This is a genomic window from Bradyrhizobium sp. CCBAU 51745 (genome assembly GCF_028128715.1).
Taxonomy (GTDB): domain Bacteria; phylum Pseudomonadota; class Alphaproteobacteria; order Rhizobiales; family Xanthobacteraceae; genus Bradyrhizobium; species Bradyrhizobium manausense.
Map to the genome: position 1 here is coordinate 1 of NZ_LBJP01000085.1, position 115,343 is coordinate 115,343.

Below are 115,343 nucleotides of genomic sequence, written 5' to 3' on the forward strand. Positions count from 1 at the left end.
TGAAGGTCGACAACACCAACGTGCGCCGGCTCCAGATCGACAAGCTGACGCGGCTGAAATCCGAGCGCAACCAGAAGGACGTCGACGCCGCGCTTGCCGCGATCACGCGCTCGGCCGGCGAAGGCAACGGCAACCTGCTCGCGCTCGCCATTGATGCTGCGCGGGCCAAGGCGACCGTCGGCGAAATTTCGGACGCGATGGAAAAGGTGTTCGGCCGGCACCGCGCCGAGATCAAATCGATCACCGGCGTCTACAAGCGGGAGGCGTCCAGCATGGGCAATCAGGTCGAGAAGGTTCAGGCGCTGATCGACGCCTTCGAGGAGGCCGAAGGCCGCCGCCCGCGCATCCTCGTCGCCAAGATCGGCCAGGACGGGCACGACCGCGGCCAGAAGGTGATAGCGTCTGCCTTTGCCGATATCGGATTCGACGTCGACATCGGACCGCTGTTTGCCACCGCCGACGAGGCCGCACGGCAGGCGGTCGAGAACGACGTCCACATCCTTGGCGTCTCCTCGCTCGCAGCCGCTCACCTCACTGCCGTGCCTGAACTCAAGGCCGCGCTGAAGAAGCAGGGTCGAGAGGACATCATGATCATCGTCGGCGGCGTGGTGCCGCCGCAGGACTACGAGGCGCTCTATGCGGCCGGCGCCGAGGCCATCTTCCCGCCGGGCACCGTGATCGCAGAGGCGGCCGAGGAGCTGATCCGCAAGCTCAACGCCCGGCTCGGGCATAGCGAGGCGGCGGAGTAGGAGCGCATCCTTGAAGTTCATGACCGGTTTGAGCGTCGCCCTGGCGCTGAGCGCAACATGTGCGTTTTCCGCCCTCGCCGCCGATCCCAAGCCCGACGCTGCGGTCAAGAACAAGAGCATCGACGCACGCGTCTTGCTCGACGACAGGATCAAGGCCGACGCGCCGCTCGCAGCCGATTGCCTGGCCGAAGGCAAGAAGTGGCTCGACAAGAACGCAGGCGACGCCGCGGCCTCACGCAAGCAGGAGCCGCAATTCTTCAAGGACGGCGGCTGGGATTTCGAGCGCAAATATTCGACCCGCTCTGTGGTTGCCGATCGCTATGTCAGCATCCTGCGCGACGACTACATGGACACCCATGGCGCCCATCCCAATTCGGACGTGAACACGATCCTGTGGGACAAATTCGAGAACAAGCGCATCTCGATCCGCCCGTTCTTCACCGAAACCGCCGACAATGGCGCGACCATGAAGGCGATGGTGCAAGCCGTGATCGCCTCGCTGAAGATCGAGAAGAAAAAGCGCGACAGCGGCGAGACCGCGACCGAGGAATGGTTCAAGGGCCTTGAGCCGAGCCTGCTCAAGATCGGCGCCGTGACGCTGGCGCCATCGACGGAGACAGGCAAGAGTTCCGGCCTGACCTTCCACTACCCGCCCTATGCCGTCGGCCCCTACGCCGAGGGCCAATATGTCGCCTTCGTTCCGTGGGAGACGTTGAAGCCCTATCTCACGGCGGAAGGCGTACGCATCTTCGGCGGCGCACGGCCAAAGGCCGATGCCGACGAACAACAATAGCAACGGAACCCGTTGCACACGGCGGCACGGGGCTGCCGCTTGCGACATCCGCGCAAAGCTGCGTAGCATGTTGCGATGACGCGAGCCCGATTCCCGAGGGCGATGCCGGGAACGTCAATGCCAGGAATTACGCGCCGCGTTTTCGCGGCCTCTTCAGTAGCCGCAGCCACATCCGCGCTCCTCTCGCCTGCGCGCGCGCAAGCCTATCCCGCGCGGCCGGTCACCGTGATCGTGCCCTGGGGAGCGGGTGGCGGCACGGATGCGACCGCGCGCTTCATCGCGACGCTGCTCGAGAAGGAGCTCGGCCAGCCGTTCAATGTCGTGAACCGCACCGGCGGATCCGGCGTCGTCGGCCATGCCGAGATCGCAACGGCGCCGCCGGATGGCTACACCATCGGCATGCTGACCGTGGAAATCGCGATGCTGCATTGGCAGGCCGTGACGCATCTAGCGCCGCGGAACTTCATGCCGCTGGCGCTGATGAACGAAGATTCGCCAGGCATCCAGGTTGCCGCCTCCTCGCCGTACAGGACAGTCAAGGAGCTCGTGGACGCCATCAGATTGGCGCCACCGGGACGGTTCAAGGCGTCGGGCACCGGACAAGGCGGCATCTGGCATCTCGCGCTCGTCGGCTGGATGCAGGCGATGGGGTTGCCGACGAATCAGGTCACCTGGTCGGCGTCGAATGGTGCAGCACCGGCCATGCAGGACCTCGTCGCAGGCAGCGTCGATCTCACCACCTGCTCGTTGCCGGAGGCACATGCGACCATCGAGGCCGGCCAGGCCCGGAGCCTCGCGATCATGGCGCACGCGCGCAACCCGAGCTTTCCTGACGTCCCGACGCTGAAGGAAGCGCTCGGCGTCGACTATTCCACCAGCTCATGGCGCGGCATCGGTGGTCCCAGGGGTCTGTCTGCGGAGATCGCAACCAGGCTGACCGCAGCTTTGAAGACGGTGTACGACTCCTCCGCATTCAAAGACTTCATGACCAGGCGTGGCTTTGGCAGCGTGTGGCGGGATGCAAGCGATTTCAAAACCTTCATGGAAGAGGCTGATAGCCAGATGGGCCAGGCCATGAGGGCCGCCGGCTTTGCCAAGGCCTGAGGGGGCTCTCGCCTGCCTGCTTCCGCCGTTGTAAAGCAAGGCATGGTTGAGAAGAAGTCTTCGCTCGATATCACCGCCCTCGCCCGCGACCTCCGCGCCGGTCATCGCGCAGCGCTCGCGCGCGCCATTACCCTGGTGGAGAGCCGGCGCAGCGACCATCAGGCGCAGGCGCGCGAACTGGTGCAGATGCTGCTGCCCCACACCGGCAAGGCGGTTCGCGTCGGCATCACCGGCTCGCCCGGCGTCGGCAAATCCACCACCATCGATGCGCTCGGGACCTATCTGATCGAGCAGGGCAACAAGGTCGCCGTGCTCGCGGTCGACCCGTCCTCGGCTCGCAGCGGCGGCTCGATCCTCGGCGACAAGACGCGGATGGCGCGGCTGTCGGCGTCCAGCGATGCCTTCATCCGCCCCTCGCCGTCCTCGGGCACGCTCGGCGGCGTCGCCGCAAAGACACGCGAGGCCATGCTGCTGTGCGAGGCCGCCGGTTTCGACGTCGTGCTGGTCGAGACCGTCGGCATTGGCCAGTCCGAGACCGCGGTCTGCGACATGACCGATTTCTTCCTCGCGCTGATGCTGCCGGGCGGCGGCGACGAACTGCAAGGCATCAAGAAGGGCCTGGTCGAGCTCGCCGACATGATCGCGATCAACAAGGCCGACGGCGACAATCTCAAGCGCGCCAACGTCACCGCCGCCGACTATCGTGGCGCGCTGCATATCCTCAGCCCGCGGTCCGAGCATTGGCATCCGCCTGTCATCACCTATTCGGCGCTGGCCGGCACCGGCATCGCCGAGCTCTGGCAGAAGGTTCTGGATCACCGCAAGGCGATGAATGCGTCAGGTGAATTCGCGGCGCGGCGGCGCGATCAGCAGGTGAAATGGATGTGGTCGATGCTGGAGCAGCGCATGCTGTCGCGGCTGCGCAGCGAGGCGTCGGTGCGCGCCAGGGTGAAGAAGATCGAAACCGAGGTCGCCGACGGCCACCTCACGCCGGCACTCGCCGCCGAGGAGATCATGAAGCTGCTGCATTGAGACCGGTACACCTCTTCTCATCGGCAAGAGGTGAGCCGAAGTCCGATCTTGCGACCGAACTCGGTCTCACGACGGCCTAACTGATCTGCCCGGCCAGCACTTTCGAGACGAAGCGCGCGGTCGCCTCGCCGACCTCCCGAGGCGCCTCCTCCTGCAGGAAGTGCGATCCCTTCACCAGGACGGTCTCCTGATTGGGCCAGGCCCGGCAGAACTCGCGCTGCGCGCCGATCAGGAAGCCTGCCGGCTCGGCATCGATGAACAGTTTCGGGATCCGGTTCTTCGACATCCAATCGGCGTAGGCCTCGACGATCGCGACCACGTCGGCCGGCTCGCCTTCAATCGGCAATTCGCGCGTCCAGCTCAGCATCGGCTGACGGCTGGGACCGGGATTGCGGTAGTAGCGGCGATAGACCTCCAGCGCCTCCGGCGCGATATGGCGCAGCGGCAGCAGATATTCGATGAACAGGTTCTTCTGCAGGATCAGGTCTTCGCCTTGCGGGCTGCGTTGGCCCTGGAAGAAGGCGCGCGTCGCATCGGGCCATTCGTCCCAGGAGCGGAACGGCCGGACGATGCCTTCCATATAGACGATGGCCTTGACCTTCTCCGGATGGCGATAGGCCCAGTGAAAGCCGAGCGCCGCGCCCCAGTCGTGCACGACGAGGACGACATTCTCCGTCAGGCCCAGCCCATCGAACCAGGCGTCGAGATAGCGCCGGTGATCGACGAAGCGGTAGGAGCCGTTCGGCGCCGCGCCCGAATTGCCCATGCCGACGAGGTCGGGCGCGAGGCAGCGACCATAGGGCAGGAGATAGGGAATGATGTTCCGCCAGAGATAGGACGGCGTCGGAACGCCGTGCAGGAACACGATCGGGTCGCCCGCGCCGACATCGACATAGGCCATCTGGGTATCGAGGACCTCGATGTATTTCCGGTAGGAGACTTCCTCGGTCGAGATCGGGGGATGGTTGACCTGCAACATGATGGAACTCCGTTCTCTCTCTCTCTCTCTCTCTCTCTTGCACACCAGTAAACGATCTATACCCGTTACTTGTTTCAACCGGTAAACAAGATTAAATGGTGTTTCATGTCCAGGGAAACGCGCAAGTTCCATGTGCCGGACGCGCTGGCGAATCTCTACGATTTCGCCAACACGCTGGATCTGCGGCACTTCACCCATCACGGCGTCCAGCATCAGCAGGCGGATGCATTGCAAAATCCCGCCGCGCTCGGCGAGTGGATGCATCAGCATGGGCTGATCCACCGTGCGGCCGTGCCATCGCGGAAGACCTTCGAGGCCGCCTTGCGGCTGCGCGCCGCGATCCGCGCCTACCTCAAATGCGATCCGGCGGAGCGCCACCGCAAGCCAACCGTCACCGCCCTGCTCGGCGCCGCGATGGAGCCGTTTGCACTGCGCGTCGCCGTCGGCGGCAAGGATGGTTTTGCACTCAGGCCGGTGATGAGCGATGCGCAGGCGGGCCTGTCGGCGATCGTCGCCGAATTGTACGACGCGGCGTCGGCCGGCACGCTCGCGCGCCTGAAGATGTGCGCCGCCGATGAGTGCCAGCGGGTGTTTTTCGATCGCTCGAAGCCCGGCACGCGGCGCTGGTGCCAATCCACCCTGTGCGGTAACCGGGAAAAGACCCGGACCTACCGCGAGCGCCACAGGCACGATCCCACCTCGGAGATCTGAGGACCTGCGCGCTTGGAACACGGCCCGCCCCGGTGTTTACTGGATGCGAGCGTCCGACAGGATCGAGAGGATCACATCCATTGCCCGACAAGCTCCGCATTCTCCTCACGGGCTTCGGCCCGTTTCCCGGCGCGCCGCATAATCCGACCCAGCCGCTGGTGGCGCGGCTGGCGCAGCTGCGGCGTCCCGCCCTCGATGATGTCGAGCTGTCGCGCCACATCTTTCCGGTGACCTATGCCGCGGTCGACCGGCAATTGCCTGACGTGCTGGCAAAGGTGAGGCCGGATGCGATGCTGATGTTCGGGCTCGCGGCGCGTACGCCTTACCTGCGCATCGAGAGCCGTGCGCGCAACGCCGTCACCATGCTGTGGCCGGACGCCGCCAACACCCGCTCCAGCAAGCGAGGCATTGCCGGCCATGCCGATGCGATGAATTTCGGCCCGCATACGGCAAGACTGCTGCGTGCCGCGCGCCTCACCGGCATCGATGCGCGGCCCTCGCGCGATGCCGGCGCCTATCTCTGCAACTATCTGAGCTGGCGCGCGATCGAGAAGGTCAGAGCTGGCGGGCCGAAGCTTGCCGCGTTCATCCACGTTCCGCTGCTTGCCCGCAGCGGCGCCGTGCGGCGCAAGGGCGCTCCGCGGATTACGCTGGAGGAGCTGGTAGATGCGGGAGAAGCGATGTTGATGGAGATGGTAGCGTTGGCAAGGAAGGCACGGAAGACACCGCTCTCGTAGGGTGGGCAAAGGCGCCCTTGCGCCGTACCCACGTGCATCCTTTGCCACAAAACGTGGGTACGCTTCGCTTTGCCCACGCTACGGCAGCTACGGCATCTCGTTCTCGGTAAACATTTAACCCTACCGCGAACAATCCTCACCGCCCCACCCGCCCTGCGCTACCTAACTGTCGCGGACACCCCGCGTCCGCCGAAGGACGCGTCATGGACCTCAATCGCCGTCATCTCATCGGAGCTTCGACTGCCGGCATTGCCGGTGCGTTTGCCTTGCCCTCAGACGCCGCGCGCGCGGCGCCGCTGACGTCGCTGCTCGGCCGTGACGCGACCCAATATGGCGTGCGCCCCGGCAGCAGCGAGGACCAGACGCGCGTTCTCCAACGCGCCATCGACGAAGCTTCGCGGGCGCAGCTGCCGCTCGCGCTGCCGCCCGGAATGTACCGCACGGGCCCTCTACGGCTGCCGAATGGGGCGCAGCTCATCGGCGTGCGCGGCGCGACGAAGCTTGTCTTCACCGGCGGGGCCTCGGTGATCCAGAGCGACGGCTCTGATTCAATCGGCCTCACCGGTATCACCTTCGACGGCCGGAGCATTCCGCTGCCGGCGCGGCGCGGGCTGATCCATGTGCTGGGTGGCCGCGACGTGCGCATCACCGATTGCGAGATCACGGCATCCGGCGGCAGCGGCATCTGGCTGGAGCAGGTGTCGGGCGATATCTCCGGCAACATCTTGACTGACATCGCCGTGACGGCGGTGGTCTCGTTCGACGCCAGGGGCCTCAGCGTGTCCCGCAACACCATTGTCGGCACCAATGACAACGGCATCGAGATCCTGCGCACCGCCATCGGCGATGACGGCACTGTTGTCGCCGACAACCGCATTGAGGACATCAAGGCCGGCGCGGGCGGCTCGGGGCAGTACGGCAATGCCATCAACGCCTTCCGCGCCGGCAACGTAATCGTGCGCGGCAATCGCATCAAGAATTGCGACTACTCCGCCGTGCGCGGCAACTCGGCATCGAATATCCATATATCTGGCAACAGCGTCAGCGACGTGCGCGAGGTCGCGCTCTATTCCGAGTTTTCGTTCGAGGCCGCCGTGATTGCCAACAACACGGTCGACGGCGCCGCCGTCGGCGTCTCCGTCTGCAATTTCAACGAGGGCGGGCGTATTGCGGTCGTTCAAGGCAATATCATCCGCAATTTGATCCCGAAGCGCCCCATCGGCACCGCGCCTGACGATGATGCCGGCGTCGGCATCTATATCGAGGCCGACACGTCGGTCACTGGTAATGTGATCGAGAACGCACCGTCCTACGGCATCGTTGCCGGCTGGGGGAAATATCTGCGCGATGTCGCGATCACGGGCAATGTGATCCGCAAAGCGCTGGCCGGTATCGGCGTCTCCGTCGTATCAGGCGCCGGCACGGCGCTCGTCAACAACAACATGATCTCGGAAACCCCGCGCGGCGCGGTGGTCGGACTGGACCACGCACGCGCCGTGACGGCGGATCTGTCCGCGGACGGCGCGCAGCGCTTTGCGCAGGTGGTGGTGGTGGGCGGCAACGCCGTGCGGCAATAGGTGTGCGCAGTGGCAGCTGGGCCGTGCATCCTTCGAGGCCCTCCAGGGGACGCGATGCGTCCCATGCTTCGCGCCTCAGGATGATGGACAACCTTTAGGTTGTTTCAGAAACACTTGACAACCAGAGCACCGCCGTCATCCTGAGGTGCGAGTGGCGTGATGCAAAGCATCGCGCCGGGAGCCTCGAAGGATGATGTTGTGGGCATCTACGTCTACATGCTGCGATGCGCGGATGGCTCATTCTACATTGGAAGCGCCACCGGCGAAGACACATCCAAGCGTGTCGAAGAGCACAACACCGGTGCTTATCCAGGATATACCTATTCGCGGCGCCCGGTTGTCCTGGTGTGGTCTGAATATTTCGACCGGGTCACCGACGGCATCGCGGCCGAACGGCAACTCAAGGGCTGGAGCCGCGCGAAGAAGGAAGCACTCATTAAGTCCGATTGGAAGGCTGTGAGCCAGCTTGCTCGGCGGCGCGCTGGGGCGCCTAGGTCCAAGATGTAAACGTGGTGCGGCGGGCAGTGGGGCCGTTCATCCTTAGAGGCTCCCCATGGGACGCGCTGCGTCCCATGTCTCGCACCTCAGGATGACGGATTGGACGTGGCGCGTCTCGGGAACGCGGATCTCAGAACGTATTCCGCAGCAGCGGGTACTTGGCTTCGATGCCGTCGAGGCTGAAGGTGAACTCGACGACGCGCTCGGGGGCCGCGACGATGTCGTCGGCGGGCGGCGTGAAGGTCTGCAGGAACGATGCGATCGACGGAGCGGCAGGTGCGATCGGATCCACCAGCGTAGCCTCCCGGGCGACTGGCGCAGGCGGAGCTGCGGGCGCCATGCGAGCGACAGGTGCTACTGGGGCAAGCGGTACAATCGGGGCCTTGACGATGTCAGCGAGGATAGCCGGCTCGGGCTCGAGCCTGACCGGAATGGAGGTCTCTGGCGCGATGTGTATGGTCTTGGGCTGCAACGTCTTGGGCGGCAAGGTCTTGGGCTGCACCGTCTCGGCCTGTTCGCGCGGAAACACCCGCGGCATGGTCGCCGGCGACCAACCGAATGCAGAGGTCACGCTCGCGGCGGCTGCGGCGACGTCCTCGCCATTCGCAAGCGCGCGCCAGGTCTGGACCGCGCGCTTGGCTTCCTGGATGTTTTCGAGAAATGCGAGCTCGGAATGGTAGCGGCGCCACCGCCCGGTCTCGAACATTTCAGAGAGATGCTCCAGCCGCTGCTCTGCGAGAGCGCACCAGCGTGCCGCAATTTCACGGCCGGCCGCGCCTCGGCCAGCGTCATGGCGATGAGTCATTAATCAGCCCGTCAGGAGAAAATTGCGGACGCGACGCAACGCACACGAATCAATCTAGAAGCGACGGGAATATCTTGTGGAAAAGTTTTGACTTGTCCAGCAACGACACGGCTCCGGTCACACAACACCGTAGTCACGCGGAGTTTTCAGCGATTAGGGAGTCAAGCTTCGCACAAGCATGGCGGACCTGCCGTGCAGCGTCGCTGAGTGATCACAGCGACGCGCCGACGGCCTCAACCGCAAGCTGATCATCGCGCCTCAAGAAACCGGACGCCCCAAAAGAAAAGACCCGTCCGGGGGGACAACCGGACGGGTCGAGCCATATGGGCGCTTGGGGTGGATGGGCGCTCGCGCCTGATATGACTGATGGGGAGGGATGACCGCTCCCACATTATTTGGTCGTGGCAGCAGGCTGAACGTTCAACCCGGGTGTTCGATTTTTTGACCCTTTGGCCCACGCGCAAGGATGTCGCAGGCGCTAGCGCGCCGCCGGCCTATCCGCCTGAGAAACCGTGGATTTATCGTCGGCGCTCGACAGCGAAGGCTGCTCGATCGCGCGGATGTTGGGGTCATCGCGCCGCTTCTCGGCATCTTCACGTTTAGTTGTACCCGACGCAGCCGCGACCGGCGTCGTGCTGTCGGCCGGAACGGCCATGACCGCGGCAAACGCATCGGGCTCGCCGTCGCCGAACAGATCATCACGCCCGGGTGAACCGAGGTCGCGTGCCGTCTTCGCCAGCGTCATGCGCAGCGCTTCCGGCTTCAGGGTGTAATTGCGCTCGAGCAGCAAGGCCGCGACGCCGGAGACATAGGCCGCCGAGAACGAGGTGCCCGACGTGATCTGATATTTGCCATCAGGCGCCGGCAGGAAGATGTCGACGCCGGGCGCGGCCAGCGCGATGTAATTGCCGCGGTTGGATGCGGTGAACAGCTTGTCCTGCTGGTCGGTCGCGCTGACGGCGATCACGTTGGGATTGGCGGCGGGATAGAGCGGCGGCGATTTGGCGCCGGCATTGCCGGCGGCCGCGATCAGCACCAGGCCGCGCGCGGCGGTTGCCGCGATCGCACGCTCGATCACGGCGTCCTTGGGACCGGCAAAGCTCATATTGACGATCTGGGCGCCGTGCTCGGCGGCGTAGTTGAGCGAGCGCAGGATGATGTAGGACGAGCTCTCCGCACCGCCGGTGGTGCCGCCGAAGGCCCTGATGGCGATGATGCGCGCTTCCGGCGCGCTACCCATCAGCTTCGCATGGGCCACGATGGCACCCGCAATGCCGGTGCCATGGACGTGAGCGCCCTCGCTGCTGCCGAGTGCGTCAAAGACTTCGGCGATGGAATTGGCGAGTTCGGGATGCTTTGCATCGATGCCTGAATCGATCACCGCAATCGTAACATTGGCGCCGTGCACCAGGGTGTGCGCCTGCGGCAGGCGCAGCTTGGACAGCGCATATTGCGCCGGATCGCCTTCGGTCGGGACCGCAGGCCTCTGGTCTTGCAACACGTAGCGGAAGTTCGGCTGAAGCGAGCGCACGCTCGCGTCGGCCGCGAACTCGCGCCGCGCCGTCTCGTAAGGGCGGCCGTCGGTGATGCGGAACAGGCCGACCGTGGCCCCGATCAGCGGGAAGTTTTCAGATGACAGGCGCGTCAGGCCGTGGCGCCGGGCGAGTTCGTCGGCCTCGGTCGGCGACAGCGCGCTGTCGATCTCGGCCAGGAATTCATTGGCGAAACTGCGCGAGATGATGGCGACTGGCGTAGCGTTGCCACGCCCCTTGCCGGCGCTCTTCCTGGCCGTCTTGCCGGAGCCGTCGCCGCCCCCCTTCGGCTGGCCGAGGCATTCGCCATCGGCATCGCGATAGGCGTTAGAACAGGCCGGATAGAGATTTGGCGAGTAGCGCGCGTAGGGCAGCACGGGGTTGACGGAACTTGGCGCGATCCGCGCAATGGTATGAACCGTCGGCGTTATGTGCGGACCGTGATCGCCGCCGCCCACGGCTCTCGCCGCGCCATTGACGGAGACCGCGCCATTGACAGAGAGCGTCGGCGTGCGCGTGGGAACGCTGATCGTCGGCGTGCGCATGATCGCCTGGGCGTGGGCCACTCCGATGCCAAGACAGGCGGCGAGCAGGAGCGCGGCTCCAGCCGAGGAGGCATAGGCACCGGCTCGCAACTTACTCTCGGACTTGCGTATCATTGGTGCAGGCGCCTAAGGCGCCGCCACGGCGAGGTTGACGAACTTTTCGCGCTGCATTCTGGCGAGCAGCGCTGCGAGCTCGTCCTGGCTCATCGCCTTGTCGAACTGCAGGCGGAACATGCCGCCTTTGGCATCGCCGATGATCGAGGCCTGATAGCTGTCGAGCAACGCGGTGATGTCGGCGACACGCGCCTCCGGCGTGAAGCGTACCAGCGCCCGCGAAGGCGCAGCCGCCCCGAGCTCGCGCGTAATCGGCGCGCCGGTCGAGAGCGATGCGGTCTGGAAAGTCGCGGTCTGCGTCTTCATCAAGACAGCCCCGATGATGCCGGCCTGCAGCAGCAATGCGATGGCGCCCAAGCTCGCCGACCAGGCCAGCGTGCGCGGCGACAGGCTCGCAAAGAACGTGGCGATGCGTGCCGACAGCGGCAGCGAACTGGTCGCGCGCGCCGGCTCGGCGTCGATCGCGGCGAACAGCTTCTGCATCGCGCGCGCCGACGGTGCACCCAGGCTTTCGTTCAGGTGGATGGTCTCTTCGTATTCACCGCGGATCACCCCATATTGCTTTGCGAGCTCCGGATCGCTGGCGAGCGCTTCCTCGACGCGGCGCGCATCGCGCGCGTTCAGCGTGCCGGCGGCATGCCACGGCAGCAGCAACTCGATCTCACTGGGCTCTTGCTCCAGCATCTTCTTGCTCAAAGCCATCATGGCCAGCCTCGCTCAACGCCGGCTGCCTTCAGCAGTTCGGCCAATTTCTTGCGCGCGTAGAACAAGCGCGTCTTTACCGTGTTCTCCGGAATCCCGACGATTTCGGCCACTTCCTCCACGGACTTCTCGTGGTAGTAGACGAGGTCGACGATTTCCCGATGGTCCGGCGAGAGGCCCGTCAGACACTCCCGCAACGCTTCACTGGTATCCTTCTTCTGCACCACCGTTTCCGGATCGTCGGACGAATCCTCGATCGCGTTGGCGGCTTCGTCGTCCAACTCAAAATCCTTCCTGCGCCGAAGCGCAGACAGGGCCTTGAATCGGGTGATTGCCAAGAGCCAGGTGGAAACGGCGGACCGGCCCTCGAACTTGCCGGCCTGACGCCAGACGTCGAGAAACACCTCGCTGATGAGGTCTTCTGCCGTCTGCTCGTCCCGCACGAGCCTGAGCCCGAACCTGTACACCCTGACATGGTGCCGCCCGTACAGCACCTGCATGGCGAGCCGGTCGCCTTGGGCGATCCGGGCGATCAGGACCTCGTCCGTAGCCGCCTGTGTCACGCTCAAGGCACGTCTCGCAAGATTGGTCGGGTCGATGCGGGGGACGGTTCGACGGGAGAGGTGAAATTCTTCAACCTACCGCAGTCACACGGGGACTTGTGTGATCTACCACACATACGCGCAATTTCCTTGTCCCACCCGTGGCGGTCGGCCGTTTGGCTCCAAGACGGTAACATAATACAGAAACACTCTCTCGCGGACTTGCCGTAGGCCGGCGCGGTTGGCTCGGTCGAGCGTCTCTATCACGGCCCCGTGCACATTATGTCGCACGGCGCAGGATTTGGTCCGCGATATCGGCCGCAATGGCTAACTGACCGCCAAATTCCCTGCCGCTCGAGGCCCTCACGCACGCAGCGTCGCGTTGGGATTCGGCCCAAAAGGATACCAAACCTAAAGGCTTGCCACGTAGATTTTTTCGGCTGACATCCACCATTGGCGGGACCATGAACACGGCTGCGACGTCCTTTCCTGAGTGGAGTGCCGCAGAGGCCGCCGATCTCGTCCTCACGCGTGAGGAGGCCGTGCCCGGAGTGCTGGCGCGCCGGATGCGGCAGCGCCGGCAGATGTATGTCGGCCAGGTCGCGAGCTATTCGCTCGGCGCCTTGGTGCTGCTGCTCTATGCCTATGACGGCGCCATCCGCAGCAACGTACCATCGCTGTTCTGGATCGGCGGCGTCACGATCATCGGCATCTTCGTCGTGATGTCGGAGGCCGGCGTCGGCGACAGGCACCACGACCATTATCTCACGGTCTTCCAGATCTCGGCGCATATGGCGCTGCAATTCGTCTTCCTGGTGTCGGTGCCGACGATCGGGATTGCCTTCATCAGCGTGCTGTTCCTGATCTTCGCCTTCGGCACGCTGCGCATGACCTCGGTCCAGGCGATGCTGACCTCGGCCATCGCGACCTGCGCGCTCGCAGCCGTATTCCTCGCCTCCGACCTGCCGATCGGTATGCCGGTCGCGACGCGACTGCAGCGGATTGCCTCGATGCTGTGCTTCGTGCTGGTGATCGGCCAGTGCGCGTTTCTCGGCCTGTTCGGCGCCACGCTGCGCAAGATCCTGTACCGGCGCAGCATCGAGCTGAAGGCCGCCTATCGGCGCATCGAGGAGCTGGCTGAGCTCGACGAGCTGACCGGGTCCTACAATCGCCGCTGCATCATGGGACTGCTCGACGCCGAGATCGAAAAGTCGCGGCAGGCGGGCGCTCCCTGCGCCATTGCGCTGATCGACCTCGACTGGTTCAAGCGCATCAACGACGCCCACGGCCATCCCATCGGCGACGAGGTGCTGCGGACCTTTGCCATCACCATCTTCGCCAACATCCGGCCCGACGACCGTTTTGGCCGCTATGGTGGCGAGGAATTCCTGCTGCTGCTGCCCGGCACCGCAAGCGAGGCTGCGACGCGCATGCTCGATCGGCTGCGCAGCATCGTCGCCGAGCTCGACTGGAGCGCATTTTCGCCCGGCATGCGCGTGACGATTTCCGCCGGCGTCGCGACGCTGCGCGCCAATGATACTGCCGACACGTTTCTCGCGCGCGCCGACAGCGCGCTCTATTCCGCCAAGGCGCAAGGGCGCAACCGCATTGCTACGGGCTGACCAATCGATTTGTCGCCGGCACGTGAGAACACGCCGCCGGACCGAACGCTCCAGGACAGGGCTATGAGATCCAAAACCGTCATGTCATCCGCCAATTTGCTCGAGGAATTGCAGTCGGTGCTCGCGCACGGCACCGTCGCGCGCCGGGTCGAGACGCTGCGGCGCGTCACTGACCTGTTCGTGGGCAACGCGGTGGACTATTCGGACGACCATATCCGCGTGTTCGACGACGTCTTCCAGTGCCTGATCGAGCAGATCGAGACCTCGGCCAAAGCCTTGCTCGCCGACCGCCTCGCACCGATCGCAGCCGCACCGCCGCAGATCATCCGCACGCTGGCGCTCGACGACGTCATGGAAATCGCAGGCCCCGTCCTGACGAAGTCGGAACGGCTGGACGAGACCACCCTGATCGAGATCGCGCGCAGCAAGAGCCAGGCCCATCTCAAGGCGATCTCGCTGCGGCGAGTGCTGTCGGAGGCGCTGACCGACGTGCTGGTGAGCCGCGGCAACGAAGACGTGGTGCAATCGACCGTCAGCAATCCGGGCGCGCAGCTCTCCGAAGGCAGCCTCACCGATCTCGTCACGCGCGCCGAGCGCGACGACGACCTCGCCACCTGCATCGGCCGGCGGCCCGATCTGCCGCGGCATCATTACCTGAAGCTGGTCGCCAAGGCCTCCCTGAGCGTTCGCAGGAAGCTGGAAGCAGCTCATCCCGAGCTCGCCGGCGAAGTGCCGAGCGCGGTCCAGGAGGCGGCGCAGCGCGTCCGCGCCGCGGCCATGACGAGACAGACCGAAATGGCGCGGGCGCTGGTGAAATCGCTGCACGAGGACGGCCGCCTCACCGAGTTCCAGGTCGCGACCTTCGCCGAGCAGGGCAAGTTCGACGAGGCCAATGCCGGGCTCGCGGCGCTCGCCGGCGTTTCGGTCGAGACCGCCGAGAACATGATGATCGAAAGCCGCACCGAAGGCCTGATGATCCTCGCCAAGGTCGCCGGCATGCAATGGTCGAGCGTGCGCGCCATAATCGCCATGCGCGAGAAGCTCTCGGGCGGCTCGCAGACCGACATGCTGGCGCTGCGCGATACCTACGAGGCCCTGCGCTCCTCCACCGCACAGCAGGTGCTGCGCTTCCACCGCATGCAGAACGTGACGTCCGCGGCTTAATATCTCAGGACTCGCGATCCGACAGCGGCGCCGATGGCTGTGACGACCGCGGTCGCGATCGTGTACCAGGTCGCGACGAACAGCGGCGAGTCGTCGGTGCAATGCGAGGCGTAGAGCGTGGCGGCGAGCCCGGCCGACAACAGACCGGCGAGCGCGCCGGCCTGCGCCGGTCGCGACGGCGCGCCATGGCGCAGGCCGAACAATGCACCCGCGAGAAGCGGCAGCGACATCGCGGGGATCGCGAGCATGCACCAGCGCGAATTCTTTCCGACCAGCCGCATCGTCATCGGCATCGCCGGCGCCATCATCGCCTCGCTGCCGATCGCCACCGCAAGCAGTCCGACGGGCAGCAGCAGGAGCCAGCCCCAGCCCCGCATCAGGGCTTCGGGCCGCGACAGATGCAGGCTGATGATGATGGCGGGAATCGCGAGCGACAAAGTAACCGCGAACTTCGCATCGAAGAACGGGTTGTGCATCGCTGTCATCACGTCCGGCCGCACGCCCAGGAAGGTCGCGAAGATCAGGATCGAGAACGGCGCCGCGACCAGCAGTCCCGTGGTCAGCAGCGCGCCGACGCGCGGGACGCGGTGGGCGTTGTCGGCCGCGAGGGTGCGAATCAGTTGATCGGTATCCATGACTAATGGTCCCGTAGTTTGGCGGTCAGGGCCGCAAGCCCCCGATGCAGCGCGACCCGCACCGCACCTTCGCTCATGGCGTATTTCGCCGCGGTATCCTTGATCGAGGCACTGTCGACCGCAATCGACTGCAATACGTCGCGCTGGCGCTGCGGCAGCGTGTTGAGCTGCGCCGTCACCTCGCCGGCCGAGGCCGTCTCCTGCGGCGCCTCGCCGGGCAGCGTCTCGGCAAAATCGTCGATATTGACGAAGACGCGCCGGCCGCGGCGCCTGAGCGCATCGATCAGCTTGTTGCGCCCGATCGCGAACAGCCAGGGGGCGAAGGGGGCTTCGCTGTCCCAGGTGTGCCGCTTCAGATGCACCGCCAACAAAATCTCCTGCACGATATCCTCGGCCTGGTCAGGAGGCTGCCCGGCACGTGCCAGGCCACGCCTCGCAGCAGCGCGCAGCACCGGCGTGACCGCTCTCAACAGGCGATGATACGCCGCATCATCCCCTGCCATGGCCGACCGCATCAGGTCGGTCCATTCGTCCTCACGTCCGCGCACGCGCGCTCCTACACGGCAATTCGGCCGCTCTTTCAATTTGTTACATCGCCAACCCTGAAATCACGAAGTCGTGATCAGAGCGCAGCCAGGGAATCCGGTCCCACCCGGAAAGACCGGAGGCTCATAACACCGATCGGTCCGTCTCGCATCCGGGAGCGCGGCGGCGCTCGCCAGTTTGCCGCCTTTTTGCCCCCTGTGGCCCGAAGATTCCCATTTTTTGCCCCGCTGTCGTCATGCCCCGGGGTCTCTGTTCGCACCCGGGACGGGCGAATTGGGGAGATAATCAACATGATGAAAGCCAGCGGGCGCGCGGCATGGATTGTTCTGGCCGGGCTATTTTTGCTGTCCGCAGGCGCGGCACAGGCCGCGCCGAGCTCTGCCGCGAGCGCCAAGCCGGACAGCGCGAGCAAACAGGCCGATGCGGACAAGCAGCGGCACCACGCCTCTCGCCGCCATAGCGATAGCAAGACAGCGCAGAAATCCGGCGACAAGACTGACAAGACCAACAACGCGGACGCAACGCCGCAGGCTGGCGAGGTCAAGGTCGACAACAAGGCCGACAATAACGTGCCGGCCTCGAGCCAGATGCCGCCGGAAGTCGCCAACGCCAACGCGCAGCTCGCTGCCGGCGACACGCCGCCTGCGGCTGCAGCCTCGGCGATGACCGGGCGCGCCAACGACAATGTTCAGGCCGCAGCCGATAACAACGCAGCGCCCGCCGCCGAGAACCAGGTCGTGCCGCCCGACCAGCCCAACGACCTCGACCGCGCCCTGCAACAGGACAACCCGTCTGCGCAGAAAGCGGTGATCGCCGCGACCGACGCGCAGCCGCGCCCAGCACCGGTCATGGCGAGCAGCCATCCGAGCTCGGCCTGGGACCAGAGCTCCCTGATCGGCAAAATATTCATTGGTGTTGGCACGCTGCTGACATTGGCCTCGGCCGCGCGCATGTTCATGGCCTGATTGGCGCGTTCCGGCCCCCTTGAAGGCATCCGCGCCAGCGGGCACATTGCCCGCTCCAGCAAAAGCGTGGGTGGAGCATGAGCACGTTCGAACACATCATCATCGAAAGCAAAGGCGCAGTCGGCATCATCAAGCTGAACCGGCCGAAGATGCTCAACGCGCTCTCCTTCGGCGTCTTCCGCGAGATCGCCGCAGCCGTCGACGATCTCGAAGCCGATGACGCCATCGGCTGCATCGTCGTGACCGGCAGCGAGAAGGCCTTTGCCGCCGGCGCCGACATCAAGGAGATGCAGCCGAAGGGCTTCATCGACATGTTCTCCGAGGACTTCGCCGCGATCGGCGGCGATCGCATCGCGCGCTGCCGCAAGCCGACCATTGCCGCTGTCGCAGGTTATGCGCTGGGCGGCGGCTGCGAGCTTGCGATGATGTGCGATTTCATTATCGCTGCCGACACCGCCAGGTTCGGCCAGCCCGAGATCACGCTCGGCACGATCCCCGGCATCGGCGGCACGCAGCGTCTCACCCGTGCGATCGGCAAGTCCAAGGCCATGGATCTCTGCCTCACCGGCCGCATGATGGATGCGGCTGAGGCCGAGCGCAGCGGCCTCGTCAGCCGCATTGTGCCCGCCGACAAGCTGATGGACGAGGCGATTGCGGCGGCGGAGAAGATCGCATCGATGTCGCGCCCTGCCGTTGCGATGGCCAAGGAAGCGGTCAACCGCGCCTTCGAGACCACGCTCGCGGAAGGCATGAGCGTCGAGCGCAATCTGTTCCACTCGACCTTCGCGCTCGAAGACCGTTCCGAAGGCATGTCGGCTTTCATCGAGAAGCGCAAGCCGGTGAACAAGAACCGGTGAACCTGGCCGACGGTAAGGCTGGTGTAAGATTACATCCCGGTTTCCGCAATCCCTGTGACGCACCTGCAACAAGCACGGATTTCGTGGGGGTTTCCCCCGCGGCAGTTTGCCTGCGAGACCCGCGCTGGGTAAACAGTTAAGAGAGCCGCCGTCGGCGGGGGCGGACAGCCGGGGTTTTGCGGGATTACATGATTGGGCGTGCCGCCAGAGCTGGCCGCGTGATGACGCGGCAACGATCGGGCGTGGGTCCTGTCCTGGCGGCATGGGCCACGCTGGGGCTGTGTTATGCCCTGCCCGCCGCGGCCTCTGCGGAGGCGCTGCCGGAGGCGCTGGTCAAGGCCTACCAGACCAATCCACAGCTCAATGCCGAGCGCGCAAGGCAACGCGCCACCGACGAGAACGTGCCGCAGGCACTGGTCGGCTATCGGCCGCAGATCGTGGCCAGCCTCAGCGCCGGCCTGCAAGCGGTGCGCAACCTGCTTCCTGACAACACCATCCAGACCGCGACGCTGAAACCCTGGACCATCGGGGTCACGGTGTCGCAGACCCTGTTCAACGGCTTCCGCACCGCCAACAGCGTGCGGGTGGCGGAACTCCAGGTGCAATCGGGTCGCGAGGCGCTACGCAATGTCGGCCAGGGCGTGCTGCTTGACGCGGTCACCGCCTACACCAACGTGCTGGCGAACCAGTCGCTGGTGGAGGCGCAGCGCTCGAACGTCGCCTTCCTGCGCGAGACGCTCTCCATCACCCAGCGCCGCCTTAACGCCGGCGACGTCACCCCGACCGACACCGCCCAGGCCGAGGCGCGTCTCAATCGCGGCCTTGCCGATCTCAATGCCGCCGACGTTGCGCTCGCGGTGAGCCAGGCGACCTATGCGCAGGTGATCGGCAATGCGCCCTCCGCGCTTCGTCCCGCCGAGGTGGTCGATCGCTATTTGCCGAAGACCCGCGAGGATTCGATCGCGATGGCGATCCGCGAGCACCCGGCGGTCATGGCCGCAAGCTTCGACGTCGACGTCGCCTCGACCAATATCCGCGTCGCCGAAGGCGCGCTGCTGCCCAGCGCCACCCTCCAGGGCAGCGTCAGCCGCAGCCGCGACAGCGACCAGACGCTCGGCACCTTCGGCACCGATCAGGCCTCGATCGTCGCCAACGTCACCGCGCCGATCTATGACGGCGGCCAGGCAGCGTCGCAGACAAGGCAGGCCAAGGAAGTGACGGCGCAGAGCCGGCTGGTGCTCGACCAGGTCCGCAATCAGGCGCGCACCGCGGCGGTCAGCGCCTGGGTCGCCAATGAGGGCGCCAAGATCGCGGTCTCGGCCTCGGAGTCCGAAGTGAAGGCGGCAACCGTCGCGCTCCAGGGCGTGCAGCGCGAGGCCGCCGGCGGACAGCGCACGACGGTCGATGTGCTGAACTCGCAGGCCGATCTGATCCAGGCGAGAGCCCGTCTGATCGGCGCGCTGCGCGACCGCGTCATCGCCTCCTACACCCTGCTCAGCGCCGTCGGCCATCTCGACGTCAAGACGCTGAGCCTGAACACGCCGGACTATCTGCCCGAGGTGCATTACCACCAGGTCCGCGACGCCTGGCACGGACTGCGCACGCCGTCGGGGCAGTAAACTCAATCCTTCGGGTCGACACCCATGCAGAGCCGCCGCATCCATCTGATCGGAGCTTCGGGCTCCGGCGTGACGACGCTTGGCCGCGCGCTGGCGGGCCGGCTGGCGCTGCCGCATCACGACAGCGACGATTATTTCTGGCTGCCGACGGTGCCGCCCTACCGGACGACGCGCCCAGCCACAGACCGGCTGCGCCTGATGCGCGAGATGTTCGTGCCGCGTCTCGATTGGGTGCTGAGCGGATCCGTCACCGGATGGGGCGACGAGCTCGTGCCGTTGTTCGATCTTGTGGTCTATGTGACCACACCGCGTGAGCTTCGCTTGCAGCGCCTGCGTGCCCGGGAAGCTGCGCATTTCGGCACTGAAGCCGTCGCGCAGGGCGGCTGGCGTCATGAGGAGACGGAGTCGTTCGTCGAATGGGCCTCGCATTACGAAGCCGGTGATCGCGAGGGCCGCAGTCTCGCAAAACATGAGGCCTGGCTCGCGCGCCTGCCCTGCCCGATCGTCCGCGTCGACGGTTCGCGGCCCGTTGCGGAGCTGGTCGAGCAGCTATGCAGCCACGTGGCGGAACTGCCCGGTTGATGTGATATCGTGCGGCGCCTCTATCGCGACGCCGGAGCAGCCATGACCGACAAGATCTACGCGCGAGCCGCGCAACCCGCGACGCCGATCAATTTCGACGTGCCGGCGCATGCCTGCGATTGCCACACCCACATCCATGGCGACGTCGAAAAGTTTCCGTTCTTCGCGGGGCGCGTCTATACGCCGGGACCTGCTAGCCCGGAAGAGATGGCGGCGCTGCACCAGGCGCTGCACATCGAGCGCGTGGTGATCGTCACGCCGAGCGTCTACGGCCCCGACAATTCCTCCAGCCTGTTCGGGATGAAGGCGCGCGGCGACACCGCGCGCGGCGTGGCCGTGATCGACGACAACGCCACTGAAGCTCAACTGGACGCGATGCATGCGGACGGTTTTCGCGGCATCCGCATTAACCTCGCAACCGACGGCGTCAACAATCCCGATGTCGGCCGTGCTCGCTTCACGGCTGCCGCCGAGCGCATGACGACACGCGGCTGGCATGTGCAGCTCTACACCACGCTGGCGATGATCTCCGCCATCAAGGATCTCGTGCTGGCCTCGCCGGTGCCTGCGGTTTTCGACCATTTCGGTGGGCTCGAGGCCTCGCTCGGGTTGGAGCAGCCCGGCTTTGCCGACCTCGTCGCACTGGTCAAGTCAGGCAAAGCCTACGTGAAAATCTCGGGCGCCTATCGCTCGTCGAACCTGGCGCCCGATTATCAGGACATCGCGCCGTATGCGCGTGCGCTGATCGCTGCGAACCCGGATCGCATCGTCTGGGGCACCGACTGGCCGCACCCGGATTCGGCGCAACTGGCGGGGCGCAAGGCCACCGACATCGCACCGTTCCACCAGATCGACGACGGCCGGCTGCTCAACCAGCTTCCAGTGTGGGCACCGGATGCGGAGGTTCGCAGGAAGATCCTGGTCGACAATCCCGCGCGGCTTTATGGCTTTTGAGATCAGCGCGCCCGGCGCGAGAAGAACGAGATCAGCACCGGCAGCGTCACCAGGATCACGACGGGCGCCAGCATCATGCCGGTGACGACCACGACCGCGAGCGGCTTCTGCACCTGCGAGCCGATGCCTTCGGACAACGCGGCCGGGAGCAGGCCGACGCCGGCAACGACGCATGTCATCAGCACCGGCCGAAGCTGCAATTCGCCGGTGCGGACCACCGCGCTCATGCGGTCCATGCCCTCTTCGATCAGCTGGTTGAACTGCGAGAGGATGATGATCCCGTCCATCACGGCGATGCCGAACAGCGCGATGAAGCCGATCGCCGCCGAGACGCTGAAGGCGGTGCCGGAGATGAACAGCCCCAGCACGCCACCGAAGATCGCCATCGGGATCACGCTCATGGCGAGCAAGGTGTCGGTCATCGAGCCGAAATTGAACCAGAGCAGGATGCCGATCAGCGCCAGCGAGATCGGCACCACGACCGACAGGCGCCGGATCGCGTCCTGGAGATTGCCGAACTCGCCAACCCATTCCATGTGCGAACCGGGCGGCAATTGCACCTGGTCGGCGATCTTCTGCTGCGCTTCGCGGATGGCGCTGCCGAGGTCGCGCTCACGCACCGAGAACTTGATCGGCAGATAGCGCTCCTGCTGCTCGCGATAGATGTAGGCTGCGCCCGAGACGAGGCTGATATTGGCGACCTCGCTCAGTGGAATCTGGGTGATGGAGCCGTTCGGTCCGGGCGCGCCGATCCTGATATTCTGGATCGCCTCGGCGCTGCGGCGGTACTCCGGCGCAAGGCGAACGATGATCGGGAAGTGGCGATCGCTGCCCGGCTCGTAGAGATCGCCCGCGGTGTCGCCGCCGATCGCGACCTTGATCGTGGCATTGATGTCGCCGGGCGCCAGGCCATAGCGCGCGGCCTTGGCGCGGTCGATGTCGATCTGCACGGTCGGCTGCCCCAGCGAGGTGAAGACGGCGAGGTCGGTGACACCTTGCACCGTCGACAGCACCTGTTTGATCTTGTTGGCGGTATCGGTCAGCGCCTGGAGATCGTTGCCGAACAGCTTGATCGAGTTCTCGCCCTTCACGCCGGAGACGGCTTCGGAGACGTTGTCCTGGAGATATTGCGAGAAGTTGAACTCGACGCCGGGGAAGCGATCGTCGAGCTGCTTGAGCAGCTCCGCGGTCAGCTCCTCCTTGTCATGCGTGCCGGGCCATTGGCTCGCGGGCTTCAGCGGCGCGAAGAACTCGGCGTTGAAGAAACCGGCGGCGTCGGTACCGTCGTCGGGACGGCCGTGCTGCGACACCACGGATTCGACCTCGGGCCGGGCGCGGATCAGCTTGCGCATCTCGTTGACGTAGGTGTTGCCTTCCTGCAGCGAGATGGTCGGCGGCAGCGTGGCGCGGATCCAGAGATTGCCCTCTTCGAGCTTGGGCAGGAATTCGAGGCCGAGCAGCCGGCCGAGGGTGACCGTCATCATCACGAGGCCGACCGCGCCGCCGAGGACGATGGCGCGGTTGGCGACGGCCCAGTTCAGCACCGGCATGTAGAGCCGGTGCAGGACCTGCATCACGCGGGTCTCGGTCTCCTCGACATGGGCGGGCAGAATGATCGCGGACAGCGCGGGTGTGACGGTGAAGGTCGCCAGCAGGCCGCCGGCGAGCGCGTAGGCATAGGTGCGCGCCATGGGTCCGAAGATGTTGCCCTCGACGCCCGACAGCGTGAACAGCGGCAGGAAGGCCGCGATGATGATGGCGGCGGCAAAGAAGATCGAGCGCGAGACGTCGGCGGCGGCGCTGAGGATGGCGTGGCTCTTCATGCCGAACAGCGTCTCTGGCGACATCTGCTCGGATTCCGACGGCGGCGTGGTCTGTGTCAGGCGGCGGAAGATCGCCTCCACCATGATGACGGTGGCATCCACGATCAGGCCGAAATCGATGGCACCGACCGAGAGCAGGTTGGCCGATTCTCCGCGCAGCACCAGGATGATCACGGCGAAGAACAGCGCGAACGGTATCGTGGCGCCGACGATCAGCGCGCTTCTGAGATCGCCGAGAAAGATCCACTGCAGCAGCACGATCAGCAGGATGCCCACCACCATATTGTGCAGCACGGTGTGCGTGGTGAGGTCGATCAGGTCCTTGCGGTCGTAGATGCGCTCGATGCGCACGCCCGGCGGCAGGATGGTCGAACCGTTGATCTGATTGACGAGCTGCTCGACGCGGTTGATGGTCGGCGTGCTCTGCTCGCCGCGCCGCATCAGCACGATGCCCTGCACGATGTCGTCGGAATCGTCGAGGCCGGCGATGCCGAGCCGCGGCTTCTGGCCGACGGTGACGGTGGCGACGTCCTTCACCAGCACCGGATTGCCGTTGGTCTGGGCCACCATGGTGTTGGCGAGATCGTCGATCGACTTGATCAGGCCGACACCGCGCACCACGGCCGATTGCTGGCCGATATTGACGGTGTTGCCGCCGACATTGACGTTGGAGTTGCTGACCGCCTGGAGCAGCTGCGGCAGCGTCAGGCCATTGGCGACCAGCTTGTTGTTGTCGACCTCGAGCTCATAGGTCTTGCTCTTGCCGCCCCAGCCGGTGACGTCGATCACGCCGGGCACGGCGCGGAAGCGGCGCTGCAGGATCCAGTCCTGGATGGTCTTGAGGTCGAGCACGCTGTAGTTCGGCGGGCCGACCAGCCGATAGCGGAAGATTTCGCCGATCGGACTCAGCGGCGAGATCTGCGGCTGCACGTTGCCCGGCAGCGGCGCCAGCTGCGCCAGGCGATTCAAGACCTGCTGCAGCGCCTCTTCATAAGTGTACGCGAAGGAGAACTGCAGTTTGATGTCGGAAAGGCCGTACAGCGAGATGGTGCGGATCGTCGTCAGGTTCTTCAGGCCCGCGACCTGGGTCTCGATCGGGATCGTGATATAGCGCTCGATCTCCTCCGCCGACAGGCCGGGGCTCTGGGTGACGATGTCGACCATCGGCGGGGTCGGATCGGGATAAGCCTCGATGTTGAGCTGGTTGAACGCAATCAGGCCGCCGATGAGCACGGCGACGAACATGCCGACCATCAGGAAGCGCCGGTTGACGGCAAGGGCGACGAGACGGTCCATTCAGGTTTTTCGCAGTTTCGTGGGGCTCGCCGATCAGCTACCGGACGCCGCGCGGTCGATGAACAGGCTGCCTTTGACGACGATCTGTTCGCCGGGCTTCAGGTTGCTGGTCACCTCGACGAGGTTGCCATTGATGAGGCCGACTTTGATCTGGCGGAGCTCGACCGACTTGTCTTCACGCGCGACCCAGATGCGGACCTGGTCGCCTTCGTAGATTAGCGCCTGCTTCGGCACCGCCGGCGCCGCGCGGTCGCCGGCCGAATAGATCGTGACGTTTGCGAACATTTCGGGCTTGAGCAGGCCGTCCTTGTTGTCGATGGTGGCGCGCACCAGCAGACGGCGCGTGTTGGGGTCGATCGCGGCGGCGACATAGTTGATCTTGGCGGTCAAGGGGCGGCCCGGCAGCGCCATCACGTTGACGGAGATGTCCTGTCCGACGCTGACTTGAGCTGCATCGCTCTCGCGCACGAAGGCGGTGAGCCAGACCGTGGAGAGATCGCCGATCACGAAGACCGGATCGCTGGCGCCGGCGCTGACATATTGCCCGGGGCCGATCTTGCGCTGCACGACCGTGCCCGAGAGCGGCGCATAGATCGTGATCTCAGGGTTGATGGTGCCCTTGTTCTGGAACGTCTTGATCGTCTCGTCGGTGAAGCCGAGGATGCGCAGCTTGTTGGTCGCAGCTTCCAGCGCCGTCACTGCGGAGCGCATGTCGTTCTGCGCCTGGACCTGGGTCGCTTCCGCCTGCTGATAATCCTTGAGCGGAATGGCGCGGCCCTCGTAGAGATCCTTGGCGCGCTTGTACTGGATGTCGGCAAGCTCCAGCGCAGACCTTGCCTTGTTCTGCGACGTCATCGCCGCGATGAAATCGTTCTGGGCCTGCACGGTATCGGCGGCCTCGATCGTGAACAGCGGTTGACCTTGGGTCACGCTCTCGCCCGGCTTGGCAAGCAGCTTGGTCACCCGGCCTGCATAGGGCGAGAACACCGGCGTCGAGCGGTCCTCGTCGACCGCGACCTTGCCCTCGGTGACGTACTCGGCACGGAAGGTTTTGGCGTTGACGGGCTCGATCGTCAGCGTCGCCCATTCGGACGGTGTCGGCGTGAAATTCTGCGCGTTCTTGCGCGACTGGCTGGAGACTTCGGAGTGCTTCTTGTCCTTGGCGCCGGCAAACAGGAGGCCGTAGGCGCCAGCCCCGGCAAGCGCCAGTAAAACTACGGATGTGATCACCCGTCGTTTTGTAAGCACCTGCAATCGCTTGGTCTTTTCAGCTACCATGGAGCCCGGTCATGTCTGCGACGATCTCGGCAGACGACTGCCTTATCGGTCGCGCTAATAGTGCCGATATGGGATTTCAAACAACCTAAAAAACGCTGGCCGTCCTTCGGTTTGCGTTAAAAAATTGCAACACGTCAGCTTCACGTCAGCTTCAGCACGGCCATTGCTGCGAATGGCTGCCGAGCGGCATCGCCGGGCGGCTCCAATGCGCCGGCGTCCGCGACAGCACGGCCGAGTGGCGCACCGCCTGCAATGTGCCGAAGCCAGATGACACCTTTTCCATGAACGCTGCATGTACGGCCTCGCCCGTAAGATCCGGGGTATTGAGACCGCTTTCGAGCCGGCCGAGATTCCAGAGCCAGCGACCGGTCTGTGCCAGCGACACGCGCACATGCCAGCTGCCGTCCTCACGGGCCTGGCGCGCCTTCGCCATCATTGCGCCGAACGCCATCAGATAGCCGGTGGCGTGGTCGAGCATCTGGGCCGGCAATTCCTTGGGACCGTCGACGCCCGCGGCCTTGCCTTCCGCATGGTTGAAGCCGGTCGTGGTCTGCACCAGCGAATCGAAGCCGCGTCGTCCGTCCCAATGGCCGGCATGGCCGTAAGCCGATAGCGTGACGTAGACGATACCAGGGTTGATCTCCGCGGCCGCTTCCGGCGAGAAGCCGAGGCTGGCGAGCGCGCGCGGGCGATAGCCTTGCGAGAAGATGTCGGCGTCTTTGAGCAATTGGCGCAGCTGCGCCCGGCCCGCCTCGCTCTTCAGCTCGATGAAGGTGGTGAGCTTGCCGCGGCCGGTGTCGATGGTGAGCCAGGGAATCGCCGGCAGCTCCGGCCCCGACACCAAGAGCACATCCGCTCCGTGTCCCGCGAGCGTGCGGCCGGCGACGGGCCCTGCGATGACGCGGGAGAGATCGAGCACGCGCAGACCCGCGAGCGGGCGATCACCTTTCGGCCATTGCTTCGGCCGGGCATCGCCGATCTTCTCGATCGAGATCAGCGGCAATTGCGCAAGTGCGCGCGCCTGCGGCAGCGCCGACCATTCGTCGTAAGAGCGCATCAGCGCGACGACGCCGCCAGCGGCATAGACTGCGGTCTCAAAGTCCTCGCCTTTCCATTGCAGCAGCGCGGCCTGCACCTTGTCACGCTCGGGGGTACAGCCAAGCACCTTGCAAACGGCGTCGCGGTGATGCGGAAAATTGGTGTGGCAGCGGACGAAGCTGTTGTCGCCGGTCCTGTAGACGCCGGCGATGGCGTCCCAGGCCGGCGGAGGCGGTTTGTCGTCGAGCCGCAGATAACGCTCGGAGCGGCATTCGACGACGGCATGGCGCATGTCGACGCTGACCTCCTGCACCTCGCCGCTGCGCAGCCGCCAGATCTCGGCGGCGGCAAGACCGGCGGCCGCGATTGTCGTTTGGCCGGCGACAGCGACACGGAACGAGGACGGAATCTGCGGCTCCTCGCCGGTCAGATGCATATGTTCGAGCGCGGCAGGCTCTCCGCCGGTGGAAGTCCAGATGTCTTTGAGAATGTCGGCGGGGCTTTGCATGGCCGCTTCTCTCCCGTAATTTTTATCACCACCCATTAGCACAAAGGGAATGCAATGGCCGCCATCGATCCCCTCACCGCAGGCGCCGTGTTCGTCGCAACGGCGGCCACCGACGCGGTCTATGTGATGTTTACCTCAGCCGTCGTCGCCCGCAAGCGCGTGCCGGCCGCGAGCTGGAGCGCGATCTGGTACCTGCTCTCCTCCTATGCCGTGATCAGCTACACCGAAAACGCCGTCTATGTGGCCTTCGCTGCGATCGGTTCCTGGGTCGGCGCCTTTGCGTCGCTGACCTTCCTGCACCGTCCGCCCGGCGGCCCACCGGTGGGGGCCGCGCCGGAGTGAGGGGAGCGCTGTTCCGGCTCGCACGGTGTCATCATCCGCGAAAGCGGATGATCCAGTATTCCAGAGGCGGTTGTGATTGAACCGCGAGGCCGCGGCGTACTGGATACCCCGCTTTCGCGGGGTATGACACCGAGAACCAATTCGACATCCTGGCTCAAACAACTAAGCTCCCTGCGATCAACAAAAAAGGAATCCCAAACCATGGATCTCGGTCTCAAGGGAAAAAACGCCATCGTGCTCGGCGGCACGCGTGGCATCGGGCGGGCGATTGCGGCAACGCTGGCCGGTGAAGGCAGCAATGTCGCGGTGTGCGCGCGCAATGCTGAGCAGGTCGCGGCCATCGTTACTGAATTAAAGGCGAGCGGCATCAACGCCACCGGCGGCACGGTTGACGTCACCGATGGCGCCGCGCTGAAGGCGTGGATCGAGGGCGCGGCAAAAGAGCTTGGCGGCATCGACCTGCTGTTCGCCAATGCGGGTGCGATGGCGCAAGGCCATGATCCCGCATCATGGGAGCAGAATTTCCGGCTCGACGTGCTCGGCGCCGTGCATGCATTCGACGCGGCACGGCCGTTCCTCGAGGCCAGCGGCGAGAGAAGCGGTGATGCTGCCTTCGTCATCATCTCCTCGATCTCGGCGGCGCAGGCCGATCTCGCCAGCTCCTACGGCCCGATCAAGGCGGCGCTGATCCACATGGCGAAAGGCCTGGCGCGGCAATACGCCAAGAAGAAGATCCGCGTGAATGTCGTCTCGCCCGGCACGGTCTATTTCAAGGGCGGCGTCTGGGAGATGATCGAGAAGAACATGCCCGAGCGTTACAACGACGCGATGAAGCGCAATCCGACCGGGCGCATGGCAACGCCGCAGGAGATCGCGAACGCAGCGGTGTTTCTGGCAAGCCCGGTATCGGGATTCACGACGGGGTCGAACCTCGTCGTGGATGGCGCGATCTCGAACCGGGTGAATTTTTAAGGAAGCGCGGCATGAAACAACTTGTAGGGTGGGCAAAGCGAAGCGTGCCCACCACTTTCCACGAAAACGAAGAACGGTGGGCACGGCGCTTTCGCGCCTTTGCCCACCCTGCGGCAGCTGAGCGTGAGGCAGCACCGCGCCCCACCTCAATGGAAATCCCGCGACGGCGGCAGGATGCGGACGTTGCGGGGGTGGCGGATTTTTTGCGCCGGCATATCGGCGTGGTCGCGCCGGTCGTCGTTGAGCGGCTCGACCACAGTCGCGCCTGATGGCACCGGATGCTTGCGGCTCAGCGCATCATTGGCGAGGCCGACCAGATCGTGCGAGCGATCGATCATGCGCTGCGCGATCAGATGCGTCACCTTTTCGGGGCTGCTCTGGATGTAGCCCTGAACCTCGATGAGGCGCGCGCCCATCACCTCCTTGCGGTACTGCTCCATGACCTTGGGCCAGACCACGACATTGGCGATGCCGGTTTCGTCCTCCAGCGTCATGAACACGACGCCGCTGGCGCTGCCCGGCCGCTGCCGCACCAGCACCACGCCGGCACAGCGAACGCGCCGCCGTTCGTTCTCGTGGCTGATCTCCTTGCAGGCGACAATGCGCTCGCGCGAAAACATCTCGCGCAGGAATTCCATCGGATGGCCTTTGAGTGACAGCCGGATGGTCTGATAGTCGGCAACGACCTGTTCGGGACGCGGCATCACGGGGAGCGGTTTTGCGTGCTCGTCCGGCTGCTCGCGCGCGGTGGCGGCTTCGAACAGCGGCAGCGCCACGTCGTCAGGCAGGCGTCGCACCTGCCACAGCGCCTCGCGGCGATCGAGCCCGAGCGAGCGGAACGCGTCGGCATCGGCGAGCAGGATCAGCGCGCGCTTGGGCAGACCGGTGTCGCGGGCGAAGTCTTCGAGCGAGGTGAAGGGACGGCGGTTGCGCGCCTTGATGATGCGGTCGGCCCAGTCGCCTGCTCCGTCATTCCGGGGCGTCGCGTCAGCGACGAGCCCGGAATCCATTCCGCCAGGAAAATGCGGTCCAATGGATTCCGGGCTCGCGCCAAGTGGCGTGCCCCGGAATGACAGCTGCAAGCGTTTCAGCCTCTCTTCATCCTCATCAAGCCAATGAAAGCCGTCGATCTGGCGAAAGCCGAGACGCACCGCGCAATATCTGCCGTCAGTATTCTCCAGCGTGTTCTGCGCAAAGCTGTAGGACACATCGATCTCACGGACCTCGACGCCGTTCTTGCGGGCATCGCCGACGATCTGCGCAGGCGCGTAAAAGCCCATCGGCTGCGAGTTCAACAGGCCGCAGCAGAATGCGTCGGGATGATGATATTTCAGCCACGAGGAGATGTAGACGAGCTGCGCAAAGCTCGCGGCATGGCTCTCCGGAAAACCGTAGGAGCCAAAACCCTTGATCTGGTCAAAGCAGCTTCTGGCGAAGTTGACATCATAGCCGCGCGCGACCATGTTGCCGATCAGCTTCTCCTCGTACTGGCCGATGGTGCCGACATTGCGGAAAGTCGCCATCGAGCGGCGCAGGCCATTGGCTTCCTCGGGGGTGAATTTCGCCGCCTCGATCGCGATGCGCATCGCCTGCTCCTGGAACAGGGGCACGCCCTTGGTCTTGTGCAGCACCTTGTAGAGCTCGTCCGCGGGACCATGCTCGGGTGATGGCGAGGGATAAGTCACCTTCTCCAGATTGTTCCGACGCCGCAAATAGGGATGCACCATGTCGCCCTGGATCGGCCCCGGGCGCACGATCGCGACTTCGATGACGAGATCGTAGAAGGTCCGCGGCTTCAGGCGCGGCAGCATGTTCATCTGGGCGCGGCTCTCGACCTGGAACACGCCGAGCGACTCGCCGGCACACAGCATGTCGTAAACCTTGGGGTCATCCTGCGGAACGGTCGCAAGAACCCAACGCTTGCCCTTGTGCTGGTCGATCAGATCGAAACATTTCCTGATGCAGGTCAGCATGCCCAGCGCGAGCACGTCGACCTTCATCATATTGAGTGCATCGACGTCGTCCTTGTCCCATTCGATGAAGGTGCGATCGTCCATCGCCGCATTGCCGATCGGCACATAGGTGTCGAGCCGGTCCTGGGTCAGCACATAGCCGCCGACATGCTGGGACAGATGGCGCGGGAATTCGATCAGCTCGGTCGCAAGTTCGACCGCAAGGTTGATCATGGGATTTTGTGGATCGAGCCCGGCCTGCCGGACCTGCATGTCGTTGAGGCCCTTGCCCCAGCTGCCCCAGACGGTGTCGGCGAGCGCAGCGGTAACGTCCTCGGTCAAGCCGAGCGCCTTGCCGACGTCGCGGATGGCGCTGCGCGGGCGGTAGTGGATGACGGTGGCGATGATCGCGGCGCGGTGGCGGCCATAGCGGCGATAGACATATTGCATCACCTCCTCACGCCGCGAATGCTCGAAATCGACGTCGATATCGGGCGGCTCCAGCCGCTCCTTGGAGATGAAACGCTCGAACAACAGATCGACCTTGGTCGGATCGACCGAGGTAATGCCGAGCACGTAGCAGACGGCCGAATTCGCCGCCGATCCCCGCCCCTGGCACAGAATGTTCTGGCTGCGCGCGTAATGGACGATGTCGTGCACGGTGAGGAAGTAATGCGCGTATTTCAGCTCCGATATCAGCGCGAGCTCTTTCTTGAGCGTTGCACGCAGCTTGTCGTCGATCTTGCCGCCAAAATATTTGTCGACGCCCGCCCAGGTCAGATCCTCCAGATGTCCCTGCGCGGTCTTGCCCGGCGGCACCGGCTCATCAGGGTATTGGTATCTGAGCTGGTCGAGCGAGAACTCGATCCTGTCCGCAAAACGCATGGTCTCCGCGATCGCCTCTGGGACATCACGGAACAGCCGCGCCATTTCGCGGGGCGTCTTCAGAAAGCGCTCGGCATTGGCTTCCAGCTTGCGTCCGACCGCCTCGATCGTGGTCTTTTCCCGGATACAGGTGAGCACGTCCTGGAGGGGACGCCGGCCGGGATCGTGATAAAGCACCTCGTTGGTCGCGAGCAGCGGCACTTTTGCTTTGGCGGCGAGATCGTCGAGCCGCGCCAGGCGGCGGCGATCGTCGCCGCGATAGATCAGGCTCGCCGCCAGCCACACGCCCTCGGCGCGGCTTGCTTTCAGCTTTGCAAGCACATCTAGCGCTTGCGCATCATCGAACCGGTGCGACAGCGTCAGGATCAGGAGCTGGCCTTCCGCAAACTCCAAGAGATCAGCGAAGCCGAGATGGCACTCGCCCTTCTCGATCCGGGTGATGTCGTCGCCGCGCTTGCCGCGGGTCAGGAGCTGGCAGAGCCGGCCATAGGCGGCGCGATCGCGCGGATAGACGAAAATGTCGGGTGTGCCGTCGATGAAGACGATGCGCGCACCGATCAGCAGCTTTGGCTTGTGCAGCACCTTGTCATTGCCGAGCTCGTTCCAGGCCCGCACCACGCCGGCGAGCGTGTTGTGGTCGGCAATGCCGATCGCGGGAATGCCGAGCTTGCTGGCCTGATGCACATAGGCGCGCGGATCCGATCCGCCGCGCAGGAAGGAGAAATTGGTGGTGATGCCGATCTCGGCATAGGCAGGAATGTTCATGCGAAGAGACCGTGCACATACCAGCGAGGCGGAGCGGGCTCGCCGTCGGCGTCGACCACCTCCCCTTCATAAAGACCGTCGCGGAAAATCCAGAAGCGCAGGCCTTCGGCGTCCTCGATGCGGAAATAATCCCGCGTCAGCTGCTTGCCGTCCTGCCGCCACCATTCCATCGCGATGCGTTCGGGTCCTTCCACCCGCACCACCGCATGTTTCGCGCGCCGCCAGGTGAATTGATGCGGCGGGCCATCGGGCACGGTCGCGAACGGCACGCTGACCGGCTCCGGCTGGTCGAACAGCCTGAGGGGGCGCAGCGGCGGCTCGCCCTCGGCACGATCTGGCCATTCGGCCTGCATGGCGGCAGCGAGATGATGCTGGGCTGGCGCGGCCAGCACCGCCTGCTCGGGGATATGGGTATCCTGCGGCAGATGCACGACGACGCGCTTTCCGCCGATCCGCGCGGCAATGCGGTCGATCAGCGCGGCGAGCTCGTCATTGTCATGGACATGGGCATCGAGATCGCGCTGCTCCTGCACCACGATCTCGGTGCGGCTCGCCGACAGCCGCACCATGTCGAAGCCGAAGCCGGGATCGAGCGGATCGGCGAGCGCATCGAGCCGTTCGCGGAACAGCCGGTCAATGACGGCGCTTCGCGTCACCGGACGCCCGGTCTCGACCATGATCGCGCGCACCACGCCGTCGGTGCGGAAGAACGCAGCTTCCAGCCGCCGCGCGCCCTTGCCCTGCTTCTCCATGGACGCGATCAACGTGTCAGCGAGCCGCGACAGCGTCATCGCGATCATGGTGTCGGTCGCGATCGGCTCGGCAAAGCGTTTTTCCACGATGTAATCGGGCAGCGGCTTGCGCGGGCTGATCGGCGCATCGCCCTGCCCCAGCGCATGCGCGAGCAGCGTGGAAAACCGCGCGCCGAACCGCGCCGTGATTTCGGAGGCGTTGCGCGATGCGACATCGCCGATGGTTTTCAGGCCGGCGCGGCGCAGGCCGGTGGTGATCGCTTCGTCCGCACCGAGCGCGGACACCGGAAACCGGTCGATCGCCGCCGCCTCTTCGCCATCGGCAACGATGCTGCCCGTGGCCTGCCGCGTCAGCGTGCGCGCGCAGACCGACGTGCCGGCGATGGCCGCACTGACGGCAAAGCCTTGTCGACCGAGCGCCCGGACCAGCGTCTGCAACAAGGCAGCCTCGCCGCCGAACAGATGCGCGCAGCCGGTGATATCAAGGAACAGCCCATGCGGCGGATCGAGCGCCACCAGCGGGGTGAAGCGGTCGCACCAATCGGCGATGTCGCTGAGCGTCTTCGCATCAGCCACGACATCGGCGTCGAACACTTTCAAATCTGGGCACATCGCCCTCGCATTGGCCAGCGGTTGGCCGATATACAGGCCGAGGCGCTCTGCGGCCTCGTCCAGCGCATGGATTACCAATGCATTGACGTCCTTGATGACGACAATGTTCGGCTCATTGTTATTCTTACCCAGCCCGGCGCTGCTGAAGAAGCGCTGGATCCGGTCGATGGGCAGGCGCGGCAGCCACAGGCTGAGGATACGCCGACGGTTCACTGAACTGGCGCTCATCACATTTCCATTCCATGATCCACCGGCCACACGGGCCATGACGATTGCGCAACAGCTCGACATCGAAGCGCGGCGCGCCCCAGACATCCCAAACCGATCCTGGCGGTGAATGCGCCGCGCGCAGCATCCAGCGCGTCTCCGCGGTTGACGGCAGCGGCTGCGCCGCCATCCGCAGCAACAGGCCGGTGACGCCTGAGCCTTGCGCAGCCAGCGTCAGCTTGCGGCTCGCCACCAGGTCGAACTGCCTGGTCTCGCCCCAGAGCTCGAGCACGACGGCGCCGAGCGCATCGCAGGCGAGCGCATCGGCCGAGGTGCGCAGCGCGCTCTCCACGTCAGCCGCACGCACCATCACCACGCGGCGCGGATCGAGGCCGAGCTCGGCGAGCCCGCTCATCGACAGCGCGCCGGTCTCGATCTCCGAGAAATCCTGCCGCACCCACAATAGCGGCCGCTGCGTCGTGACGCGGCCCGCAAGCCCGGTGACAAAGCCGGCCGCGGCCGCGCCCTGGCGCCCTTCGCAAAACACCTCGTGGATCGCCGCGCGCGCGAGCCCGCCTTTCAGCGCGCGGTCTACTTCGCCGTGACCGAGCGCGACGCGGTCGTGGTGATGCACGACCTCCGCCGTCTCGATCCGTTCGATCTGGCTGCGCAAGGCCGCAAGCGCGCTCATGCGTGCGCCGCTCATGCTCGCCGCTCCTCAAAGATTGATGCCGTGGCTTTCAAAAGAAGAACCAACGGCTGGCTCATTTGTTCATGATATGTTCTAATATAAAGCTAACGGCAGCCGAAGAGTCAATCGAATTGGCGCGCCAAAGATTCATGAGCGGAATCAAAGAGATTCAAACATGGACATACAACGCAAGCTGGAAATTCTCGCGGATGCCGCCAAGTACGATGCCTCCTGCGCCTCCAGCGGCACCGAGAAGCGGGATTCCAGCGACGGCAAGGGCATGGGCTCGACTGCGCCGGCCATGGGCATCTGCCATTCCTACGCGCCGGACGGACGCTGCATCTCGCTGCTCAAGGTGCTGCTGACCAACGCCTGCAATTACGATTGCCTCTATTGCGTCAACCGCGCCTCCTCCAACGTGCCGCGCGCCCGCTTCACCATCGACGAATTGGTCAAGCTGACGCTCGATTTCTACCGGCGCAATTACATCGAGGGACTGTTTCTCTCCTCCGGCATCATCCGCAGCCCCGACTACACGATGGAGCAAGTGGTCAGCGTCGCGCGAAAGCTGCGCGAGGAGCATCACTTCCGCGGCTACATCCATCTCAAGACCATTCCCGAGGCCGACGATGCGCTGATCGCGGAGGCCGGCAAATATGCCGACCGTCTCTCCATCAACATCGAGATGCCTGAAGCCGCGAGCCTGCGGCAATTCGCGCCCGAGAAAGACGTGCGCGCGATCCGCCGCACCATGGGCCGGCTGCGGCTGAAGCTCGACGAGGCCGAGGAAGGCCGTAACGAAAAAACAAAGGCAAGACCGCAGCGTTTCGCGCCGGCCGGCCAAAGCACGCAGATGATCGTCGGCGCCGACAGCGCGAACGATCACACCATCCTCCACACCAGCGCCAATCTCTACGGCTCCTACCGGCTGCGGCGCGTCTACTACTCCGCCTTCAGCCCGATCCCCGATGCCAGCCGCGCCTTGCCGCTGGTGCAGCCGCCCTTGCTGCGCGAGCACCGGCTCTACCAGGCCGACTGGCTGATGCGTTTCTACGGCTTTGACGTCGGCGAGATCGTCGACGACAGCGCCATGCTGTCGCTCGATATCGATCCGAAGCTTGCCTGGGCGCTGCGCCATCGCGACCGCTTCCCGCTCGACGTCAACCGCGCCAGCCGCGAGGAGCTGCTGCGGGTGCCGGGCTTCGGCACCAAGGCGGTCGAGCGCATCATCGCGACGCGGCGCACCACCACGATCCGCCTCTCCGACCTGGCGCGGCTGCACGTCCCCAGGCACAAGGCGCTGCCGTTCATCATTCTCAGCGATCACCGCCCTTCGCCGCATCGTCTCGATGCTGCCGGACTGATCGAACGATTCAAGCCGAAAGCAACGCAATTGGGGTTTGGATTCTGATGCAGTACATGACCCTCGACAGCGAAACCGATTTCGACGGCTGGCGCAAAGCCGCCCGCAGCCTCGTGCTTCATCATGTGCGGCCCACTGACGTCACCTGGGCCGTGCAAGGCGGCGAAGCGGAGTTGTTTGCGCCGCCCGCACCGTCGCCGATCCTCGAAGTGAATGACGGCACGTTCAATGTATCAGGCAAATTCGTCGATCTCGCAAAATCGGCAATCCTGCATCGCGATCGCGAGCGCTTTGCGATCCTCTATCGGCTGCTCTGGCGGCTGAAGGACAATCACGATCTGATCGAGGTCGCGACCGATCCTGATGTTGCGCTGGTCACGGCGATGGCACGCGCGGTCCATCGCGACGAGCACAAGATGCACGCCTTCGTACGCTTTCGCGAGATCGGCCGCGAGCGCGACGCCCATTACGTCGCCTGGTTCGAGCCGGAACATCACATCGTCGAGCTCGCGGCGCCCTTCTTCGCAAGACGCTTTGCCGACATGCCCTGGTCGATCCTGACGCCCGATCTCTGCGCGCATTGGGACGGCCATGCGCTCTCGTTCACGCCGGGCGTGAGCAAGAGCGAAGCACCGGGCGAAGACCGGCTGGAGGAAACCTGGCGGCGCTATTACGCCAGCATCTTCAATCCGGCACGCCTGAAGGTGAAAGCGATGCAGACGGAGATGCCGAAAAAATACTGGAGGAACCTGCCCGAGGCTTCGATCATTAAGCCCTTGATCGAGGACGCCGAGCGCATGACCGGCGCCATGATCGCCAACGCCGCAACCGATCCGCACAAGCCTCAGAAACGGCCGGAGGCTCCGATGAAACGTAAACCTGCCGCCGACGATCTCGAAACGCTTCGCGAAGAGGCTGCGCATTGTCGCGCCTGCCCGCTCTACAAGAATGCGACGCAGACAGTGTTCGGCGAAGGCCCTGAGAACGCCACCATCATGCTGGTCGGCGAGCAGCCCGGCGACAAGGAGGACCTCGCCGGCCATCCCTTCGTCGGCCCGGCCGGCCAGATGCTCGACCGCGCGCTTGCGGAGGCCGGCGTCGACCGCAAGAAGGTCTATGTCACCAACGCCGTGAAGCACTTCAAATTCGTGCCGCGCGGAAAGATCCGCCTGCACCAGAAGCCGGCAACACCAGAAATCAAAGCCTGCAGGCAATGGTACGAGCGGGAAGTTTCGGCAGTCCAGCCAAATCTCATCGTTGCGATGGGCGCGACCGCCGCGCAAAGCGTGTTCGGCAAGATCACGCCCATCGGCAAGACCCGCGGCCGGCTCATAGACCTCACCGACGGACGCAAGGCTCTGGTGACGGTGCATCCGTCCTATTTGCTGCGGTTACCTGATCCCGAGGCGAAGGCGATGGAATATCAGCGCTTTGTCGAAGACCTGAAGATTGCCGCCGCGTTGCAGAAGAAAGCCCCGCGCGCCGCCTGACGCGGCTCCGATGCGCAGCAACAGGCCGTAGAGAACTCCCGCCTTTTCAACCGCCTGTCACATGCCGCGCGCAAAATCGGGGCCTTGGGACAGGAGAATTTCCAATGAGTGACGTTGCTTTGCCGGGCTCGATCGAGCCTGCCTTGAGTAAGGGGCCAGACCTCAATCGTGGATTTCATCCGCTCACCGGCGTGATCTACATGGGCGTGATCGCCGCCGCGTTGCTCTTCGTCGCCTACAGCATCTGGGTCGACGTCGATGCCTCCGGCGCCCAGGTCAAGACCTTCGCTCCGTTCCTCCTGCTCTTCGTCGCGCTCCTGATCGCACTCGGCTTCGAGTTCGTGAACGGCTTCCACGATACGGCCAACGCCGTGGCGACCGTGATCTACACCCGCTCGCTGCCCGCCCACCTCGCCGTGGTGTGGTCCGGCATGTTCAACCTGTTCGGTGTGCTGCTGTCCTCGGGCGCGGTCGCGTTCGGCATCGTCTCGCTGCTGCCGGTCGAACTGATCCTCCAGGTCGGCTCCAGCGCGGGCTTCGCGATGGTGTTCGCGCTGCTGATCGCCGCCATCATCTGGAACGTCGGCACCTGGTATTTCGGCCTGCCGGCCTCGAGCTCGCACACCCTGATCGGCTCGATCATGGGCGTCGGCATCATGAACGCGGTCCTGCATGGCCGCAGCGGCACCTCCGGCGTCGACTGGACCCAGGCCACCAATATCGGCAAGGCGCTGCTGCTGTCGCCGCTGTTCGGCTTCGCGCTCGCCGCCGGCCTGCTGCTGATCCTGCGCACCGTGTTGCTGCGCGCCACGCCCGCTCTGTTCGGCGAGCCGAAGGGCGACCAGCCGCCGCCTTGGTGGATTCGCGGCATCCTGATCCTCACCTGCACGCTGGTGAGCTTCTTCCACGGCTCCAATGACGGTCAGAAGGGCATGGGTCTGATCATGCTGATCCTGATCGGCACGGTGCCGACCGCCTATGCGCTCAACCGCGCGCTGCCGGAAAGCCAGATCGCCGCGTTCATCCAGAACTCGGAAGCCGCCAGCAGGATCATCGAGGGCAAGGCGGCCGGCTACAGCGTGATCGGCAATCCGCGACCGGCCGTGACCAACTTTGTCGCGCAGCGCGAGGTCACTGGCGGTACGTTCCCATCGCTCGCCGTGCTGGTGCGCGACATCGCCAAGCAGGTGAGCACCTACGGTTCGCTCGCCAAGGTGCCCGCCGACCTCGTCGGCAACACCCGCAACGACATGTACCTCGCATCGGAAGCGCTGCGCTTCCTGATGAAGGACAAGGAAGCCGAGCTCAGCGCCGCCGACGTCGCCGTGCTCAACGCCTACAAGGGCTCGCTCGACAGCGCGACGAAGTTCATCCCCGGCTGGGTGAAGATCGTCGTCGCCATCGCGCTTGGTCTCGGCACCATGGTCGGCTGGAAGCGCATCGTTGTCACCGTCGGCGAGAAGATCGGCAAGACGCACCTGACCTATGCGCAAGGCGCCTGCGCCGAGATCACCGCGGCCGCCACCATTGCCGCCGCCGACGTCTACGGCCTGCCGGTCTCGACCACCCACGTGCTGTCATCAGGCATCGCCGGCACCATGGCCGCCAACGGCTCAGGCCTGCAATGGGCGACGATCCGCAACATCGCCATGGCCTGGGTGCTGACCCTGCCGGCCGCGATGATCATCTCGGGCGTGCTGTACTACCTGTTCTCGCACGTGTTCTGAGCCGCGAGACTCACATGCCAACAAAAAGGGCCCGTGCGATGCATGTGCCCTTTCCGGTTGTGCCTCAGCTCAGCGCGTCATGACGCTGCGAGCTGTTCCTCGACCAGCTTGACCCAGTAGGACGTGCCGAACACGATCGCCTCGTCGTTGAAATTGTAGGCGGGGTGATGCAGGCCGGCGCTGTCGCCGTTGCCGCAGAAGATGAAGGCACCGGGGCGCGCTTCCAGCATGTAGGCAAAATCCTCGCCGCCCATCATCGGCGACATCTCCACCACATTGGTATCGCCCGCGACTTGCCTCGCGATGCGCATCGCTACCTCGGTCTGCGCGGCGTGATTATTCACGACGGGATAACCGCGCTTGTAGTGCAGGTCGATCTTTGCGCCGGTGATCTGGGCGACGCCCGCCACGACTTCGCGCACCCGCTTCTCGACCAGCTTGCGCACATCAGGCGTCAGCGTGCGGATCGTGCCCCGCAACGTCGCCGTTTGCGGAATGACGTTGCGGGCATTGCCGGCGTGGAATTCGCAGATCGAGATCACGGCCGATTCAAGGGGATCGACGCTGCGCGAGACGATCGACTGCAAGGCGGTGATCAGCTGCGCGCCCACGAGAACGGAATCGACGCATTTGTGCGGACGCGCGGCATGGCCTCCGAGGCCCTCGATCATGAAATCGACCTCGTCGGTCGACGCCATGATCGGGCCGGGCCGGATCGCGAAGGAGCCGATCGGAATGCCAGGGCCGTTGTGCATGCCGTAGACCTGCTCGATGCCGAAGCGCTCCATCATGCCGTCCTTGACCATCGCCGCTCCGCCGGCGCCGCCCTCCTCGGCCGGCTGGAAGATCACGACGGCGTCGCCGGCGAAATTGCGGGTCTCGGCGAGATAGCGCGCGGCCCCTAACAGCATCGCAGTGTGGCCGTCGTGGCCGCAGGCGTGCATCTTGCCCGGCGTCTTCGAGGCGTAAGGCAGGTTGGTCTGCTCGTCGACAGGCAACGCGTCCATGTCGGCGCGCATGCCGATCGCCTTGAGCCCCTCGCCGGCGGGCTTCTTGCCCTTGATCACGCCGACCACGCCGGTCTGGCCAATGCCGGTCACAACCTCGTCGCAGCCAAACTCGCGCAGGCGATCCGCCACGAATGCTGCGGTGCGGTGGACGTCATACAGCAGCTCGGGATGCTGGTGGATGTCCCGCCGCCAGGCCTGGATATCGGGTTGAAGGTCGGCGACGCGGTTCACGATGGGCATGGAGGATCTCGAGCTCTGTTGAAAATACAAGCCCGTCTACCATGCAAGCGCCAGTCCACCTAACTGCCGCAGATCGAGGGTAGCCCTGTCCTCTCGTCATGGCCGGGCTTGTCCCGGCCACCCACGTCTGCCTATTAGGACAGAAAGCGCGTGGATGCCCGGGACAAGCCCGGGCATGACGCCGTTCGGGTGGGAAGCGGAATGCCAAGGCGGCTCGAAGGTGAGTTTGACTACATCGTCGTCGGCGCCGGCACGGCCGGCTGCATCCTCGCCAACAGGCTGTCGGCCGAGCCCGCAAACCGCGTCCTCATTCTCGAGGCCGGGGGTGACGACAACTGGATCTGGTTCCACATTCCGGTCGGCTACCTCTTTGCCATCGGCAATCCGCGCGCCGACTGGATGTTCAAGACCGAGGCCGAGCCAGGCCTGAATGGCCGCTCGCTCGCCTATCCCCGCGGCAAGGTGATCGGCGGCTGCTCGGCGATCAACGCCATGATCTCGATGCGCGGCCAGGCTGCCGATTACGATCATTGGCGCCAGCTCGGCATGACCGGCTGGGGCTACAATGACGTGCTGCCGCTGTTCAAGCGGCTGGAAGACCACTTCCTCGGCGCCAGCGAGCATCACGGCGCCGGCGGCGGCTGGCGCATCGAGGCGCCGCGGCTGTCCTGGGATGTTCTCGACGCCGTCGGCGATGCAGCCGAGGAGATGGGCATCAAGCGCATTCCTGACTTCAACACCGGTGACAACGAGGGCACCAGCTATTTCCACGTCAACCAGAAGCGCGGCCGGCGTTGGTCGTCGGCGCGCGGCTTCCTCAAGCCGGCCTTGAGGCGTCGCAATCTTCGGCTCGAAAAGCATGTGCTGGTCGACCGCCTGATCATCGAACAGGGCCGCGCCGTCGGCGTGCGCTTCTTCCAGAACGGCGAGATCGTCGAGGCACGTGCAAAACGCGAGGTGATCCTCTCCGCGGGCTCGATCGGCTCGGTGCAGGTGCTGCATCGCTCCGGCATCGGGCCGGCCGACTGGCTGTCGCCGCTCGGCATCGACATCGTGATGGACAAGCCCGGCGTGGGGCGCAATCTGCAGGACCACCTCCAGCAGCGCGCGATCTACAAGGTCGAGGGCGTGCGAACCCTGAACGAGACCTACTACAATCTGTTCCGCCGCGGCCTGATGGGTCTCGACTATGCCTTCCGCCGCCGTGGCCCGCTGACCATGGCGCCGTCGCAGCTCGGCATCTTCACGCGGTCTGACGCAACGCGCGCGCGCGCGAACATCCAGTTCCACGTGCAACCGCTGTCGCTCGACAAGTTCGGCGATCCCTTGCACCGCTTCCCGGCGATCACGGTCAGCGCCTGCAATCTCCAGCCGACCTCGCGCGGCACCGTGCGGCTGCGCTCGGCGAGCCCGGACGACAAGCCGATCATCGCGCCGAACTATCTGTCGACCGACGACGACCGCCAGGTCGGCGCCGACGCGATCCGCACCACGCGCCGCCTGATGCAGCAGAAGGCGCTGGCGAAATATCGACCGACAGAATATCTGCCCGGACCCACCGTCGGAGACGACGACGCCTCGCTGGCAAAAGCCGCCGGCGACATCGGCACCACCATCTTCCATCCCGTCGGCACGGCCAAGATGGGAGCGGCGAACGATCCCATGGCCGTGGTCGACGAACGCCTGCGCTTCTATGGCCTCGGCGGCCTACGCGTCGTCGATGCCTCGATCATGCCGACGATCACCTCGGGCAACACCAATACCCCGACGGCGATGATCGCGGAGAAGGGAGCCGCGATGATTTTGGAGGATGCGAAGTAGCCTCCCGTCATCATGATCAGCCAGCGCATTTCCATCGGCCCCGTTCACCTCCCTTGTCCCGCGCCCGGCTTATGTGATCTCACATCACGAAAACGTCATCGCTCCCAGGAATAAACCGGCCCCTCCCCCGATCACCTCCCCGAAGCCCAATCCCGGGCCAAAGGAGACGTTGCGATGAGCAGACACGATCACGGGGACGACGGCGTCAGCCGGCGCAAGGTGCTCGAATGCATGACATGGGCCGGCACCGGGGTGCTCTGGACCATCACCGGCGGCGTGCCGCGCTCGCTTGGCATCATCGATTCCGCTGAGGCTGCAACTGCCGCCGCGCCCGGCATGACCTTCCTCCAGATCAGCGACAGCCATGTCGGCTTCGACAAGCCGGCGAATCCCAATGCGCTCGGCACGCTTGAGGAAGCCGTGGGCAAGATCAATGCGATGCCGGCCAAGCCGTCGTTCATGATCCACACCGGAGACATCACCCATCTGTCCAAGGCAGCCGAGTTCGACAATGCCGACCGCATCATCTCGCAGTCCAAGCTGGATGTGCACTACGTGCCCGGCGAGCATGACTTCCTCGACGAGGAGGTGAAGTTCTATCGCGATCGTTACGGCCGCGGCACCAAGGGACAGGGATGGTACTCCTTCGATGCCGGCGGCGTGCACTTCATCGGGCTCGTCAACGTCGTCGATCTCAAGGCCGGCGGTCTCGGCAATCTCGGCACCGAGCAGCTCGCCTGGCTCGAGGACGATCTCCGCGGCAAGTCGAAGTCGACGCCGATCGTGCTGTTCGCCCATATCCCGCTCTGGACCGTCTATCCGGAATGGGGCTGGGGCACCGAGGACGGCGGCCGCGCGCTCGAATACGTCAAGGGCTTCGGCTCGGTCACCGTGCTCAACGGCCACATCCATCAGGTGATGCAGAAAGTCGAGGGCAACGTCACCTTCCACACCGCGCGCTCCACCGCCTTCCCGCAGCCGGCGCCCGGCACCGCCGCCTCGCCCGGGCCGATGAAGGTCGAGGACGCCAAGCTCCGATCGATGCTCGGGGTCGCCAGCGTCAACTTCAAGCAGAACGAGCAGCGGCTCGCCATCATCGACACGCCGCTCCAAGGTTGATCCAAGGTTGAAGAGAAGCTGACCATGAAGACACTCAATCGCCGCGACTTTTCCGTCGCTGTGGCCGCGGCCATCCTGCTCCCCGTCACGACCGCCCGTGCCGACGACAACGCCATGGAGGTGCATATCGACAATTTCGTCTTCCAACCGCCGGAGCTCAACATCAAGCTCGGCACGACCGTGACCTGGACCAACCGGGACGACATCCCGCACACAGTGGTGTCGGCCGGCAAGTTCCGGTCAAAAACCCTGGATACCGACGACAAGTTCACGTTCACCTTCACCGACGCGGGCGACTACAAGTATTTTTGTTCGTTGCACCCGCACATGACCGGGATGATCAAGGTTGAGTAACGTCTCCAACCAAGGCATCTCTGTCTTGCCCGGCCGGTGGTCGCACACCGGCCGGGCTCGCGCGCCTTCGGTCAGGCCCCAAAACGACGCGAAACACGAAACGACGGACCAAACGCAGCAAGAGGCAAAGCGAGAGGCGATGCCCGTCAGCGACGATTTCCAGAAGGCGCAGCGCTTCCGCGAGGCGGCACTGCCCTATCTTGACGACGTCTACACGCTCGCACGCTATCTCCTGCGCGACGCCTCCGACGCGGAGGACGCGGTGCAGGAATGCTATCTGCGCGCGCTGAAGCACTTTGACAGCTATCGCGGCCCGGCGATGAAGCCGTGGCTGTTCGCGATCCTGCGCAATGTCTGCAACGCCGAATATGCCAGGCGCGCGCATTCGCACGCCGCGATCGAGGATACGCCGGGCGCGGCCGACCAGACGCCGATGTGGCAGGAGAGCGAGGCGAGCCCGGAGACCGAGGTGCTACGCACTCGCGACGCCGGCGCCATCCGCAAGATGATCGACGCGCTCGCCGAGCCGTTCAAGGAAACCTTCGTGCTGCGGGAGATCAACAACCTGTCCTATCGTGAAATTGCCGAAGCCGTTGGCGCCCCCGTCGGTACCGTGATGTCCCGCCTTGCCCGCGCCCGCGCCATGCTGCGCGCGGCCTGGGCGGCGGAAGAGGAGCACTCGAAATGACCTGCGACGAAGCAAAAATCCTGCTTCACGCGCTGCTCGACAACGAGCTTGATGCCGGCCACGACCGCGAGGTCGAAGCTCATATCGCCGCCTGCCCGGCCTGCGCGGCCGAGTTCGCGGCCCAGCGAGAGATGAAGCGCGTACTGGCCGACACCAACCTGCGCTACAGCGCGCCTGCCAGCCTCCGGACTCGTATCGAGGCGTCGATCCCGCAAGCGCGGCCGCAGCCCAGCCGACGCTCGGTGCTGCGCGGCTTTGCGATGGGTTCAGCGGTCTCCGCACTCGCCGCTTCAGGCGTCGTTGCTGTCGTGCTGCGCCAGGACGACCAGCAGCGCATCCTCTCGGAGGTCGTCTCCGCGCATCTGCGCTCGCTCCAGGCGGGCCATCTCATCGACGTGGTCTCGACCGACCAGCACACGGTGAAGCCGTGGTTCAACGGCAAGCTCGACGTCGCCCCGCCGGTGATCGACCTCACCGCGCAAGGCTTTACGCTGGTCGGCGGCCGGCTCGATTATATCGATGCGCGCGCCATCGGCGCGGTCGTCTACAAGCGCCGGCAGCACATCATCAACCTGTTCGTGTCGCAGACCGCGAGCACCGAGCATCGGCCACCGAAGACGCAGACCATGCAGGGCTTCAACTGCCGCCGCTGGGGCGAGCGCGGCCTGAACTTCTGGGCCATCAGCGACATCGGCGGCGACGAGCTCAGCGAGTTCGTCGACAAGTTCGAGGCGGCGATGAAGGCGAATGTCGAGGGGTAGCAACGCTCGATAACGAGGCGCAATCACAACTTTCGATTGCGGGGTCAGAGGCGCGCTGCTAATTCAACGCCATGATCCGCGCTCTTTTTCTCGCTGCAGCCCTTGCCTGGACGATCGCCGCATCCGGGCCGGCAGCAGCCCGGGACGGACTCGCCACCACGATGCGCGCCGTCCTCTACGAGGAAGACCTGAGCGATCCGAAAGGTCACCGCGTAGAGGGACAGATCACCTGGCAGGTCGAACCGACGACCGATGCCTCGGCGCCATCAGGCGACGTCACGATACGCGGCACCGTCGAGATACCCTCGCGAAAACTGCAAATGACGCTCACCATCCGACGCAATTTCGATTCCGCGTTGCCTGCCACTCATACGGTGCAGATCGAGGTTGGCCCAGGCTTCACCGCCGGTCGGATCAAACAGGTCCCGGGCCTCCTGATGAAGGCCAACGAGCAGGCCAAGGGCGCGCCCCTTGCCGCGCTCTCGGTGAGGGTCGCCGACGCGCATTTCCTGATCGGCCTGTCCGCGGTGCCGCAGGATGCGTCCAAAAATTCGCTGCTGATCCGAAGCAAAGACTGGATGGACATCCCGATCCTCTTTGCAACGCAACGCCGCGCCATTCTCGCGATCGAGAAGAACGACGATGTCTCGCCGATGTTCAATACGGTGTTTGCGCATTGAGCTGGACACGGCCTGACGCGGCCGAGCGAACGGCCTAAAGCGCGATGAGATCAGGATGAATCGTGATCGCGCTTTAGGTTATTGTTTGAGCATGATCTTTTCGGAAAACCGCTTCGCACTTTTCCGGATCATGCTTTACGCCGACCGTCGCACCGCGTTGTCCACCAGCGTCTTGCCGAGCGACCAGATCGCACCGGGGACCTTGTGGCTGCCGGCGATCACGTCGTCGAAGGCGCGCTCGATCCAGCTGCAGTCTTCTTCGGTGATGGTGAGCGGCGGCAAGAGCTTGATGGTGTGGCTGCCGTGACCGGCGACCTGGGTCAGGATCTTGTGATCCTTGAACAGCGGCACCGTGATGAGCTGGCAGAACAGGCCCTTGTTGGCGGCCTCCAGCACGTTCCAGGAGGCGCGCAGGCGCAGCGATTTCGGCGGACCGAACTCGATGCCGATCATCAGGCCCTTGCCGCGCACTTCCTTCATCAGCTCGTAGCCGGGGACCATGCGGGTAAGCGCGAGGCGAAGCTCTGCGCCGCGCTTGGCGGCAGCCTCGATCAGCTTCTCGGACTCCATCACATCGAGAGTGGCAATACCTGCGGCCATCGCCAGGTCGTTCTTGGAGAACGTGGAACCGTGCACCACGGCACGGTCCATCTGATTAAAAATCTTGTCGAAGATGCTCTTGCGCGTCAGCACGGCGCCGACGGGGACGTGGCCGCCCGACAGTGACTTCGACAACAGCACCATGTCGGGCTCGACATTCCAGTGCTCGACCGCGAGGAAGCGGCCGGTGCGGCCCATGCCGGTCTGGATCTCGTCTGCGACGAACAGCGTGCCGTATTTCTTGCAGAGTGCGGCCGCGCCCGGCAGGAACTCGTCGGAGGGCATGTTGACGCCCTTGCCCTGGATCGGCTCGACGACGAAGGCAGCGACCTCGCGCGAGGCCAGGGCCTTCTCGAGTGCGGCGAGATCGTTGAACGGAACCGAGGTGCAACCCGGCAGTAGCGGCTCGAAGCCGGTACGGAAGTTCGAATCGCCGGTCAGCGACAGCGCGCCATAGGTCAGGCCGTGATAGCCGTGGGCGCAATAGACGATGCCGGGGCGCCCGGTCGCGCCGCGCGCGAACTTGATCGCGGCCTCGACGCATTCTGCGCCGGAATTGGCGAAGAAGGCCTTGTCGAGATAGGGAACATATTTGAGGAGCCGCTCGGCGAGCACGCCGGCCAGGGTCGAGACGTCGAATTGAACGAGATTGGGCAGATCGGCGTCAAGCACGCTCTTGAGCGCCTCGCGCATGACAGGATGATTGCGCCCGATCGCAAACACGCCAAAGCCGGACAAGAGGTCGAGATAGCGTGCCCCCTCGCGATCGTAGAGGTACTGCCCCTGCCCCTTCTGGAAGCCGACGTCGTAGCCGATGGTCTTGAGAACCCGGACGAACTGCTCGTTCAGGTACCGATTATGCAGGGTGCTGCGCTGGGCCTGACGGTCCGCGAACAACTGGGACATGTCTGGATTTGGACTGTTCATCCGCTACATACTTCGGTTGAGGGCCGCTTCGTCAACTGAAAACGGTCAGCAAACGGAAAAGGGTCTGTGCGGCCTTTTGCCCTTTTTCGGACCATCTTCGCAAGCACAGCTTTAGACCATGTTGCACTGCCGAGGAACACATATGCGTTTGGCCATTTACACCGGAATTATACTGGCAGGTGGTTACGCCGGCCTGACACCTGCACTTGCCGCGGATCCGACCGGCGACTGGCGGGTCGCCGACGGCGTCGCCAATATCCGTGTCGCGCAATGCAATGACAGCATGTGGGGCGCGGTTTCCTGGGAAAAACAGCCTGGCGGCCGCGACGAGAACAACCCGGATGCCTCAAAAAAGAACAGGCCAACACTGGGCATGGCGACCCTGATCAACATGAAGAAGACGCCCGGCGCCGAGCAATGGGAAGGTCAGGTCTACAACGCCAAGGATGGTCAGATGTATAGTGCGACCATCACGCCAAATGGCACCGACCAGCTCGAGATCAAGGGTTGCGTGCTGGGCTTCCTGTGCGGCGGCGAGACCTGGACCCGCGTTGGTCCGCCGATCCCCCCGAGCACCGCCAACGCCATGGCCAAGGGCCCGCCAAAAACCACCGGTGCAGCGCCCAAGTCTGCGCCAGCGCCGGCTGCCGCGGCACCTGCGCCGACGGCGGCCGCTCCGAAGAGTGCGGCCGCGGCGAAGCCGGGTCAGAAAGGCGCCACTGACCCGGTCGGCGACATCTGCCTACTCCCTGAGATTGCGGGGTTTGCCCATTAGGGCCGGCTGGAACAGCAGCACTGCGGCAAGCGTCGTCACCAGAGAAAGTGCGAGCAGCTTGCCCATGCTGGACGTGCCCGGATGGCTCGACAGCCACAGACTGCCGAACGCCGTCGCCGTCGTCAGCGCGCTGAAAAAGATCGCGCGCGTCAGGCTGGTCTGAAGCAGGTTTGTCCTGCCGGACCGCCACGCGACGACATAGTAGATCTTGAACGCGACACCGACGCCGAGCAACAGCGGAAACGCGACGATATTGGCAAAGTTCAGCGGCAGGCCGATCAACACGCAGATCTCGAGCGTCACTGCACCTGCAACCAACAGCGGCACCAGCGTCATCAGCACATCCACAATGCGACGGAGCGTGATCCACAGCAACAGGCCGATCACCAGCAGCGCATAGATGCCGGCATGGATGAAGGCGTTCACCACGGTGTCGCCGGATTTCAGGATCGAGACGGGTCCACCAATTGCGGTCGGCTCGGCAGCGAGCACAGCTGCCGCAAACTTGCGCAGCGTATCGTTGTCGTTCGGATCGCCCTTGGGCTGGGCCTCGACGCGAATGATGCCGTCCTTGCTCTTCCAGGCGCTGACGAGATCCGGTGGCAATGAGTTCAGGGTCACCGGCCCGGCCTGCATCGCGTTTCTGAGCTGGTCGAACACGATCTTCATCGGCGTAACGAACACATCCTGCGCCTTGTTGCGGGTCGCTTCATCCGAGTTGGCGAGCTTCTCCAGGGCGTCCGCGAGCCTACGCGAGGCAACCGCACCGGGCCCCTTGGCGTCGCCCGCGGTCCGGCGGAGATTCCCGACCGAGGATTTCAGCGACTCGACGTTCTCCTGGTCCGACGGCGCTGCATCGACCTGGTCCGGATTGAGCGCGGGGTTCAGCACCTTGGCGCCTTGCGCGATCAGCTTCAGCTTGGGCTCCTGGTCCTCAGGCACGAAACTGTTGAGCGACATCACCCGCAATACTTCCGGGACCTTTTCGAGCCTCGCCTCAACTTGCTGGGCCTGCTCTTCCGACGTGACCATCACGTTGATGGCGTTGGCGCCGGTGTTTGGATCCTTGCGCAGGTCGAGGAATGTTGCGATCGATTCCGCGTGCGGATTGCGCAGGTTCATCGGGTTGAAGTCGAACTTCATGAAATAGAGCAGCGGCAGGCCGGCGACCGCGAGCAGCAGCGTGCCACCGACGACCAACACGCGGTGCTTCTCCAGGAAATGATCGAGCGGCGCCAGGAAGGCGTAGCCCACCGGCTCCTTCTCGCCGGGCGGGTTGAGCAGTTTGAGCAGCGCCGGCAGGACGGTGATCGAGGAGATGAACGCCACCAGCATGCCGACGCCGGCGATCTGGCCGAGTTCGGCGATGCCCTTGTAATCGGTCGGGATGAAGCAGAGGAAGCCGGCTGCGGTCGCCATCGCAGCGAGCGACAGCGGGATCGCGGAGCGTCTGGCGGCAAGCACCAGCGCCTTGCGGAGATCATCGACCTTGTAACGCTCCGAGCGGTAGCGGACGCTGTACTGGATGCCGAAATCGACGCCGAGGCCGACGAACAGCACGGCAAACGCGATCGACAGCAGATTGAGCGAGCCGACCATCATGAGGCCGGCGGCGGTGGTGATCGCGAGGCCGACGAAGAGATTGACGAACACGGCGAAGATGATCTTGGCCGAATGCAGCGCCAGCCACAGGATGAACAGCACGACGAGCACCGTGCCGACGCCGTTGACGACAGCACCCTCCTGGACGGTGGCGTATTCCTCGTTGGCGATCGGCACTGGGCCGGTCAGCCGCACGCGCGCCTGGTATTTGGTTGGGAAATTGAGGTTCGCCGCCGCCTTGCGGATCGCATCGGTGGCATCCTTGCCGGGCTCCAGCGCGTTGTAGTCGAGGATCGGCTTGAACTCGATGAAGGCACGCTTGTCGGAATCCTTCAGCGGCTCGTCGCTGACGAGCTCGCGCCAGGAGAAGACCGCATTGCCTTTGTTGAGCACGGTCTCGACCGTCTGTGCGATCTGGTTGAACGGCCGCTCGGTGCTGTCGAGCTTGACCTCGCCGCGCTTGACGCCGGCAAGCCCGGTCTCCAGCGCGCCGGTCAGGCCGCGGATCGAGGGATCGCCGGCCATGATCTCGATCAGGGGCGCTGCGGATTCGAACTGGCTGGTGATCTTGGCGACCTCCTCGGTCGGCAGGAACAACAGGCCGTTCTTCTCGAAGAACTCGCCGGTGCCAAGCTGCTGCATCGACTGGAAGTGGGTCTTGTCGTCCTTGAGCTTGGCAAACAGCGCCTTCGCCGCCGCGTTTACCATCTCCGGCGTCCTGGCCTCAACAACCGCGAGGATCGTGGCGTCGCGATCGAAGGCTCGGTCAAACTGCTGATCGCGCTGGCGCCAGTCCAGATTCTGGGCAATCAGCGAGTTGATGTCGGTGTTGATGGCAAAGTGCTTGGACGTGTAATAGCCCGCCCCCACCGCCAGCAGGAGCCCGAGAACGACGACGAGGGAGGCAAACCGGGTGCAGGCCCTGACGATGGCAACGACTACGCTTTGCAGCACGTATTTTCTTTCTGGTGTTAACAGCTTGCCGGAAACGCCCGCTGTTTATCGGAGTTCCGGAGCGAAACCTATTGCTGTTTTGAGTGGTTCTCAGCGGAACAAGGTTCGATGTGAACGCCGGGAAACCGTGGCAAAATCATGCGGGACGGCCGGTATAGCCGGAGACTTGAGGCGGCAAAGTGACGGAGGGGGTGGGCACAAACGTCGCTGTCCGGCTCTTGTAGGCCAACTACTATAATACCTTGACCGGCACTGCCGGGAACCAGCAGCTCATTCCCACCTTTCCTTATTGCCGATTTTTTGACACAAAGTGCTGTGCCTGCATGCGACCAGGCCCCCGATGGGGGTGGGCAGTTACCGCGGTTGCGACACCGATGGTGCGGATATTGCAGCATGGGTCCATATCGGGGTGCCGCCGGGGACAATGAAGCGGATTGGTGCAACTTGCGTGATGGGCGTCCAATGGAAGTTTATCTAGCGCAGCCGCGCGGCTTTTGCGCCGGTGTGGTGCGCGCGATCGAGATCGTAGAGCGGGCGCTGGAGAAATACGGCCCGCCGGTCTACGTGCGCCACGAGATCGTGCATAACAAATACGTGGTCGAGAGCCTGAAGGCCAAGGGCGCCATCTTCGTCGAGGAGCTGTCTGAAGTTCCGCCGAAGGCCGTGACCGTTTTCAGTGCCCATGGCGTCGCCCGCAGCGTCGAGGAGGAGGCTGCCGCCCGCGACCTGCCGGTGCTGAATGCCACCTGCCCCCTGGTCACGAAAGTTCACAATCAGGGGAAGCGCTACATCACCAAGGGCCGTACCCTGATCCTGATCGGCCATGCCGGCCATCCCGAGGTCGAGGGCACGATGGGCCAGGTCCCCGGCCCGGTTCTGCTGGTCCAGAGCGTCGAGGAAGCCAAGGCCCTCACGCTGCCTGCCGATACGCCAGTGGCCTACATCACCCAGACCACCCTGTCGGTCGACGACACCAAGGGCATCATCGAGGCCCTTCAGGCCAAATTTACAGATATTCAAGGCCCAGACATCCGGGATATCTGCTATGCGACACAGAACCGCCAATCTGCGGTAAGGGACTTGAGCAAGCTGGTCGACGTGATCTTGGTGGTGGGCGCTGCCAATAGCTCGAATTCGAACCGGCTTCGCGAGATCGGCACCGAGGCCGGCGTCGCGAGTTATCTGATCGCCGATGGAAGCGAGCTCAACCCGCAGTGGTTGAAAGGTGCGAGGTCCGTCGGCCTCACGGCCGGCGCCTCGGCGCCCGAGGTGCTGGTGGATGACGTGATCGAAGCGCTGCGGCGGATCGGACCGGTGACGGTCTCGGTACTTCCCGGCCGCGAGGAAAACATCGAATTCAGGCTTCCGGCCGAGCTGGCTGCAAGCTGACCTACCCGAATTTCAAGCCCAGAAAGAAACGTGTAATGGCAATCCCCTTCTTCAAGGAAATGCGTATCGGCGGCTATTTGCTCAAGCAGAAACTGCTTGGCCGCAAACGCTATCCGCTCGTGCTGATGCTCGAGCCGCTGTTCCGCTGCAACCTCGCCTGCGTCGGCTGCGGCAAGATCGATTATCCCGACGCGATCCTCAACCGCCGCATGACCGCCCAGGAGTGCTGGGACGCGGCCGACGAGTGCGGCGCGCCGATGGTCGCCATTCCCGGCGGCGAGCCGCTGATCCACAAGGAGATCGGCGAGATCGTGCGCGGCCTCGTCGCGCGCAAGAAGTTCGTCTCGCTCTGCACCAACGCGCTGCTGCTGGAGAAGAAGCTCGACCTGTTCGAGCCCTCGCCCTACCTGTTCTTCTCGGTGCATCTCGACGGCCTGCGTGACCACCATGACAAGGCGGTGTCGCAAGTTGGCGTGTTCGACCGCGCCGTCTCCGCGATCAAGGCGGCCAAGGCGCGCGGCTTCACCGTCAACGTCAACGCCACCATCTTCGACGGCCATCCGGCCGAGGAGATCGCAAAATTCCTCGACCTCACCGTCGAGCTCGGCGTCGGCGTCTCGATGTCGCCCGGCTACGCCTATGAGCGCGCGCCGGACCAGGAGCACTTCCTCAACCGCACCAAGACCAAGAAGCTGTTCCGCGACGTCTTCGCGATGGGCAAGGGCAAGAAGTGGAACTTCATGCATTCCGGCCTGTTCCTCGACTTCCTCGCCGGCAACCAGGAATACGAATGCACGCCGTGGGGCATGCCCGCGCGCAACATCTTCGGCTGGCAGAAGCCCTGCTACCTGCTCGGCGAAGGCTACGCCAAGACCTTCAAGGAGCTGATGGACACCACCGACTGGGAGAGCTACGGCACCGGTCGTTACGAGAAGTGCGCCGACTGTATGGCCCATTGCGGCTACGAGCCGACGGCGGCGACCGCAGCCCTCAACAACCCGCTGAAGGCGATGTGGGTGTCGCTGCGCGGCATCAAGACCACCGGCCCGATGGCGCCGGAGATCGACCTGTCGAAGCAGCGCCCGGCGCAGTACATCTTCTCCGAGCAGGTCCAGAAGAAGCTCTCCGAGATCCGCAAGGACGAGGCTGAAGCCGCAGCCGCGAAGGCGGCGCGGAAGGCTTCGACGGCGGCGTAAGCGCAACAGCCGATACGAACGAACAAGGCCCGGTCGCCATGGCGATCGGGCCTTTTGTTTTGCTCACTCTCCCACAAAAATGGAAAACAACCCCATGCACAGTAGAGGAGGGCGATCCGAGGCCAACCCAAATTTCGTATTTGGCGAAATTAGCTTGACCCGTCGGGCAAAACACCGGCATGATGGCATGCTGCCCTGTCCCTATCCAGAGCAGCAGCTCGTCGCAGCACCTACCCCCGCTTATGGACCGTTTGCTTTTTCATGCCTGCTTGATGCAGTTTGATCAGGTCGGGATAGAGCGAACACAACGTCACGGCCACGATCGCAATGCTGGCGGCCGCGCCGCCCTGCTTGTCGATCAGATATCCGAACAGAGGGGCTACGAGCGAGAACGATCCGTCTCCCGCCATGGACGCAACCGACATGGCCGTCGCGCGGCTATCCGAGTCGGCATACCGATTGATCAGGATGCGCATGATCGGGTCGGAAATGCCCTGCGCGATCGCGTGAAGCGCAAGCCCTAGGGAAACGATGAGGATGCCGGCCTTGCCTTCGGAGGCAAAGGACAGGCTCATGATGGCGAAGGCTGCCACGATCAGCGCCGTCTGCGTGTGCAGCAAGCCAAAGACGCGGCAGATCCGCTTGACGAAAAACGAGGCGACCAGCGATATGAACAGCAGCGCGGTGAAGCACGTGCCGATCCATTCCAGCGGCAGATGATGCAGATCCGAGAAGGGCTGAAACGCCCAGAAGCCGGCTTTGACCCCGATCGTGATGATCGCAAATTGGAGAAGGACGCGGCGATACTCGGCGTTGCGCCGGACCAGCGAAGCTGCCGATGCGACCACGGCTCCGAGCGACGTCTTTCGACGGCCTCCCTCTTTCAGGAAGATGGCCGCAACCGGCGCGGACATGAAGATCGCGATGGATGTGAGAATGAAGGTGCTGCCCATCGTGTACCAGGTCGCAAAGAGCGATCCGAAGGCCGAGGCAACACCCCGCGCGATGTTGCGCATACCCCATCCGATGGATTCGACATGCTCATATTCCGCGGTCTTTGCGAGCGCCTTGTACTCGTCATACACCAGAGCGGAGTCCGTGCCTGATGCCATCGACATCGACAGGCCAAGTCCGGCCTCGAACAGCATCATCTGCCAATATTGGTCGCACAGCCCGAGACCGAGATAGCAGGACGCAGCCGCCAGCGAGCCGAGCACGAGCGTGAGCTTACGGCCGACACTATCCGCAAACACGCCGCACGGGACTTCGCAACCCGCCTTGGCGATGTAGTAGAAGCTTTCCAACGAGAGAGCCGTTGCGAGTGAGAAGCCAAGGCTCTGGAAATACAAGACGCTGAACGCCACGTGAAAGTAGCTGTTGCGCGAGAGCCGGAAGGCGATGAAGGCTAACCCGAACGGCTGTATCCTCATCGAGCGGCGATGCCCCATCACGCTGGTCTTCAAATCGTCCCGGGCGCCACTGACGGGTCCGCATCGATCCTGCGTGACACCTTTGTGAATTAGTTGCGTCGTGGCAATTGACAATTTCTAATACGCATTAGAAAAACCAAGGCATGACCTTCGCGAACCTGCCTCCCCTCAATGCATTGCGCTATTTCGAAGCCGCAGCACGCAGGAGAAGCTTCACCCTGGCGGCCGACGAACTCCACATCACCCAGAGTGCAGTCAGCCAGCAGATACGAAACCTCGAAAGTTTCATCGGCACCGCCCTGTTCAAGCGCGGCATCGCGACGGTCGTGTTGACCGACATCGGCAGGACATATTTCGAAGCCATCAGCAAGGCGCTCGAGCGCATCGATACGGCAACGTCCCAAGCCAGGACGACGCAGCGGAGCAAGAGGATCGAGCAGATCTGTCTCAGCGTGTCGCCGTCATTCACGCATCTATGGCTGGTCAAACGCCTCTCCAAGTTTCACCAGGAGGTCAAGGACATCCAGTTGGCGCTGAATGTCACGCGGCACTATGTGGATTTCGAAGTCGAGAACGTCGACATGGCGATCCGCCACGGCGACGGCGAATGGCCCGGCCTTCATGCCGATCTGCTGATGAAGGACCATATGATTGCGGTCTGTAGTCCACGGCTCTTTCAAGCGCGGGCAATGCCGAAGAGCTTGCCGGAGATCGCGAGCTATCCCATCATCGAGGACCCGGTCTACCGGTACTGGGCCCGCTACGCCCGCCAGACCGGCCATCAACTCGACCTGACCGACGCCATTCAGTACGACGATAGTGGCGTCATCGTCGAAGCCGCCATCAACGCGCAAGGCATCGCGATGGCGCGCGAATCGCTCGCCTCCGCGGCTCTCGCGCGCGGCCAGCTCGTCAAGCTGCTCGACGCCGATTTTTCCGACGCCCTCGGATATTACATCGTATTCCCATCCGCACATAAGGTTCGCCGGAGCGTGACACGCGTGAGCAAATGGTTGCGGCTGGAGGCCTCGCGCGAGCGAACCGAGTTGCGATGACGGTGGCACCGCCCTCGACCGCAGGGAGCCTCGAGCGTTTCGGTCGCTCCGGGTTACGGACACCGTCAAAGCAAACGGCCCGGCCGCCAATGGCGACCGGGCCTTTTCTCTTTGCCAGCGAGAAATCCCCCTCAGATCGTCTCCGCCAAGGCCGAAAGCTTCACGAAAACGCTCAAGGCCGAACCGATCAACGGCAAAGCCTTTGCCGACCTGGGCGACGCCCGCCGCCACATCACTAGCTTCATCGCGGAGGTCTACAACAAAGTGCGCCTGCACTCGGCGCTCGGACGACGCCGAGAGATACGTCATCTAGTCAAGCGCCAGATCATAAGATCGTCGGCGCCGCTCCCGGCTTGAGCTCCAATATTCTGAGGCGCCACAGGATTATCTGTTTCCGAGTCGACCGATATTAATTTAACGCTACGGCCGGTTTGACTATCAACAAACTTCAAGGGCGGCCGTTTCACGCCTGCGGGACTCCACCGGTCGCCAATCTGCACCATAGCCTGCATGACAAGACCAATATCGCGCCCTTTGACGGTCGGTCTGTACTCGAAACGATCGGGACGGGACTGATACAGCCTTCGCTCGATCAGCCCGTTTTCTTCCAGCATCTTCAAGCGATCCGACAACGTGGTGTTGGTGATGCCGGTTGAGTGGCGCAAATCTTCGTAACGGCTTAGTCCCAGCAGCAAGTCTCGCATGATGAGCATGCCCCAGCGATCGCCAATCGCTCCCATGACTTTGGCGACGGAACACACCATCCCCTCGAAACCCTTTGAGCGCATTGTTTGGTCCCTGTGCTGCCCGTTTGACGCTGGCACACGGTACCACATTGTCACTCCGATGATAAGAGCTTGACTAACTCTTATTATTGTAGTTGCATAAGGAGAGTGAGCATACAGAGGGGCTCTCGATGAATCAGCGCAACGGGCGATCAAGGGGACGACCCTCGTCACAGGCGCATCTTCAGGTATCGGTGCTGTCCGTGCGGACCGATTGGCAGCACGTGGATGTGATCTCGTGCTGGTTGCACGGCAATTTGATCGGCTGGAGGCGCTTGCCAAGCGACTCTCTGGCGAGCACGGCCGAAACCTTCCCGAATCTTCAAGACGAAACGGCATGGGCGTTTCGAAGGTGCCCACTCCGGTCTTGTGGCGGCGCCTTGCGGAGCCGGCTAGCGCGCGCCCCGGTACGCCAGCCAGTTAGCCGATCAAGCAGAGCAGCAATTTAAAAAGGAGACCGAAAATGCCGATGTGGCAGATCTATCACCCCGAAAATGTATTCACCGATTCTGATAAGCAGCAGCTGTCACAGAAGATCACCGCCATCTACGAAAGCTTTCTGCCTCGCTTCTATGTTAATGTGTTCTTTCACAAAATTCCGAAGGGAGGACTCTATATTGGCGGCGAGCCTGCGAATGACTTCGTGAGAGTCACAGTGGACCATATCGCCCGATCGATCGATGATCCCAAAATGCAGCAGCAGTTCTTGCAGGGATGTGCTCGCGTGCTCGAGCCTTATGTCGCTGGACGCGGCTATCGCTGGGAGCTGCACGTAGATGATACGCCTTTCGAATTGTGGATGATAAACGGCTTTAAGCCTCCGTTGCCTGGCACGTCGGCGGAATTGAAATGGCGTACGGAAAACAGGCCCTCGGCGTATGCCGAAACCTGACCGATACTGCGGACACTCGCTATCTCCCGTCCGATCGAAACCGCCAGATCGGAAACGGAATTGAGGGCATTTTTTGCCGCATGATTGTGGCGCCGGTGTTGACGACGCCAGCCTTCGCTAAGCCTGCCGCCGCAATCACTTGGCCCCAAAGGGCATTGTTGGAGTTACCAATACTCACGCCAAACGCGAGGGAAGTATTTGATGAATCGAGTGGGTCGGCGCTCCGCGCGTGTCCACCCCTCTCGAAACCTTGCACTAGGGACCGCGCTCCGACCAGGCGGACCTCGGATTGATCTATAACGCTGGTCTTCTGACGCAGGTTTGGCTGAGAAAGTCCGCGATGAGCCGTGCAACTGTTTCTGGGGAATCCTCGAAGCAATAGTGCCCGGTGGCAGGCAGGCGCGTAATTTGCCCAGTCGGAAAAATTTCCGCGAACAGAGGCAGGAAATGTTCTGCATTCAGCGTGCGATCAGCCTCGCCCCAGATTGCCAATGCTGGCTTTTCTCGAATGGCGCGAACGGCCGCGGCGTCGGGTTCCTCGAATTTGTGGGAGCCGATGGCGAACCCCTTCGCCCAGCCGATCGCGCCGAGACAATCCTGAGGACGCGCGAAGGGAGCGGCATAGGCGCCGATGAAGCTATCCGAAATGATGGCGTTGTTTTCAAAGCCGTTGAGCTTCAGCGTGCTGAAGATGTTGAATCCTAGTTGGCCGAGCACGGATTCGAGCCGCCCCTCGGACTCCGCTTTCGCAATCCACTGAAACCAAGGCGAGACGGCAGCATTCGCCATTACGCGTTCGAAGAGATCGGCCTGACCGAACGGCGTTGGCCCATTGGCGGAGATGATCCTGCTGATGCGAAGAGGATGCCTGGCGGCGAACCCCATTCCGACAGGACCGCCAAAATCATGCATGACCAGGGTTATACCGGTGAGATCGAGTGCAAGGACCAACGCCTCCAAATTATCGATGTGGTCCTGAAGCCAGTAGCCGCGCTCCGGCGGGGTCTCACTCTTACCAAAACCCATATGATCGGGCACGACCACCCGATGCGTTGGGCTCAGTGCCGAAATGAGATGGCGAAACAGATAGCCCCAAGTCGGCTCGCCATGCAGGCACAGCACAACTTCACCTTCGCGCGGCCCTTCGTCAACGTAATGCATCTGAAACCCCGGAGCGTTCGTGAAATGCGGTGCGAACGGAAATGTGCTGGCGAATGTGGCGTCGGCTTCAATCATCATCGTGACCTGGAGTGGTTTTATCTTGAAACCACATATCCCTATACCTTGCGGTTTCAACTTGCAACCAATATCATCTGGGGCAGCAACCGCACGATCCGCGCTGGGGCAATTCGAAGGGCAGGTGCTTCAGAATGGCCAGGAGAGTGACGTATCATGTCGAGCTGCTGCGCATGGCGTTTCGCGAGACACGCCGACGTCACCCATTCACGATCGACGCCATCGTGGGGTTGCCTGATCACCTCCACACCGTTTGGAAGCTGACGCCGATTTTGCAATGCGCTGGCAGCTGATCAAATTCGCCTTTTTGCGCCGGCTGCCACGAAATGAAAGGATATCCCAGAGCCGCTCGGCCAAGAGCGAACCGGGCATCTGGCAACGCAGTGGGAGCACACCATTCGCGACGAAGCCGATTTCGCCCGGCATGTTGATTACGTTCATATCAAGCCGGTCAAGCACAGGCTCGTCGACCGGGTACGGGCGATCAGTCCGACGGACTGTCCACCAGCTCCGCGCCGATCAGAAAACCCCGGCAGTCTCGCGGGGCAGCCGGCCTCGGCGGTGCCCGGTGACCGCTTCCCCGGTGCCGAAGTTGCAGTGCACTTGAGCGATACTGCACTCAAGATGTGCAGAGACACAGCAATCGAGGCGCGCCGTGCACAAAATCCGACATGCACGTCACGGGAATGTCATCTAACAATACCGGGTTCCCTGCCCTGACGGCGCCGGCCCCTGGCCAACATCGATGGAGCCCGACATGAACCTGTGCACGACAACCGGTCTGCGATGCGCTGTTGCGTCGATCGCCGCCATGTTCTGCCTCGCCACGACAGCTCGCGCGGCAGACCTCACCGTTTACACGGCCTTGGAGGCCGACCAGATCAAGCCCTACAAGGCCGCCTTCGAGAAGGCCAATCCCGGCATCAACATCCTCTGGGTTCGCGACTCCACCGGCATCATCACCGCAAAACTCCTTGCAGAGAAAGCAAACCCCAAGGCCGACGTGGTCATGGGTCTTGCTGCAACCTCGCTGATGCTGCTGCAGAAGGAAGGCATGCTGATGCCTTACGCGCCTGTCGGTCTCGACAAGGTCGACGCCAAGATGCGCGATCCAGCCGCCACGCCGGAATGGGTGGGCATGGATGTCTGGGCATCCGCCTTCTGCGTCAACACCGTGGAGTCGGGCAAGAAGAACCTGCCGGAGCCTGCGTCCTGGGCCGATCTGACCAAGCCGGTCTACCAGGGACAGATCGCCATGCCGAACCCGGCCTCGTCGGGGACCGGGTTTCTGATGGTCTCCGCCTGGCTTCAGATGTTCGGCTGGGACGGCGGCTGGAAGTACATGGACGAGCTGCACAAGAACATCGCGGCCTACACCCATTCCGGCTCCAAGCCGTGCCGACAGGCCGCCGCCGGCGAGTACACGATCGGCCTCTCGTTCGAATATCGCGCCAACAAGACCAAGAAGGGCGGCGCGCCGATCAGCATCGTCCTGCCCAAGGAAGGCCTCGGCTGGGACATGGAGGCGATCGGCATCATGAAGACGACCAAGGAGGTGGAGGCGGCGAAGAAGCTGGTCGACTGGGCGGCGACGCCGGAGGCCAACAGGCTCTACGCCGAGAACTTCGCCATCGTCGCGTTGCCGGGCATCGCAAGCTCCATGGAGTTCATCCAGGGTGACATCGACAAGATGCTGATCAAGAACGACTTCGCCTGGGCCGCGGAGAACCGCGACAAGATCCTGGCGGAGTGGAGCAAGCGCTACGACGGCAAGTCCGAGCCCAAGAATTGAAGAAGAACAAGAACTGAAGACCCCGAACTGAGCGAACTGAACCGAGCATCCCGCCCGGGATGCTCGGAGCAACGAACCCGGCGGTGCACGCGCGCCGCCGGTCAATGCGGGACAGTAGAATGGACAGCACGCCAACGACGGTGCCCTATCTCCGCATCCGCAACCTCTCGAAGAAGTTCGGCGCGTTCACCGCGCTCGACACTGTCGATCTCGACATCATGCCGGGCGAGTTCGTCTCATTCCTCGGGCCGTCCGGCTGCGGCAAGACCACGCTGCTCCGCGCCATCTCCGGCCTCGACGTGCAGACCACCGGGTCGATCTATCAGGGCGGGCTCGACATCTCGACGCTGCCGGTGGCCAAGCGCGATTTCGGCATCGTGTTCCAGTCCTACGCGCTGTTCCCGAACCTCACGATCAAGGACAACGTCGCCTACGGCCTTGTCTCGGCAGGCACGCCGCGCATCGCGATCGACAAACGGGTCAAGGAGCTTCTCGAACTCGTCGGCCTGCCCGAGCAGGCCGGCAAATATCCGGCGCAGCTCTCGGGCGGACAGCAGCAGCGCGTCGCACTCGCCCGCGCGCTGGCGCTATCGCCCGGCCTGCTGCTGCTGGACGAACCGCTGTCCGCCCTCGACGCCCGCGTCCGGGCGCGCCTGCGCGGCGAGATCCGCGACCTGCAGCAGCGCCTCAAGCTGACGACGATCATGGTGACCCACGATCAGGAGGAGGCGCTCACCATGTCCGACCGGATCGTGGTGATGAGCCATGGCAGGATCGAGCAGGTCGGCACGCCCGACGAGATCTACGGCCGCCCCGCGACGGCTTTCGTCGCCGACTTCGTCGGCAAGATGAACTTTCTGGAAGGACGCCTCGTCACCAGCAAGCGCGCCAATGTCAGCGGAGCCGTGCTCGATTTCGGCGAGGATGTGCCGCTCGCCGAGGGCGCGGCCGTCACGGTCTGCCTTCGGCCGGAGGACGTGGTGGTGCGCGACATCGGCGAGCATGCGGACAATCGCCTGTCGGTGCAGGTCGGCGTGATGGAATTCATTGGCAATCATTTCGCGACGACCCTGCATGCGAGCGGCACCAACCTGAATTTCTCGGCGGACTTTTCCATCAACGCCGTGCGCGACCTCGGCATTTCCTCGGGCGCGACCATCGAAGTCGCGCTGCCGCCGCAGCGGTTGCGCGTATTTGCCCAGCCGCGCTCCGCGCCGGCCTGACACGGGACAGCAGCGATGACGACCGAAACGCTGAGTCTGCCGGACCGTGCCGCCGCCATCGCACCGCTGCGGCAGAAGCTCGGGCGCGACGACTGGATCATGCGCGGCGCAGTGGTCGCGCTCGGTCTCTGGTTGATCGTCACGGTGCTATTGCCGCTCTGGGCGCTGCTGTCCAAGAGCTTCCAGGCGGCAGATGGCAGCTTCGTCGGCCTCGCCAATTTCCAGGCCTATTTCGCTAGTCCGGCGCTGGCCAATTCGATCTGGCACTCGATCTGGGTCTCGCTGCTGAGCACGTTCATCTGCGTTCTGCTCGCCTTCGTCTACGCCTATGGGCTGACCCGCACCTGCATGCCAGGGCGCGGACTGTTCCGCATCATCGCGCAGATCCCGATACTCGCGCCCTCGCTGTTGCCCGCGATCAGTCTCGTCTACCTGTTCGGCAACCAGGGCCTCGTCAAATGGATGCTTTTCGGCGCATCGATCTACGGTCCGATCGGCATCGTCATGGGCGAGGTGTTCTGGACCTTCCCGCACGCGCTCATCATCATCACCACGGCGCTGGCGATTTCGGACGCGCGTCTGTACGAGGCCGCGGAAGCGTTGCGGGCAAGTTCGCACCGCACCTTCTGGACGGTGACCATTCCCGGCGCGCGCTACGGGCTGATCAGCGCGGTCTTCGTCGTCTTTACCCTTGTCATCACCGATTTCGGCGTGCCCAAGGTCATCGGCGGCAAGTTCAACGTGCTCGCGACCGACATCTACAAGCAGGTGGTCGGGCAGCAGAATTTCCAGATGGGCGCGGTGGTCGGCCTGATCCTGCTGTTGCCGGCGGCGCTGGCCTTCGTCGTCGACCAGCTGATGCAGCGGCGCCAGCTGGCATTGCTCTCCGCGCGCGCCGTGCCGTATGCGCCCAAGCCCGACGCCACGATCGACCGCGCCATGCTGGCGATCTGTTCGCTGATCGCGTTCGCGATCCTGGTCATTCTTGGCGTGTCCTTCTTCGCCTCGATCGCGACGCTCTGGCCCTACAATCTGACGCCCAGCTTCAGGAACTTCGACTTCGACATGATGGATGGTGGCGGCTGGCGCAGCTATTTCAACTCGCTGGTCATGGCCGGCCTCACCGCGCTGTTCGGGACCGCGGTGATCTTTACCGGCGCCTATCTGATCGAGAAGACCCCGCGCTTTCGCGCCATTCGCGGCTTCGTGCAGTTTCTCGCGCTGCTCCCCTTGGCCGTTCCCGGTCTGGTGCTCGGCCTCGGCTACATCTTCTTCTTCAACAACCCGGCCAATCCGCTGAAATTCATCTACGGCACGATGGCCATCCTCGTCATCTGCACCATCTCGCATTTCTACTCGGTCTCGCACCTGACCGCGGTGACGGCGCTCAAGCAGATCGACCAGGAGTTCGAGACCGTTTCGGCATCGCTTAAGGTGCCGTTCTGGCGTACCTTCATGCGCGTGACCTTGCCGGTCTGCCTGCCGGCCGTGCTTGATATCGCCATGTACCTGTTCGTGAACGCGATGACGACCGTATCAGCGGTGGTCTTCATCTACGCGCCGCACACGACGCTTGCGGCCATCGCCGTGCTCAACATGGATGACGCGGGCGACGTGGCCCCGGCGGCAGCCATGGCCATGGTGGTGTTCGCCACAGCGGCCGTCACACGCGCCATCTATATGTTACTCACGCAGGGCTATCTTGCGCGCGCGCAGATGTGGAGAAAACGGTGAGCGTGTCCGGGGACGAATTCGATCTGGCCGTGATCGGCGGCGGCATCTGTGGTCTGGCCCACGCGCTTGCGGGCGTGCGCCGCGGCTTGCGGGTCGTGGTCATCGAGCGCGACGCAAGGGCGAACGGTGCCTCGATCCGCAATTTCGGCTTCGTCACCGTCACCGGGCAGCAACGCGGCCGGTGCTGGCAACGGGCGATGCGGTCGCGGCAGGTCTGGGCCGAAGTGGCCGCGGCCGCGGGCATCAGGATCGAGCATGCCGGACTTGCGGTCGCGGTGCGACGACCGGAAGCCGCGGCGGTGCTCGAGGCGTTCCGCACCACCGAGATGGGCGAGGGTTGCGAGCTTCTGAGCCCGCTTGAGGCGGGCCGCCGTTTCCCGATGCTGCGCACCGACCATCTGCAAGCCGTGCTGGCGAGCCCGCACGATTTGCGGGTGGAGTCGCGCATCGCCGTGCCGGCGCTGGCGAAGTGGCTCGCCGAGGTGCACGGCGTCACCTTCCTGTATCAGACGTTGGCCAGGGAGGTCGCCCCGCCTGACATCGACACCACGCGCGGGCCGGTCCGGGCCCGGCTCTGCGTGGTCTGCCCCGGCGACGATTTCCTGAGCCTCTATCCGGAACGCATCAGCGCTTACGACCTCGTCCGCTGCAAGCTGCACATGCTGCGGGTCGCTTCAGCAAGCGCGCCGCGCTTCAACGCGGCCGTGATGTCGGACCTCGGCCTCGTGCGCTATCTCGGCTACGCCGAACTGCCGGAGGCGGCCGCGCTGAAGCAGCGACTTGAATCCGAGCAGGGCGAGCATCTGGCCAACGGCGTGCATCTGATCGCCGTGCAGAGCGAGGATGGCTCGCTCGTCGTCGGGGATTCCCATCACTATGACGCGACGCCGGACCCGTTCGGTCCTGAAGCGGTGGACAAGTTGATCATGGACGAATTCCGCCAGGTCCTGGCCTGGCCAACACCCGTCATCCGCGAGCGCTGGATCGGCACCTATTCTTCGGCGTCTGACCGGCTGATGCTGATCGATCGCCCATCTCAAACCGTGCGCCTCGTCATGATCACCAGCGGCACCGGCGCCAGCACCTCGTTTGCGATCGCCGAGGAAGTCATTGACGAATTGACATCCGGGAGCCGAGCGGCATGAGCGATACGTTCGAGCACGTCAGGGCCGTGGTGTTCGACTGGGCCGGCACGACGGTGGACCACGGCTCGCTGGCCCCGATGGGCGTGTTCGTCGAGGCATTCGCGCGCTTCGGCGTGACCATCACCGTGGACGAGGCACGCGGGCCCATGGGCATGGCCAAGCGCCCGCACATCGCCGCCCTCATGCGCCTGCCGCGGATCATCGCCGCCTGGCGCGACAAGCATGGACACGAGCCGACCGAAGCCGACATCGATGCGCTCTATCAGGTGTTCGTCCCGATGAATGTCGAGGTCGCCGCCCGCTACGCCGACGTGATCCCGGGCGTGGCTGAGGCTGTCGCTCACCTGCGGCGCCGTGGCCTGAAGATCGGCTCCAGTACCGGCTACACGCGCGAGATCATGGCCAAGGTGATTCCGGTCGCGGCCGCGCAAGGCTATGCGCCCGACAGCATCGTTTGCACCGGCGACACGCCCGATGGCCGGCCCACGCCGTTCATGCTCTACAAGGCCTTCCTGGAGCTCGCGGTCTGGCCGGCCTGGAGCTGCGTCAAGGTCGACGACACCGAGGTCGGGATCAAGGAAGGCCTCAACGGCGGCTGCTGGACCGTCGGCGTTGCCGTCACCGGCAACGAGTTCGGCTTGTCGCTCGCCGACACGGCGGCGTTGCCGCCGCAAGCCTTCGCCGAGCGGCGCGCGGCCGCGATCGAGCGGCTGACGGACGCCGGCGCTCATTACGTAATCGACGGCGTCGCCGACATCATCCCTGTCATCGCAGCGATCGAGGGCCGGCTGGCCCGCGGAGAGCGGCCATGAGCACGTCCGACATGAGCGCCGCCGAGGGCGACGTCAATCTATCGGCGGAGCGACTTGCATTCCAGCAGCGCCATCTCGACGCGCAGACAAAGCAATGGCTCGACGAGGATGAGCGCTGGTTCCTGCGCCAATCGCTGTCGACGCCGTGCCTGAACGTGGCGACTGGCGCCGAAGGCAGCCACATCGTCGATCTCCAGGGCCGGCGCATCCTCGATTTCCACGGCAACAGCGTGCATCAGGTCGGCTACGGTCATCCTCGCGTCGTGGCGGCCATCAAGTCGCAACTCGATACCCTGCCCTTCTGCCCGCGCCGCTATACCAACAGGTCCGCCATCGACCTCGCCCGGCGCCTCGCCGAGCTGGCGCCCGGTTCACTCGAGAAGGTGCTGCTGGCTCCCAGCGGCTCAGCCGCAATCGGCATGGCCCTGAAGCTTGCCCGCTATGCGACGGGGCGACACAAGACCCTGTCGATGTGGGATGCTTTCCACGGCGCCAATCTCGACGCGGTCTCGGTCGGGGGCGAAGCGCTGTTCCGGCGCGGCGCCGGCCCGCTGCTGCCGGGCACGGAGCATGTGCCGCCGCCGGGCCTCGCCGCGCGCTTCTTCGGACAGGACGGCCGCGCGCATGAACGCCTCGCCGACTACATCGATTATATCCTCGAGGTGCAGGGCGACGTCGCGGCCGTGATCGCCGAGCCGATGCGCTGGACCACGGTCGAGCTGCCTCCATCAGGCTTCTGGCCACGCGTGCGCGCGAGCTGCGACCGGCACGGGGCGCTCCTGATCTTCGACGAGGTGCCGAGCTGCCTCGGCCGCACCGGGACCATGTTCGTCTGCGAGCAGACTGATACCACACCCGACATTCTGGTGCTCGGCAAGGGTCTCGGCGGCGGCATCATGCCGATGGCGGCGATCGTGGCGCGGGCCGATCTCGACGTGGTGCCCGAGGGCGCGCTCGGCCACTACACCCACGAGAAGAGCCCGGTCGGCTGCGCTGCGGCGCTCGCCACGCTCGATGTGATCGAGGACGAGCAACTGCTCACCACGGCGCGCGTGCTCGGCGCACACGCGCTCGAACGGCTGCGGTCGATGGCAGAGCGGTATCCGCTGATCTCAGAGGTGCGCGGCGCAGGCCTCTATCTCGGCGTCGAGATCGGCCGCCGCGACGAGCTTGATGCCAACGCGCGCGCGGAGCGCCTGTTGTATCGCTGCCTGGAAGCAGGCCTGAGCTTCAAGCTCGGCGGCGGCAACGTGGTCACGCTATGCCCACCGCTGACGATCTCGCGGGACGAGCTCGACCAGGCTCTCGATATTCTCGAAGCAGCGATGTCGGCCTTGTGAGCCAATCGCGACGCGCGCACTTCGCGACAGCGCGCTCCACCCGGCCCACGGCACCAACAAAAAGGCCCGGTCGCGCGACCGGGCCTCTTCTCTGGTCTCGGTTCGAACAAACCGCTCAGATCGTCTCCGCCACCAGCGCCTCGCTGTCGACCAGCTCCGTGCCGATCAGGAAATCGCGGCAGCCGCGAAGCGAGCGCAGCGCGCGGTTGAAGTCGAGGCCTGTGGAGACCAGGGCATGGAGCGTGGCCGGATTGCGGACGATGCCGCGGAAGACCGCAGCAAGGTCGATCTGGCCGTTGGGCTTGATGGCGGCGCGGGCAAGCGCTGGCAGCGCGCGGTGGGCGGGGTCGCTGATGACGCGGACCGCGGCGAAGGGCAGGCCGGCCTCGGCGGCATAGGCGGCGGCGATGTGGCTCTCCATGTCGACGGCGGAGGCGCCGGTCTCGGAATGCAGCGCCGCCTTGCAGGATGAGCCGGTGACCACTTCCTCGGCACCGGCGAGGCTGCCACGCACCACCCGGCGGCGGCCGGAGGTCAGCTTGTCGATGAGGTCCTCGCTGAGCGACAGGCCGGCGGCCCAGCGGGCATCGCCCGAGAGCACCTCGGAAGCCACCACGACGTCGCCGGAGCGCAAGCTCGGGTCGAGCCCGCCGGCCACGCCGAACGAGATCACGCCGCGAATCGTCTGGGGATCAACCACCGTCAGCAGCGCGCGCAACTGCGTCGGGCTGCTGGACGAGCAAATGACCGCCATCCCGGGACCGGCGGCAATGCGGGCCTCCTGAACGAGTCCAGTCACGATCAAGATCGGCCGCGGATCAATGGCATTGCCCGCGGTAACATAGTCCCCCGTCCCCAAAGTCACATTCCGACCCCTACCACCCTGCTGTTGGTGTTCCGCAAGTTCCGATATCGCGCCAGCGCCCACAGCGGAAAGAACTTCGGGTAACCATGATATCGTAGATAGAACACGCGGGGGAAGCCTGTGGCGGTGTAGCGCTGCTCGTCCCACAGTCCTTTTTCGTTTTGTGTTGCAATCAGGTACTCCACCCCGCGGGCGACGGCCGGGTGATCAACCTCGCCAGCAGCCATCAAGGCAAGCAAGGCCCATGCCGTTTGCGAGGCGGTCGAGGGGGCGGGTTCCCATCCCCGGTAGTCCAGCCGGTAGCTGACGGCGTCCTCGCCCCAGCCGCCGTCCTTGTTCTGGATCGAGGCCAGCCAGGCGGCGGCCTTTCGCATCATGGGGTCGTCGTGACGGACGCCGGCCATGTTGAGAGCACACAGAACCGACCAGGTTCCATAGATGAAGTTCATGCCCCAGCGGCCATACCAGGACCCCTCGGGGTGCTGGGTCTTGCGCAAATAGGCAACGCCGGCGGCGACGTGCTTGCTGGTCCTCTCGGTCTCGCCGAGCTGGCCGAGCATCGAGATGCAGCGCGCCGTGACGTCCTCGGTCGGCGGATCGAGCAGCGCACCGTGATCCGAGAACGGGATGTTGTTCAGGTAATATTCGAGGTTGTTGACGTCGAAGGCGGCCCAGCCGCCATCGTCGCTCTGCATGCCCTCGATCCACTCCCGGGCGCGGTCGATCGCTACGTCATAGCCGGTGGCACCGTGCTCCCGGCGCATGCGGTCCATCGACATCACCACCACGGCGGTGTCGTCGAGATCGGGATAATGCGCATTGTTGTACTGGAAGGCCCAGCCGCCCGGGCGCACGTCGGGGCGCTTCGCCGCCCAGTCGCCCTTCACCTGAAGCTCTTGCCTCGGGATCAGCCAGTCGAGGCCCTGCTTGGCCGCAGGCACCGCCTTGTCGCCGCCGGCTTCCAGCAGCGCATGCGCCGACAGCGTCGTGTCCCACACCGGCGACACGCAAGGCTGGCAATAGGCCTCCTCGCCCTTGATCACCAGCAGCTTGTCGATGCCGCGGCGCGTGATCGCACGCGGCGGGAAATTCTCGTCCTTGCCGAGCGCGTCGTACATCATGACGATGTTGGCCATCGGCGGATAGATCGCGCCCATGCCGTCCTCGCCATTGAGCCGCTCCTCGGTGAAGGCGAGCGCGGCATCGATCGCGCGCTTGCGCAAGCTCTTCGGAAACATCGGCTCGAGGACACGCAGAATCGCATCCAGCGAACGGAACAGCAGGAACCAGGCCATGCTCTGATGCGGCGCCTTCGCGGTCATGCCGATCGAGCGCGGATCCTGCAGGAACAGTTCGTCGATGCCGACGCCTTTGGGATTCCTCGCCCGCGGCTTCAGCGCCGCGATCACCATCAGCGGCACCATGGTGGTGCGCGCCCAATAGGAGATCTTGTTGAGATGGAACGGCGACCAGAACGGCAGCAGCATGATCTCGATCGGCAACACCGGCACCGCGCGCCAGGTCACGACGCCGAAGGTCGCGAGCAGGAAGCGGGTGAAGACGTTGCTGTGAATCGCGCCGCCGCGGGCGTGGATCGCCTCGCGCGCGCGCACCATGTGCGGCGCGTCCACGGAGTCGCCGATCATCTTCAGCGCGAAATAGGCCTTCACGCTGGCGCTCATGTCGAACTCGCCGTCATGCACCAGCGGCCAGCCGCCATGGGCGCCCTGGACCCGGCGCAGATAGTTGCCGATCTTGGCCTCGAGCGCTACGTCGACCGGCTCGGCGAGATAATGGCGCAGCAGGATGTATTCGGCCGGAATGGTGCAGTCGGCCTCGAGCTCGAACACCCAATGGCCGTCGGCTTGCTGGAAACCGAGCACGCCTTGCGTCGCTGACGCAATGCTCGATTCCAAAGCTTCGCGGCTGGTCGCGTTCACGGAATCCATGTCGCTCGATTGCTCCTGGCGTCGATTTGAAAGTGAGCTGGACATTGCATCAGGCCCGCTTTTCAGGATTTTTTGGCGGCCAGCACCAGATCGGCGGCGCGATCACCCGACCGGACCGATCCCTCGATCGTTGCAGGCAATCCCGTAGCAGTCCAGTCACCGGCGAGAAACAGGTTTTTCAGCGGTGTGACCGGCCCCGGACGCAAGGCATTCTGGGCCGGCGTTGCCGCAAATGTGGCACGGCGCTCGCGCACGATCTGCCAAGGGGGCAGCTCGCCGGAGACCCCGCCGGCCGCGCAGACGTCATTCCAGATCGTCTGTGCGAGCTCCTCGCGCGGCATGTCGACGAGACGGTCGCCATTGCTGATGGTGACGGAGAGCCGGTTCGGGAACGCAAACAGCCATTCCACGACGCCGCCGATCACGCCCAGGATCGGCGCCGATCCCGGCGGCGGCTCAAAGCGGAAATGCGCATTGACGATGGCGCGGAATTCGGTCGGCGCGGTCAGGCCCGGCAGCAGGCTCGTCGCGGCGCGCGGCGGCACCGCCATCACGACCACGTCGCCCGCAGCTAGCTGGACCACGTCCTCGCCGCCGAAATTCAGCGCGCTGACCTTGCCATCGGTGGTGACGAAGCCGCGCAGCTCATGGCCGAGCTGAACGGCGTGGCCCCGCTCTGTGAGGAATTTCACGGCGGGCTCGATCAGCACGGCGCTGAGGCCGTCGCGTGCGATCAGCGGACGGCAGGCCTGCCCGCCCGCCAGCAGCGTCTCGCGCACGATCGCGCCGGCAAGCCCGGCCGAGCCCTCGGGCGGATCGACATTGAGGGCTGCGAGCAGCAGCGGCTGCACCAGGCGATGGTAGAGCGTGCCTTCGCACGGAATCGACTTGCCGACCAGCGTCTGCTCCGACGCCCAGATCAGCGGGGCCAGCTTGAGATAATCGGTGAGACCCGTATCGGGCACGCGGCGGCCCTCATCAAACACCCAGGTCGGCAGCCGGCCGCCTCCGAGATCGAGCTGCCAACGCTGGCCGGTCTTAATGTCGACGAAGGGAAACTGCGCGGTCTCAGGCCCGACCAGGCCCGCCTCGGTGCCGATCGCGCGCGCATAGGCGCGGGCGTGGCTGTTGCCGGACAGCAGCAGATGATTGCCGTTGTCGATGGTGAGATTGGTGGCACCGTCGAAATAGGAGCGGCAGCGGCCGCCGGCCTGGTGCGTCGCCTCGTGCACGGCGACCTTGTAGCCGGCATTGGCGAGCCGCACGCCGGCGGAGAGGCCGGAAATTCCAGCGCCGATGATGTGAGCTGTGTTTTGCATCAGATGAAAGCGTAGCGGAGCAGGATCAAAATGCGTGTGACCTTCGACACACGCACGGGCTGGCGCGGCGCGTTGAAGCCGCGCGCGATCAGGAGGTCCAGGATGGAATGGTAGTAGTTCGACATGATCCGCGGCGCGCGCACCGCGCGACGCTTGTTGCGGTTCATGATCTCGTCCGACTTCTCGAAATGCGCCTTCGCGCGCTGCGTCAGCGGCATGCAGACCTTCGGCAGCGCGCGCTCGGCGATGACGCGGTTCGGATCGTTGGAGGTGATGCCGGCATGCAGCAGCGCCTCGCGCGGCAGATAGAGCCGGCCGAGGCCCGCGTCCTCGTCGATGTCGCGCAGGATGTTGGTGAGCTGGAGCGCGCGGCCGAGATGATAGGCGAGCAGGATGCCGTCCTCTTCCGGCAGGCCGAACACGCGTACCGACAGCCGCCCTACGGCGCTGGCAACCCGGTCGCAGTACAGATCCAGCGTCGCCATGTCGGGCGCGCGGATGTCCTGCGGCACGTCCATCTCCATGCCGTCGACGATGGCAAGGAAATCCTCGCGCTTCAGGCCGAAGGTTTTGACCGAGGCGACGTAGTCCTTCAGCCGCGGCGGCGGATTGCCCTGGTAGAGCGCGTCGATGTCGTTGCGCCATTCCTGCAGCGCGGCGAGCCGCTGATCGCGCGGGCCGTCGGAATCGGCGATGTCGTCGACCTGGCGGCAGAAGCTGTAGATCTGAAACATCGCCTCGCGCTGGTCGCGGGGCAGGATGCGCATCGCAGCGTAGAAGGAGCTGTTCGATGCGGACGAGCCATAATTGGCGCCGGGCGCGGTCGCCTCAAGCGTCATGGGCAGTCCCCGGATTGGTGATGGTTTTGCGGCCGATCGCACGGCGGCCGAGCTCACCGGCGATACCGGCTAGGCTGAAGGTGAGCAGTTCGAACTTGTTCAGATGCACGCGCTCGCGCAGGGGATCGCGCACCTTCAACAGACGCACGATGCGGTCGGCATAGGCCTGGATCACCGCGACGTCGACGCCGAGGCGGACATCCCGGATCTCGGCAGCCAGCGACCTGCCCTCGCCCAGCAGCGCTTCGTTGCGCACGGCAAGCGACTGCAGGCAGGCCAACATCGCCGGCGGCGACTGCGCGAGGCCGAGCTGCTCGACCGAGGCACCGTGTGCTGCCAGCGCGTCGCGCGGCAGGTAGACGCGATTGAGCTCGCGATAATCCTTGCCGCAGTCCTGCAGATGGTTGTTGATCTGCAGGCCCGCACACAGCGCATCCGACGCCGCCCAGGTCGAGGTGCTCTCGCCATGGACGTCGAGCATGAAGCGGCCGACCGGCATCGCCGAATAACGGCAATAGTGGATGACCTCGTCCCAGGTCTCGTAGCGCAGCTTGGTCACGTCCATGCGGAACGCGATCAGCACGTCGAGCGCGTGGCGCGGCGCCATGCCGCGCTCGGCGAGCGCGCGCCGCAAGGTGACGGCCTCGGCCTGGGACTCGCCCTTGCCGAGCAGTTCCGCCTCGAGCAGGTCGAGATAGCGAAGCTTCTCGTCCGCCGGCAAGCTTCCGTGGTCGGCGATGTCGTCGGCGGTCCGGACGAAATTGTAATAGGCCAGGATCAGGGCGCGATGACTGGGATGAATGATCCAGGACGCGACGGGAAAATTCTCGTCGCGGTCACCCTTGCCGGATCGCAATTCGCTCGCAGAGGTCATCGAGGGCTGATCAACAATCGTTTGGACAGAAAGGGCTTTTGCGTTCGCGCGGGCTCATGCCGGCGACGCCGCCGCGGCCCCCATATAGGGGAATACGGCCGCAAAACCAATCCTGTCGCGCGATGGCAGCCCCTTGCGGATCCGGCCCGGAAAAGGCGGCCCCACGGCCGCCTTTGTGGGCCAGTGGCCGATCTTACTGGTTGTGATCCTTCAGGACCTGGTCGCAGGCCTGCGAGATCTTGGCCCGGTTCTCCTTGAGGCAGGCCAGGATGGTGAAATCGCCCTGATCGATAACCGGACGGCAGAACTTCTGCACGTCGCGCGTGCAGGCCTTCTGCTCGGCTTCGGTACCGCGGCCGCCCTGCTGGGCGAATGCAGCCGTGGACAGGGTGGCCGACAGCACGGTGAGAGCGACGAGAAGCTTACGCATTGTATTCCTTCATTCTGACGGCAGAATCGCACCAATCCCGGACAGCACAGGGCGGAGAGCCGGAACGGATTGTTCTGATGGCAAGTTGCCGCTGGAAGCGTGCGGCACCGGAGGAGGCACAAGCGCTGGTAAATGCGGCCAAATTGGCGCCGCGCCCACCAAATCAGGTCTTCCCTCGGCCTTCATTGGCAGATGTAAGAGGTTGATACTACGTCATAATTCCGGCACACGGTGTTTTACTGCATACCTGTTGCAGAGCTGCATCTGTCCGGCCGGCCAATTGGCCCGGAAACTTATGGAAATAGAGGGAATCCGGGGCCGAACTGGCAGGTGAGAACCGCTTTCGCGAGCCTGACGCCGCGGCCAACCGGGCCTATCCGGCACAGAACTTGAACCTGATATAGGCTGGCAACACTAAACTTTCGATGTGGCGAGACGGCTTGCGATGAAGCAGCCGTCGTTCCAAAACGGGATATTGATGATGAAATTCATTGGGCGATCTGAACTGGCAATCAAGGCAGCCGGCATTGGTGCAGCGCTGCTCTTCTCTGTTGCGACAAGCCACGCTCAGTCGTCCGGGCCGTTCGCCGGCTTCGACGGCGCCTGGACCGGCACCGGCACGGTGTCGCTGTCCGACGGCTCCACCGAGCGCATCCGCTGCAAGGCGGACTACAAGGTCGCCGGCACCGGCCTCAACCTCAAGCAGGCGCTGCACTGCGCCTCCGACAGCTACAAATTCGACCTCACCAGCGACGTGACCAGCCAGGGCGAGCGGATCTCCGGCAATTGGAGCGAGTCCAACCGCAACATCTTCGGCAATTTGCAGGGCACCGCCGGCGGCGGCCAGATCGAAGTGTTCGTCGAGGCCAACGGCTTTGCCGCCAATTTGTCGCTGCGCACCAACGGCTCCAAGCAGACGGTGCAGATCTCGTCCAAGGGCGAGATCCGCGGCGTGAACATCACGATGACAAAGGGCTGATTGCCCACTCTACCTCGAAAGCAACAAAGCCCCGGCTCTTCTCGAGCCGGGGCTTTTTGCTGACGAGAATTAGTCGTCCCGCTCAGATCGCCGGCTTGTCGGCGCCGTGCAGCTTGGCGTGCAGGTTGATCAGCCACATCGCCGTCGGCCGCAGGATGAAGAGGTCGGCGACCAGTGCCGCCACCATCGAGAAGGCGCTGAGCCAGCCGAACAGCCGCAGCGACGGCAGGTCCGAGAAGACGGTGACGACGAGGCCGCAGGCCAGCACCACCGTGGTCAGGATCAGCGCAGGTCCGACCAGCACGGTGGCGCGCTCCACTGCGAGCGCCGAGCCGACGCCGGGCTTGCTCTCCAATCGCAGACGATTGAGGAAGTGGATTGTCGCGGACAGGCCGAGGCCGAACGAGACGGTGAGCGCGACGACGCTGGCGAATTGCAGCCCCTCGCCCATCGCCCACAGCACCGTTCCCGACATCACCACCGGGAAGATGCCCGGCAGGATGCAGGCCAGCATCACGACCCAGGAGCGGAAGGCAAGACCAATGAAGATCGCGACCAGCGCGAATTCGACAGTGAGGCCGCGGTTCAGCTTCTCGATCATGCCGGCCGAGTTGCGCGCGGCGATGGCGGCCAGACCGGTGACGGCAACCTCGTAGCCGGGATGCTTCTTGCGGACGACGTCGAGCTCGGAATCGAGCTTGTCGACGATCGGCAGAAGCTGGCTGGAATCCTTGTCCGGCACGCGGCCGGCCACGACCACCGCATCCTGCTCGGCATCGATGAAGCGTCGCACCAGATGCTCGGGGATGACGCCCACGTATTCCTTCAGCGTCGCGACGTCGCTGCTGCCGGCCTTTTCCGCCAGCCAGCGGCGCAGCGTCTCTAGCGACCAAACGTTGCCGACACCGGCCGCCTTCTCGACGGTCGCATGCACGTCTGCGATGGTTTGCAGCGTCTCCGGCGAGTACAGCGATTGACCCTTGGGGAACGTGATCAGCACGTTGACCGGATTGGCGCCGGTCAGCTTGGCGTCGAGCCGGTTGCTGGCGGCCACCGCCTGGCGCTTGTCCGGCACCTGGTCGGCGAGCCGGTAGCGCGGCTGAAGATTGGCGTAGATGACGCCGAGGCTGCCGACGAACAGCAGCGCGATCAGGCTGAACAGACCGGGCCGGCCGACCATGCGCACCGCGATCCAGTAGCAGAAATTGCGCAGCGCCTGCACGCCGGCGTCCGCGCTCTGGAACTTGACCGCAAAAATCTTCTCGTTGCGCACGAACAGCACGCCGAACACCGGCACCAGCGACAGCACCGTGATGAGCGCGATGATGGTGGCAGCCAAGCCCGCTTCGCCGAACTTGCGGATCAGGTCGGAGTCCGAGAACTGCAGCGCGATGAAGGAAATGCCGGCGGTGCCATGCGTCAGCACGCAGGCCGGGCCCACCACCAGCACCGCGTTCCTGAACGCGGTGAACTTGTCCTGTCCTGCGATCAGCCGGTCGCGCGCGGCAAAGGTGAGCTGCATCGAGTCCGAGAACGAGATCACCATGATGAGCGGCGTCATCACGTTCAGGAACATGTTCAGATTGAAATTGGCCCAACCGAGCGCGCCAAGTGCGATCAGGATCGCGATCATCGGCGGGAATGCCGCCACCACCATGAACGAGATCTTGCGGAAGAAGATGATGGCGATGATGCAGCCGGCGAGAATGCCGAGGATGTTGTAGGTGAGGCCGTCGCGCTCGACCGCGTTGCGGATCTCGAGCTGCATCACCGGAACGCCGGACAGCTGCACACTGAGCCCGGTGTCGCCGAGATCCTCCTTCATCAGCGCGCGGATGTCGCCGACGACCTTGCCGAGCTTGCTGGAGGCGACCACCTGCGGATCGAGCGAGAGCACGATCAGCGCGAGCGTGCCGTCCTCGGACAACAGCTTGCCGCGGATGATCTCGTTGTTCTTGACGGTCTCGATGAACTGGTCATAGGCCGCGCCCTCGGGCAGCTCGGCCGGGAACAGAGCGGCCGGCAGCTTGCCCGGCGCCGGCGCCTGACGCGCCGAGAACAGCGAGACGAGGCCGCGCGTGCCCTCGACCAGCTGCATGTCGGTGACGAAGTCACGGAGCTTCTCGAGGTTATTCCGCGCCAGCAGGGTCTTGCCCTCAACCACGACGAGGACGTCGAACTCCTCGGCCGGGAACTTCTTGGTCACCTCTTCGTACTGGCGGAATTCGCGGGTGTTGGAGCGGAACAGCTGCGACAGCGAATCGTCGATCTTGATCCGTTCGATGCCGAACACGGCGGCGACGATCAGCGCGAGCAGGATGACGCAGGAGACGATCGGCGCCCGGACCGCGATCAGCCCGAGACGCTCCAGCCCGAAGGCGATGGAGGACGCAGGCCCCTGCTCGACCTTGTCGACATGAACCTCATTCTCGCGGTGCTTTTCGAGCATGCCTTTGTCCAGTTCCTCAATCGACTCGGTCTTGAGAGCTTATTGCGCTCCGCGAACGGCTTGAAAACGCCATACCAATGGGAGGCTTGCCCGTTGAAAACGCGCGGAAAATCGCCGGCAGCGGTTTAGCAGGTCAAGCGCCCTTCTCGCAAGCACGCCGGGGGTCTCCGAATCGATCAAGATGCGGCGATTTTGCCGGAATGCCCGTCATTCTGGCACGGCCGTGCCGATTCGACGCGGGGCGCGGTCGGCGCTCTCGTCCTTGAGCGCCACGCCCGTGACCTGGCGCGCCAGCCCCTCGCGGACCAGCCAGGCGATCTTGAGGGCCGCCTCGTCATAGCTCAAGCCGGCCTTGTGGACGTTCGACACGCAATTGCGCTCGGCATCGGTCAGGCCGGGCTTCGGCGCGAAGGTCAGATAGGCCCCGAGGCTATCGGGCGCTGATAGCCCCGGCCGCTCGCCGATCAGCATCACGATCATGCGGGCGCCGATGATAGCGCCGATCTCGTCACCAAGGGCGACGCGCGCGCCTGAGGCGACGACGACATGGCCGATCGCGACCGCCTCCTCTTCGGCGAGGCGTGGCAGCAGGCTTTGCAGCAGCCTGGCCGCATGGGCATGGACCGCAGCAGCCGACAGGCCGTCACCGATGACGACCGCAAGCTGGCACGGCGCGGCGGCAATCCCTTCCAGCGTCGCGGCGGAGCCGGCATCGAGCTGCCGTCCAAGATCCGGCCGGCGCAGATAGTCGCCGCGATCGGCGGCCCGGCTCCGGACCTCGGTGGCGGCAAGGCCGAGCGCCCTCACTTCGGCAACCAGACGCGGCGCGTCGAAGGCGGCATGCACGGCATCGCGGGCGCGGGCATGCGCCAGCGTGAAATCGAGCAGCGGCCTGGTCGGCAGGCTCGCGCCACTGCGCCCGAGCGCAACGCGCGCAGGCGTGAACGATTTGAGGTCGATGATCGGGCGTGCCGGAACGGGCTCGTCGCTCATTCGGCGGGAACGGAAGCTTCGCGCAAGCGGATCGAATAGTTCGAGGCGTTCTGCTTGCCGCTGGTGGCCGCCCGCGCAAAGGTGATGAGATGATGCGCGATCATGGTGCAGCCGATCAGGCCCTCCATGTCACCGCGGCGGATCCGCCCCAGCGCGAATTTCCAGAACACGCGCCTGTAATCGCCGAGCACGCCGACCTTCCAGAAGATGTTGCGCAGCATGACGAGGCCGCGCCGGATATTGGCCCAGGCCTTCATCTCGTCCGGCACCGGCATCTTGAGGCGGTGCACGTAGACGTGGTCGCATTGATACTGGAAGCGCTCGTAGACCTTCTCGGGCTCGTAGGCGACGCTCATGGCGTGCTTCCAGGACGCGACAACCTCGTCATAAGGCAGCAGGAAGTCGACGTTGGAATCGCGCCCCTCGTCGTCGACCAGGCGCCCTTCCCTCTCCAGGCGGTCCCACAGCGGCGTCTTCGGCAGGGCCTGAAGCAGGTTGATGGTGAGCAGCGGAATGCGTGATTCCTCGACGAAGGCGAGCAGCGCATCGGAGGTGTTGGGCTTGTCGGTGTCGAGCCCCATGATGATGCCTGAGACCACCTCCATCCCGTAGGAATTGATGGTGCGCACGCCCTCGAGGATCGGGACCATCATGTTGTGGTCCTTGTGCATGGCCTTCAGTGCGTCCGGGTCCGGCGTTTCGATGCCGCAGAAGATGGTGATGAAATAGGCCTCGCGCATCTTCTTGAGGATCTCGGGACGCTTGGCGATGTTGAGCGTCGCCTCGCAGGCGAGCCGCATCACATAGCCGGTCTTCTTTTGCCATTCGATGAGGTGCGGCAACAGGTCCATCGCGGCCTTGCGGTTGCCGATGAAATTGTCATCGACGAAGTAGACCGTGTCGGTCATGCCGCATTCGCGCAGACGGTCGAGCTCGGCGATGATCTGCTGCGGCGTCTTGATCCGCGGGTTGCGGCCGTAGAGGCCGGGAATGTCGCAGAACTCGCACTCATACGGACAGCCGCTCGAATATTGGATGCTGCCGAGGAAATAGCGCTTCACGTCGGCGAGCTCATAGGCCGGGATCGGAAACTCCGTCATCGGCACGCGGTCCTTGGTCGTGAGCACGACCTGCTGTTCGGGGCGCGAGGTATCGCGCGAAAGAATCTCGATCAGCTGATTGGTGGCATCGCCGAGCTCGCCGACATGCAGATAGTCGAACGAGGGATAATAATCCGGGCAGGCGCTGACCGAGGGACCGCCGAGCGCCACCGGCAGGTCGAATTCATGGGCACGGCGGCAGATGTCGTTCATCTGCTGGCGCTGGATGTGCATGCCGCTGACGAAGACGGCCTCTGCCCATTCGAACTCCTCCTTGGTCGTGCGGCGGAGGTTCTCGTCGACGAATTTGACCTGCCATTCCCTGGGCAGGTAGGCCGCGAGCAGCAACAGGCCCTGGGGCGGCATGAAGGCGCGGACTCCATCGGTCAGCGGATAAGCGTGCTCGAAGGTGCCGAAGGATGAGGTGTAACGCGGAAAGACGCAGAGAATCTTTCGGCTCGTTCCGTTGCTTTCAGCGCGCATCGAACTTCCCCCAACCACGTTCTGCTGACGGTACTGACGAGGTCTCCAGAAACATAGCGTAACGCTGCGACCGGAATTCCTCAATATTGTGGCAGCGAACTAATTCGTGAGACGCGCCAGTGGTTTCCCCGGTTCACGGCGGCGGACAGGGTTTTGCCGGATCTTTTCGCATCACGCGATCAGCCACGAGGCAAAATCGGGCAAGAGGCCCGCATCGCCCGCAAGCCGGAAGTCGACGCCGGCAATGCCTGATCGCACCAGCCAGTCGTCGAACTCCGGCGCGCGGGCCACACCGAAGACGTCGCGCACATAGAGCGCGTCGTGGAAGGACGTGGACTGGTAGTTCAGCATGACGTCGTCAGCGCCGGGCACCCCCATGATGAAGGTGACGCCGGCCGCGGCGAGCAGCGTCAGGAGATTATCCATGTCGTCCTGGTCCGCCTCGGCATGGTTGGTGTAGCAGATGTCGACGCCAAGCGGCAGGCCGAGCAGCTTGCCGCAGAAATGATCCTCCAGCCCCGCCCGGATGATCTCCTTGCCGTCGTAGAGATATTCCGGGCCGATGAAGCCGACCACGCTGTTGACCAGCAGCGGGGCATAAGCGCGTGCCACCGCATAGGCCCGCGCCTCGCAGGTCTGCTGGTCGACGCCGTGATGGGCGCCCGCCGACAATGCCGAGCCCTGGCCGGTCTCGAAATACATCACGTTGTGGCCGACCGTACCCCGCTTCTGCGACAGCCCGGCCGCGTGCGCCTCCTTCAGCAGCGAAAGGTCGATGCCAAAGCTGCGGTTGGCAGCCTCGGTGCCGGCGACCGACTGGAAGACGAGGTCGACGGGCACGCCCTGCCCGATCAGCGACAGCGTCGTGGTGACATGGGTCAGCACGCAGCCTTGCGTCGGGATTTTCAGCCGCGCGATGATCTCGTCCAGCAATCGCAGCAATTGCCCGATCACGGCCGGATCGTCGCTCGCCGGATTGATGCCGATGCAGGCATCACCGGCTCCGAGCAGCAGCCCGTCGAGGATCGAGGCAGTAATGCCCCTGGCGTCGTCGAAGGGATGGTTGGGCTGCAGCCGCGTGCTCATCCGCCCCTTCAGGCCGATGGTGTTGCGGAAGGCGGTCGTGACCTCGCATTTCCGCGCTGCCAGGATCAGGTCCTGGTTGCGCATCAGCTTTGACACCGCAGCGGCCATTTCCGGCGTGATGCCCCGCGCAAGCTTGCGCAAGGTCTCGGGAGTGGCGGCGTCCGATAGCAGCCAGTCGCGGAATGCCCCGACCGTCAGCGAAGAGACCTGCGCCAAGGCCCTGGCGTCATGGCTGTCGATGATCAGGCGGGTGACCTCGTCGGCTTCATACGGAATGACGGCCTCCTGCAAGAACTGCCCGAGGGGGACGTCGGCCAGCGCCATTCGCGCGGCGATCATCTGCTCGGCGCTCTCGGCAGCAATGCCGGCCAGCCGGTCGCCGGAGCGCGGCGGCGTCGCTTTGGCCAGGAGGTCGCGTAGGTCGGCGAAGCGATAGGTCGTGGCGTCGATGGTGTGGCGATAGACCAAAGGCCCCTCCTGAAATCGTCGGCCAGTGACCGACTCCGGTCGGCGCGAAAGGCGGCGCTGGTGTCAGGGAATACGCGCTTGACGGTCAGTATGCACGCCGATGTTTGGGGCATTCCGGGCGATGCCCGGATCAATCTGCCGGGAACCGATCGCGCGGCACCAAACCACTGAGATAGCTCGCATTTCCCTCGAGCTTCGGCGCACGCGCCGGACTTGCGCGTTAACACTGCGTCCATCTTCATTCTGCATAGTTTTGCGTCAATTTATACGACCGCGCACACCGGCCGCTCCTGGCCATCTGGGCCCGAACAGCATGCAAATCGACCGATCTGGGAATGCCGCCGGCCTCGCAGGCCGTTTCTCGCTTGCCACCAAGCTCTATGCGATCTTCGCGCTGTTCGCGCTGCTCACCGCGGCGATCGCGATGCTGTCCGACTACAACAGCCGCCGCAGTGCCGAGCTGACGAGCGCGATCGAGACGGCGAATGCGGCTGCGTTGAATGTCGAGCGCGTCAACTCGCTGGTCTATGCGGTCGTGATGGAATCGCGCGGCGTCTACATGTCGACCGAGCCGGCGGTGGTGAAGAAATACGGCGAGGGCCTGCTCAAGTTCAACGAGCAGATTCTCGGCGTCGTGAAGGGCTGGGAGAGCATCATCAAGGCCGATGACGCCGAGCAGTTCGCGACCTTCAAGAAGCGCATCGAGCAGTTCGTCGAGTTCCGCAAGGAGCTGGTCCGCCGCGGCATCGAGATCAATGCAGCCGCGGGACGCGAATGGGGCGACAACGACGCCAACCGCGCGGTGCGCTCGGCGCTGAACAAGGACCTCGAGGCGCTCTCCAAGGTCTATGCCGAGCGCGCCAGGCAGATCGCGCTTCAGACCGAGACCAACCGCACGCTGTCCTTGGTGCTGACCTGCCTCGCCGGCCTCGCGCTGGCGCTGGTCGTGATCGGCATCATCATCATCGCCCGCTCGATCGCCCGGCCGCTCGCCGCGATCACCGCGACCATCAAGCAGGTCGCCGACGGCGCCGAGAATGTCGTGGTGCCGCATTCGGGGCGTGCCGACGAGATCGGTGCGCTGGCCCGCGCCATCGAGGTGTTCCAGGACGCGATGGGCCGCAACCGCAACCTCGCCTCGCAGGTCTCGCAGCACTCCGCCGCGCACGAAGAGCGCGCGCGCCATATCGAGCAATCGGTCGAGGCGTTCCGCGAGGCGGTCGGCGCGATCATGCGCGGGCTCAGCGACAACGCCAGTGTCATGCGCGAGACCGCGCAGACCATCACACGCGTCACCGCAGATGCGAGCAACCGCGCCGGAACGGCAGCGAACGCCAGCGAGCAGGCCTCGCACAACGTCACCGCGGTCGCAGGTGCGGCCGAGGAGCTGTCGGCCTCCGTCGAGGAGATCGGCCGCCAGGTGCGTCAGAGCGCAAGCGCGGTCGAGCAGACCGGCCAGCGCACAGAGAAATCGATCGCCGAGATCGAGAGCCTTGCCGCCGCCACGCAGCGCATCGACGGCGTGCTGACCCTCATTCAGACCATCGCCGAGCAGACCAACCTGCTCGCGCTCAACGCCACCATCGAGGCCGCCCGTGCCGGCGATGCCGGCCGTGGCTTTGCCGTCGTCGCGCACGAAGTGAAGGCGCTGGCGGGACAGACGGCGAAGGCAACCGCCGACATCAGCGAGAACGTCGCGATGATCCAGGCCTCCACCCGCAACGCGGTGGATGCGGTGCGCGAGATCGGTGGCGCGGTGCGCGAGATCAACGAGGTCACCTCGGCGATAGCAGGTGCCGTCGGCCAGCAGGACCAGGCCACGCGCGAGATCTCCTCCAATGCGCAGAGCGCCGCCCAGGGCAACGAGACGCTGGTCGCCAACATCACCTCGCTGCGTGACGCCATCGGCGAGACGGATACGGCGGCATCCTCGGTGCTGTCAGCGGCGAGCAGCCTGACCGCGACCGCGGACACGCTGTCGCGGGAGGTGGAAAACTTCTTCCAGAACCTGCGCGCGGACAACCGCATCGCCAAGGCGGGATGATCGCCATCGGCATGACGTCGTCATGGTGGCGGAAAGACCGCCGAACACGATGAGGATGGGCTTGCCTATCATGCCTCATCGTCCGCCGGCGCGCCTGGATCTGCAACGGCTCGGGTACCGACAGCCTCAAAGCAGCATGGAGACGATGGCTATCAAGCCGATCGCCGTCAGCCCCCACACCAGCGAATGCAAAGCCCAAGGCTGCATCATCGCACCTCGTCCGCCTGTCCTGCCGAACGCAGGAAACGCCGGGGCGCGGTGCGTCGATTGAGATAGATCAATAGCCGAAAATGAGCACGGAAGCGGCAGCCACGGTGAAAGCAGCGGCCGCAACGACGACGACACGTATGATCAGCTCGCTGCCCATGGCCAAAGTTAACCTATGATAACGCAGCGCGTCTGTGCAGTTTGTGCCAAAACCGCAGCTGAAGCGACTGGGACGGTGCTCTCATGGGACTGAGCACATACCTCAGGACCCACATGATGAGGCTCCGCACGATGCGAGCGGGAAGGCGCGATCGCATCGCGCCATCCCGCGGCATTTCCTCGTTGATCCAGATTAACGAGGCTTCAGCCCACCGGCCCCGGTGTCCAATCATTGCCGGACAGCGGCCTGACCGTGACGTCGGGAATGACGCCAAGCTTCATGCGCGGATCGAAATGGCGCATCGTCCGCTCGTTGAGGTCGATGATGCGGCCGGGCCTGAGCGGCCCCACGTCGTTGATCTTGACGATGACCTTCTTGCCGACAGCTTCGACCAGCGCAAATTTCGGTCTCGCGCCGAATTGGACCCCGCCGAATTTCCGACGCAAGCTCGTCTTGATCGCAGCGGTCCACACCTCGGGATCGTAACGCTCGCCGGAGGCCGTTTTCGGTCCGCCCTCCTCCTTGCCGGGCTTGAACGGATTATAGGTCGATGCAGCGCCAACGATCGCTCCCTCGCAGGCGGCCTCGACGACGGCACTTGATTGAACCCCACTTGTTTCACTGCGAGCAACGGTTACTGAAACGACAAGCGCAACCAGGGCGCCGCAAGTTGCGGCGCTCGAGCGGAACACCATTACATCTCCTTTGATTTTCGTGCGGTTCCCGATGTCGCAGGCATGGCCAAGCGAACGCGTCAGCGTTCTTGAACTTGCGCCAGTCTCTTGCGAATTCGCGCCAACCCCTGGCCGCGGAACCGTTGCGGGAACCTAAGCGGCCCCGCGTGTTTTCGTTGTCGCTGTCTAAAACAGGGAATGAGTCAGCAACATGACCTCAGCCGTGATCGATCACATACCCCGGAGTCTTACGCGCTCAGCGGCGAGGCCTTGCGCAGGCGCCCATGAATCCGCAGTGGCCGGGAACTCTAGCTGAACACCACGATGTGGCCGCGGCGACGAGGTCGCGCACGGCCTTGTTGCCGCCGCGATTCGTCGGCGGCCCGGCGTCGAGTTGCCGATTGCTATCCGCGCCGCTTCAGCGCGAGGCCGAGGCTGATCCAGCCTGCGCCCGCCATGATCAAATCGATGCCGAGGAACAGGCCGAGGACGTAGACGCTGTTGACCGGCCAGCGCGCCACGATCAACAGGCCGAGCAGCAGCGTGATGGCGCCTGATAACGCGACCCACACCCACGGACTCTCGCGCTTCATGCTGAAGGCGAGAAACAGCCTGACGGCGCCGGAGGCGATCAGCGATATGCCCAGGAACAGCGTCAGCAAGACTGCCGCGAACAGCGGGTTGTCGAAGGTGAGAATGCCGGCGATGACGTAGAGCACGCCGAGCAGCACCCAGATCAGGAACTTGCCCCAGCTCTTCATCTGGAAGGCGCCGATGATCTCGACCGCACCGGCGACGATCATCATCGCACCGACCACGAGCACGCTCGCCACCGTTGCCATCACGACGCTGCCGAGTGCGACGAAGCCGGCGATGAGATAGACCGCACCCATGGCGACGATCCAGCCCCATTTGCCATGCAGCGCCGCAACGCCGGAACCGAGGCCGAGATGGGAAGAGCTATCCGAAGCAGACGTCATGACGCACCTCCTGCATGTGATGCCCCAGAGCACATTTCAAGATAGCACGGGACCGGGGACCGCAACCAGCAAATCAGCCAGGCGGCCGCCGACGTTGACGCAGATCAAGCGCGCGACCGCTCCATCTCGAGCTCGGCCTTGAGATTATCGAGATCGCGATAAATCGAGGCAACGGCGAGCACCCGGCCATCCTTGCGGTACTGCAACAGGCAATCCCGGTCCTTGATGCTGCCTTCGATCGCGATGTCGTCATAGCTCTCGGCGTGGCCGACATAGTTGATCGGCACGTCGTAGTGTTGGCTCCAGAAGAACGGCACGGCGTCGAAACGCTCGCGTCTGCCGAGCATGTTGCGCGCCGCGGTCTGGCCCTGCCGCTCCGCCACCACCCAGTGCTCGACGCGGATGGTCTGCCGCGAATGCGGATCCGGCCACCGCGCGATATCGCCGGCCGCGAAGATTCCAGCGACGCTGGTCTCGAGATATTCGCTCACGCTGACGCCGCGATCGACGGCAAGCCCCGCATGCTCCGCCAGCGCGAGGCGGGGCTTGACCCCGATGCCTGCTACGACGAGGTCGGCCTCGATCATGCCGCCACTCTTCAGCGTGGCACGGGTGCCATCGAGCTTCTCGACGGTGTCGTTGAGATGGAAGATCACGCCATTGTCTTCGTGCAGTGACCGGACGAAGTCGCCCATCTCGGGGCCGAGCACCTTCTGCATCGGCCGCTCCTCGGGCGCGACCACGTGAACCTCGATCTTGCGCGCGCGCAAGGAGGCCGCGACCTCGAGCCCGATGAAACTGGCGCCGATCACCAGCGCGCGCTTGGCGCTTCCTGATGCCTTGATGATGGCGCGGCTGTCGGCGACGGAGCGCAAGATGTGGACATGCGGCTGGTCGGCGCCTGGTATCTGCAGCCTGACCGGCTCGGCACCGGTTGCGAGCAGCAGCCGATCGAATGGCAGCTTGTCGCCATTGCCGAGCGTGACGCTGCGCGTCTTCGGGTCGATCCCCGAGACGCTGGTATTGAGCCTGAGATCGATGCCGGCGTCCTGAAAATAGTCCTCGCCGCGCAGCGGCAGCCAGTCCTCCGGCGCGTTGCCGGCGAGATAGTCCTTGGAGAGGTTGGGCCGGTCGACCGGCATCGCACCGTCATTGCTGAGCATGGTGATGGCGCCGGCAAAGCCCTCGCGGCGAAGCGTCTCGGCCGCCACGAAGCCGGCCGCACCGCCGCCGACGATGACGAATTTTTCTGACGTCGGCGCGCTGCGATGAGCGATCGAGGGCTTCGGCGCCTCGCGCTTGCGCGCAACGGTGATCCAGTCCTGATCGCGCGTGACGTCCCATACTGCCAGCGCATTCAGCGCCGGCGGCCGCGTGGCTTCGCCTGACCGCAAGGCGAAACAGGCGTGATGCCAGGGGCAGCGGATGGTGTCGCCGACCACCAGCCCCTCGGCGAGCGGACCATGATAGTGGCTGCAAAGCGGCTCGATCGCAAAGATCTCGCTGCCGGCCTGCACCAGCAGGACGTCCTCCTCGCCGACATGGCCGAGCAGCTTGCCCTCCTTGAAATCACCAATCGCCACGCCCTTGGTCAGATCAGGTCCGCTCGGCTTCTTGTCCTCGGCCATGTGTCATCTCCCTGGCAGTTCAGGATTGGACGACGGCGACCGCGAAAAGTTCCCGCGGTCGCGAAAATCAGGACGCCGCTTTCCGCACGTCCAGCACGGCCTGAGCCCATTCGGCGGGCCGCTCCTGCGGCAGATTGTGACCGGCGCCGGCGAAGACGCGCCGCTCGTAGAAACCCTCGAATTTCTCCGCATGATGAGCGGTACCCGGGATGACGCCGTCGCTGTCGCCGTCGATCGCGATCGTGGGGACGCGGACCTGTGGCTGCGCGGCGAGCTTCGCCTCGATCGCGGCGTAGGCGGGATCACCCTCGACCAGCGCGAAGCGGTGGCGATAGGAATGGATCACGACGTCGACGAAATCGGGATTGTCGAACGACACCGCAGTTCTGTCGAAGGTCGCGTCGTTGAATTGCCATTTCGGCGACCACATCGTCCAGAGCTGCCGGGCAAAGCCGCGCCGGTTACGTTCCAGTGCGCGGCGGCCGCGCTCGTTGTGGAAGAAATATTGGTACCACAGCGCGGCCTCATGCGGCGGCGAAGCCGGCTCCATCGCGCGCGCGATGTTCTGGATGTTGTAGGAATTGCCGGAGACGAGCCCGACGACGCGCTCGGGGTGGAGCACCGAGACGATGCAGGCCGCACGGCCGCCCCAATCATAGCCGCCGACGACGGCGCGTTCGATTTTGAGCGCATCCATGAAGGCCAAGAGATCGGCGCCCAGCGCCGCCTGCTCGCCGGAACGCAACGTCCGAGCCGAGCGGAACCGCGTCGGCCCGTAGCCGCGCAGCCACGGCACCAGCACCCGTGCGCCCGCTTGGGCCAGGATCGGCGCGGCCTCGGCATAGGCGTTTACGTCATAGGGAAAGCCGTGACCCATGATGCAGGGCCAGCCATCGGGCGCGCCGTAGTCGAGATAGGCAATCTCCAGAACCTCAGTCGTGACGGATTTGTATTGCATGCTGCGCACCTCGCTACCTCCCGCAGCGTAAATCGAACGCCTCCGGCAATCCATCCGTTTCGGCGCACAGCCTGATGCGGTTCAGAATGCCGAGGCTTGTCGCGCCCGGGCCCGGTCCCTAAAACAAGCCGGTTCATGGAGTGATCCGGATGGCCATGCCCGGCGTTATGGTTGGGACATGTTATCAGAGGCTCCATGACGACCGGTCTTACCGCTGCGAGCAGGCCCCTGTGGCGCAGCAAGCCTGCAGCAGTTCCCCGGCGGGATTGGCCTCGACGAGTTTCAGGCGGAAGGCCCAACGAAAGGCCCAAAGAAAGGCCCAAGGCGACAGTGGAATGGGCTGAATTGATCGGACGTGTCGCGGCCCATGGCGATCGGGACGCGTTCAAGCTTTTGTTCGAGCATTTTGCTCCGCGCGTGAAGGGATTCCTGGTCAGGACCGGGATGAATGCCGACGCCGCGGAGGAGATCGCGCAAATGACGCTCCTGACGGTTTGGCGGAAGGCGGCCCGGTTCGACCCGACGTCCGCGGGCGCGGCTGCGTGGATTTTCACGATCGCGCGCAATCTGCGCATCGATTCCGCCAGGGCTGCGACGCGGCTGGCCAAGGCTGCCGTGAGCGCGCAGCAAGATGAGACGCCCGAGGTCGCTGACTCGCCCGAAACCGTGATGAGCCGGCGCGACGACATATCGCGCGTATCGGCGGCGCTTCAGCAATTGTCAGACGAGCAATCCACCGTGATCCGAATGTCGTTTATCGAGGAGCAGCCGCATAGCGAGATCGCGGAAAGGCTCGGTATCCCGCTCGGAACGGTGAAGTCTCGCATCAGGCTCGCCATGGCGCGGCTCAGAGATCTCTTGGACGATTGACATGACCATCAACCATCATCCACCCGAAGATCTGCTGGGCGATTTCGCCGCCGGCCGGCTCGACGAAGCCGATCGCCTCGTCATCGGCGTCCATGCCGCGCAATGCCCACGCTGCCAGCGTTTCATCGCCGCGATCGAGCAGCTTGCGGGTGCCGCGCTTGAACAGGCCGCTCCGGTCGCCATGGCGGACGATGCGTTCGCGACGATCATGGCTGCGATCGACGAGCCGGAGACGACATCAACGCATGCGCCGGCCTCTTCGCGGCCGGTGCCGCTGCTTGACGATGACCTGCCCGAGATGCTGCGCAAATGCCGGTTCGCCAAAAGCCGGCGCGTGGCACCGGGCGTCAAGATGCAGCCGATCGTTCTGCCTGGCGCGGACACCTCGCGCGCGTTCCTGCTGTGGTCCGCACCTGGCACGCGCATGCTGGAGCATTCGCACACAGGGACCGAGCTGACGCTGGTGCTCAAAGGCAGCTTCAGCCATCAGGGCGGCGATTTCAGGCCAGGCGATTTCGACTTCGGCGACGGCGAGGTCGATCACCAGCCGATCGTCGGCAGCGACATGCCGTGCCTGTGCCTTGTGGCCATGCGCGGCGACTTGCAGATGCACGGCTGGCTTGGCCGGTTGATCTCGCCCTTCGTGCGGCTTTGAGCATCCTCATGTGATCCAGTCGCATCGCGCCGCCGTTCTCCTGGCAAGCAATGCTGGAGGATGAGGGAATGAGCTGCGGCAGACGGACGGCACGGGACCCGACGATCGAACGCCTGAGCGATCTTCTCGCCCGGGTCGGGCGCGGCGACCAGCGCGCCTTCGCCGAGCTTTTCGCCGCGACGCGCAACAAGCTGCGCATGACTGCACGCCCGATTGCGCCTGTGAACGCCGATCTCGATGACCTGCTCCAGGACGCCTATTTGAAGATCTGGAAACATGCGGCCCGCTTCGATCCTGCCCGTTCCTCACCGATCACCTGGATGTGTGCGATCATGCGCCACACCGCGATCGACGCTGTCAGGCTCAAGCAGGTGCCGATGGCGGATTTCGACGAAGCGCTGTCGGTGCCCGAAATCTCCGAGCACGAAGGTGCGTTCGACTACGACCTCGTTCAACCGATCGCGGCTCGCGCCATTCAGCGGCTTCCCGATCAACGCCGTCAACTGCTGTCGCGGGCTTATCTCGACGGCGAAAGCCGGAGGATGCTGGCAGAGCGCTTCGGGGTGCCGGTCGGGACGATCAAGACCTGGCTGCGGCGGACGTTGGATTCCGTTCGGCGCGATTGCATCGAAGGCGCCATCAGTGGTGCCGTCGCGCAGACCGGTTGAGAATTCTATTTCTGCGGTCCGGACAGCGAGATCTCGCGTTCGGCGCGGAACACATTGCTGTAGAGATTGGCGATCCACTGCCGGCCGATCTCGGTCTTGTTGAGATAGCCGATCTCGGTCTGGATGTGGGGTGCGACGCTGTTCCAGTAGAATTGCGGATAGCGGTTCACGATGTCGGCGGGCGAGTCGTAGCCGAGCTGGCGGTTCATGCCGACTTCCTCGAACTCGTAATAGAGCGCGTTGGCCTTGCGCAGATAGTTGGGATCGCCGAGCTGTCCGATGAAATCGGCGGCGCGCAGGATCGAGGCCTCGTGGTCGTATTCCTGGCCCTGGCGGGCCGGAAAGCGCGTCCCCTCGATGGCGCGGGCAACCCGCTCGGAGTCAACGCCACGGATCGGCGGCAACCGCCGCCGCACGAAAAGTTTCGAGCGGTCGACATGATACATCATCAGACTGGCATCGGACGCACCGCGCGGCAATGACACTTTGGTGCCGGCCTCGTCGATGATGAAACCGTCTTCGTCGTCTTCCGGAAACAGCCCGCGGACGTAGCCGATATCGTGCGCAAGGCAGGCGATCAGAACGTGAATGTAATCCTCGGCATCGATATGGGCATGGAGATTGCGGCCCAGCATGATCGCCTGGGCCGCCAGCGTCACCAGCATCGTGTGCTCGATGTTGTGATAGAGCGCATCGCTGTTGCCGATGCATTCCATCGCGGTGCGTGTCGAGGCCTCCACGACCCTGGCATAGGTCTCGTCGTACCTGCGACGCATGAACGAGCCCAGCAACTTCTCCAGGGATTCAGCCGCCAGTCGCGGTAACGTCATCATGGATGCAGTCCCGTCTGTCGGTGGTGTCCCACGGCAACTCCCGAGCCTCGTTCTGGTCCTCGACGCAGCCGCCAGCATAGCCCAATCTGGGGCGACTGACCAAATCCCGGAACAAAAATACGTAAATGTGTTACCTCCCGCCGCGCAACATCACGGATACGGTCACACTGCGATGCACGCCACGGTCAGGTTGTGCGGGCGCTCTGCCGGCATGTCCAATGGCCGACCGTTCATGTTGTGAGGAAGCCCGGGCGCTGGCGGTACCGCGGCGCGGCCAGAGCGCCTGCACCGCATTGCGGACCGGTCATTCCACCAGCAGCACGTCCACGGCGACGCCGAGCTTCTGCTTCGGCGAGCCGACGATGATTCCGTCGACCGGAGACACATCGGAGAAGTCGCGGCCGACCGCCAGCACGATGTGGTCGTTGGCGACCAGGAGATCGTTGGTCGGATCGAAATCGATCCAGCCGAGCTCGGCCCCGCACCACAGCGACACCCAGGCATGCGTTGCGTCTGCGCCCTGCAAGCGCGCCTGGCCCGGTGGTGGAATGGTGCGCAGGTATCCGCTGACATAGGCCGCAGGCAGGCCGAGCCCGCGCAGTCCCGCGATCATGACATGAGCAAAATCCTGGCAGACGCCGTGGCGTTGGTCGAAGACCTCGTTGAGCGGCGTCGAGATCGCAGTAGCCTTGGGGTCGTAGCGAAACTCGGCGCGTATGCGGTGCATCAGATCAACCGCGCCGGCGAGGATGCCGGTGTCGGGCCTGAAGCTCTCCGCAGCGTAGGCGCTGACGGGACGCAGGACCGGCACCAGCGGACTGGCAAAGACATAGCCGACCGGCGAGGACGGCCCGAGGCTCGTGGCCTCGAAGGCAATGTCGCGGATGCTCTCCCAGCTCGGGCTCACGGCATCGCGCGCCGGCGGCTTGCGATCGACGGAAACGCGCGAGCGCGAGTCGATGCGCAAATTGCGATGCGCGGCTTCGATGACGATGCTCTCGGTCAGCGTGCCGAAGAAGTCGCGGCGGACGTTGCGCTCGGACGGACGCGGGCGGATCTCGACCTTGTGCGAGATCAGCTCCTGACCGTGAGCGCTGTTCGGCTCGAGCCGCAGCGTGCAGCGTGCGAAGCTGACCGGGTTCTCATATTCGTAGGTGGTGACGTGCTGGATGTCGTAGATCACGCCAGCCCCGTCAGCTTTTCCGGCCGGCTCGCATTCGGACCATGCGGGAAGTAATGCAGCCCGATCGCCTCGGCGAGGCTGAGCAGGTCCTGCTCCAGCGCGAACAGCGCCTTGACCTCGAGCTTCTCGGCCTCCGCGGTCGCCAGCATCGCCTGCACCGCCACCGCAAGCCGCTGCGGCTGTTCGATCAGGCCGTGCTCCTTCAGGCTCGGCAGCGCCGCGATATGCTCGTTCAAGGTCGCGACCTGGAACGCAACCGAGCGCGGATTGTAGCTGTCGAGCACCGCGAGATCGCGCACCGGCGCCAGGATCGGCGCCAGCAGATAGCGCGAGCGATAGGTGATCTGGGAATCGACAAGCGTCAGCAGGATGTCGAGATCCTCATCGCCGGCCTCGTCATAGGCGAACTGCCGCGCGAAGCGCGCGGTGTTGATGGCGCGCTCGGTGCGGCGGCCGATATCGAGGAAGCGCCAGCCGGCGGCGCGGTTCATGTTCTCCTGCGCAAGGCCGGCGAAGCTGGCAAGTTCCTGCAGGGTCAGCTCGGCCGCGCTCAGCACGCTGTCGTCGTCCTCGACCTCGTAGGAGAGACGCTCGGCCATCTCGGTGATGACCTGCCAGGCATCGGGCGACAGCCGCTCGCGCAGGGAGGTGGCCGTGCGCAGCGCCGAGCGCACCAGCGACAGCGCCGAGCCGAAACGCGCCTCACTCTGCAAGGCTTCGGCGACGATGCGCCCCGGTGCCGCGCGCGAGGTCTGCGAGATCGCGCCCCAGGTCACCAGCAGACGCTGGATCCGTTCGGCCGATTGCAGCGAGGCCGCGGTGCCCTTGTTTGGCCCGCTCGGCGAGCCCAGCGCGCGCACCAGCCGCAGCGTTGCTTCGGCACGTTCGAGATAGCGGCCGAGCCAGAACAGATTGTCCGCGGCGCGGCTCGGCAGCACACCGGCGATGCGGCGGATGCGCACCTTGTCGGTGGCCGGCAGCAGGGATGCGGTCGAGACTTTCTTCTCGGAGACAACCCAGACGTCGGCGGCGCGCGCACCATCGCCCATCGACACCGCACGCGCGTCCGCCTGCTCGGCGATGCGGCAGAAGCCGCCGGGCATGATGGCCCAGCCCTCGGGCGTTGCGGCCGCAAAGACCCGCAGCACGAAAGGCCGCGGCGTCAGCTGGCCGTGTTCCCACACCGGCATGGTGGACAGGCGCACCACCTCCTGGCCGACATAATCCATGCCGCGCGCAGCTATGGAATCGATCAGGCGCTGACGTCCTTTGACATCGAGCTCGCTCGCGAGCACCGGACCGTTGCTATCGAAGCCCGGCACGCCGCGCTGATAGGCGCCTTCGATCGCGACCTCGTCGAGCCGCGACAACACCTCGTCGCGCGCCAATTTCTGGCCGCACCACCAGGTCGCGATATGCGGCATCTTCAGCTCTTCGCCGAGCAGGCGACGGCTCAAGGCCGGCAGGAAGCCGAGCAGCGCCCTTGCCTCCAACACGCCAGAGCCCGGCATGTTGGCGACGACGACGCCGTCCTTGCGCAGCACGTCGATCAGGCCGGGCACGCCGAGATGCGAGGAGGCATCGAGCTCGAGCGGATCGAGCGAGTTGGAATCGACGCGGCGCAGGAGCACGTCGAGCCGCTTCAGCCCCGCAACAGTGCGGATGTGGATGCGGTTGTCGCTGACGGCGAGATCGTCGCCCTCGACCAGGAGGAAGCCGAGATAGCGCGCCAGCGTCGCGTGCTCGAAATAGGTCTCGCTGAAACTGCCGGGCGTGAGCACCCCGATGCGCGGCTCGTCGCGGTCTGCACGCGCGCGCAGAGAATCGCGAAACGCCTCGAAGAACGGCGCGACGCGCGGCACGTTCATCGACTTGTAGAGATCGGAGAAGGCGCGCGACAGCACGAGGCGATTCTCGAGCGCATAGCCGGCGCCCGACGGCGCCTGCGTGCGGTCGCCGAGCACCCACCAGCGGCCGTCGGGCCCGCGGCCGACATCGGCGGCATAGAGCGAGAGATAACGCCCGCCTGGCGGCGGCACGCCGCAGACGGGGCGGAGATATTCGGGGCTGCCGGCGATCGCGCCGGCAGGCAGCGCGCCCTCCGCGATCAGCCGGCCCTCGCCATAGATGTCGCGCAGCACGAGCTCCAAGAGCTCGGCGCGCTGGGTGATGCCGGCGCAGAGCTGCTGCCAATCGGCTTCATCGATCAGCAGCGGCAGATGGCTGAGCATCCAGGGTCGATCGGCGCTGTCGCCTGGCGCGCGATAGGTGACGCCGGCCTCGCGCAAGTGACGGTCGGCCATGCCGAAGCGCCGCTCGACCTCGTCAGGCGCCAGCGCACCAAAAGCCTCGAAGAACCGGCTCCAGACCGTGCGCGGGGCCCCATCGGGGCCCAGGAACTCGTCGGGGATGCCAGGCAGGCGGCTGTAATCGCGGACCCATTGCGCGAGGCGGCGCTGGCCGTCACGCTGGCCTTGCCCCTTACCTGTCCCCCTGTCCCCTTCGGCTGCGCCCTCGCCCATGCGCCTCTCCCTGCCCAACCATCATACTCATTGCAGGAGCGTGGTTCGCAAGTCGAGGGTCAGGGGAAATTCACTTGTGCGTTCCTCGGGCGGCGGCTGGATCGGCCCCGGCGTATGGCCGTGGTCCTGGAAGCGCGCCAGCCGCCGCGCCTCGGCCTCGTAGGTGTTGACGGGCTTGGTCTCGTAGTTGCGGCCGCCGGGATGGGCGACGTGATAGACGCAGCCGCCGAGCGAGCGGCCGTTCCAGCTGTCGATCAGGTCAAAAGTCAGCGGCGCATGGACCGGGATGGTCGGGTGCAGGCCGGAGGCCGGCTGCCAGGCCTTGAAGCGGACGCCGGCCACGGCCTCGGCCGAGCGGCCGGTCGAGGTCATCGGCAGGCGGCGGCCGTTGCAGGTGATGATGTGGCGGCCTTCGACGAAGCCCTCGGCCTTGACCTGGAGCCGCTCGACCGACGAATCGACATAGCGCACCGTGCCGCCGGCCGAGCCTTCTTCACCCAGGACGTGCCAGGGCTCCAGCGCCTGCCGCAGCTCCAACGTCACGCCGCCGTGATGGACGCGGCCGAAGCCGGGGAAGCGGAATTCGAGTTGGGCAAGATACCATTCCGGCTCGAACGCATATCCGGAGCTTTTCAGCTCGGAGAGCACATCCTGGAAATCTTCCCAGATGAAATGCGGCAGCATGAAGCGATCATGCAGTGCGGTGCCCCAGCGCACGAACTTGCCCTGTTGCGGCTCGCGCCAGAACTTTGCGATCAGCGCGCGGATCAGCAGCTGCTGCGCCAGCGACATGCGCGGATCGGGCGGCATTTCGAGCGCGCGGAATTCGACAAGGCCGAGACGTCCCGTCGGACCGTCAGGCGAATAGAGCTTGTCGATGCAGATCTCGGAGCGGTGGGTGTTACCGGTGATGTCGACGAGCAGATGCCGGAACAGCCGGTCCACCAGCCACAGCGGCACCTGGTAGCCCGGCGGCGGCACGTGCGAGAGCGCGATCTCGAGCTCATAGATGCTGTCGTGGCGGGCTTCGTCGATGCGCGGCGCCTGGCTGGTCGGGCCGATGAAGAGACCCGAGAAGAAGTACGACAGCGACGGATGCCGTTGCCAGTACAATACGAGGCTCTTCAAGAGATCGGGCCGGCGCAGGAAGGGCGAATCCTGCGGACTCGAGCCGCCGATCACGACGTGATTGCCGCCGCCGGTGCCGGTGTGGCGGCCGTCGAGCAGAAAACGATTGGCGCCGAGACGGACTTTGCCGGCGTCCTCATAGAGGCCCGAGGTGATCTCGACCGCGTCGCGCCAGCTCTGCGCCGGCTGGATGTTGACCTCGATCACGCCGGGGTCGGGCGTCACCTTGATGACCTCGATGCGCGGATCGAACGGCGGTGCATAGCCCTCGACATGGACCTGGAGCTGCATCTCTTCGGCGGTGGCCTCGATCGCCGCGATCAGCTCGAGATAATCCTCGATGCGCTCGACCGGCGGCATGAAGGCGCAGATCACGCCGTCGCGTACTTCGATCGACAGCGCGGTGCGGACGGGAATGGATGTGTTGAGATGCTCGGGCGCGGCGCGCGGCGGCGCTTTCGGGCGCTCCGGGAGCGTGAACACCGGCAGCTTGCCGCGCGCCTCCATCGGGTCCTGCTCGACGATGTAGGGATATTGATTGGGCGGGACATAGCCGAGCGAGCCGAGCGGCAACCGCAGGCCGAGCGGTGAATCGCCCGGCGAGAGAAACAGGTGGCCGCGCCGGAGTTGCCAGCGCTCGCTGCGCCAGCGCGGCGGCGCGTTCCAGCGCTGCACCGGCAGCACGAAGCCGCGCGGCGCGCGGAGGCCCTGGTTGAACACCCGCGCCATGCGGGCGCGCGCTTCGGGATCGGACAATTTCGAGTCGGACGGGTCAACGTTGATCGGAAGCTCGGCTTCCTTCTGGAGCCAGTAGACCGTGTCCTCATAGGCCGGAATGATGTAGCCGGGATCGAGCCCGAGCCGTGCCGCCGTGCCCTCGATGAAATCCTCGGCATCCTCGGTCTGGGCGCGCCTGGGATTCTCGATTTTAGCGATGAGGTCGGCGTTCTTCCAGATCGGCACGCCGTCCTTGCGCCAGTAGAGACCAAAGGCCCAGCGCGGCAGGCTCTCGCCCGGATACCATTTGCCCTGTCCGTAATGCAGCAGGCCGCCCGGTGCGAAGCGATTGCGCAGACGGCGGATCAGTTCGTCGCCGAGCGTGCGCTTGGTCGGACCGACGGCTTCCGTATTCCATTCCGCCGCTTCGAGATCGTCGACGGACACGAAGGTCGGCTCGCCGCCCATGGTGAGCCGCACGTCCTGCGCGGCGAGATCGCCGTCGACCTGCTCGCCGAGATCATCGAGGCGCGCCCAGGAATCGTCCGAGAATGGCTTTGTGATGCGCGGCGCTTCGCGGATGCGCTTTACGCTCATGTCGAAGGAGAACTCGACCTCGGCAAAGCCGGCGCCGCCCGAGATCGGCGCGGCCGAGCGGTAGTGCGGCGTGGCGGCGACGGGGATGTGCCCCTCTCCGGCCAGCATGCCCGAGGTCGCGTCAAACCCGATCCAGCCCGCGCCCGGCAGATAGACCTCGGCCCAGGCGTGCAGATCGGTGAAATCGTTCTCGACCTCGGGCGGCCCCTCGATCGGATCGATGTCGGGGCGGATCTGGATCAGATAGCCGGAGACGAAGCGGGCGGCGAGGCCGAGATGGCGAAAGGTCTGGATCAGCAGCCAGGCGGAGTCGCGGCATGAGCCGGCGCAGGAGGTGAGCGTCTCCTCCGGCGTCTGCACGCCGGGCTCCATGCGGATGATATAGCTGATCTTCTTTTGCAGCTCGCGATTGAGGTCGACCAGGAAGTTGACCGTGTTCGGCGCCTCGCGCGGGATCGAGGCCAGATATTTTGCGAAGGCCGGATCAGGCTTGATGGTCTCCAGATACGGCGCCAGTTCGGTCTTGAGATCCCTGGGATACTCGAAGGGGAAGCTGTCGGCATAGGGCTCGACGAAGAAGTCGAACGGGTTGACCGTCGTCATCTGCGCGGTGAAGTCGACCTCGAATTTCAGCTCGCTGGTCTTCTCCGGAAAGACGTAGCGTGCCAGCCAGTTGCCCTGCGGGTCCTGCTGCCAGTTCACGAAATGATTGGATGGCGTGACCTTGAGCGAATAGCTCAGGATCGGCGTCCGCGTGTGCGGCGCCGGCCGCAGGCGGATGGTCTGCGGTCCCAGATCGATCGGGCGGTCGTATTTGTAGTGCGTGACGTGGTGTAATGCGACGTAGATCGACACGGGGTACGGTGCTCCAGCAGCTTTTTTGAGCAGAACACCTGACGTCAATGCGATCAAGCACTAACAACGGGCAGAGGGTGCCTATGAAGTATCCCGGTTGCCCCTCAGCCCGGATGGAGCGAAGCGTAATCCGGGGTTCTTCATCCGCGGATGGACCGCCCCGGATTGCGCTTCGCTCCATCCGGGCTACGGGAGCAAGCTAGCGGCCGCGCTACGCTGCCGAGGTCAGCCTTTGCAAAAACTGCGTCACCTCGCGCCGGAGAGTCTCGACCTCGCCATGGACGCGCTCGGAGGCGCTGTTGACGCGGGCCGCGACGCGGCCGGTGTCGGCGGCGGCCTCGCTGATGCCCGTCACATTGGAGGACATCTGCGCGGTACCGGCCGAGGCTTCCTGGACGTTGCGGGCGATCTCGCGGGTGGCGAGACCCTGCTGCTCGATCGAGGTCGCGATCGAGGCGGTGATGCCGTTGATCTCGGCGATGGTCTGTGCGATCGCCTCGACGGCCGCGACCGAGTTGGTGGTCGATTGCTGTATCTCGCCGACCTTGGCGCTGATCTCCTCGGTCGCCCTGGCGGTCTGGCTGGCGAGACTCTTGACCTCGGAAGCCACGACCGCAAAGCCGCGGCCGGCCTCACCGGCACGCGCCGCCTCGATGGTGGCATTGAGCGCGAGCAGATTGGTCTGCGAGGCAATCTCGCTGATCAGCTTGACGACGTCGCCGATCCGCAGCGCGGCATCCGCCAGGTTTCGGATCTCGCTGCCGGCGCGGTTCGCTTCAGTCACGGCGCGGCCCGTGCTCGCGGTCGAGCCGGTGACCTGGCGGCCGATCTCGGCGATCGAGGATGCGAGCTGCTCGGCGGCACCGGCGACGGTCGCGACGTTGCGCGAGGCCTGGTCGGAGGCGCTGAGCACGCCGGAGGTCTGGCGGCTGGTCTTCTCGGCTGCGGTCGCCATCTGGCCGGCGTCGGATTCGAGATCCGTTGCCGCGCCCATCAGCGTGCCGGCGACGGCGTCGAGATGAGTACCGAACTGTCGTGCGAGATCGCCGATCTCGACCACGCGGCGGCCGAGGCTGTCGGTGCCGGAATTGATGACGGCGGCCGAACGGCGGAACGAGCCGGGCAGACCGCGCGCGAGGATCTTGCGGAAATACTTGCCTCGACTGGCATAGTCCATCGACGCCGAAGCTTCGCGGACGAAGGCGTCGGTGATGTCGAGCATGTCGTTGACCGATTTCTGGATCGATCCGATCCGGCCGGCCTGACGATCGCTCAGGATACGCGCTTCGAGATCGCCGTGCGAGGCCTTGCGGCAGACATCGGCCACCTCGTCGACGGCCACCGCCGTGCGATGCTGGCACCAGACGGCGTAGCCGAGCAGCGCGACGGTTGCGCCGAGCAATGCCGCAGCGAAAAGTCCGGTCACGCCAAGAAGCGAGAGGACGAGCGCGACCACGGCAAAAACCCACGCGAGCGCGGCCGCTCCCTGCGCCTTAGAGAGAGAGCACAAATTCATCGTAACCGACACCCTGTTGCTTTAGGAGTCCGACCATCGCATCGAAGCTCGCATGCATGCCATCCTTGGCATTGGCGTGCCGCGCCTCTTCGGCGCACAGCGTCTTGTAGATCGGCTTGATTCGCTCGATCTGGACGGGATCGGGCTTGCGACGGTTGGAGTGATAGCCGACAATATTGCCGCGCTCGTCGAAGGTCGGCGTGACGTGCGCGAATACCCAGTAATGGCTGCCGTCCTTCGCCAGATTGACGACATAGGCGAAGATCTCCTGCCTGGATTGCAGCGTGTCCCACAGCAGCTTGAAGACGGCGCGCGGCATCTCGGGATGGCGGATCAGGCTGTGGGGCGCGCCCATCAGCTCCGCGTAGCTGTACTTCGCCATGCGGACGAAGACGTCGTTGGCGTAAGTAATGCGGCCCTTCAGATCGGTCTTCGACACGATCAGCTCTTCCTCGCCGAGGAAACTCTCCACGCCGGTCGGTCGTATCGCACGCGTCATCTCGCCCAATCCCTCGCGAAGGGGCAGCGCCTTGAGGAGTCGAGCCCGCTTCGATTCAGGATTACGGCAGCAAATATTAACCAGCGGTGAGCACGGGAACCCGTGCGATCAAATGACGCCTACGTATGATTACGTAGCCGGCGGCCTGCTGTGTCCAGCTACCGCCGCGCGCGATCACATCGTTGCGCCAAGCACCCAGGGCGCGAACTCGGCGCCGCCGAAATCGAAGCTTTCGCTCTTGGTCGGCTGGCCGGAGGCGGTCTTCAGGATGAGATCGAAGATGCGCTCGCCGCATTGCTGGACGCTCTCCTCGCCTTCGAGGATGGTGCCACAATTGACGTCCATGTCCTCTTCCATGCGCTTGTACATCGGCGTGTTGGTGGCGAGCTTGATCGAGGGCGCCGGCTTGCAGCCGAACACGCTGCCGCGCCCGGTGGTGAAGCAGACGAGGTTGGCGCCGCCGGCGACCTGCCCCGTTGCTGCGACAGGGTCGTAGCCGGGCGTGTCCATGAAGACAAAGCCCTTCTTTGTGACGGGCTCGGCGTAGCGCAGCACCTCGACGAGGTTGGTGGTGCCGGCCTTGGCCATCGCGCCGAGCGACTTTTCCAGAATCGTGGTGAGGCCGCCGGCCTTGTTGCCGGGGCTCGGGTTGGCGTTCATCTCGGCGCCTTCCCGCGCGGTGTATTCGTCCCACCAGCGCATGAGATCGACCAGCTTCTCGCCAACCTCGCGGCTGACGGCGCGCCGCGTCAAGAGATGCTCGGCGCCATAGGTCTCGGGCGTCTCCGACAGGATCACGGTGCCGCCGTGGCGCACGATGAGGTCGCTGGCCGCACCCAGCGCCGGGTTGGCCGAGACACCGGAATAGCCGTCCGAGCCGCCGCATTGCAGCGCCACGGTGAGCTCGCTCGCGGGCACGCTCTCGCGCTTGACCTTGTTGGCGTCGGTCAGCGCCTCGCGCACGAAGGCAATGCCGGCTTCAACGGTCTTGCGGGTGCCGCCGACCTCCTGGATGTCCATCGCGCGCAGGCGGCCGGCGAGCTTCTGCTCTTCCATCAGGCCGCCGATCTGGTTCACCTCGCAGCCGAGGCCGAGCACGATGACGTGGGAGAAATTGACGTGACGCGCATAGCCGCCGAGCGTGCGGCGGAGCAGCGCGAGCGGCTCGTTCTGCGTCATCCCGCAGCCAGTCTTGTGCGTCAGGGCGACGACGCCGTCGACGTTCGGAAACTCGGCCAGCGGATTGTCGCCCGTGAAGGGATTCTTCTTGAAGACGTCGGCGACGAGGCCAGCGACATGTGCGCTGCAATTCACCGAGGTGAGGATGCCGATATAATTGCGCGTGGCGACGCGGCCGTCCGGGCGGCGGATGCCTTCGAAGGTCGCGGGCAGGTCGAAATTGGGCGTCGGCTTGACGTCGGCGCAATAGGCGTAGTCCTTGGCGAAATCCCCCATGCCGATGTTCTGCACGTGCACGTGCTGGCCCGGCGCGATCGCCTTCGTCGCAAAGCCGATGATCTGGCCATAGCGGATCACGGGCTCGCCCACCGCGAACGGCTTGATCGCGACCTTGTGGCCGGAGGGAATGCGCTCGACCGTGGTGACGCCGTCGGCCACCAATGTTCCCGGCGGCAGGCTGGCGCGCGCGATCAGCACGCCATCATCGGGATGCAGGCGGATGACGGGGCTGATGGTCATGGGAGTCTCCTTCGGAGGCGAGTAGCGAATGTTGAGTGGCGAATGGAAAAGGGAGCAGCCGTTCGCTACTCCCCATTCGCCATTCGCGAGACTTGTCAGGCCTTGCCGCCGGAATCCTTGCGTGTGGCGTTGACCTGCATCCTGGCGTAGGTCGTCATCATGCCGACCTCGTTCGAGAGCGTCACGAGCTTGAAGCCCATGTTGATGGCGCGTGCTGCGCCTTCGGCGCCGCTGCAATGGATCCCGGGGTTGAGGCCGCGCTTGCCGCATTCCTTGATGATCTTGTCGTAGATCGCCAGGATCTCGGGCTCGGTGCGGTCGAGCTTCGGCTCCAGGCCGTAGGAGAAGCCGAGGTCGGACGGGCCGACATAGACGCCGTCGATGCCCTCGACGTCGAGGATCGCTTCCATGTTCTCGACCGCAGTCCTGGTCTCCATCATCGGCAGCAGGATGGTGTCGGCATTGGCGGTCTTCTGGTACGAGCCCGCGGTGCCGTACATGCCGGCGCGGATCGGGCCGTTGGAACGGACGCCTTTCGGCGGATATTTCGAATAGGAAACGAGGTTCCTGGCCTCCTGCGGCGTGTTGACCATCGGGCAGATCACGCCATAGGCGCCGCCATCGAGCACCTTGCCGATGATGCCCGGCTCGTTCCAGGGCACGCGGACCATCGGGGTCACCGGGTGCTTGTCCATGGCCTGGAAGCACTGCACCATCGACAGATAGTCCTGCACGCCGTGCTGCATGTCGACGGTGACGCTGTCGAAGCCGCATTGCGCGATCATCTCAGCGGAGAAGCCGGAGGGAATGGCCAGCCACGCATTGACCACGGCCTTGCCCGACTTCCAGATTTCCTTGACCTTGTTCGCCACGTTGCCTTCCTTCTTGTTGCTTCGACCGCTGTTTGGATCTTCGTCACCATGACGAGCGTCGCGACAGCGCGATCCTGCCTTCCGGTGCCGATTTTGGACGGATCAGCTTGGGCGGCACTTTGAGCGAAAAACGGCGGCAATGTCCATGGCTGTTGCCGCGCTGGCGCGCATATCTGGTTTCACTCCTCGGCACTTGCCTCATCGCTCGCGCCAAGCTCCGCAAGGCTCCGCTCGAGCTCTGCAAGCATCTCCTGCAATTCAGCGAGCTTGCGTGCGCCGAAGCGCCGCGTGATCTCCGCATAGATCGCTTCCGAGGATGGCGCAACGGAGGCCATCAGCTTCACGCCCTCTTTCGAGATCGAGACCATGCTGCGGCGCTGGTCGGCCTTCGCCGTCCTGCGCTCGATCAAATTGCGCGCCTCGAGATCGCGCAGGATGCGCGAGAGGCTTGGCCCCAGGAGAAAAGCGGTGCGCGCGAGTTCCGTGACCTCGGCGGCCTCGATGGCGGCGAGCGCGCGCAGGATACGCCATTGCTGCTCGGTCAGGCCATGCTCGCGCAGCGAGGGACGGAACTGCCGCATCACCGCCTCGCGCGCCCGCAGCAGCGACATCGGCAGCGAGCGCGAGAAGTCGCGCATCGGCACTTGCCGGGCGGCAGGCGCGCTTGCGCTGATCGGATCAGCCGGTCTCTTCGCCATGATACCCTTTCAGACCACCAAACGTTTGCAGTGCAGCAAGCCCGATTTGTGTTTGACGCATTCACTTAACATGTTAAGCATCTCCGGGCACCAGGTTTTGTAAGATCACGGATGGCGCTTTCCAACGACGATATCCAAGCTTGCGCGGGCCGTCTGCACCAGGCGGAGAAGACCCGCGTGCAGATCCGGCAGCTGTCGCAGGATTTCCCCGAGATCACCATCGCCGATGCCTACGCGATTCAGAAGGCATGGGTCGACATCAAGATCGCCGAGGGACGGATCGTCAAAGGCCACAAGATCGGCCTGACCTCGAAGGCGATGCAAAGCGCGCTTGACATCAACGAGCCTGATTCCGGAGTGCTGCTCGACGACATGTTCTTCACAGATGGCGGGATCGTTCCGACCGACCGCTTCATCGCGACGCGGATCGAGGCCGAGCTCGCCTTCGTCATGAGCAAACGCTTGGCGGGGCCGGACTGCACGATGTTCGACGTGCTCAACGCCACCGACTTCGTGGTGCCGGCGCTGGAGATCCTGGACACGCGGATCGAGCGCGTCGATGCCAAGACCAAGGCGACGCGCAAGATCTACGACACCATCGCCGACAATGCGGCCAATGCCGGCATCGTGCTCGGCGGGCGGCCAATCCGTCCGCTCGAGGCTGACCTGCGCTGGATCGGTGCGCTCTGCTTCAGGAACGGCCAGCTGGAAGAGACCGGCCTTGCCGCCGGCGTGCTCAATCATCCCGCAACCGCGGTTGCCTGGCTTGCCAACAAGATCGCGACGCTCGGCCTTGCGCTCGAGCCCGGCCAGGTCGTGCTCGCCGGCTCCTTCATCCGCCCGATCGAGACCCGCAAGGGCGACACAATTCAAGCCGATTACGGTGCCTACGGCTCGGTCAGCTGCTACTTCGCTTAAGACGACCTAAGGAGTGAAACCGCCATGCCGCATTTCACGATCGAATATTCGGCCAATCTCGATGGCCGCCTCGACATCGGCGCGGTGTGCGAGGTCGTGCGCAAAGCGGCGGTCGAGACCGGTATCTTCCCGCTCGGCGGCATCCGTGTTCGCGCCATCAAATGCGAGCATTACGCGATCGCAGATGGCAGGCACGATTACGGCTTCCTCGACATGGTGCTGCGCATCGGCGAGGGCCGCGATCTGCCGACCCGCCGGAAAGCCGGCGAGCACGTCTTCCAGGCGCTCGCAAAGCATCTCGATCCGGTCTTCGCCGCCAGCAAGTTCGCTCTGTCGTTCGACATGCAGATCAACGACAAGGACACCAGCTGGAAGCGCAACAACATCCACGACGCCCTGAAAGTGGAAGCCGCCCATGGATAAGCCCGCTCCGAAAGCCGACGTATTCCAGGCCAATCGCGACCGCGTCGCGCCGCTGCTGAAGACACTCAGGGCGGACGGCATCGGTCACATGATCGACGGCAAGATCGTGCCGTCGATATCAGGCGAGACTTTTGAGACCAAGTCCCCGGTCGACGGCGCGACACTCGCAAGCGTTGCGCGCGGCAACGCCGAGGACATCGATGCCGCGGCTACCGCCGCGGCGCTTGCCTTCAAGTCCTGGCGCGACATGGGACCGGTAATGCGGCGCAAGCTGCTGCATCGCGTTGCCGATGCAATCGAGGACAATGCCGAGGACATCGCCGTCCTCGAATGCATCGACACGGGACAAGCCTATCGCTTCATGGCCAAGGCCGCGATCCGTGCCGCCGAGAACTTCCGCTTCTTCGCCGACAAATGCGCCGAGGCGCGCGACGGCCTCAACACGCCGAGCGATGAGCACTGGAACATCTCGACCCGCGTGCCGATCGGCCCGGTTGGCGTGATCACGCCGTGGAATACGCCGTTCATGCTCTCGACCTGGAAGATCGCCCCCGCGCTCGCCGCCGGCTGCACCGTCGTGCACAAGCCGGCCGAGTGGTCGCCGGTGACGGCGGCCATTCTGGCGCGGCTGGTCAAGGAAGCCGGCGTGCCCGACGGCGTGCTCAATACCGTGCACGGTTTGGGCGAAGAGGCCGGCAAGGCGCTGACCGAGCACCCCGCCATCAAGGCGATCGGCTTCGTCGGTGAGAGTGCGACGGGCTCGGCGATCATGGTGCAGGGCGCGCCGACGCTGAAGCGCGTGCATTTCGAGCTCGGCGGCAAGAACCCCGTCATCGTGTTCGACGACGCCGATCTCGACCGCGCGCTCGATGCCGTCGTGTTCATGATCTACTCGCTCAATGGCGAGCGCTGCACCTCGTCGAGCCGCCTGCTGATCCAGCAGAACATTGCCGAGAAATTCGTTGAGAAGCTGACTGCGCGCGTGAAGGCGCTGAAAGTCGGCCATCCCCTCGATCCCGCCACCGAGATCGGGCCGCTGATCCACGAGCGGCACCTCGCAAAGGTCTGCTCCTATTTCGACGTCGCGCGCCAGGACGGCGCGACCATCACCGTCGGCGGCAAGGCTTATGACGGTCCGGGCGGCGGACATTATGTCGAGCCGACCTTGGTGACAGGCGCGCACGGCAGGATGCGCGTGGCGCAGGAGGAGGTGTTCGGCCCCTTCCTCACCGTGTTGCCGTTCAAGGACGAAGCCGACGCCATCGAGATCGCCAACGACATCCGCTATGGCCTCACCGGCTATGTCTGGACCAACAATGTCGGCCGCGCCTTGCGCGTCGCCGACGCGCTGGAAGCCGGCATGATCTGGCTGAACTCGGAGAACGTCCGCCATCTGCCGACGCCGTTCGGCGGCATGAAGGCCTCAGGCATCGGCCGCGACGGCGGCGATTACTCGTTCGACTTCTACATGGAAACCAAGCATGTCTCGCTGGCGCGGGGTACGCACAAGATTCAGAAACTGGGAATTTAGGAAACGGTACATTCCGGGTCGATGCGAAGCATCGAACGGAATCCATTCATCCACCAACTCTGCCGCGTGATGGATTCCGGGTTCGTGCTTCGCACGCCCCGGAATGACAAGAGGGGAAACGCCAATGCCCGTACCGCACCATATCTTCGAGCCGCCGTTCAACATCATCCGCTCGAGCCACGTCGTGCTCGACGTCACCGATCTGAAGCTGAGCCGCGAGTTCTACGAGATCACCGTCGGTCTGCATGTCGAGGATGCCGACGACAACGTCGTATACCTGCGCGCCGCCGAGGAGCATCAGCACCACTCGCTGGTGCTGCGGAAAGCTGCGGCGCCGGCCTGCGCCCGGCTGGGCTTCAAGGTCGGCAATGACGGCGATCTCGACAAGGCCGCAAAGTTTCTGTCCGAAAACGGCCTCGCCCATGCCTTCGTCGATCAGCCGTTCCAGGGGCGCACGTTGCAATTCACCGATCCCTTCGGCTTCCAGATCGAGCTCTATGCCTCGATGGAGCGGCGGCCGCATCTCTTGCGTCGCTACGACCTCTACCGAGGCTGCCACCCGCAGCGGCTCGATCATTTCAACGTCTTCGCCGCCGAAGTGCAGGACACTGTCGACTTCTACGCGCGGCTCGGCTTCCGCCTCACTGAATACGCCGAGGAAGATGGACCGAACGGCCGCATCGCCGCCGCCTGGATGCATCGCAAGGGCAACGTCCATGACTTTGCGATCACGAATGGCAAGGGCCCCCGCCTGCACCACTTCGCCTATTGGACGCCGACGGCGATGAACATCATCCATCTCTGCGACGTGATGGCTTCACAGGGCTTTGTGAAGAACATCGAGCGCGGCCCCGGGCGCCACGGCATCTCGAACGCGTTCTTCCTCTACGTCCGCGATCCCGATGGCCACCGCCTCGAGCTCTACACCAGCGATTATTTTACCGGGGATCACGACCACGAGCCGCTACGCTGGTCGCTGCGCGACCCGCGCCGCCAGACGCTGTGGGGCGCACCTGCCCCCCGCTCCTGGTTCGAACAGGGCTCGCCGTTCACCGGCCAGGCCGTACGGGAGCCGAAATTCGTCGCCGACGTGCTGGTGGCGGATTAAGCGATGAAACTCCCTCGCCTCGCTACCTATTCCGTCAAGGGTGAAACCCGCTACGGCGCCGTCCTGGAGGGCGGCATCGTCGATCTCTCGGCGCGCTACGCCAAGGACTATCCGACGCTGCGCGAGGTGATCGCCGCCGGCAAGCACGTGCCCCTCGCCGAAGAGGCCGCCAGCCGTACGCCGGTTCACGCGCTCGGCGAGATCACATGGCTGCCGCCGGTGCCCGCGCCGGAAAAGATCATCTGCATCGGGGTCAACTATCCTGACCGCAACGCCGAATACAAGGACGGCCAGGAGGCGCCGAAATATCCGAGCATGTTCATGCGCTCGCCCCGCTCCTTCGTCGGCCACGACACGCCGCTGGTGCGCCCGCGCGCGTCCGCGCAGCTCGACTATGAAGGCGAGATCGTGCTGGTGATCGGCAAGGCCGGCCGGCACATCAAGCAGAGCGCTGCGCTCGATCACGTCGCCGCGCTGACGCTCTGCAACGAAGGCTCGGTGCGCGACTGGCTGCGCCACGCAAAATTCAACGTCACGCAAGGCAAGAACTTTGATTCCAGCGGCAGCCTCGGGCCGTGGCTGGTGCCCTACATCAGGGAAGCGCAGATCGCAGACATCAGGCTGACCACGCATGTCAATGGCGAGCTGCGTCAAGACGACCGTACCAGCCGGCTGATGTTTCCGTTCCGCTATCTCATCAGCTATATCTCGACCTTCGCGACGCTGGTCCCCGGCGATATCATCGTCACGGGCACGCCGACCGGCGCGGGTGCGCGGTTCGATCCGCCGCGCTACCTGAAGCCCGGCGACGTCATCGAGGTCGCGGCCGAGGGTATCGGAGTTTTACGCAACGGCGTCGTCGACGAAGCCTAAGACAACAACACGAATGGAATGATGCAATGACCACCCTGACCGGCGGCGAAGCGATCGTAAGCGGGCTCGTCGCCCATGGCGTCGACACCGTGTTCGGCCTGCCGGGCGCGCAGGTCTACGGCCTGTTCGACGCCTTCCACCAGGCTCAGCTCAAGGTGATCGGCGCGCGGCACGAACAGGCCTGCGGCTACATGGCGTTTGGCTATGCGCGCGCGAGCGGCCGACCCGGCGTGTTCAGCGTGGTGCCCGGCCCCGGCGTGCTCAATGCCAGCGCAGCGCTGCTCACCGCCTTCGGCTGCAACGAGCCGGTGCTGTGCGTCACCGGACAAGTGCCGACGCAGTTTCTCGGCAAGGGGCGCGGCCATCTGCACGAGATGCCGGACCAGCTCGCGACCTTGCGCAGCTATGTGAAATGGGCCGATAGAATCGAAGCTCCTGCCAATGCACCGACCACGGTGGCGCGCGCCTTCCAGGAAATGATGTCCGGCCGACGCGGCCCCGCCTCGGTGGAGATGCCCTGGGATATCTTTACGCAGCGCGCGGACACCGCCGCTGCGCAGGTGCTGGAGCCCCTGCCCGCGCCGCTCCCAGACCCCGATGCGATCAAGCAGGCCGCAGCGCTCATCAAGGCCAGCAAAGCACCGATGATCTTCGTCGGCAGCGGCGCGATCGAGGCAGGCGAGGAAATCCTCGAGCTCGCCGAGATGATCGATGCGCCCGTGGTCGCCTTCCGCAGCGGCCGCGGCATCGTCTCCAATGCGCACGAGCTTGGCCTGACCATGGCCGCCGCCTACAAGCTATGGGCCAAGACGGACCTGATGATCGGCATCGGCACGCGGCTGGAATTGCCGACGATGTCGCGCTGGCCTTATCGGCCGGACGGATTGAAGAGCATCCGGATCGATATCGATCCCGTCGAGATGCGGCGCTTCATTTCGGACGCTTCCATCGTTGCCGATGCCAAGGCCGCGACCGCCGATCTCGTCGCCGCCGTCAGCAAGGTCGGCTACAGCAAGATCGCCGGCCGCCGCGGGGCGATCCGCGAGGCGACCGCGACGGCGCTGGCAGAGATCCAGCGCGTCCAGCCGCAGATGGCGTATCTCAACATTTTGCGCGAGGTGCTGCCGGCGAACGCGATCGTCACCGACGAGCTGTCGCAGTTCGGCTTCGCCTCCTGGTACGGCTTTCCGATCTACCAGCCGCGGACCTTCATCACCTCTGGCTATCAGGGCACGCTCGGTTCGGGCTTCCCGACGGCGTTAGGGGCCAAAGTCGCCAGTCCCGACACGCCGGTGGTTGCGATTACCGGCGACGGCGGCTTCATGTTCGGCGTGCAGGAGCTGGCCACCGCCGTGCAGTTCAACATCGGCGTGGTGACGCTGGTGTTCAACAACAACGCCTATGGCAATGTCCGCCGCGACCAGCGCGAACGCTTTGACGGCCGGGTGGTGGCATCCGATCTGGTCAATCCTGACTTCGTCAAGCTGGCGGAGTCCTTTGGCGTGGCATCCGCGCGCGTCACGGCGCCGGACCAGTTCAAGTCCGCGATGGAGAAGGCGCTCGCCCATCGCGGGCCGTATCTGATCTCGATCGAGGTGACCAGGGATTCGGAAGTCAGCCCGTGGGCGTTCATTCACCCGCAGAAGCCCTAGTCCGTCATTCCGGGGCGCGCGAAAGCGCGAACCCGGAATCTCGAGGTTCCGGATTCGATGCTTCGCATCGCTCCGGAACGACCGCTCTTTCAGCGCGTCCGGCGGAACGTCAAATTGATCCTGATACGTCCCAGCAGCCCGTGCTCGCCCTCGGCCAGCGGCGCGACGCCGTGATAGGCGAGCCGGCTCGGCCCGCCCCACACCACGACATCGCCATGCACAAGGCGAAAGCGACGCGGCTTGTCGGCGCGCGCCAGGCCGCCGAACAGGAAGGCCGCGGGCAGGCCGAGCGAGACCGAGACGATCGGCGCCGAATAGTCCAGCTCGTCCTTGTCCTGATGCAGTGAGAGCCGCGTGCCGGGCTCGTAGCGGTTGATCAGGCACGCGTCGGGCGCGAAGTGCTTGAAGCCGCCCTGCTCCGCCGCGCGGCGGGCGAGATCGCGAAACACCGGCGGCATCACCGGCCATGGCGCGCCGGTTCGCGGATCGATGGGATCATAGCGGTAGCCGGTGTGATCGGTGATCCAGCCGCGCTCGCCGCAATTGGTCATGGCCACCGACATCTGGTAGCCTCCGGGCGTGGTCATTCGCCGGAACGGCGACTGCACCACGATGGCGCGCACCGCTTCGATCAGCTCGCCCTCGATCGGCCTGACGAAGCCGCGCAGCAGCACGGCGCCGTCCGCGATCTCCTCGCGCGACGGTTGGGCTTCGGCAACGCTGTCGAACAAATCAGCCGTCAATGGCTCCGCTCATTTGGCATCATGGAAGATCACACCCAGCGTGTGGCGCTGGCCGGACCTGATCCGGCTGACACCGTGGCGCAGATTAACGCGGTAGGTGCCGCGTGTCCCCTGCACCGGGCGATGGTGCACAGCAAAGGCAACGGCGTCGCCCTGCGTCAGTGGAACCACCTCGGCGCGGGACTGCATGCGTGGCCGCTGCTCGGTCAGCACGAACTCGCCGCCGGCGAAATCGCGGCCTGGCTCGGACAGCAGGATCGCGACCTGGAGCGGGAACACATGCTCGCCGTAGAGGTCCTGATGCAGGCAGTTGTAATCGCCGGCCTCGTACTGCAGCAGCAGCGGCGTCGGCCGGGCCTGCCCCGCCTCATGGCAGCGCTTCAGGAACGCGGCGTGCGAGGTCGGATAGCGGATGTCGATCCCCATCGCCTCGTTCCAGCGGTTGGCGACGCCTTGCAGATGCCTATAGAGCGCCGGGCGCAGCTCCGCGATCGGATCGGGCAGCGGATAGGAGAAATATTTGTACTCGCCGCGACCAAAGCCGTGGCGGCCCATGACGATACGGCTGCGGAAGTGCGCGTCGTCGGAATAGAGCGCGGCGATGGCGCGACATTGATCGGGCGTCAGCACGCTCTTCAGGACGGCGCTGCCGTGGGAGTCGAGTTCGGCGGTGATCTGGGGCCAGTCGAGGGTGTCGACATGGGTGGCGATTTCGGTCGTTTCATCGAACCCGACGGGAACACGTTTTGCGATGGCCATTGCTATCATCCTTCGTCATTCCGGGGCGCGACGCAGTCGCGAGCCCGGAATCCATTCATCCATCGGCGCTGCCGCACGATGGATTCCGGGCTCGCGGCCAAGAGGGCGCGCCCCGGAATGACGAAGAGTGTGTCGCAGGTTCGAGCAGCCGCGGCCACCCGATTTCCGATGACTATCTCGGCCCGTCATTGCGAGCGGAGCGAAGCAATCCAGAATCCCTCCGTGGAACCAGTCTGGATTGCTTCGTCGCAAGAGCTCCTCGCAATGACGCGGAGAGAGTTCAGCCCCGCACCGGCAGCGTCACCACCTCGTAGCCGTGCCTGATGATCCGCTTCAGCACGGGATCCTCCAGCTCGAAGTCGAAGCGCTCCGCAGGGCGGATGCCGCCCTTGGCCGCAAAGGTGCCGCCGAACATGGCGCAGCCGTCGGGGAACTTGCCGCCCGCGAAGCCCCGCGCGATGAGCTCGGCCACCGGCAGCATCGCGTCCAGCGTACCCTCCTGGTAGAGCACGCGCTGGCCGTTGATGGTGGCGTAGGAGCGCAGGATCATCTTGTCCCAGTGGCCGATGACATCCTCGAGCTCCCACAGCGTGGAGGCGATCGGCTTGTCGCACATCTGCTTGGACACGGTGACGCTGTAGGCCTCGACCTTGCGGTCGGTGTGATCCGAGCCGCAGCCGACGAAGATGCGGCCCTGCCAGCCGACCAGCACGAACTCGACCTCGCCTGAGGAATCGCCGCCGGTGCATTCAATGCTGTCTTCCTGGGTCAGCCGCCGCGCCGAGGCGCGGTAGTAGATCGGCGTTGAGGCCGGCGGGGCGATACCCATCTCCTGCAGCTCGGCAATGTGCTTGTCGCGCGCAACAGGATCGCGGCCGGTCCATCCGGCGATGACCATCTGGTCGATCGCCAAGGTCAGCGGCGTGGTGGTGTCCTGCGCGTCGATGGTGAAGGTCAGATCAAACACGAATGACGGCCTCCATGCCGGCAGCAAGTTCAAAAATACGGCGGTCCGAGCCGCCCGCTCCGGCAAGCATCAGGCCGACGGGAACCTCGCCCTCGCGATGCGCCGGCAGCGAGATGGCACAGCCGTCGATCACGTTGATCAGCGTGCAATTGCGCAGCGCGCGCAGGTTTTGCGTCGTGAACGCCTTGTCGTCGGCGAGATCTGCGATCTTCGGCGGCGTGTTGGCGGTGGTCGGGAGCACCAGCGCGTCGTAGGGTGCAATGCGGGCGTTGACGCGGGCGATCAGCGAGCGGCGCTCGTTGAGCAGATCGATGTAGTCGGCCGCGCTCTGCGCCTCGCCGCGCATGATGCGGACGTAGACGCGGGGATCGTAGACGTCGCCCTTGGAGGTGATGAGATAGCGATGCCAGGCATAGCTCTCGGACGCCGCAAAGCCACCCTTGGCGTTCATCGGGCCGATGTCGTGGAATTCGGCCATCTCGATGCGCTCGATGATGGCGCCGTGATCGGCGAGCGATTTCAACGCGCGTTCGAAGGTTTCCGCGACCGGAGCGTCGAGATCGTCGAGCGCAACCGTGGTCGGCACGGCCAGCCGCATGCCCTTCACGGGACGCGGCGTGAGCGCCGTGACCGGCTCGTTCGCCAGCACCGCATCGAGAATGGCACAACAACTGACCGAGCGCGCCAAGGGGCCGATGCTGTCGAGCGAGAACGACAGCGGCACGGAGCCGTCCAGCGGCACGCGGCGCTGCGTCGGCTTGTAGCCGACGATGCCGTTATAGGCCGCGGGAATGCGGCAGGAGCCGCCGGTGTCGGTGCCGAGCGCGCCATGGGCCATGCCGTCGAGCACGGAGACCGCCGCGCCCGAGGACGAGCCGCCCGGCACGTGCCCCTCGGCCCGGTTCCAGGCGCCTTTAGGTGTCCCATAGTGCGGATTGATACCGATGCCGGAATAGGCGAACTCGGTCATGTTGGTGCGTCCGATCACGACAAAGCCGGCCTTGCGCAGCCGCGCGACCGCCGCCGCATCGTGCTCGGCCGGATCGGAATCGTCGAGCGCGCGGGAGCCGGCGCGCGTGGTCTGTCCCTTGATGTCAAACAGATCCTTGATCGAGATCGGGATACCGGCATAGCGCGAGGGCGCCGCCTTCACCTTGCGCAGGGCATCCATGGCATCGGCGGTGGTCAGCGCGGCGTCCTTGTCGACATGGATGAAGGTGCGCTGCCCCTCGCCGGCGGGATCGGCGATCCTGGCGATGCACGCCTCGACCAGTTTTCGGGAGGTGGTACGGCCACTTTCGAGATCGTCGGCCAGTGTGGCGAGGGTCGGGGCGTTCGGCATGTCTGGTTCGCCTGCGTCGGGCGCGGCCAAAACGCTGCCGCGCTATTTCAATCCAAAATAGGCGCGCCGCAGCGCCTCGTTGTCGGTCATCTCGGCAACCGTGCCGGAAAAGCGAATGCGCCCGCCTTCCAGAACAAATACGCGGGTTGCCACTTCAAGGAAACCGATATTCTGCTCGGCGATCAAAAGCGCGATCCCGCGCCCCTGCAGGCCGTTCAGGATACGGATAACCTCCTTGACGAACAGCGGCGACAGCCCGGCCGAAGGCTCGTCCATGACGAGAAGCTTCGGCTCGGCCGCGAGCGCCTTGGCGATCCCGAGCATCTTGCGCTGCCCGCCTGACAGGCTGGAGGCAGCGTCGCGGCGCTTGTCGCGCAGCACGGGAAAGAGGCCATAGAGTTCGTCGAGGCGCCGGCGCGGGTTGGCATGTCCCAGCGCCTGGGCCCCCACCAGGATGTTCTCCTCGATCGACAGGTCAGGAAACACCGCGAGCTCCGACATGTAGGTCATGCCGAGCTTCATGCGGTCGCTGGAGCGCATATGCGCGATATCCTGGCCGCCGAGCGCGATGCTGCCGTGACGGGCCTCGACCAGGCCGACCAGCGATTTCAGGAACGTGGTCTTGCCGGCACCGTTGGCGCCGAGCAGCAGGACCGTCTCGCCGGACTTGACGTCGAGATCGACGCCCCACAGCACCTGCATGGTGCCGTAGCCCGCATCGACGCCTTGCGCCTGGAGAAGAGGTGTTGCTTCAGGCGGCATGCTCGCCTCCCAAAAACACCTCGATCACCTGCGGTTCCTTCACGGCCGCAGCGAGCTTACCCTCGAAGATTTCCCGTCCCGCATTGAGAACGATGACGCGGTCGGTGATGTGCTCGATGAAGCCCATCAGGTGCTCGACGACGATGATCGACATGCCGCCTGCCGCGAGCTGCTTGATCCGCTCGGCAATCCAGTCGAGCTCGGCGGGATTGAGCCCGGCGGCGAGCTCGTCGAGCAGCAGCAGGCGCGGTCGCGTCGCCAGGGCGCGGACCAGATCCAGCATCTTCTGCTGCGCGCTGTTGAGATCGGCTGCCGGCCGATCGGCGACCGCGTCCAAACGATATTCGTCGAGCAGCGCATCGAGCGCCGGCGGCATTCCGCCAATGTGGCCGTAGGCCAGGGCGACCCTGACGTTCTCCCGCACGGTCAGCGACATGAACGGCTTCGGCACCTGGAAAGTCCTGTTGATGCCGCGATGGACCAATTTGTGGGACGCAATGCCGCCGATGGGCTCGCCATCGAAAGCGACCTCGCCGCCATCGGGGGCGTAGAGACCCGAAATCACGTTGATCGCCGTGGTCTTGCCCGAACCATTCGGACCGACCAGCCCCAGCACCTCGCCGGGCGCGGCATGAAAGCTGAGGCCGTCGAGCGCGACGAAACCGCCGAAGCGCTTCACCAGCTTATCGACGCTGAGAATGGGTTTTGTGTCAGGGGACATGCCAGCCCCTCCGCGTCGCCAGCGAGACCAGCCCTGCCGGCAGGAACAACACCAACCCCATGATGAGAAGACCGTAGATGAGCTGGAAATATTGCGGGGTCGTGAACCCGATCAGATTGTAGACGCCGTACAGGATCAGGACGCCGATGATCGGACCGGAGATCGTCGCGACACCTCCGAACAGCGCGAAGACGATCGCGAAGATGCTGAACTCGCCGCTGAAGACATTGTCGGGATAGAACACGGACACGTACCAGGCATAGATGCCGCCGGCGAGCCCCGCCACCAGCGCCGAGGCCAGCCAGGCCGCGATGCGCATCTTGACGACGTTGACCCCCGCCATCGACGCGCTCACCGAATCCTCGCGTACGGCCTGCAGTGCAAGCCCAAAGCTCGAATTCTTCAGGAAGACGACACCGCCCACCGTCAATGTCAGCACCACCAGCGCCGCATCATAGGCGTGCGAGGGGTTGAACGTGCCCGTCAGCGACACGCCATACGGCCCCTTGGTAATGCCCTCCAATGCGGGATTGGCGACCAGGTGCAGCACAGCCAGCGACGCGGCGAGATTGGCAATGGCAAAATAGGCGCCGGAGAGCCGCAACAGCGGTGTCAGCAGCAGGCCGAGCAGCACACCGACCAGCCCCGCCGCCAGCACGGCCACCAGCGCCGGCGACTGATAATGCATCACCAGCACCGCAAATCCGTAGGCGCCGGCCCCGAAGAAGCCGACATAGCCGAACGGCAAATAGCCGGTGAAGCCGTAGATGATGTTGACGCCCTGCGCGAGGATCAGGAACGTGACGAAATTGAACAACAGCAGATGGTTCTGGTAGAGGCCCGGCAACACCGCAAACACGGCGATCAACGGCACCAGAATGAACAGCACATGCTTGACGGCATTAGGCAACGCGCACCCGCCTTCCAAGCAGGCCGCTCGGACGTAGCAAGAGGATCAGGATCAGCAGCACATAGGGCAGAAGGTCCGCCCATGAGCTGAGATAGGTCTGCACCAGCATATAGCAGACACCATAGACGACACCGCCGAGGGCCGTGCCGAGCGGATTGCCGAGCGAACCCAGCACGACGATCGCAAACGACGTCACCGTCGCGTCCGCGCCGA

General features: G+C 64.6%; 99 protein-coding genes and 2 pseudogenes (1 of these 101 running past the window's edge). 51 read left to right on the plus strand and 50 right to left on the minus strand.

Going from position 1 to position 115,343, the window contains the following annotated elements; all coding sequences use genetic code 11:
- From XH98_RS25700 to meaB, 4 genes are all read left to right on the plus strand, one after another.
- A partial coding sequence (locus tag XH98_RS25700; protein ID WP_271620285.1) for a methylmalonyl-CoA mutase family protein occupies window positions 1-749 on the plus strand: 749 nt, incomplete at its 5' end.
- Window positions 750-768: 19 nt separating this feature from the next.
- Complete coding sequence (locus tag XH98_RS25705) at window positions 769-1,542, plus strand: RsiV family protein (protein ID WP_271620408.1); 774 nt, start codon at window positions 769-771, stop codon at window positions 1,540-1,542.
- Window positions 1,543-1,659: 117 nt separating this feature from the next.
- Window positions 1,660-2,646 carry a tripartite tricarboxylate transporter substrate binding protein gene (locus tag XH98_RS25710; RefSeq protein ID WP_271620286.1) on the plus strand — a complete coding sequence of 329 codons (987 nt, stop codon included), beginning with the start codon at window positions 1,660-1,662 and terminating at the stop codon, window positions 2,644-2,646.
- A 42-nt stretch (window positions 2,647-2,688) separates the two neighbouring features.
- Window positions 2,689-3,678, plus strand: coding sequence for a methylmalonyl Co-A mutase-associated GTPase MeaB (meaB, locus tag XH98_RS25715; protein WP_271602287.1), 990 nt, complete (start codon window positions 2,689-2,691; stop codon window positions 3,676-3,678).
- 76 nt (window positions 3,679-3,754) lie between these two features.
- On the opposite strand, the gene XH98_RS25720 is transcribed toward meaB, so the two are convergent.
- Window positions 3,755-4,657: a haloalkane dehalogenase gene (locus XH98_RS25720; RefSeq protein WP_271620287.1), complete on the minus strand. Its 903-nt coding sequence runs from the start codon at window positions 4,655-4,657 to the stop codon at window positions 3,755-3,757.
- Window positions 4,658-4,789: 132 nt separating this feature from the next.
- Between XH98_RS25720 and XH98_RS25725 the strand changes: the two genes are divergently transcribed.
- The 4 genes from XH98_RS25725 (at window position 4,790) to XH98_RS25740 (ending at window position 8,189) form a co-directional block, all read left to right on the plus strand.
- Window positions 4,790-5,368: a CGNR zinc finger domain-containing protein gene (locus XH98_RS25725; RefSeq protein WP_271620288.1), complete on the plus strand. Its 579-nt coding sequence runs from the start codon at window positions 4,790-4,792 to the stop codon at window positions 5,366-5,368.
- A gap of 80 nt (window positions 5,369-5,448) precedes the next feature.
- Window positions 5,449-6,105 carry a pyroglutamyl-peptidase I gene (locus XH98_RS25730; RefSeq protein ID WP_271602290.1) on the plus strand — a complete coding sequence of 219 codons (657 nt, stop codon included), beginning with the start codon at window positions 5,449-5,451 and terminating at the stop codon, window positions 6,103-6,105.
- A gap of 203 nt (window positions 6,106-6,308) precedes the next feature.
- Window positions 6,309-7,682: a TIGR03808 family TAT-translocated repetitive protein gene (locus XH98_RS25735; RefSeq protein WP_271620289.1), complete on the plus strand. Its 1,374-nt coding sequence runs from the start codon at window positions 6,309-6,311 to the stop codon at window positions 7,680-7,682.
- A gap of 198 nt (window positions 7,683-7,880) precedes the next feature.
- On the plus strand, window positions 7,881-8,189 hold the full coding sequence (locus tag XH98_RS25740) for a GIY-YIG nuclease family protein (RefSeq protein WP_271620409.1): 309 nt from the start codon (window positions 7,881-7,883) through the stop codon (window positions 8,187-8,189).
- Window positions 8,190-8,310: 121 nt separating this feature from the next.
- On the opposite strand, the gene XH98_RS25745 is transcribed toward XH98_RS25740, so the two are convergent.
- The 4 genes from XH98_RS25745 to XH98_RS25760 form a co-directional block, all read right to left on the minus strand.
- Window positions 8,311-8,985: a TIGR03809 family protein gene (locus XH98_RS25745; RefSeq protein ID WP_271620290.1), complete on the minus strand. Its 675-nt coding sequence runs from the start codon at window positions 8,983-8,985 to the stop codon at window positions 8,311-8,313.
- Between the two features lie 478 nt (window positions 8,986-9,463).
- Entirely contained in the window at window positions 9,464-11,176 is a 1,713-nt protein-coding gene (locus tag XH98_RS25750; protein ID WP_271620291.1) for a S8 family serine peptidase, read from the minus strand.
- 12 nt (window positions 11,177-11,188) lie between these two features.
- Entirely contained in the window at window positions 11,189-11,881 is a 693-nt protein-coding gene (locus XH98_RS25755) for a hypothetical protein (RefSeq protein ID WP_271602294.1), read from the minus strand.
- On the minus strand, window positions 11,878-12,447 hold the full coding sequence (locus tag XH98_RS25760; protein WP_057753025.1) for a sigma-70 family RNA polymerase sigma factor: 570 nt from the start codon (window positions 12,445-12,447) through the stop codon (window positions 11,878-11,880). Before XH98_RS25760 ends, XH98_RS25755 begins: the two co-directional genes overlap by 4 nt.
- Window positions 12,448-12,884: 437 nt before the next feature.
- Between XH98_RS25760 and XH98_RS25765 the strand changes: the two genes are divergently transcribed.
- A complete protein-coding gene (locus XH98_RS25765; protein WP_271620292.1) occupies window positions 12,885-14,042 on the plus strand; it encodes a GGDEF domain-containing protein in 1,158 nt (385 codons plus the stop codon).
- Window positions 14,043-14,105: 63 nt separating this feature from the next.
- A complete protein-coding gene (locus XH98_RS25770) occupies window positions 14,106-15,206 on the plus strand; it encodes a DUF2336 domain-containing protein (protein ID WP_271620293.1) in 1,101 nt (366 codons plus the stop codon).
- On the opposite strand, the gene XH98_RS25775 is transcribed toward XH98_RS25770, so the two are convergent.
- A complete protein-coding gene (locus tag XH98_RS25775; RefSeq protein ID WP_057753022.1) occupies window positions 15,203-15,841 on the minus strand; it encodes an NrsF family protein in 639 nt (212 codons plus the stop codon). The genes XH98_RS25770 and XH98_RS25775 overlap by 4 nt on opposite strands.
- Window positions 15,842-15,843: 2 nt before the next feature.
- A complete protein-coding gene (locus XH98_RS25780) occupies window positions 15,844-16,389 on the minus strand; it encodes a sigma-70 family RNA polymerase sigma factor (RefSeq protein ID WP_057753021.1) in 546 nt (181 codons plus the stop codon).
- Between the two features lie 288 nt (window positions 16,390-16,677).
- On the opposite strand from XH98_RS25780, the gene XH98_RS25785 reads away from it, so the two are divergent.
- From XH98_RS25785 to XH98_RS25805, 5 genes are all read left to right on the plus strand, one after another.
- Window positions 16,678-17,352, plus strand: a complete 675-nt coding sequence (locus XH98_RS25785) for a hypothetical protein (RefSeq protein ID WP_271620294.1) — start codon at window positions 16,678-16,680, stop codon at window positions 17,350-17,352.
- 77 nt (window positions 17,353-17,429) lie between these two features.
- On the plus strand, window positions 17,430-18,209 hold the full coding sequence (locus XH98_RS25790) for an enoyl-CoA hydratase (protein ID WP_271620295.1): 780 nt from the start codon (window positions 17,430-17,432) through the stop codon (window positions 18,207-18,209).
- A 188-nt stretch (window positions 18,210-18,397) separates the two neighbouring features.
- Entirely contained in the window at window positions 18,398-19,828 is a 1,431-nt protein-coding gene (locus XH98_RS25795) for a TolC family outer membrane protein (RefSeq protein ID WP_333932704.1), read from the plus strand.
- 24 nt (window positions 19,829-19,852) lie between these two features.
- A complete protein-coding gene (locus XH98_RS25800; protein ID WP_271620296.1) occupies window positions 19,853-20,410 on the plus strand; it encodes a hypothetical protein in 558 nt (185 codons plus the stop codon).
- 42 nt (window positions 20,411-20,452) lie between these two features.
- Window positions 20,453-21,364 carry an amidohydrolase family protein gene (locus XH98_RS25805; RefSeq protein WP_271620297.1) on the plus strand — a complete coding sequence of 304 codons (912 nt, stop codon included), beginning with the start codon at window positions 20,453-20,455 and terminating at the stop codon, window positions 21,362-21,364.
- Between the two features lie 2 nt (window positions 21,365-21,366).
- Here XH98_RS25805 and XH98_RS25810 read toward each other — a convergent pair whose 3' ends face one another.
- From XH98_RS25810 to XH98_RS25820, 3 genes are all read right to left on the minus strand, one after another.
- Window positions 21,367-24,483: an efflux RND transporter permease subunit gene (locus XH98_RS25810; RefSeq protein WP_271620298.1), complete on the minus strand. Its 3,117-nt coding sequence runs from the start codon at window positions 24,481-24,483 to the stop codon at window positions 21,367-21,369.
- 33 nt (window positions 24,484-24,516) lie between these two features.
- Window positions 24,517-25,761 (minus strand): efflux RND transporter periplasmic adaptor subunit, encoded by a 1,245-nt coding sequence (locus XH98_RS25815; protein ID WP_271620299.1) that lies wholly within the window; start codon window positions 25,759-25,761, stop codon window positions 24,517-24,519.
- 151 nt (window positions 25,762-25,912) lie between these two features.
- Window positions 25,913-27,307: a CoA transferase gene (locus tag XH98_RS25820; protein WP_271620300.1), complete on the minus strand. Its 1,395-nt coding sequence runs from the start codon at window positions 27,305-27,307 to the stop codon at window positions 25,913-25,915.
- A gap of 54 nt (window positions 27,308-27,361) precedes the next feature.
- Here XH98_RS25820 and XH98_RS25825 point away from each other — a divergent pair, with 54 nt between their 5' ends.
- Both XH98_RS25825 and XH98_RS25830 read left to right on the plus strand, forming a co-directional pair.
- Window positions 27,362-27,649 carry a hypothetical protein gene (locus XH98_RS25825; RefSeq protein ID WP_057753013.1) on the plus strand — a complete coding sequence of 96 codons (288 nt, stop codon included), beginning with the start codon at window positions 27,362-27,364 and terminating at the stop codon, window positions 27,647-27,649.
- A 201-nt stretch (window positions 27,650-27,850) separates the two neighbouring features.
- Window positions 27,851-28,621: an SDR family NAD(P)-dependent oxidoreductase gene (locus tag XH98_RS25830; protein WP_271620301.1), complete on the plus strand. Its 771-nt coding sequence runs from the start codon at window positions 27,851-27,853 to the stop codon at window positions 28,619-28,621.
- Between the two features lie 146 nt (window positions 28,622-28,767).
- On the opposite strand, the gene XH98_RS25835 is transcribed toward XH98_RS25830, so the two are convergent.
- The 3 genes from XH98_RS25835 to XH98_RS25845 are packed head-to-tail and all read right to left on the minus strand — an operon-like array spanning window position 28,768 to window position 34,500.
- Window positions 28,768-32,223, minus strand: a complete 3,456-nt coding sequence (locus tag XH98_RS25835) for an error-prone DNA polymerase (RefSeq protein ID WP_271620302.1) — start codon at window positions 32,221-32,223, stop codon at window positions 28,768-28,770.
- Window positions 32,220-33,815 (minus strand): Y-family DNA polymerase, encoded by a 1,596-nt coding sequence (locus XH98_RS25840; protein WP_271602307.1) that lies wholly within the window; start codon window positions 33,813-33,815, stop codon window positions 32,220-32,222. The genes XH98_RS25835 and XH98_RS25840 overlap by 4 nt, the downstream gene beginning before the upstream one ends.
- Entirely contained in the window at window positions 33,712-34,500 is a 789-nt protein-coding gene (locus tag XH98_RS25845; protein WP_271620303.1) for an ImuA family protein, read from the minus strand. Before XH98_RS25845 ends, XH98_RS25840 begins: the two co-directional genes overlap by 104 nt.
- A gap of 160 nt (window positions 34,501-34,660) precedes the next feature.
- On the opposite strand from XH98_RS25845, the gene XH98_RS25850 reads away from it, so the two are divergent.
- The 3 genes from XH98_RS25850 to XH98_RS25860 all read left to right on the plus strand — a co-directional run bounded on the left by XH98_RS25850 (window position 34,661) and on the right by XH98_RS25860 (window position 39,065).
- The gene (locus XH98_RS25850) at window positions 34,661-35,896 is read left to right on the plus strand and encodes a putative DNA modification/repair radical SAM protein (RefSeq protein WP_271620304.1); all 1,236 of its coding nucleotides are present in this window, start codon (window positions 34,661-34,663) and stop codon (window positions 35,894-35,896) included.
- Window positions 35,896-37,338 (plus strand): UdgX family uracil-DNA binding protein, encoded by a 1,443-nt coding sequence (locus tag XH98_RS25855; RefSeq protein ID WP_271620305.1) that lies wholly within the window; start codon window positions 35,896-35,898, stop codon window positions 37,336-37,338. Before XH98_RS25850 ends, XH98_RS25855 begins: the two co-directional genes overlap by 1 nt.
- Window positions 37,339-37,442: 104 nt before the next feature.
- Entirely contained in the window at window positions 37,443-39,065 is a 1,623-nt protein-coding gene (locus XH98_RS25860) for an inorganic phosphate transporter (RefSeq protein ID WP_271620306.1), read from the plus strand.
- Window positions 39,066-39,142: 77 nt separating this feature from the next.
- Here XH98_RS25860 and XH98_RS25865 read toward each other — a convergent pair whose 3' ends face one another.
- Entirely contained in the window at window positions 39,143-40,315 is a 1,173-nt protein-coding gene (locus XH98_RS25865; RefSeq protein ID WP_271620307.1) for a M20 aminoacylase family protein, read from the minus strand.
- Between the two features lie 201 nt (window positions 40,316-40,516).
- Here XH98_RS25865 and XH98_RS25870 point away from each other — a divergent pair, with 201 nt between their 5' ends.
- From XH98_RS25870 to XH98_RS25895, 6 genes are all read left to right on the plus strand, one after another.
- Window positions 40,517-42,136 (plus strand): GMC family oxidoreductase, encoded by a 1,620-nt coding sequence (locus tag XH98_RS25870; protein ID WP_271620308.1) that lies wholly within the window; start codon window positions 40,517-40,519, stop codon window positions 42,134-42,136.
- Window positions 42,137-42,310: 174 nt separating this feature from the next.
- Entirely contained in the window at window positions 42,311-43,255 is a 945-nt protein-coding gene (locus XH98_RS25875) for a metallophosphoesterase family protein (protein ID WP_271620309.1), read from the plus strand.
- 24 nt (window positions 43,256-43,279) lie between these two features.
- Window positions 43,280-43,609, plus strand: a complete 330-nt coding sequence (locus tag XH98_RS25880) for a cupredoxin domain-containing protein (protein ID WP_271620310.1) — start codon at window positions 43,280-43,282, stop codon at window positions 43,607-43,609.
- A 139-nt stretch (window positions 43,610-43,748) separates the two neighbouring features.
- Window positions 43,749-44,297 carry a sigma-70 family RNA polymerase sigma factor gene (locus tag XH98_RS25885; RefSeq protein ID WP_271620311.1) on the plus strand — a complete coding sequence of 183 codons (549 nt, stop codon included), beginning with the start codon at window positions 43,749-43,751 and terminating at the stop codon, window positions 44,295-44,297.
- Window positions 44,294-45,058 (plus strand): anti-sigma factor family protein, encoded by a 765-nt coding sequence (locus XH98_RS25890; protein WP_271620312.1) that lies wholly within the window; start codon window positions 44,294-44,296, stop codon window positions 45,056-45,058. Before XH98_RS25885 ends, XH98_RS25890 begins: the two co-directional genes overlap by 4 nt.
- Window positions 45,059-45,129: 71 nt before the next feature.
- Complete coding sequence (locus XH98_RS25895) at window positions 45,130-45,738, plus strand: hypothetical protein (RefSeq protein ID WP_271620313.1); 609 nt, start codon at window positions 45,130-45,132, stop codon at window positions 45,736-45,738.
- A gap of 135 nt (window positions 45,739-45,873) precedes the next feature.
- Here the strand turns inward: XH98_RS25895 and hpnO are convergent, their stop codons facing one another.
- Complete coding sequence (hpnO, locus tag XH98_RS25900; RefSeq protein ID WP_220003766.1) at window positions 45,874-47,265, minus strand: aminobacteriohopanetriol synthase HpnO; 1,392 nt, start codon at window positions 47,263-47,265, stop codon at window positions 45,874-45,876.
- Between the two features lie 142 nt (window positions 47,266-47,407).
- On the opposite strand from hpnO, the gene XH98_RS25905 reads away from it, so the two are divergent.
- Window positions 47,408-48,040, plus strand: coding sequence for a DUF2147 domain-containing protein (locus tag XH98_RS25905; protein ID WP_271602319.1), 633 nt, complete (start codon window positions 47,408-47,410; stop codon window positions 48,038-48,040).
- Here the strand turns inward: XH98_RS25905 and XH98_RS25910 are convergent.
- Window positions 48,008-50,596, minus strand: coding sequence for an MMPL family transporter (locus XH98_RS25910; protein ID WP_271602320.1), 2,589 nt, complete (start codon window positions 50,594-50,596; stop codon window positions 48,008-48,010). The genes XH98_RS25905 and XH98_RS25910 overlap by 33 nt on opposite strands.
- 462 nt (window positions 50,597-51,058) lie before the next feature.
- On the opposite strand from XH98_RS25910, the gene ispH reads away from it, so the two are divergent.
- Both ispH and hpnH read left to right on the plus strand, forming a co-directional pair.
- On the plus strand, window positions 51,059-51,985 hold the full coding sequence (gene ispH, locus XH98_RS25915; RefSeq protein WP_271620314.1) for a 4-hydroxy-3-methylbut-2-enyl diphosphate reductase: 927 nt from the start codon (window positions 51,059-51,061) through the stop codon (window positions 51,983-51,985).
- Between the two features lie 35 nt (window positions 51,986-52,020).
- Window positions 52,021-53,181: an adenosyl-hopene transferase HpnH gene (gene hpnH, locus XH98_RS25920; RefSeq protein WP_271620315.1), complete on the plus strand. Its 1,161-nt coding sequence runs from the start codon at window positions 52,021-52,023 to the stop codon at window positions 53,179-53,181.
- Window positions 53,182-53,411: 230 nt separating this feature from the next.
- Here hpnH and XH98_RS25925 read toward each other — a convergent pair whose 3' ends face one another.
- Window positions 53,412-54,611 carry an MFS transporter gene (locus tag XH98_RS25925; protein WP_271620316.1) on the minus strand — a complete coding sequence of 400 codons (1,200 nt, stop codon included), beginning with the start codon at window positions 54,609-54,611 and terminating at the stop codon, window positions 53,412-53,414.
- A gap of 143 nt (window positions 54,612-54,754) precedes the next feature.
- Here XH98_RS25925 and XH98_RS25930 point away from each other — a divergent pair, with 143 nt between their 5' ends.
- Complete coding sequence (locus tag XH98_RS25930) at window positions 54,755-55,666, plus strand: LysR substrate-binding domain-containing protein (RefSeq protein WP_271620317.1); 912 nt, start codon at window positions 54,755-54,757, stop codon at window positions 55,664-55,666.
- A gap of 111 nt (window positions 55,667-55,777) precedes the next feature.
- A complete protein-coding gene (locus XH98_RS41225) occupies window positions 55,778-56,023 on the plus strand; it encodes an integrase core domain-containing protein (RefSeq protein WP_442868632.1) in 246 nt (81 codons plus the stop codon).
- Here XH98_RS41225 and XH98_RS25935 read toward each other — a convergent pair.
- Window positions 55,972-56,454, minus strand: coding sequence for a winged helix-turn-helix transcriptional regulator (locus XH98_RS25935; protein WP_271620318.1), 483 nt, complete (start codon window positions 56,452-56,454; stop codon window positions 55,972-55,974). The genes XH98_RS41225 and XH98_RS25935 overlap by 52 nt on opposite strands.
- A gap of 148 nt (window positions 56,455-56,602) precedes the next feature.
- On the opposite strand from XH98_RS25935, the pseudogene XH98_RS25940 reads away from it, so the two are divergent.
- Both XH98_RS25940 and XH98_RS25945 read left to right on the plus strand, forming a co-directional pair.
- Window positions 56,603-56,755, plus strand: a pseudogene (locus XH98_RS25940) (SDR family NAD(P)-dependent oxidoreductase); the annotation flags it as partial.
- 159 nt (window positions 56,756-56,914) lie between these two features.
- On the plus strand, window positions 56,915-57,343 hold the full coding sequence (locus XH98_RS25945) for a tautomerase family protein (protein ID WP_271602325.1): 429 nt from the start codon (window positions 56,915-56,917) through the stop codon (window positions 57,341-57,343).
- A 294-nt stretch (window positions 57,344-57,637) separates the two neighbouring features.
- Here XH98_RS25945 and XH98_RS25950 read toward each other — a convergent pair whose 3' ends face one another.
- Window positions 57,638-58,579 (minus strand): alpha/beta fold hydrolase, encoded by a 942-nt coding sequence (locus tag XH98_RS25950; RefSeq protein ID WP_271620319.1) that lies wholly within the window; start codon window positions 58,577-58,579, stop codon window positions 57,638-57,640.
- Window positions 58,580-58,656: 77 nt separating this feature from the next.
- Between XH98_RS25950 and XH98_RS41230 the strand changes: the two are divergent.
- From XH98_RS41230 to pbfA, 7 genes and pseudogenes are all read left to right on the plus strand, one after another.
- A pseudogene (locus tag XH98_RS41230) lies at window positions 58,657-59,056 on the plus strand (REP-associated tyrosine transposase); the annotation flags it as partial.
- 334 nt (window positions 59,057-59,390) lie between these two features.
- The gene (locus XH98_RS25960; protein WP_442868634.1) at window positions 59,391-60,371 is read left to right on the plus strand and encodes a putative 2-aminoethylphosphonate ABC transporter substrate-binding protein; all 981 of its coding nucleotides are present in this window, start codon (window positions 59,391-59,393) and stop codon (window positions 60,369-60,371) included.
- A gap of 59 nt (window positions 60,372-60,430) precedes the next feature.
- Window positions 60,431-61,594, plus strand: a complete 1,164-nt coding sequence (locus XH98_RS25965) for a putative 2-aminoethylphosphonate ABC transporter ATP-binding protein (RefSeq protein WP_442868633.1) — start codon at window positions 60,431-60,433, stop codon at window positions 61,592-61,594.
- 15 nt (window positions 61,595-61,609) lie between these two features.
- Window positions 61,610-63,328 carry a putative 2-aminoethylphosphonate ABC transporter permease subunit gene (locus tag XH98_RS25970; protein WP_271620320.1) on the plus strand — a complete coding sequence of 573 codons (1,719 nt, stop codon included), beginning with the start codon at window positions 61,610-61,612 and terminating at the stop codon, window positions 63,326-63,328.
- A complete protein-coding gene (locus XH98_RS25975; protein ID WP_271620321.1) occupies window positions 63,325-64,473 on the plus strand; it encodes a TIGR03364 family FAD-dependent oxidoreductase in 1,149 nt (382 codons plus the stop codon). The genes XH98_RS25970 and XH98_RS25975 overlap by 4 nt, the downstream gene beginning before the upstream one ends.
- On the plus strand, window positions 64,470-65,285 hold the full coding sequence (phnX, locus tag XH98_RS25980; RefSeq protein ID WP_271620322.1) for a phosphonoacetaldehyde hydrolase: 816 nt from the start codon (window positions 64,470-64,472) through the stop codon (window positions 65,283-65,285). Before XH98_RS25975 ends, phnX begins: the two co-directional genes overlap by 4 nt.
- Window positions 65,282-66,625 (plus strand): (R)-1-hydroxy-2-aminoethylphosphonate ammonia-lyase, encoded by a 1,344-nt coding sequence (gene pbfA / locus XH98_RS25985; protein WP_271620323.1) that lies wholly within the window; start codon window positions 65,282-65,284, stop codon window positions 66,623-66,625. Before phnX ends, pbfA begins: the two co-directional genes overlap by 4 nt.
- A 115-nt stretch (window positions 66,626-66,740) precedes the next feature.
- Here the strand turns inward: pbfA and XH98_RS25990 are convergent, their stop codons facing one another.
- The 6 genes from XH98_RS25990 to XH98_RS26015 form a co-directional block, all read right to left on the minus strand.
- Window positions 66,741-67,490: a phosphorylase gene (locus XH98_RS25990; RefSeq protein WP_271602334.1), complete on the minus strand. Its 750-nt coding sequence runs from the start codon at window positions 67,488-67,490 to the stop codon at window positions 66,741-66,743.
- The gene (gene shc, locus XH98_RS25995; RefSeq protein ID WP_271620324.1) at window positions 67,487-69,439 is read right to left on the minus strand and encodes a squalene--hopene cyclase; all 1,953 of its coding nucleotides are present in this window, start codon (window positions 69,437-69,439) and stop codon (window positions 67,487-67,489) included. The genes XH98_RS25990 and shc overlap by 4 nt, the downstream gene beginning before the upstream one ends.
- Before the next feature lie 62 nt (window positions 69,440-69,501).
- The gene (hpnE, locus tag XH98_RS26000; protein ID WP_271620325.1) at window positions 69,502-70,758 is read right to left on the minus strand and encodes a hydroxysqualene dehydroxylase HpnE; all 1,257 of its coding nucleotides are present in this window, start codon (window positions 70,756-70,758) and stop codon (window positions 69,502-69,504) included.
- Window positions 70,758-71,597, minus strand: coding sequence for a presqualene diphosphate synthase HpnD (gene hpnD, locus XH98_RS26005; RefSeq protein ID WP_271620326.1), 840 nt, complete (start codon window positions 71,595-71,597; stop codon window positions 70,758-70,760). Before hpnD ends, hpnE begins: the two co-directional genes overlap by 1 nt.
- On the minus strand, window positions 71,587-72,471 hold the full coding sequence (hpnC, locus tag XH98_RS26010; RefSeq protein WP_271602338.1) for a squalene synthase HpnC: 885 nt from the start codon (window positions 72,469-72,471) through the stop codon (window positions 71,587-71,589). The genes hpnD and hpnC overlap by 11 nt, the downstream gene beginning before the upstream one ends.
- A 193-nt stretch (window positions 72,472-72,664) precedes the next feature.
- Entirely contained in the window at window positions 72,665-72,901 is a 237-nt protein-coding gene (locus XH98_RS26015) for a hypothetical protein (protein WP_057752985.1), read from the minus strand.
- A 481-nt stretch (window positions 72,902-73,382) separates the two neighbouring features.
- Here XH98_RS26015 and XH98_RS26020 point away from each other — a divergent pair, with 481 nt between their 5' ends.
- Window positions 73,383-73,880 (plus strand): hypothetical protein, encoded by a 498-nt coding sequence (locus XH98_RS26020; protein WP_271602357.1) that lies wholly within the window; start codon window positions 73,383-73,385, stop codon window positions 73,878-73,880.
- Window positions 73,881-73,962: 82 nt separating this feature from the next.
- On the opposite strand, the gene XH98_RS26025 is transcribed toward XH98_RS26020, so the two are convergent.
- The 4 genes from XH98_RS26025 to XH98_RS26040 all read right to left on the minus strand — a co-directional run bounded on the left by XH98_RS26025 (window position 73,963) and on the right by XH98_RS26040 (window position 80,459).
- On the minus strand, window positions 73,963-76,329 hold the full coding sequence (locus XH98_RS26025) for an efflux RND transporter permease subunit (RefSeq protein WP_271620327.1): 2,367 nt from the start codon (window positions 76,327-76,329) through the stop codon (window positions 73,963-73,965).
- Between the two features lie 207 nt (window positions 76,330-76,536).
- Window positions 76,537-77,322 (minus strand): ethanolamine ammonia-lyase subunit EutC, encoded by a 786-nt coding sequence (gene eutC / locus XH98_RS26030; protein WP_271620328.1) that lies wholly within the window; start codon window positions 77,320-77,322, stop codon window positions 76,537-76,539.
- On the minus strand, window positions 77,319-78,905 hold the full coding sequence (locus tag XH98_RS26035; protein ID WP_271620329.1) for a B12-binding domain-containing radical SAM protein: 1,587 nt from the start codon (window positions 78,903-78,905) through the stop codon (window positions 77,319-77,321). Before XH98_RS26035 ends, eutC begins: the two co-directional genes overlap by 4 nt.
- Before the next feature lie 171 nt (window positions 78,906-79,076).
- Window positions 79,077-80,459: an ethanolamine ammonia-lyase subunit EutB gene (locus tag XH98_RS26040; protein WP_271620330.1), complete on the minus strand. Its 1,383-nt coding sequence runs from the start codon at window positions 80,457-80,459 to the stop codon at window positions 79,077-79,079.
- 313 nt (window positions 80,460-80,772) lie between these two features.
- Between XH98_RS26040 and XH98_RS26045 the strand changes: the two genes are divergently transcribed.
- Window positions 80,773-82,503 carry a methyl-accepting chemotaxis protein gene (locus tag XH98_RS26045; RefSeq protein ID WP_271620331.1) on the plus strand — a complete coding sequence of 577 codons (1,731 nt, stop codon included), beginning with the start codon at window positions 80,773-80,775 and terminating at the stop codon, window positions 82,501-82,503.
- 570 nt (window positions 82,504-83,073) lie between these two features.
- Here the strand turns inward: XH98_RS26045 and XH98_RS26050 are convergent.
- The 4 genes from XH98_RS26050 to XH98_RS26065 all read right to left on the minus strand — a co-directional run bounded on the left by XH98_RS26050 (window position 83,074) and on the right by XH98_RS26065 (window position 87,110).
- Window positions 83,074-83,565, minus strand: coding sequence for a septal ring lytic transglycosylase RlpA family protein (locus XH98_RS26050; RefSeq protein ID WP_271601946.1), 492 nt, complete (start codon window positions 83,563-83,565; stop codon window positions 83,074-83,076).
- A gap of 383 nt (window positions 83,566-83,948) precedes the next feature.
- Complete coding sequence (locus XH98_RS26055) at window positions 83,949-84,524, minus strand: HdeD family acid-resistance protein (protein ID WP_271620332.1); 576 nt, start codon at window positions 84,522-84,524, stop codon at window positions 83,949-83,951.
- Between the two features lie 104 nt (window positions 84,525-84,628).
- A complete protein-coding gene (locus tag XH98_RS26060; protein ID WP_271620333.1) occupies window positions 84,629-86,152 on the minus strand; it encodes an FAD-dependent oxidoreductase in 1,524 nt (507 codons plus the stop codon).
- Between the two features lie 67 nt (window positions 86,153-86,219).
- Entirely contained in the window at window positions 86,220-87,110 is an 891-nt protein-coding gene (locus tag XH98_RS26065) for an alpha/beta fold hydrolase (protein ID WP_271620334.1), read from the minus strand.
- 330 nt (window positions 87,111-87,440) lie between these two features.
- Here XH98_RS26065 and XH98_RS26070 point away from each other — a divergent pair, with 330 nt between their 5' ends.
- From XH98_RS26070 to XH98_RS26080, 3 genes are all read left to right on the plus strand, one after another.
- Complete coding sequence (locus XH98_RS26070) at window positions 87,441-87,980, plus strand: sigma-70 family RNA polymerase sigma factor (RefSeq protein WP_333932706.1); 540 nt, start codon at window positions 87,441-87,443, stop codon at window positions 87,978-87,980.
- Window position 87,981: 1 nt separating this feature from the next.
- Window positions 87,982-88,635 carry a ChrR family anti-sigma-E factor gene (locus XH98_RS26075; RefSeq protein ID WP_271601941.1) on the plus strand — a complete coding sequence of 218 codons (654 nt, stop codon included), beginning with the start codon at window positions 87,982-87,984 and terminating at the stop codon, window positions 88,633-88,635.
- Window positions 88,636-88,703: 68 nt separating this feature from the next.
- The gene (locus tag XH98_RS26080) at window positions 88,704-89,303 is read left to right on the plus strand and encodes a sigma-70 family RNA polymerase sigma factor (protein ID WP_271620335.1); all 600 of its coding nucleotides are present in this window, start codon (window positions 88,704-88,706) and stop codon (window positions 89,301-89,303) included.
- Between the two features lie 5 nt (window positions 89,304-89,308).
- On the opposite strand, the gene XH98_RS26085 is transcribed toward XH98_RS26080, so the two are convergent.
- The 9 genes from XH98_RS26085 to hpaR form a co-directional block, all read right to left on the minus strand.
- Window positions 89,309-90,136 carry an HD domain-containing protein gene (locus XH98_RS26085; protein ID WP_220003739.1) on the minus strand — a complete coding sequence of 276 codons (828 nt, stop codon included), beginning with the start codon at window positions 90,134-90,136 and terminating at the stop codon, window positions 89,309-89,311.
- 304 nt (window positions 90,137-90,440) lie between these two features.
- Complete coding sequence (locus tag XH98_RS26090) at window positions 90,441-91,319, minus strand: transglutaminase family protein (protein WP_271620336.1); 879 nt, start codon at window positions 91,317-91,319, stop codon at window positions 90,441-90,443.
- Window positions 91,316-93,841, minus strand: coding sequence for a circularly permuted type 2 ATP-grasp protein (locus XH98_RS26095; RefSeq protein ID WP_271601938.1), 2,526 nt, complete (start codon window positions 93,839-93,841; stop codon window positions 91,316-91,318). Before XH98_RS26095 ends, XH98_RS26090 begins: the two co-directional genes overlap by 4 nt.
- A gap of 27 nt (window positions 93,842-93,868) precedes the next feature.
- Window positions 93,869-97,138, minus strand: coding sequence for a transglutaminase family protein (locus XH98_RS26100; protein WP_271620337.1), 3,270 nt, complete (start codon window positions 97,136-97,138; stop codon window positions 93,869-93,871).
- 211 nt (window positions 97,139-97,349) lie between these two features.
- Window positions 97,350-98,654, minus strand: coding sequence for a methyl-accepting chemotaxis protein (locus XH98_RS26105; protein WP_271620338.1), 1,305 nt, complete (start codon window positions 98,652-98,654; stop codon window positions 97,350-97,352).
- Window positions 98,632-99,153 carry a PAS domain-containing protein gene (locus tag XH98_RS26110; RefSeq protein ID WP_271601935.1) on the minus strand — a complete coding sequence of 174 codons (522 nt, stop codon included), beginning with the start codon at window positions 99,151-99,153 and terminating at the stop codon, window positions 98,632-98,634. Before XH98_RS26110 ends, XH98_RS26105 begins: the two co-directional genes overlap by 23 nt.
- A 174-nt stretch (window positions 99,154-99,327) precedes the next feature.
- Window positions 99,328-100,851, minus strand: coding sequence for a UxaA family hydrolase (locus XH98_RS26115; protein ID WP_271601934.1), 1,524 nt, complete (start codon window positions 100,849-100,851; stop codon window positions 99,328-99,330).
- A 95-nt stretch (window positions 100,852-100,946) separates the two neighbouring features.
- Window positions 100,947-101,723, minus strand: coding sequence for an HpcH/HpaI aldolase family protein (locus XH98_RS26120; RefSeq protein WP_271601933.1), 777 nt, complete (start codon window positions 101,721-101,723; stop codon window positions 100,947-100,949).
- A 179-nt stretch (window positions 101,724-101,902) separates the two neighbouring features.
- Window positions 101,903-102,421, minus strand: a complete 519-nt coding sequence (hpaR, locus tag XH98_RS26125; RefSeq protein WP_057752966.1) for a homoprotocatechuate degradation operon regulator HpaR — start codon at window positions 102,419-102,421, stop codon at window positions 101,903-101,905.
- Between the two features lie 111 nt (window positions 102,422-102,532).
- Here hpaR and hpaH point away from each other — a divergent pair, with 111 nt between their 5' ends.
- From hpaH to XH98_RS26155, 6 genes are all read left to right on the plus strand, one after another.
- Window positions 102,533-103,339: a 2-oxo-hept-4-ene-1,7-dioate hydratase gene (hpaH, locus tag XH98_RS26130; RefSeq protein WP_271620339.1), complete on the plus strand. Its 807-nt coding sequence runs from the start codon at window positions 102,533-102,535 to the stop codon at window positions 103,337-103,339.
- A gap of 24 nt (window positions 103,340-103,363) precedes the next feature.
- Window positions 103,364-103,762, plus strand: coding sequence for a 5-carboxymethyl-2-hydroxymuconate Delta-isomerase (locus XH98_RS26135; protein ID WP_271620340.1), 399 nt, complete (start codon window positions 103,364-103,366; stop codon window positions 103,760-103,762).
- The gene (hpaE, locus tag XH98_RS26140; protein WP_271620341.1) at window positions 103,755-105,293 is read left to right on the plus strand and encodes a 5-carboxymethyl-2-hydroxymuconate semialdehyde dehydrogenase; all 1,539 of its coding nucleotides are present in this window, start codon (window positions 103,755-103,757) and stop codon (window positions 105,291-105,293) included. The genes XH98_RS26135 and hpaE overlap by 8 nt, the downstream gene beginning before the upstream one ends.
- 124 nt (window positions 105,294-105,417) lie before the next feature.
- On the plus strand, window positions 105,418-106,401 hold the full coding sequence (gene hpaD / locus XH98_RS26145; protein ID WP_271620342.1) for a 3,4-dihydroxyphenylacetate 2,3-dioxygenase: 984 nt from the start codon (window positions 105,418-105,420) through the stop codon (window positions 106,399-106,401).
- A gap of 3 nt (window positions 106,402-106,404) precedes the next feature.
- Window positions 106,405-107,274 (plus strand): fumarylacetoacetate hydrolase family protein, encoded by an 870-nt coding sequence (locus XH98_RS26150; RefSeq protein WP_057752961.1) that lies wholly within the window; start codon window positions 106,405-106,407, stop codon window positions 107,272-107,274.
- A gap of 26 nt (window positions 107,275-107,300) precedes the next feature.
- Window positions 107,301-108,926, plus strand: a complete 1,626-nt coding sequence (locus XH98_RS26155; protein WP_271620343.1) for a thiamine pyrophosphate-dependent enzyme — start codon at window positions 107,301-107,303, stop codon at window positions 108,924-108,926.
- 89 nt (window positions 108,927-109,015) lie between these two features.
- Here the strand turns inward: XH98_RS26155 and alkB are convergent, their stop codons facing one another.
- The 8 genes from alkB to XH98_RS26195 form a co-directional block, all read right to left on the minus strand.
- Window positions 109,016-109,669: a DNA oxidative demethylase AlkB gene (alkB, locus tag XH98_RS26160; RefSeq protein WP_271620344.1), complete on the minus strand. Its 654-nt coding sequence runs from the start codon at window positions 109,667-109,669 to the stop codon at window positions 109,016-109,018.
- Window positions 109,670-109,678: 9 nt separating this feature from the next.
- Window positions 109,679-110,428 (minus strand): 2OG-Fe(II) oxygenase, encoded by a 750-nt coding sequence (locus XH98_RS26165; RefSeq protein WP_271620345.1) that lies wholly within the window; start codon window positions 110,426-110,428, stop codon window positions 109,679-109,681.
- Between the two features lie 280 nt (window positions 110,429-110,708).
- Window positions 110,709-111,395, minus strand: coding sequence for a DUF2848 domain-containing protein (locus XH98_RS26170; protein ID WP_271620346.1), 687 nt, complete (start codon window positions 111,393-111,395; stop codon window positions 110,709-110,711).
- The gene (locus XH98_RS26175) at window positions 111,388-112,737 is read right to left on the minus strand and encodes an amidase (protein ID WP_271620347.1); all 1,350 of its coding nucleotides are present in this window, start codon (window positions 112,735-112,737) and stop codon (window positions 111,388-111,390) included. Before XH98_RS26175 ends, XH98_RS26170 begins: the two co-directional genes overlap by 8 nt.
- A 42-nt stretch (window positions 112,738-112,779) precedes the next feature.
- A complete protein-coding gene (locus tag XH98_RS26180; protein ID WP_271601922.1) occupies window positions 112,780-113,499 on the minus strand; it encodes an ABC transporter ATP-binding protein in 720 nt (239 codons plus the stop codon).
- A complete protein-coding gene (locus XH98_RS26185; protein WP_271601921.1) occupies window positions 113,489-114,220 on the minus strand; it encodes an ABC transporter ATP-binding protein in 732 nt (243 codons plus the stop codon). Before XH98_RS26185 ends, XH98_RS26180 begins: the two co-directional genes overlap by 11 nt.
- The gene (locus tag XH98_RS26190; RefSeq protein WP_220003718.1) at window positions 114,210-115,130 is read right to left on the minus strand and encodes a branched-chain amino acid ABC transporter permease; all 921 of its coding nucleotides are present in this window, start codon (window positions 115,128-115,130) and stop codon (window positions 114,210-114,212) included. Before XH98_RS26190 ends, XH98_RS26185 begins: the two co-directional genes overlap by 11 nt.
- A protein-coding gene (locus XH98_RS26195) for a branched-chain amino acid ABC transporter permease (protein ID WP_083514502.1) crosses the window boundary here: on the minus strand, window positions 115,123-115,343 show its end. The gene runs 703 nt beyond the window's last position; only the last 221 of its 924 coding nucleotides appear in the window; its start codon lies off the right edge, out of view; it ends in the stop codon at window positions 115,123-115,125. The genes XH98_RS26190 and XH98_RS26195 overlap by 8 nt, the downstream gene beginning before the upstream one ends.

Coding starts and splice junctions, on each gene's coding strand:
- XH98_RS25705 (WP_271620408.1), top strand. CDS start 769: ATGACCGGTTTGAGCGTCGCCCTGGCGCTGAGCGCAACATGTGCGTTT.
- XH98_RS25710 (WP_271620286.1), top strand. CDS start 1,660: ATGCCAGGAATTACGCGCCGCGTTTTCGCGGCCTCTTCAGTAGCCGCA.
- meaB (WP_271602287.1), top strand. CDS start 2,689: ATGGTTGAGAAGAAGTCTTCGCTCGATATCACCGCCCTCGCCCGCGAC.
- XH98_RS25720 (WP_271620287.1), bottom strand. CDS start 4,657: ATGTTGCAGGTCAACCATCCCCCGATCTCGACCGAGGAAGTCTCCTAC.
- XH98_RS25735 (WP_271620289.1), top strand. CDS start 6,309: ATGGACCTCAATCGCCGTCATCTCATCGGAGCTTCGACTGCCGGCATT.
- XH98_RS25745 (WP_271620290.1), bottom strand. CDS start 8,985: ATGACTCATCGCCATGACGCTGGCCGAGGCGCGGCCGGCCGTGAAATT.
- XH98_RS25750 (WP_271620291.1), bottom strand. CDS start 11,176: ATGATACGCAAGTCCGAGAGTAAGTTGCGAGCCGGTGCCTATGCCTCC.
- XH98_RS25755 (WP_271602294.1), bottom strand. CDS start 11,881: ATGATGGCTTTGAGCAAGAAGATGCTGGAGCAAGAGCCCAGTGAGATC.
- XH98_RS25765 (WP_271620292.1), top strand. CDS start 12,885: ATGAACACGGCTGCGACGTCCTTTCCTGAGTGGAGTGCCGCAGAGGCC.
- XH98_RS25770 (WP_271620293.1), top strand. CDS start 14,106: ATGAGATCCAAAACCGTCATGTCATCCGCCAATTTGCTCGAGGAATTG.
- XH98_RS25775 (WP_057753022.1), bottom strand. CDS start 15,841: ATGGATACCGATCAACTGATTCGCACCCTCGCGGCCGACAACGCCCAC.
- XH98_RS25785 (WP_271620294.1), top strand. CDS start 16,678: ATGATGAAAGCCAGCGGGCGCGCGGCATGGATTGTTCTGGCCGGGCTA.
- XH98_RS25790 (WP_271620295.1), top strand. CDS start 17,430: ATGAGCACGTTCGAACACATCATCATCGAAAGCAAAGGCGCAGTCGGC.
- XH98_RS25795 (WP_333932704.1), top strand. CDS start 18,398: ATGATTGGGCGTGCCGCCAGAGCTGGCCGCGTGATGACGCGGCAACGA.
- XH98_RS25800 (WP_271620296.1), top strand. CDS start 19,853: ATGCAGAGCCGCCGCATCCATCTGATCGGAGCTTCGGGCTCCGGCGTG.
- XH98_RS25805 (WP_271620297.1), top strand. CDS start 20,453: ATGACCGACAAGATCTACGCGCGAGCCGCGCAACCCGCGACGCCGATC.
- XH98_RS25810 (WP_271620298.1), bottom strand. CDS start 24,483: ATGGACCGTCTCGTCGCCCTTGCCGTCAACCGGCGCTTCCTGATGGTC.
- XH98_RS25815 (WP_271620299.1), bottom strand. CDS start 25,761: ATGGTAGCTGAAAAGACCAAGCGATTGCAGGTGCTTACAAAACGACGG.
- XH98_RS25820 (WP_271620300.1), bottom strand. CDS start 27,307: ATGCAAAGCCCCGCCGACATTCTCAAAGACATCTGGACTTCCACCGGC.
- XH98_RS25825 (WP_057753013.1), top strand. CDS start 27,362: ATGGCCGCCATCGATCCCCTCACCGCAGGCGCCGTGTTCGTCGCAACG.
- XH98_RS25830 (WP_271620301.1), top strand. CDS start 27,851: ATGGATCTCGGTCTCAAGGGAAAAAACGCCATCGTGCTCGGCGGCACG.
- XH98_RS25835 (WP_271620302.1), bottom strand. CDS start 32,223: ATGAACATTCCTGCCTATGCCGAGATCGGCATCACCACCAATTTCTCC.
- XH98_RS25840 (WP_271602307.1), bottom strand. CDS start 33,815: ATGAGCGCCAGTTCAGTGAACCGTCGGCGTATCCTCAGCCTGTGGCTG.
- XH98_RS25845 (WP_271620303.1), bottom strand. CDS start 34,500: ATGAGCGGCGCACGCATGAGCGCGCTTGCGGCCTTGCGCAGCCAGATC.
- XH98_RS25850 (WP_271620304.1), top strand. CDS start 34,661: ATGGACATACAACGCAAGCTGGAAATTCTCGCGGATGCCGCCAAGTAC.
- XH98_RS25855 (WP_271620305.1), top strand. CDS start 35,896: ATGCAGTACATGACCCTCGACAGCGAAACCGATTTCGACGGCTGGCGC.
- XH98_RS25860 (WP_271620306.1), top strand. CDS start 37,443: ATGAGTGACGTTGCTTTGCCGGGCTCGATCGAGCCTGCCTTGAGTAAG.
- XH98_RS25865 (WP_271620307.1), bottom strand. CDS start 40,315: ATGCCCATCGTGAACCGCGTCGCCGACCTTCAACCCGATATCCAGGCC.
- XH98_RS25870 (WP_271620308.1), top strand. CDS start 40,517: ATGCCAAGGCGGCTCGAAGGTGAGTTTGACTACATCGTCGTCGGCGCC.
- XH98_RS25875 (WP_271620309.1), top strand. CDS start 42,311: ATGAGCAGACACGATCACGGGGACGACGGCGTCAGCCGGCGCAAGGTG.
- XH98_RS25880 (WP_271620310.1), top strand. CDS start 43,280: ATGAAGACACTCAATCGCCGCGACTTTTCCGTCGCTGTGGCCGCGGCC.
- XH98_RS25885 (WP_271620311.1), top strand. CDS start 43,749: ATGCCCGTCAGCGACGATTTCCAGAAGGCGCAGCGCTTCCGCGAGGCG.
- XH98_RS25890 (WP_271620312.1), top strand. CDS start 44,294: ATGACCTGCGACGAAGCAAAAATCCTGCTTCACGCGCTGCTCGACAAC.
- XH98_RS25895 (WP_271620313.1), top strand. CDS start 45,130: ATGATCCGCGCTCTTTTTCTCGCTGCAGCCCTTGCCTGGACGATCGCC.
- hpnO (WP_220003766.1), bottom strand. CDS start 47,265: ATGAACAGTCCAAATCCAGACATGTCCCAGTTGTTCGCGGACCGTCAG.
- XH98_RS25905 (WP_271602319.1), top strand. CDS start 47,408: ATGCGTTTGGCCATTTACACCGGAATTATACTGGCAGGTGGTTACGCC.
- ispH (WP_271620314.1), top strand. CDS start 51,059: ATGGAAGTTTATCTAGCGCAGCCGCGCGGCTTTTGCGCCGGTGTGGTG.
- hpnH (WP_271620315.1), top strand. CDS start 52,021: ATGGCAATCCCCTTCTTCAAGGAAATGCGTATCGGCGGCTATTTGCTC.
- XH98_RS25925 (WP_271620316.1), bottom strand. CDS start 54,611: ATGAGGATACAGCCGTTCGGGTTAGCCTTCATCGCCTTCCGGCTCTCG.
- XH98_RS25930 (WP_271620317.1), top strand. CDS start 54,755: ATGACCTTCGCGAACCTGCCTCCCCTCAATGCATTGCGCTATTTCGAA.
- XH98_RS25935 (WP_271620318.1), bottom strand. CDS start 56,454: ATGCGCTCAAAGGGTTTCGAGGGGATGGTGTGTTCCGTCGCCAAAGTC.
- XH98_RS25945 (WP_271602325.1), top strand. CDS start 56,915: ATGCCGATGTGGCAGATCTATCACCCCGAAAATGTATTCACCGATTCT.
- XH98_RS25950 (WP_271620319.1), bottom strand. CDS start 58,579: ATGATTGAAGCCGACGCCACATTCGCCAGCACATTTCCGTTCGCACCG.
- XH98_RS25960 (WP_442868634.1), top strand. CDS start 59,391: ATGTTCTGCCTCGCCACGACAGCTCGCGCGGCAGACCTCACCGTTTAC.
- XH98_RS25965 (WP_442868633.1), top strand. CDS start 60,431: ATGCTCGGAGCAACGAACCCGGCGGTGCACGCGCGCCGCCGGTCAATG.
- XH98_RS25970 (WP_271620320.1), top strand. CDS start 61,610: ATGACGACCGAAACGCTGAGTCTGCCGGACCGTGCCGCCGCCATCGCA.
- phnX (WP_271620322.1), top strand. CDS start 64,470: ATGAGCGATACGTTCGAGCACGTCAGGGCCGTGGTGTTCGACTGGGCC.
- pbfA (WP_271620323.1), top strand. CDS start 65,282: ATGAGCACGTCCGACATGAGCGCCGCCGAGGGCGACGTCAATCTATCG.
- shc (WP_271620324.1), bottom strand. CDS start 69,439: ATGGATTCCGTGAACGCGACCAGCCGCGAAGCTTTGGAATCGAGCATT.
- hpnE (WP_271620325.1), bottom strand. CDS start 70,758: ATGCAAAACACAGCTCACATCATCGGCGCTGGAATTTCCGGCCTCTCC.
- hpnD (WP_271620326.1), bottom strand. CDS start 71,597: ATGACGCTTGAGGCGACCGCGCCCGGCGCCAATTATGGCTCGTCCGCA.
- hpnC (WP_271602338.1), bottom strand. CDS start 72,471: ATGACCTCTGCGAGCGAATTGCGATCCGGCAAGGGTGACCGCGACGAG.
- XH98_RS26015 (WP_057752985.1), bottom strand. CDS start 72,901: ATGCGTAAGCTTCTCGTCGCTCTCACCGTGCTGTCGGCCACCCTGTCC.
- XH98_RS26020 (WP_271602357.1), top strand. CDS start 73,383: ATGAAATTCATTGGGCGATCTGAACTGGCAATCAAGGCAGCCGGCATT.
- XH98_RS26025 (WP_271620327.1), bottom strand. CDS start 76,329: ATGCTCGAAAAGCACCGCGAGAATGAGGTTCATGTCGACAAGGTCGAG.
- eutC (WP_271620328.1), bottom strand. CDS start 77,322: ATGAGCGACGAGCCCGTTCCGGCACGCCCGATCATCGACCTCAAATCG.
- XH98_RS26035 (WP_271620329.1), bottom strand. CDS start 78,905: ATGCGCGCTGAAAGCAACGGAACGAGCCGAAAGATTCTCTGCGTCTTT.
- XH98_RS26045 (WP_271620331.1), top strand. CDS start 80,773: ATGCAAATCGACCGATCTGGGAATGCCGCCGGCCTCGCAGGCCGTTTC.
- XH98_RS26050 (WP_271601946.1), bottom strand. CDS start 83,565: ATGGTGTTCCGCTCGAGCGCCGCAACTTGCGGCGCCCTGGTTGCGCTT.
- XH98_RS26055 (WP_271620332.1), bottom strand. CDS start 84,524: ATGACGTCTGCTTCGGATAGCTCTTCCCATCTCGGCCTCGGTTCCGGC.
- XH98_RS26060 (WP_271620333.1), bottom strand. CDS start 86,152: ATGGCCGAGGACAAGAAGCCGAGCGGACCTGATCTGACCAAGGGCGTG.
- XH98_RS26065 (WP_271620334.1), bottom strand. CDS start 87,110: ATGCAATACAAATCCGTCACGACTGAGGTTCTGGAGATTGCCTATCTC.
- XH98_RS26075 (WP_271601941.1), top strand. CDS start 87,982: ATGACCATCAACCATCATCCACCCGAAGATCTGCTGGGCGATTTCGCC.
- XH98_RS26080 (WP_271620335.1), top strand. CDS start 88,704: ATGAGCTGCGGCAGACGGACGGCACGGGACCCGACGATCGAACGCCTG.
- XH98_RS26085 (WP_220003739.1), bottom strand. CDS start 90,136: ATGATGACGTTACCGCGACTGGCGGCTGAATCCCTGGAGAAGTTGCTG.
- XH98_RS26095 (WP_271601938.1), bottom strand. CDS start 93,841: ATGGGCGAGGGCGCAGCCGAAGGGGACAGGGGGACAGGTAAGGGGCAA.
- XH98_RS26105 (WP_271620338.1), bottom strand. CDS start 98,654: ATGAATTTGTGCTCTCTCTCTAAGGCGCAGGGAGCGGCCGCGCTCGCG.
- XH98_RS26110 (WP_271601935.1), bottom strand. CDS start 99,153: ATGACGCGTGCGATACGACCGACCGGCGTGGAGAGTTTCCTCGGCGAG.
- XH98_RS26115 (WP_271601934.1), bottom strand. CDS start 100,851: ATGACCATCAGCCCCGTCATCCGCCTGCATCCCGATGATGGCGTGCTG.
- hpaR (WP_057752966.1), bottom strand. CDS start 102,421: ATGGCGAAGAGACCGGCTGATCCGATCAGCGCAAGCGCGCCTGCCGCC.
- hpaH (WP_271620339.1), top strand. CDS start 102,533: ATGGCGCTTTCCAACGACGATATCCAAGCTTGCGCGGGCCGTCTGCAC.
- XH98_RS26135 (WP_271620340.1), top strand. CDS start 103,364: ATGCCGCATTTCACGATCGAATATTCGGCCAATCTCGATGGCCGCCTC.
- hpaE (WP_271620341.1), top strand. CDS start 103,755: ATGGATAAGCCCGCTCCGAAAGCCGACGTATTCCAGGCCAATCGCGAC.
- hpaD (WP_271620342.1), top strand. CDS start 105,418: ATGCCCGTACCGCACCATATCTTCGAGCCGCCGTTCAACATCATCCGC.
- XH98_RS26150 (WP_057752961.1), top strand. CDS start 106,405: ATGAAACTCCCTCGCCTCGCTACCTATTCCGTCAAGGGTGAAACCCGC.
- XH98_RS26155 (WP_271620343.1), top strand. CDS start 107,301: ATGACCACCCTGACCGGCGGCGAAGCGATCGTAAGCGGGCTCGTCGCC.
- XH98_RS26165 (WP_271620345.1), bottom strand. CDS start 110,428: ATGGCCATCGCAAAACGTGTTCCCGTCGGGTTCGATGAAACGACCGAA.
- XH98_RS26175 (WP_271620347.1), bottom strand. CDS start 112,737: ATGCCGAACGCCCCGACCCTCGCCACACTGGCCGACGATCTCGAAAGT.
- XH98_RS26180 (WP_271601922.1), bottom strand. CDS start 113,499: ATGCCGCCTGAAGCAACACCTCTTCTCCAGGCGCAAGGCGTCGATGCG.
- XH98_RS26185 (WP_271601921.1), bottom strand. CDS start 114,220: ATGTCCCCTGACACAAAACCCATTCTCAGCGTCGATAAGCTGGTGAAG.